We start from the raw sequence: 100,857 nt of genomic DNA, 5'->3' as shown, positions 1-100,857 counted from the left end.
TCCCATACGCAAAAACGGAAAAATCTCGGAAGTTCTGGAAGTTCCCAGATTTGGAAGGAAAGTATATTTCAGATATTCTAATGATGTAGAAAAGGTCGCGCTTTTTAATCAGCTGATGATCGACAGACCCAAAAAGCCTCTTCCTGTAAATTCTGCCAACGGGACATCTAAGATTGTATGTGTGGTAAAAACATTTTCTATGTGGTATCCGGATAGTGAGAGCAATCCTAACGGAAGTGGACACTGGGTAACTTCTTCTTACACCATCTGTATCGATCTTACCATTGATACTTTTGAGAATCCGGATGATGGAAGCGGGAACGGTGGTTATGATTATCCGCCTTTCGGGGGTGGATTTGATAACCCTTTGGATACTACAAAAATACCCAAAAGCCCATGTGAACAAATAAAGAAGCAAACAATAAACACAAACTACAAAGCTAAAATAGAAGCGCTTGACAATCCTTCAGTACTAAATTTAAAAAAAGAAACAGGCTTCTCTGAAAGTAAAACCGGAGTTTTTACAGAGTTGTCTTCAGCCGTTTCTACCAATAGCTCAGATGGGTTGACAGTAACAGTTACGCCCAGTCTAAAAGGATATATTCACACTCACCTGAATAATTATCTAACCGGTACGTTTAATGATGCAGGAGAACCTTTGATTAAAAAACCTATCCGTATGTTTTCACCTGCAGATGTAAATACATTAATGACCATGGCAGAAATGGCAACAGATGGTAATTATGGTGAACTATACGGGACAATGGTATCAAGCTACGGAAATTATACCATCATGTTTACGGGTACTGCGTCTGATATTAAAACAGGGTTTGATACACAAAAATGGACAGATGATTATGTTGCCTATAGAGTAAGAAATCCATATTGGTCTTTTGAAAAATTATTCCTTACCTTTCTAAAAGAAAAGATGAACGTACAGGGTGTTGAATTATACAAAATAAAAGATAATGGTACTGTACAGAAAAAAACCTTAAATTCAAATAACAATGTACAATCTAGCGATTGTCCTCAATAAATTAAAATTATACAACAATGAAAAGCAGACTATTTATACTTACTCTATTCTTAATTTTTGTTTCCTGCAAAGCACAGGTAATAGGAACTTTAGAGCAATTTGAAGAGTGTGAAATGAGATCCAATCATGACGATGGCTGTCCAGACCTTGAAAATATCACTTATGTAAAAGATACCAATAACAGACTTAACCAATTTGTAGGAACTTGGAAAGGAAATTATAATAGTAAACAATATGAAATTAAATTAGAAAAAAAGATTAATTATAAAAGTGAGCCTACTGATGGGCTTTCTTGGGATATGATAATTGGTAGGATAAAAATATCAGATAATTCTGGAAATGTTGTTTATACCTCTATGAATAAACCAGATAATGATACATACTTTTGGGGATATAACTTCCAAAAAAGATCTTATGCAATGCATTTTGTAGGAAATTACGATTGTTTAGAATCTGGTGATGTTTTTATTGAAACAAGACTAAATAACCCAAATGAAATGACATTAGTATATTTCCAGGATAAAGATGGACTTCTAAATCCTGCAAAATGTCCTAATTTCAATAGTTTTGTGCCATTATTGCCTAGTCAGAAAATGACTTTAACGAAACAATAATAATTAAAAAAGTATAATGATTTTTTAGCTTCCATAGGAAGTTCATTATTAAAAATGTAGACCGAAAGCCTTGAGAAATCAGGGCTTTTATTTTTTTTAGAACATATCCCCGAATTTGCTATTTTTGAAATTCAAATTTTAACCATGAAAAAATTAACACTTTTGGTTTTTGGTCTTATTCAGACAATTGCATATTCTCAGACTCAGGATCTGGCTTCTCTAGCATCGGGGAAAAATGTGGGAATGAATGCGCTGTTTGATACCAAAGACAATCTTTACGGCTATGTTTCTCTCTATTCCTACGGAAAAACAGACAATAAAAAACAGAAATTCGAATACGTTATTTTAGATAAAAACCTGAATCCGGTTGCCAATAAAGAATTTGAAGCGGGACTTCTGGTTTCCAATTATTTCGGATATGTGGATTTTAAAGGGCAAATTATTCTTCAGCCTTCGGACATCAATTATCTTCAGGCTTTTTCCAAAGATGCAGCGGCTCCGGTTTCTATGGTTATTGATCCTAAAACCAATACAGTAAAGCCTAAAGTGTATTACGATTATCAGGAAGACGGAACGTTTAAAGAAATCTCACAGCCCAAAACTTTTAAAGAAGAAAGAAAAGAAAACCGCGCCGAGAAGAAAGAGAAAGGATACAATTATGTTTCCGTGGTCGGAGAAATTAAAGAAGGCGGTTATCTGGCTTTAGAATACAACGATTACGGAAAATACATCAATAAAAACAGCCTGATAAAATTTGATGATAATAAGAAAGAAATCTGGCGATACAGCTACAATACAAACGGAGATAAAAAAGTATTTTCCGACCTTTCCATTTTGGAAAAGGACGAAAACCGCATCTACGGAATCCTGAGAAAGGTAAATGATGACGACAAAACTTTTTCTCTTCTGGTGATTGATATGAAAACCGGAAAAGAACTTTCCAACAAACCGATAACGGGACTTTCTCCGGAAACCATTTATAATATTGATGCTTTAAGCGGAATTGATAATGATAAAACTTTTGATGATAAAGTAGTTTTGCTGGGAAGAAATTATATTTCCAAAGAGAACAGAGGCTTTGCAAGATTTATCCTTGATAAAAACAATTATAATGTAGATCTGAAAACCATCAGCTACAAACCGGATCTTTCCAACCACATTCCAAAACTGAGCGCAGACGGAGGCGTAGAAAACGGCTATTATCTTCAGACGAAGGACGCGTATTTTATGAGCGACGGCAGTGTGGGAATTCTTTCGGAGAAATTCAAACCTGCGGGACAGTACAATGCTCCGAAAACAACTGATCTGGTTTACATTAACACCGATAAAGATTTTAAGGTAAAAGATGTACAGGTTTTTGAAAAAGAAAAATCGAAGTGGGTAAACAGCGATTATCTTTTTTCTCAATATCTGAATGACGGAAAAGACGTTGTCTTTTTCTTCCGCGATTATCAGAAAGATCAGGTAACCAAAGAAAAGAAGTGGAATCTTTTCATCAATACGATTATTGACGGGAAATTCAAGCAGGAAGTCGTTCCTATTTCAGAAAAAGATAATTATGTGGTAACGCCGTATGTAGCGAAAGAAGGCTACATTCTGCTTCGTGAATTCAACGAAAAAGAAAAATTCAATAAAATCCGTCTGGAAAGACTGAATTATTAAGCGTTGATTTAAATTTTATACTCAATAAGAATCCTGACCTTCGGTCAGGATTCTGTCGTTTGATAATAATCTGCAATATTTTTAATTTCATCGAGACTCAGGTTCCACATAAAGTTCAGGAACTGCTGATAACTTTCACTTTGATTTTTGGGATCTACCCGATCTAAATATCGATTTAAATTGTAGTTTTTTCTCGCTTCATAAATCTTGGCGAAACATTTTCCGAGCCAGTTTTTATAATACTTTTCCTCTTCGTTATCCTGCAAAAACTGAAGACTTGCATAAATTCCGACTCCATAATCTTCAGAATGATAAAAATTAGGCAAAGTTTCCATTCTTGCGATTTTTTCTACTGTAGAATAAGAATCGGAAGGCTTTTCATCCGGAACATCATTTTTAAGTTCAGGAAACACTTTTTTGAGGTTATTGATTCTTAAAACCATTTCAGGATGCGATCTCAGAGAATCTTTATTCAGCTTTTCCTTGAAATGATTGTAATTATACAGAGAAAAATCTTCTTTTTTAAGCCATTTGTCTTTAAATTCCTGTTTGGGAAGGTTAAAGTATTTTTTGTAAGTTTCCACTTTCAGCTCTCTTGGCGAAATGGTATCAAAATCTTCCAGTCTTTTCAGAGCATTAACGTATTCAGCTTTTTTAAAATCGCTGTTTTTAAAAACCATATATCCTAGAGAATCTGCCTGCATTTCCTGCTTTCTGTTTTCAGCCCCATTTCTGTAGATTCTGTTTTTCATCACATCGAAAGCCCTCTGATTACGGTTTTCCTTTGTCGATTTTATATCCTGAACCACCATTTTGTCCATTTTATCCTGTTCGATCATGCTCAGAAAAGTTTTCAGCGTATGCTCGGAAATTTTATGTCCTAATTCATGGGAAATTACGGCAGCAAGCTGATCGTCATTATTCAGCCAGTTGAAAAGCCCCATATTGATGACAAAAGTGCCGTCTGCAAAACAGTATGCATTCGGAGTGTTGTCTTTGGCGATAAGAATTTTTAAATTTTGCGGAATCTGGGAATTGTTTTTTCTTAACCGTTCGATAAGATTTTTAACCTTTGCATCAAACACAGAATTGAAAGCAAAATCTTTTTCTTTCACTTTTTTTTCAAATTCTTTGTCGAATTCTTTATAAATTTTAGAAAGCTCATTGCCCATCTTTCCGGGATAATCGGATCTGCTTTTTTTGCTTAAACTTTCTGTATTCGCCGTGAAATTTCTCAGAAATTCTTTTCTCTGGGCATAATCTGCCGTATCGAGAGGTTTATACATCTGTCCGAAAGTGGTGATAACGAAATGGATAAGCAATAAGGAAATTAGTTTTTTCATCATCTTTTACATCAATAATCACAAAAATAAATCATTTCGTTTCATGTTTTCAAATTTATTTTAAATTTGTTTAAGATCAATTGCTATGACAATTCTTATTTATTTTGTGACATTTATTGTCATTGCCGTACTTCTCTTTTATGTTTTGGGATATGGTTATATTTTCAACGGAATATCCAAAACCTATTTAAGGGGAAAACTCAGTGCCAATATTGATGACGGAACATTGTTTTCCGGCAACCTCATCGCTACAGAATCTCCTGAACTTTGGGAGGAATCTCCCGAATACAACAAAAAACAATTACCGAAAAATATCGTTGAAGATTTAACACATTCCAATACCGCATCTTTTATTGTGGTGAAAAACGGAAAGCTGCTTCACGAAGACTATTGGAACGGCTACAATCAGCTATCGAAAACCAATTCTTTCTCTATGGCAAAAGCCGTTACGGTAATGCTTTTGGGCAAAGCGCTGGAAGAGGGAAAAATTAAAAGTCTTGATGATAAGTTTTCGGATTATTTTGAGGAATTTAAAAATAAAGATTTTGCTAAAAATTTAACGTTAAAAAATCTGGCTCAGATGGAATCGGGACTGGACTGGGATGAAAATTACAAAAATCCTTTCCTTCCCAATGCGAAAGCTTATTACGGGAAAAATTTAATGAACGCCACTTTTTCAAGGAAATTTAAAGAAAATCCGGGAGAAAGATTTGAATATCAGAGCGGTTCTACGCAGCTTTTAGGTTTTGCCATTAAAAAAGCTGTCGGACAGTCTTTGGCAAGTTATTTATCCGAAAAATTCTGGATTCCGATGGGGATGGAACAAAATGCAACATGGAGCACAGACGAAAGCGGAATGGAAAAAACGTACTGCTGCATTCACTCCAACTCCAGAGATTTTGCAAAACTGGGACAGTTATTTCTTAACGACGGAAAAGTTGAGGATAAACAGATTTTAAATCCGGACTTCATCAATACAATGCGGACTCCGACTAAAAATTCTGAGGAAATTTACGGAATGGGATTCTGGATCAACCACGACAATCCTATAAAGCATTATTATTTTTTGGGACTTCAGGGACAATACATCATTATGATTCCGGAACATGATATGGTGATTGTAAGGACAGGAAGCTATAATAATCTTCCGAAAAACGACAGAGGAAGACCGGATCAGGTGAAATTTCTGGTGAATGAAACGGTAAAATTATTTCAATAGAAATATGGAAAAATACAGCCCGAAAGTTGATGAATACATTGAAAAATCTCAGGATTTTGCAAAACCTATTCTGAATTATATCCGAGAAACCGTTCACGAATTCTGTCCTGATGCAGAAGAAGCGATCAAGTGGAAGTTTCCCACGTTCCTGTATAAAGGGAAGATTCTTTGTTCAATGGTTGCTTTTAAACAATACTGCAGTATGGGATTTTGGCTTCATGATGAGATATCATCACTGAAAGAGTTTGAAACGGAGGCTGAAAAAACGAATATGTTCAGCCTGGGTAAAATTACAGAAACAGAAAATCTTCCTTCAAAACCTCAGCTTAAAAAGATGATTACTGAAGCGATGGAACTGACAGATATGGGCGTTACTTTGAAAAAAGCAGCTCCATCGAAAACAGAAACAGAGGTTCCTGATTATTTTCAAAATGCTTTGAATGAAAATAAAAAAGCTCTGGAAATTTTTAAAAAAGCTTCGCCCTCTTTCCGTAAAGAATATATCAACTGGATTACGGAAGCTAAAACGGAATCGACCAGAAACAAAAGAATGGATCAGGCTTTAGAGTGGATCTCTGAAGGAAAAGGCAGAAACTGGAAGTATGAAAAAAGGTAGTTTTACATCTAATGAAATCTGAAATTTGCCTCTTTGAGCGTATTGTTTTTTAAAAAAGCTTCATATTCGGGAGACATCTGTTTTCGTCCGAAAGTGTTTTCGCCGCTCATGCTTCCGAGACGCACTTTATCTTTGCCGTATTTTCTGTTCATGGCATCCATTGCTTTCATCACCGGCAAATGCAGATTCTGGGTATCTTCTTCAAAAAGATTAATCAATCTTTGATCTTCCGGCACAAAATCGTTCACAATAACGCCTGCTTTTTTATAATGAAATCCTTCTTTGAAAATATCTTCGAACAGCTCATTTACGACTCTGCCAATTAAAATTGATGAATTGGTAGGATTGGGAAGAATTCGGGTTGCGGCATTCCGATATTCGGGAAGATCCTTCCTGAATCGGTTGGTCTGTACAAAAACCGTTACCATTTTGCAGCAGGTATTCTGTTTTCTCAGGCGTTCGGAACAGTACATTCCGAAGGTTTCCACACGTTCGCGAACATCTTCTTTTTTGGTAAGCATTTCCATGAAACTTCTGGTGACGGCAATGGATTTTTTGGGAGACGGAGCATCCAGTTCCAACTGGCGTATTCCTTTCAGTTCGTTCACCATTCTTACTCCGTGAATTCCCATGATCTTCCGAACCCACATTTCAGGCTTTTGAAGAAGATCCCATGCTTTATGCACTCCATTGTCATGCATTTTTACGGCAAGACGTCTTCCGATTCCCCAAACGTCATCAATTTTTAACCATTTTAAGGCTTTTTCTATTTTTTCAGGGGTATCTAAAATATAAATTCCATTAAACTTTTCGGGAAATTGTTTGACAATGCGGTTTGCCACCTTACAAAGTGTTTTGGTAGGGGCAACTCCTATACTTACAGGAATCTTTTCCTGCTCATCAATTTCATTTTTGATTTTAAGACAGTACTCGTAAATATCGATATATTTAAAGCTTTTCAGATCCAGAAAAAGTTCATCAATCGAATAGACCTCATAATCAGACTTATCCACATACGCTGTGGATATCTCTATAACGCGCTGACTTTTAAAATTATACAATTCGAATTTTGCGGAAAAACATTGTACATCATTCTCTTTAAATAATTCCTTGTACTTAAAAGCCGGAGCCGCCATCGGAATTCCCAGATCTTTAGCTTCCTTACTTCTGGACACTACACAGCCATCGTTGTTGGAAAGTACTACAACGGGCTTATTTTCAAGCTTCGGATCAAGCGTTCTTTCGCAGGAAACAAAGAAATTATTACAATCTACCAGAGCATACATAATAGTGATTCTGCAGAACAAAATTAGATACTATTTGTATCATTTTTAGTATATTTACAGATACAATTTGTATCAATGTCAATTTTTTCAGATAACATCAGGTTTTTAAGGACTCAGAAAAATTTATCGCAGCAGGAACTTGCGGACAAAACATCAATGAGCCGCGTCCGGTATTCCAAATACGAGGATGGGCGTTCTGAACCGCCTTATGAACTGCTCATCAGAATTTCGAAGTATTTCAATATAAGTATCGATTTGCTTCTTACGGTAGATATCCGCAAATATCCGCTGGAAGATGTATTAAAACTTCCGGATAACAGAATTGTTCTTCCGGTTGTAGTGGATCAATCGGGAAACAACAGCATTGAAATTGTCCCTCAGAAAGCATCGATGGGCTATTTATCCGGTTACAGTGATCCGGAATATATTGAGAGTTTACAGCGAATTTCCTTACCTTTCTTAATTAACGGGAAGTACAGGGCATTTCCCGCAAAAGGAGATTCAATGCCTCCTTTTAAAGACGGTTCTTATATCATCGGAAAATATGTTGAAAATATTGAAGATCTAAAACCGAATAAAAGTTATGTTTTTGTGACTTTGAATGACGGTATTTCTTATAAGAGATTTAAAGCTAAAAAGAAGAAAGCAATAACAGTAGCTTCAGACAATTCGTTTTATATGCCTTATGATATTCCTTTGGGGGAAATTGTTGAAATCTGGCAATATGCATCTGGAATTTTTCCGGAAGATTTTGAACCTGATAATTTTGATAATTATAATTTAAAAGATATGTTTCTGGAATTAAGAAGAGATATTAAAGAAGTGAATGATAAATTGAAGAATTAAAACTTTATTCGGCAATTTTTTTAAATTTCTAATTAATCTGTTCCCATTGATTATTAATGCTTTGTAACCAAATCACAGAGTTTGCAGCAATAGTTGAAGTACTTCCTCCGGAAATATTATTATAAGCTGATATTGAGGGGGTATTCGTAGTCGGATTTTTAATGATGTACATTCTGCCGTTACATAAACTTGCAGAAGGAAGACTTATATTATGATTTCCGCCCAAAATGACAGTGAAGTTTAATTCGGTTAATGTTAAGGATGCGGTAGTAGTAACAATCGGTAAAGAAAATGATCCTGAAATCTGCAGTGTTGAATTAGGAACGCTTCCAGCCATATTAATTCCCACCCGGACTGTATTGTTCAATCCCGTTCCTTGCAGACGAAGCATTTCGATATAGGTCTGAGAGGTATAATTGTATTTATAAAAAAGGTAAGGTTCATCGCCGTCATCTCCTACCAGAAAATCAAATCTGCCATTTTCTGATGATCCATTACTTCCAAGTTCAAAAAAATCACTGGAAGCTGCAGAACCTCTCATTCTGAAATTACCATTGCTGTCTGTAAAGAAAACTGGTTTATAGATCGTGGCATTATCTGCCTGAAATTGCAGTGCGGAATTTCCTGATGTCCCTCTCATATACATCGTAGATGCAGTTGTGGAATTATAAGGACTGGGCTTTGAACTTTCTGTAAGACCTAAAGTCTGCCTTGTTCCTAACTCAAGCATTTCGGTATTGTTGGAACGCAGTTGCAGACGCACATCATTTGTTGTGCCTAACAAACTGCTTGCCGCAGCATTTGCATTGCCCGCAAGGAACCAATTGTTGGTGGCAGCATCTGTAGAAGGCGCCCATGTATTTGTGGTACTGTTCCAGCTTAAAACCTGACCATTAGTCGCTCCCATCCGTCCCAGAGAATATGGGCTAGATGGTGTTCCGTTACCAGAAAATAGGGTTGCGGCAAAAACCGGACTTAATGCACTTACTGTACCGTTTCGCAAACCTATATAGATCTGCCCATCATCAGTTGCCCTATATAGATTGCCTTCTGCTGCCGCAGATGCGGTAGAAGCAGATGCAATACTTTCCTGTCCGAAAGAAAAGATATTTATCGCGACGATAAAAATAGCAGAATAAATTTCTTTCATTTTCATTAATTTATACGTTGCCAGTTAGTACCATCACTCTGAAGCCATACAATAGAGTTTGCCGTAAGGGCAGTTACAGCAGTTCCTGACAAGTTTCTGTAGGAAGAAATTGCCGGGGTATTGGTTGTAGGATTTTTAATCACATACATCCTTCCTGTACAGGTATTTGCAGCCGGTAAGGTGATGGCGTGGTTTCCCCCGATGATTATTGTAAAGTGACTTTCAGTAAGTGTTAAAGCCGCTGTAGTTATAATGGTTGGAGTAGATAGCGATCCGTTGTTCTGTAATGTTGAATTGGCTAAAGCGCCGGTATTTATTCCCACCCTTACATTGGTATTAAGACCATTTCCGGATAAGCGCATTAACTCAACAGTAGTTGCTGTAGTGCCATTGTATTTATTAAAAACAAAAGGTTCATCTCCATCATCCCCGATGATAAAATCGAATCTTCCGGCATTGGATGCTCCGCTGCTTCCCATTTCAAAGAAATCTGTTCCTGCAGAAGAACCTCTCAGTCTGAAGTTTCCGTTACTGTCTGTATAAAAAACAGGCTTGTAAAAACTTGCGCCTCCTGCTTCAAACTGTAGTGCTGAGTTGCCTCCTGTTCCACGAACGTACATCACTGATGCATCAGGTTGGTTATAAGGATAAAGCCCCGTACTGCTTGAATCATACAATCCTAAAGTCTGTCTACGTCCTACTTCCAACATAGGCGTATTGTTTGATGCTAATTGAAGCTTTACATCATTAGTCGTTCCCAGAAAATTACTTGCTGTGGTATTGGCATTTCCGGTAATCAGCCAGTTGGATGCTGCTGCAGGCGTTGCAGGCTTCCAATTATTAATGGCAGAATCCCAAGTCATAACCTGCTGGTTTGCTGCTCCGTTTTGAGCTAATTTAATAGGATTAGCAGCAGTACCCGTTCCGGAAAGCGTTACATTGTCCACAACTATGTTGCCTCCCACTAATTTTAAAGTTCCATTTCGTAAGCCTATATATATTTGCCCATCATCCGTTGCTCTGTATAAATTTCCTTCAGCTGCTGTTGCAAATCCTGTTGCCGTTGGTATAGTCTCCTGTGCAAAAGAATTAACACCTGTTAAACTCAATATAACAAGGAATATTTTCCCTAAATTTAAAATTTTCATTTTTGAAGAATTACAGTTTTTCTACCATTAAAGATGATCCGTTAGCGACCAGTTGAAGAGTTCTATTGGTCGTATTCCATACTTTCCCCTGTACTCTTAAAACATCATTAGCATTAAGATTCAGTATTTTAGTTACCGTTACGGTACCTCTTGGATCTGCGTTATTTCTATGAAATGTAAAGCCTGAAGTTCCCGCAACATCACTTCCGTTTACCTGTAGTTTATATTCTCCGGTAGCCTGAGAATTTGTAGTTACAGATGCTGATATACGATAAGTTACTTTGTACCTTCCTGCATTGGTAATAGTGATTGTTCCTGAACCCGCAGTATAACCGCTATCTACAACTCCGGCTGTGGTTATTAACATCGTTGTAAATCCAGCTGCTGTAGCAAAAGTCTGTGTTCCTGCTGCATCATATATCTCTGCGACACTTGAAGTAAAAGGAGTCGACCAGCTTAAGGGATTCCCTGTTCCGTTTGATGTTAAGACCTGTCCTGTCGTTCCGGGTAAAAGAGGCTGGTAAACAGTACCATCTCCCTGCAAAACAGTTCCGACAGCGGGTACTGATGTATTTCCGGTACCTCCATTAGATGGTTTTAAGGTTCCCGCCAAGGTAACAGCTCCTGAGGTTGCAGCAGAAGGAGTTAATCCCGTAGTTCCCGCACTGAAGCTGCTCACATTTGAAGGAACACTGATAGTACCATCCGCCGCTACATTTAATCCGCTGCCTATTTTTACGCCTCCGATAGAAGAAGCTGTAGCCGGATTTAGTGTAATCGTATTAGCTGTATTCGTAAGTCCTGTTGAAAAAGTTAAGGCATTCTGCTTATTATTGAAAATATTCCAATCGGCAGATGACAGATATCCATTAGCAGAAGATCCTGCCTGAGAAATTGAAAACACCCCCGTTAAATTATTATAAGCCAGCGGTGATGTTGCTGAAAAATTTGATAAAGTCAAGGAAGCACCTCCTAGCTGTTTCCAAACTGTACCGTCCCAGAATATGAATCCAGGAACCAAACTGCCATCATTAGCAGTAAGATAAACCAATTGGCTTTGTGTAGTACCGAATGCATTGGAAACCTGATTTACTCTGGGAATTATTATCCCGTCTTTAGAATCTACCGCTCCTCCTGAATTTTTTCCTACTATTTCTAAAGTTGCTTTTGGTGTTGTTGTGTTGATACCTACCTGAGAATATGATACGCTACTACATAGCAGTAATAATACCCGAATTATTAGATAATTATTTTTCATTTAGTGTTTTTTTTTCGTATTTTAATCAGTAATTCCCTAATTAAAAAGCAAATATACAAGAATAGTTGTAAAAATAATAAACTTGTTTAAATTTTTATTTTCCTGAGAAATAAAATAAAGAAAAACTGTATAATGAAGATTTTTCTTGGAATTCTATCATTTGATTATCTTTATTTCGGAGTATAACTCACCAAAATCAAATATTATAAATCCCATTGATTCAACGATAGGGACAATTGTAAACATTGATGACCTTTTACCACTAAATACATTCGTTACCGATAACCTTACGAATTTCAGTAAACACCAAAAAAAATCCCAACTCTCGTCAGGATTTTCTTTTATTTTGATTTTTAAATTCTTTTTGTAAGCGATCAATTTCACTTTCAATTTTTTTTAGTTCTTCTTCATTCAGTTTTGTAAATAAATGTAACATGTCAATTTTAAAAAAATTACAGAATTTAACAAGACTTTCTAACGTTGGATTTGTTTCTGCTCTTTCAATTCTGCCAACTTGATTGCTTGAAAGGTTTATCTCGTTTCCTAATTGTAACTGAGACAGTTTATTCTTTAATCTGTAAAATTGAAATAACTTTCCAATTTGAAGTTTTAATTCTTCTGTTTCCCATATATACATTTAGTAAATTTTGGGCTTTCTCATATTATTCAACAACACATATATGTGTTTTAATTGTTTTTTTATTACATTTGTAGGGCAGGTTAAATCAAAACAACCCAAAAAACAATAAAAACACAAAATCTTCTTCGTATGAAAAAGAAAAGCATAGACTTTGAATCCCGTTTTTGATGCGGTCGGAAGAAACATTCCGCACTTCCGCTCATGGAAATATTTTTCCAGTTTCATGATTGGGTAACCGCCAAAAAATATCTAAATCTCATCATGCAATACGCCGTACAGCGCAAAACGCGAATTCCGGAAGATCCTTCCGCTATCTTTTATTTCCACCAGTCGCTCCGGTCGTTTATTCGCGCAGCATATTCCCTTAGAAAAGATCGAGGAAAATGGTTGGTTCATGAACTTTCGGAACATAAAACCCCGATGTTACAAGGCTCATTGTCGGAAAAAGAATACCACGATCCGGCAAAAGTTTTCCGAAAAGCCTTTAAAAAATACCGTCTTGAGGTATTTGAGGGGTTTCTCTCGGAAGTCGTGTATTTCTCGCTCGGAACGTTTAATAATGTACCGGAGCGCAATATCGTAGATCTGTATTTGCACCTCACCAAAATGCTGGATGCAGCATGGCTGATTCTGGAACGTGAAAATAACAGGGAAAAACTTCCGCATGAATAGCAACAGACCGCTGAACTTCAGTCAATATAAATTCTTTCTTCAATCCAACGCACCAAAAATCATGAAAAAAATAAAATGAACCCGACTGTAAACTATTAAAAAAAGGGTATTGTTAAAGCATTTAATCTTAATTAAGATATTCCTGAATCTGAACCGTCAGTTTAGGGTGATTTTTCATGTATTGTGCAATTTTTAACCAGCTTTCCTGTTTTGGTTCATAATACTCCAATACATTATTTTGAGTATATCGCATTTTAGGAGGATACCATTCGTATGTTTTTACAAACTTTAAAAGTTGTGTCGCCTTTTTCGTTACTAAACTCCCTCCCTGCATATAAGAATGAAGAGATACCCTGTCGTACCAGCTTAAGACATTGTAAATACTGTCTAAAGCAAGTGCAGAATTTTCGTAGCTGATACTATTTTCCATATTTTTTGATTTTGTTCATTGATATTTTATCGTTGTTTTAAGGAAACAAATCAGAGTTTTTAAGTTTCTTTCCTATTAAATTTATCCTTAATAACTAAGCTGTTTTATGTCGCAAAGATTGAAATGCGAAACGCCAAAACTCGACGTATTAAAAATTATTTTTCAGTACAGGAAAACTAAAAGTTTAAAATTTCAGACAAAAAGATTTAATATTTTGAAAAGTAACTGAATATGATCTTACTTGAATTGATCATTATCGACAACTTAAAAATTCATAAAAAATACGTCACCTTTTGGCGTTTCCGAGTTATAGATTTGTATTTCAAAATCATAAAATTTTAAATAATGGATAAAGTAAGTTTACAGAGAATTGAAAAACTTCATCCCTATGTAAGGGAAGAAGTGAAACAGATTGTGAAAGAATGCAACGAAGCATTAACGGGAAAAGCAAAAATCAGAATTACACAAGGCTTAAGAAGTTTTGAAGAGCAGGAAAAACTTTACGCAATCGGAAGAATTACTTCAGGGAAAAAAGTAACTAATGCAAAAGCGGGACAAAGCATCCATAATTACGGATTGGCAGTCGACATCTGTTTAATGATCGATGGAAAAACAGCAAGCTGGGACACTGTAAAAGATTGGGATAACGACAAGGTTGCCGATTGGTACGAATGTGTAAAGATTTTCGCAAAATACGGCTGGGACTGGGGTGGAAACTGGAAAACCTTTAAAGATCTTCCGCATTTTGAAAAGAAAAATATTGTAACAAAAAAAGGGTTGGTAAAAACAAGCTGGAGAACACTCTATAAAATGCCCAGAGACAAAGAAAATTATCCTGTATTTTAATTCTCTTTTATTTGAAAAATATTTTTTAATACGTCGAGTTTTGTCGCTGTCCCCATCTATCTTTGCTTCAGTAAGATAACATCAAAGCAATTATTATATCAAGCTAAAACCAATAGTCATTTCCCGGAAATCTATTGGTTTTACTTGTCTAAAGTTGTTAGATGTTTCTTTTAAAAAAAGTGAAAATCATATGAAAAAGACAACCATTCTTTCTTTGGACGGAGGCGGAATCAGGGGAATTATCACCTGTATTATTCTGCGTTACATCGAAGAACAGCTTCAGTTTTATGATAAGCCAGGCGCCAGACTTGGTGATTATTTCGACTTTGTTGCGGGAAGCAGCACCGGCGGACTGATTGCTTCTATTATTCTTTGTCCCGACGAACACCGGAAAGCAAAATATTCTATCCAGAAAGGATTAGAATTGTATGCTGAAAAAGGTGGCGACATCTTTCAGGTTTCTTTTTGGGAACGTTTGGTAAATCCTTTCGGACTTTTGAACGAAAAAATCTCTCAGGAAGCGCTGGAAAAAAATCTGAATGATTTTTTTGGAAATTTAGAATTAAAAGAACTAATAAAACCCTGTTTAATAACTAGTTACGATATAGAAAACAGAAGAGCAAAGCTTTTCAATTCCTGGAAAGCCAATCTGAGTACAGATAATTTTTATGTAAAAGATGTGTGCAGAGCCACTTCGGCAGCACCTACATATTTTAGTCCAGTTCAGATAAAATCCATGTACGGACAGATTTTCAGCTTAATCGACGGCGGAATGTTTGCGAATAATCCTGCTTTGTGCGCATACGCAGAAGCAAGAAAAATTCCTTTTGCAGAAGTTTTGAAAAATCATCAGAAAGCCAATCATCCGAGCGTAAATGATATGATTGTTGTTTCCATCGGAACAGGCATCGAGGCAAGATCTTATTCTTTCAAAAAACTTGAAAAATCCGGAAAAATCGGCTGGGTGAACCCAATAATCGATATTTTGATGTCTGCCAATGCCGAAACAGTAGATTATCAGCTTTCTCAGATGTTTCAGACTTTAGGACTGAGAAATCAGAAAAATTATTACCGGCTTAATCCTTCATTAAAAAATGCTTCTCCTGCAATGGATAATGTAAAAAGATCGAATATTGAAAATCTTATACAGGCGGGATTATGTTATATCGACGAAAACAGAGAAACTTTAAACCAGATAGTACAAAAACTAATTAAAAACAAAATATAAGCTTTAAACCTTATAATAAATCAATATAAGCTTTTTTAATTATATTTAAATAATAACTAATCATTATCAATCATGAAGACAATATTTACATTTCTTATACTCAACATTCTATCTTTCATTGCCGGCTGTTTCATTTTTTACTTTTTATTTGATTGGTTCAATCCTCCGGTTACAGAAGACGGACATCCATATATGCCGATTGAAAATGTAATATGTTCGGTAATCGCAGCTTTTGTCTCTACCATTCTATTTTTCATCTTCATCAGAAAATATATTGCAAAAAAATTAAAATTTTTTTGAAAATAATAAATAATACGTCAAGTTTTGACGTTTGCCACTTCTACATTTGAAATATAAAATAAAACAGAGCATAAGAACAATTAAAACAAATTTTGAATTCAACATTTACGATAAAAACATATTCAATTTTTAACGCCAAATACAAAAAAACAAAATGAAAACACAACATCATCATTCTGACATTATCTTCGATAGAAACCCTTATACCATTGAATGGAGCGACATTGAAAATGCTGAAACAGATTACGATAATTATCTTAATGACATCGAAACCTCTTGCGATGGATTTTTAAAAATGATGACCTTTAAGAAAATATATATCAATTAGTCTTTAAACACATCAAGTTCTGCCGCTGTTCAGCAGTCTGGTATACTACTATCCTTGTTTCGTTTTTCTAAATTCTTCATTTTTCAAATGTTGAACAGCCGGAACTGTGTTTAAAAATCATCATCAAAACATCTATAAATCAATAAACAAAAATTACATATATTATGATAACAAAAGAAGAACTAAAACTTTACTTTGAAAAAGGGGATCAGCCCACACAAAATCAATTCTGGGAATGGATGGACTCTTACTGGCATAAAGAAGAGAAAATATCACTTAAATCTACTGATCTTTTAGCCACAGAACAACATCTTATGTACTCTTTAACAGACAGCACAGAATTATTAGGTGTAGCCAAAGCAATTGTTATTCCAGAGGGGGTAAAAGTTATTGGCTCAAATAGTTTTTCTTTCAGCGGTATTACTAAAAATTATATTACAAAAGTTACGTTTCCAGATACTTTAGAAAAGATAAAGAACAATGCTTTCTCATTACAATATTTAATAGGAACTTTAACAATTCCCAAAAACTGCAAAATAATTGAGTCTGGAGCATTTAACAGCTATTATATTAACATTTCTGAATTAATTTTGGGAGAAAAGCTAGAATCAATTGGCATTTCTACGTTTAATTTTCCCGGAAGTACCAACTTATTAAATCTATACATACCAAACTCCGTAAGATCAGTAGGACAAAACGCTTTTTATATTCCTTCACTAAAAACAGTCTCTGCACCCGCTGGCTTAGATCTTAGCACCGCAGGAATTCCTGCAACAGCGGTAATTACTTACAGAGACTTACCAGAATAACTTTAAAATTAAAAAATGACAACAAAAGAAGAACTAAAACTTTACTTTGAGAAGGGAGACCAGCCTAAACAAGAGCATTTCTGGGAATGGATGGATTCTTATTGGCATAAAGAAGAGAAAATCGATTTGGCTTCTCTGCCAGATATAATTGATACCTCTGAATTTGCAACCCTAACTTACGTGAACGAAAAAATTGGAGCAGATGACGGCGGAGTCTGGATCTTTCCGGATAATTCAAAATAATCAATTATGAAATTTAGAGAAATTATAGTAAAAAGTATAAATATTGCAGAAGGCAATTATACTAATAATCAGGACGAAATTAAATCTTTTGAGCCCCTTGAAATATATCTGGTTCCGGGAAAAGAAGGATCACACGAACGTTTTGTAACCGATAATAATGGAATTATTTCAAAACAATCTGCTGACAGCAGTGATACATTTGATAACATAACCAATAGAGGAAACTCTACAACAAAGAATGAAATCGTTTTGGCTTCTGCAAAAGGAAGATCTGCGGCACTTGGATTTAATGAAAAAACTTCCGGATATTATTTTGGTGACATGAATCCCGAGCATACCGGAAGTAATAATTTAGGTTTCGGGATTAATACTTTAAAAAAGTTAAGCTCAGGATCCTATAATACCTCTGTCGGCTGTTATAGTCTTTCTGAAGTCTCAGAAGGAAGCAATAACACAACCCTTGGATACGCTACTGCATATCAGCTAAATAGATCATCTACAAATGTATTTATCGGTCATTATACAGGATTTAATTTAAGATCAGAAATATTAGAATCGGATTTAGCAAATATTTCTCCCGCAGCAGCAGCCTATATGAAAGAACAAGTTGCGCTATCGGGATACAACGGTACATCATTTAATTCTTCTTTAAACACTTATGTGGGTGGGGTTATCAATAGTAACGGAAGTACTCCTGTAAGAGCAGCCATGTCAACTATTATCGGAGCGTCAACTTTAAATAATACATTATACAGAAATTTTAATAATATTGTAATTGGTGCAGGAAATTATATGAGGACAGCAAACTCTGCGATGAATAACTCAATCATCATTGGTAACTGCATTAATTTACCTAATCAGGTAGATGCTTTGGTAATTGGCTCAAATAAATCGCGCAGGATTAATTCATCGGAAGCAATTATATACGGAGAGCTGCCCAATAACAGACTATCTATTAACGCTCCTTTAACAATCCCCTCTCAATACATGCCAAATGCTCAGGGAAGTTCCGAGTTTTCCAAAAATATCGTAGCAAAACCAGACGGTACTTTTGGATGGGAAAACAAAACATCTGATGATTTAAGAAGCCTTTCCTACATGAGCGAATTAACCTATACACATGATAATGAAAATTATTATATCAAAGGTACAGCATATTTATGCATGAAAGATGGAGTTGGGGGAAATGCGGGTATAGGATCATATTTAAAAGTATTTGTAAATAATACTGAAATTGCAGGAACTTCTGCAGACAGGGACAATTGGTATCTTAGTAATTTCTCCTACACAACCGGCGAAGGAACTTTTAACATTTCCCAGATGATTTTACCTTTTACGATTACGATACCAAAATCTACACACACAGAATCGTATTGGACTTCTGGATATTTTTATGCTACCGTTGTTTCAACCCATAATCCTTTTGACTATAATAAGCCTACAATTATTCAAAAAGGAGTTAGATTAATTCTTAAATAAAAATAATATTTAAAAATTAATCTCATAAAAAAATAAAACACGACAAGTTTTGTCGCATTAACCGCATATATTTGTGGTAGAAACTTTTAGCAATGAAAAAAGATTTTTATCTTACAAGATACGCTTTAATTATAAAAAGATTGGAAAGTTCTCCGGCTACCTATTCGCAGCTGGAAGAGTATCTGCTTAACTCCTTTGAATTTCAGGATGCAGGGATTAAAGGCTACTCTATCCGTACTTTGCAAAGAGATATCCGGGAAATTTCAGATCTTTTCAATCTCTCCATTCATAATAAAAAGAAGGGAGACAACCGTTATTATATTGAGAGCCGCCCGATTATGGAAGTGGATGAATACAACCAGAAATTACTGGAGTCTTTTCAGGTAAGCAACGCTCTGAATCTTCATCCTGATTTTTCTAACCTTATCTTTTTCGAAAGCAGAAAGCCGACAGGTGTTGAACATTTTTATGATCTTTTCTTTGCCATCCGAAACAAACGAATTGTTTCCTTTGAGCACTACAACTATAAAAATAAACTGATGACTTCCAGAAAAGTTCATCCGTTGGCTTTGAAAGAATCTAAAGACAGATGGTACCTTATTGCTATTGATACCAAAGATAAAATGCTGAAGTCTTTCGGATTAGACAGAATTAATTATCTGGATGTTTCTAAAAATAATTTCAGGGAAAAATACAAATACAATTTCAGAGAACACTTTAAAAACGCCTTTGGTGTGATGAATCTTGCAGAGCAAAACCCGCAAAAAATTGTTCTGAAATGCAGCAGACATCAGGGAGAATACATCAGAAGTTTTCCGCTTCATCAGTCTCAGAAAGAAACCAAAGAAACGCCGGAAGAAATATTTTTTGAGTTTTTCCTGCATCCTACTTACGATTTTATGCAGGAAATTCTTTCCTTTGGAAAAGAAGTTCAGGTAATTGAACCTAAAGTTTTAGTTGACGATATCCGCAAAAATCTTCAGGAGTCTTTAAACAGGTATCTTGAAAGCTGAAACTTATCAAGATTTTTTGATTACATTTACATAAATATATCAAAGTGAAATCTTTTTTTGTTTTTCTTTTTTGCTGCGTTTTTTCTTTCTGTTCTTCGCAACAGACCGATGAATTCAAGCTTATTAAAAACTATTATAACCAGCATCGTTCTATGCTCAGCAAAGAGTTTAAGAAAAAATTTGATGCAGAGACAGATAATTATCATAGAGCATCCATAAAGCTCGATTATATGCTTTTCATGCAGAAAATGGACAGTGTAGAAAATGTCGCGCTTACCGGAGCTTTATTAAAAACCAAAAACCTTGAAGATCTCAGCAAATTAAAATTACTGAAAACTTTGTCTCCCGAAGCTCCTGCGCCTCCCTCGGTAGTTATTGATAAAATGGCAGATTATCCCGGAGGAATTAATGAGTTGCGAAAAGAAGTAGCCCATCTGTTTTATCTTGGCGGTGTATATTCTGATGTAAAAACCGTAAAAACTAATGTGGCTTTTATTGTAGAAAAAGATGGCAGCATCAGCAATGTTCAGGCAGAAGGAGATAATTTCACATTCAACAGACAGGCAGAAATCGCTCTTTATTCTGTTTCACAAAAGTTTTCTCCGGCTATCATCAATGGTGGTCCGGTACGATATCGTTTCCGGCTTCCTTTAACCATGAATATTGAACCATAAATGTTTACCGACGAATATTTCATGAAAATGGCTCTTCATGAAGCTGAAACCGCGTTAGAAAAAGATGAAGTTCCTATCGGATGCGTAATAGTTTCCAATAACAGAGTGATTGCAAGAGCCCATAATCTTACTGAAACCTTAAATGATGTAACGGCTCACGCAGAAATGCAGGCAATAACTTCTGCTGCCAATTTTCTGGGCGGAAAATATTTAAGAGACTGTACACTCTATGTCACAATGGAACCTTGTGTAATGTGCTCCGGCGCATTGTCGTGGTCACAAATTTCAAAAGTTGTCATCGGGGCAAGAGATGAACAACGGGGGTTCATCAATAAGAACCTTTCTCTTCACCCAAAAACAGAAATCATTACTGGAATTTTAGAAAATGAATGTTCTTTAATTGTGAAAGAATTCTTTAAATCTAAAAGATGATATAAAAGTTGAGGTTTAGGATAATATTTATCAATCGTTTTTTTAATCTGAACCTCAACCTTTTACTATAAATTTTTTCCCAGAAAATATAACCCTTTCAAAGTATGCAATCTGTCCATAACGTGAATCTTATCCGTTAGAGGCTTGTAGACATGAGAGACTCCGCCGGTTGCCACCACAAAACAATCATCGTTTACCTCATCGTTTATTCTGTCTATAAATCCTTCTACCATTCCCAGAAATCCGTAGACCATTCCGCTTTGCATACAGGTTACCGTATCTAAACCCAGAACGGTTTTTGGCTTTACCAGCTCAATTTCCGGAAGCTGAGCAGTCTGGCTGATCAGAGAATTAAGTGCAGTAACGATTCCCGGGGCGATAATTACTCCCAAAGTTTCTCCGCTTTCTGCAACACAGCTCGCCGTGAGTGCAGTTCCGAAATCCAGTACAATTTTTTTTCTGTCGGGATACATATTATGAGCCGCAACAAGGTTTGCATAAATATCAGTTCCCATCTGTTTAGATTTTGCCTGAACTTCGGAAGGCGTATTTCTGTCAACAATCACAGGATGAATATCATGAATCTTTTTTATCGCTGCACTCATCACTTTTGTAAGCTGAGGTACAACAGATCCGATAATGACTTTACTGATTTCTGCAGGCTCAATTTTATAGGTCTGATACAGCATCAGCATTTGTACGTATAATTCGTCTGCCGTTCTGTATGGTTTTGTATTAATTACCCAGGAAATATCACAGTTGTCTTCGTTAAAAAGTCCGAATCTGATATTGCTGTTTCCTATGTTTATTACAATTGACTTCATTTATTTATTTTCAAAAAGATGGAAATCTCCGATTAATTTTAAGGCACTAAATTTACTGATTTTAGTAAAACTACGGTTTAGATTTTCTTGTATTTAAGAAACAATTATTTATATTTAAACCTAAAATCACTTCAACTCAAATTTTCATGAAAAAACTGATTCTGCTATTTTTATTTCTTTCGGGAATTAACGCTTTCTCACAGACTGCCGCCGGCGCAAAAGAAGTATTTGAAAAAATAAAAAAAGAAGCAAAGATCGACGGAAGCGATAAGACGGTTTACCATATTCTGGACGAGTTCTACAACAAGAGCTTACAGGCTGAAAATGATGAAATGACCACGGAAACCATTGAAAAAATCCAGAGTCTGCTTTCCGATCCTTCTACAAAAAATATTCACCTGCTGATGTTGTTTTTGATGTATCAACAGCATATAAGCCAGACAGCAATGGTTGGCAAAAAGCCTAATTCTGAATTTCAGGTAGAAACAATGAAAATATTGAATAGTGAATTTCAAAAAATATATGGGAAAATTCCTGCCATCATTTATATTTATACTTATGAATCTTTGGACAGTGCAAACAAGAAGGACGAAGCTAAAGCAGTTGCTGCGCAGGGTTTAAAAGAATATCCCGATTCTGTTCCTTTAAAAGTTTATCATTATCTCAATACCAATGATGAAGTCCTAAAAAACGATTTGGTTAAAAATCATTCTAACCACTGGATGGTAAAACAGTTTGGAATTCAATAAAAATTCACTTTCAATTATCACGTAATATCATATAAAAAAATCCCTAAAAAAAACTCTTCAGGGATTTATTATGCTTCATTAAATTTAATTTTATTTCACTTCAACGAAATTATCCGCCATATTCACATCAGCAAGTCTTTGACTAAAATCTATTCCTAAAACCGATAACTGTGATTTTGTATAAGGAATGGTGATGGAGTATTCTTTCTGCGTCCAAGGCCAGTAAGGCATTGTTTTGAATTCTCCGTAAGCATCTTTTTCCTTCCACGTATGCGTCATGTTCATAGGAATCTGATAATTGATTATTTTTTTGTCCGTAGTTATAACACTGAAATCAATCGGCATCGGAACCTGTCCGTTATTCACCAAAGTAATAGTAGTAGATTTTGTATCGTATTTTACGTCTTTGATTCCGTAATCAATTGTTTTTGTGGTATTGATCCAGTAATTCTGAAACCATTTCAGATCCATACCCGAAACTTTCTGGGCAATATGTAAGAAATCTCTGTCTGAAGGATGTTTTAGCGCCCATTGATCGTAATACTGCTTCAATGTTTCCGCAAGATTCTGTTCCCCCATAATGTAACCCAGCTCAACCAGATACAATTCTCCTTTTACATAAGAAGCATACGTATAAGAAGTTCCGTTATCATGATGATCTCCCAACCAGATTGCCGGTTCTTCGATACCTTTTTTTACAAAATTTCTATAAGCATTTAAAGAATTTGCAAAAGGATTCGGAAGTTCTTTTGCAGGAGGAAACAACTGATTCATTACATATCCTTCCGCATAACTTGTAAATCCTTCATCCATCCACGGACGCATCGGTTCATTGGTCGCAAGAATTTGCTGATACCACGAATGCGCTCCTTCATGAGCCATTAATCCCATTAGTCCCTCAATATCATTCGCTTCACCTAAAATCATGGTACACATTCCATATTCCATACCTCCATCTCCTCCCTGAATGAAAGAATATGTCGGATACACATATTTCCCGAAATGGGAATTCATCAACTGATAATATTTTGTGATGTAAGACTGTGCTTCTTCCCAGACTTTTGTTTTATCGTTATTCTGATATACTAAAAAAACTTTCGGGCCTTGCGGAACGTCAAAACTTTTTACGATATAGTCTTTATCTGCAGCCCATGCAAAATCGAGGATATTTTTAGCACTCCACTTCCATGTTGCTTTATTTTTATCTGCTTTAATTTTAGCATTAGCATCATACCCTTTTACTTCAGAAGGATTTTCCAGAATTCCTCCCGCTCCGATTACATACTCTTTATTGATTTTTATCGTAACATCAAAATCCGAGAACGGCGCGTGAAATTCTCTTCCGATATAATCAAATGTCGCCCAGCCATCGTAATCGTATTCTGCGATTTTCGGATACCATTGCGTCATCGTCATATCCACTCCTTCCCTGTTATTTCTTCCGCTTCTTCTGATTTGCTGCGGAATTACCGCATCCCATTCTAAAGTAAATGTAGTGGACGAATTAGGTTTAATCGGTTCCGCAAGATAAACTTTCATTACCGTCTCCTGAACTTCAAATTTCAGTGTTTTCCCGTTCTGTTTGATCCAATGGATATTTTGCGCCCCTTCCTGATCTTTCGGGATCGAAGCCAATCTTGAAACACCATCTTTCTGAAGTCTGGAATCTCCGTTTTTTCCTTGTCCTGCAACTCTCTGATCCATCATCGAATTGGGTTTAAAAGCATTCCAGTACAAATGGAAATAGACAACATTCAGTTCGTCTGGAGAGTTATTTTTGTAATCTAAAGTTTGTTTTCCTTCGTAGGTAAACTTTTCAGCATTCACATCAATATCCATCTTGTATTTTGCACTCTGCTGATAATAAGCTCCCTGCTGAGCATGAAACTGTGAAATGATAAATGCAAACAGGATTGCAACCGATTTTTTCATTTAAAATTTTATTTTTTCTAAAGATAAGTATTTAAAATAAAAGCCTCAAATATGTGATATTTTGAGACTCCTATGGAATTGGATAAATTTTTACAAAGATTGTTAAACCTATTATTCTTTTTCATATTCTTTTCCTATCAGACTTAATTTTTCAAATAACTTAAAAGTAAAATCTTTAATAAAAATGCTTTTAGACTGCTTCTTATTTCCTTTAAAATTTTCAAATTCTGTTTTGTCTTTTTCCCAGTTATAATAATCATTCGTTACAATATAATCTCCCGTTAATAAATTATAGGTTTTGTTGCAATGTCCGGTTGTGGTTCTGTAACTGTAATCATAGCCAATAAGCTGTATTTCTTTTACTTTTTGGTTAAACCTCAATTTTAAACCATGACCATAAACACCGGTTCCATCCTGATAAATAAGAAAATCCAGCACATCATTTTTGTACTTTAGTGGTACAACATAAACCCCATTAAATAAATCAAAATCAATAAAAAACGTTTTCTTTTTTGAAGAAAGATAAATGATTAAATACTTTTTTATCGCAGAATCTTCTTTATATTTTGATTGATAAATCACTGTCATTACATCATCTTTATTATCCTTATCAAAATCTGCAACTATCCTTTTCATTTCTTTTCCATTGGCAGGACTTTCTGTAAATTCTGAAAATCCTTTGGGAATTGTAAATTGAGGAAAACAATAAAACGGAAATAGTAGTATAAAAACAAGACCAGTATTCTTCATATACTTGAAATAACTTAATCCAATAAAAGTTTTTTAATCAAAGTAATCTGCCCCAGATGATAATAGCAATGCTCGATCATGCCATCTATATTTCTGAGATAGGTTCCGTACTTTTCGTCTACAAAACCCTCGTTCATTTTCGAATCGGGCATTTTTTCCAATAAATCTGCGAACTTTTCGGCATCGCTTAAAAATTTACTTTTCAGGTTCTCCCACTGTTCCGGAGACTCAATCGGAGGTAGCTCGAAGCTGAATTGATCCCTGATTTCCAAATCGCCACCTTCAAAAACATTAATTAAACCGGCAATATAATAATCAATATGAAAAGTAAGCATTGCGATGGTATTTAAAGAACCTACTTTGGCTGTTGCCTTTTCCCAAGAAACATTGGAAAGCTGATCTTTAAAGTTGGTATTGGCAATCCATAAACCATCTAATGTAACCTCCCGGAATCTTTTGGCTAATTGTGCTGCTGAACTCATTATTTTACTTATTAATCATTAAAACATATCCTGTCTTTGTACCATTGGAGTTAGGATCTTCCCACAAATCGCAAAAGCCTTTTTTACTATAAATTTTTAAAGAATCCGCCGGATCCGCAACATATACTTTCGATTCCTCTATCTTGTAGACAACTACAAAATGATTAGGCTTCCAATATACAACACAAGGTAGTTGTACATTATTCTTTAGGTTTTGAAAATCAACTTCTAATCCTTCTGATTTAAATCCTAATGATTCTGCGGCAGAGAATAAATTATACATGCTCGTTCCTCGTTTAGGATCAACTTGAGTAATCTCACTCAAGTATTTATCTGTATAAGTTCTGCCATAATATTTTAAAATCATTTTTAAACAAGTGGAACCACAAGTTTTTTCATTTGTTTGCTTATAAAATGGAAAATTTTGCGGTTCACTTTCATTTTTACAACTTAGTGTAAAAAAAAACATGAGCATAAATAAAAATATGCTCATGAAAATATTTCTTGTTTTATAAATAAAATTCATTTTTTAAATGGAATTATTTTTTCGCTGAAGATTCTTTCTTTCCGCTCTGTAAGATCTTTTCTAAGATTCTTAAGGTAATAAGATAGGTTGGTTTTACCCCTGTTAATCCTAAACCTCCAGAAGAAAGCGTACTTCCGGTTTCCAAAGGATTATCCGATGCGTAATAAGCATACATCACAAACAGATCCGGAGAAATATGGTGTCTGATTTTCGACGCCACCTGAATGGCTTTCTGGTAATGTGCACCTTCCATCTCAAGACCGATAGCTTTCCACGAAGTATTCATAAAATACGAAAGAATATCCCTGTTCTGAAGCGAAGTTCCCAAAACAGTAATCATCGGACCTTCAAAAGCTTTTAATTCATCGTCTTTAAAATCGTCCAGTTTCAGGGCATTTTCAAACGGATAATTGTCTGCTGTTCCTTCAAAAATATGCGAAGTCGGGATCATGATGTCTCCTTTTCCTCCGGCAAGAATTCCCGCTTTACCCATGATGGAAACAGATTTTACCTTCATCATATACACTTCCCCTTTATGTTCGTAAGGTCTCAGCAATTCGTCCATTATTTCGTAAGCCTGTTCTCCGAATGCATAATCAAAAACCATTACGACATCATCTCCGGCAAACTTAATATCCTGAAAAGGTGTATTTCTGAGATCTGTTTTGCTGAGGTCGATGATCTGCACATCGATATTACTTCCGCTTTTGTCATTAATATAGATCATTTCCTGTTCCAAAGCGTATTTGGAAACTTTATCGCGAAGTTCTTTTTTGTCGGAAATTTCTCCGTACATTTTGTAATCTACTTCTTTATGATCTTTTTTCTTCAATGCTTCGTTGGCATACAGCATATTTTTCACAGAGTGCATATTGGCAGAAATGATGTGAAGCGGTCTCATGTGAAGATTATTTTCAAATAGCACTTCTTTTACTTTATTCGCCCACTTTTCACCAAAATAGTGATGTCCTACTCTTTCCTTTAAGATAGCACTGAAATGAATTTCCCTTTCTCTGGTCTGTTTTGCATCTTCCAGACTTACTTTCGCAAGGTTGTAGATGATTTTGAATAAGCGGTCAGGATTTTCGTCATCGCCAAAAGTATTGTAAGCATTTAAAGTTTCATCAAATGTTCTTCCTATTAAAGAAGATAAATGAATAAGGGCAACTTCTTTTTCTCTTCTGCTGAATTTTTTCTCGCCTTTTACCACTTCTTCGATAATTCTGAAGGCTCTTGTCGGTTTCCAGTTTTCATCCTGAATGAAAGCCAGATTGCGAACTTTATCTGCCTCAATGAATAAAAAGGTAAGGTGGGTAAGAATATCATAAATTTCCGAACGCCCCAAAAGAACTTCAATGTTCATCTGGTGTTCATCGATTCTGTAACAGTTTCTTCTTCTTTTTTTAGGAACGATCGGTTCAAAACTTCCTTTATCAAAACCTTCGTCTGATGTAAGATGAATGAAAGCGCATTCTTCGATTCCTTCTGGAAGTCTGTCTAAAACATACATCAAACCATCGAGTTCCACTTTGCTGGGCATACTCATGGTACCGTAAATTTCCGGATTGATCGTCTTCAACAAACTTCTAATGCTTTCTCCTGAAACTCCGCTCGGCTTGAAAAAACCTCTATAAAACAGGTGTCTCATAGAAATGTATAGTCTTTCAATTGCCTCGGTGGTTTCTCTTGCTCTAGAATTTGTCATATATTTAAAATTTTTATAAAAAGTCTGCTAAGTTACGAAAAATATTTTAAATAATATATTCATTTGCTAACCAATGCTTTAACGAATGTTTTTTAATCCAGATAAATATTTCGTGTTTTAAAATTAAGATTTTCGCCGCTTGTATTTTAAAGTTTCAGGAATAAATTTTCTTAATATTAAATTTTCCATTCAGAAAAAGTATCCTATATATAATAAGGTATGAATGTAGTTTTGAAACTCAGCCTCTCCAAAAACTACAATTATATTAAATTTTAAAAACACCCCTTAATTTTTTAGGGTAAAATATTTTTCAATTCAATTTTTTTGTAAATTTGCCCCGTAAAAATCAACCTAATATGTCAACTTTAAGATTCAAAGCGTTAGAAACTTTACCATTCAAGGACTTCAGAAGAGATAATTCTGTAGAAGTTCCCGTGAAATTATCAGAATTATTCTGTCAGAATGTTTTCTCTGAAGAAACGATGAGAGAATATTTAACGAAAGAAGCATTCCAGTCTATTATGGATGCGGTAAAAAAAGGAAGCAAAATCCAGAGACACATTGCAGATCAGGTTGCGGTAGCCATGAAAGACTGGGCAATGAGCAAAGGTGTAACGCACTACACGCACTGGTTTCAGCCTTTAACCGGTTCTACAGCAGAAAAGCACGATTCATTCTTCACGCCAATCGAAGGCGGAAGAGCAATCGAAAGATTCAGCGGAAATTTACTGATCCAGCAGGAACCTGATGCATCTTCTTTCCCGAATGGAGGTATCAGAAACACTTTTGAAGCAAGAGGTTACACCGCATGGGATCCTACATCTCCTGCGTTCATCATGGGAACTACTTTATGTATTCCTTCGATCTTCATTTCTTACACAGGAGAAACTTTAGATTATAAAGCCCCTCTTTTAAGAGCTTTGAACGCGGTAGACGAAGCTGCAACCAATGTAATGCAGTATTTCGACAAAAGTGTAACGAAAGTAACACCAACTTTAGGTTGGGAGCAGGAATATTTCTTGGTAGATTCTGCTTTATATCAATCTCGTCCTGATTTGGTTTTAACAGGTAAAACTTTATTAGGACATTCTCCTGCAAAAGGGCAGCAGTTGGATGACCACTATTTCGGTTCAATTCCTACAAGAGTCATGAATTTCATGAAAGAATTAGAAATCGAATGTATGAAATTGGGAATCCCTGTAACAACGAGACACAACGAGGTAGCTCCGAATCAATTCGAGCTTGCTCCGATGTTTGAAGAAGTAAACGTTGCTGTTGACCACAACTCTTTGTTGATGGACGTAATGGCAAGAATCGCTCACAGACATCATTTCCATATTTTGTTCCACGAGAAACCATTCGCAGGGGTAAACGGAAGCGGAAAGCACAATAACTGGTCTTTGGCAACAGATACAGGTGAAAATCTTTTAAGCCCGGGAAAAAATCCTAAGAAAAACTTACAGTTCTTAACGTTCTTCGTCAATACAATTAAGGCGGTTCATGAATATGCAGATCTTTTAAGAGCAAGTATTGCTTCTGCAAGCAACGACCACAGATTGGGCGCAAACGAAGCTCCGCCGGCAATTATTTCCGTATTCATCGGAAGCCAGTTGTTCAGAGTTTTGGAAGAGCTAGAAAAAGTAACGGAAGGAAAACTTTCTCCGGACGAAAAAACAGATTTAAAACTAAATGTTGTTGGAAAAATCCCTGAAATCCTGTTGGATAACACAGACAGAAACAGAACATCTCCATTTGCATTTACAGGAAATAAATTCGAAATCAGAGCGGTAGGTTCTTCTGCAAACTGCGCAGAATCTATGACAGTAATGAACACAATTGCTGCAAAACAATTAAACGACTTTAAGAAAGAAGTAGATGCTTTAATTGAAACTGGTCTTAAGAAAGATGAAGCAATCTTCAATGTATTAAGAGAATACATCAAGCAGTGTAAAAACATCATGTTTGAAGGAGACGGATATTCTGATGACTGGGCTAAAGAAGCGGAAAAGAGAGGCTTAAACAATTTAAAAACAACTCCGGAAGCTCTTAAGCAGGAAATGGATGAGAAATTCTTAGCGCTTTACGAAGAGATGGGAATTTTCACGCACAGAGAAGTTGAAGCAAGAAACGAAATTAAATTAGAAAAATATTCTACGGTTATTGATATCGAAGCACGAGTGTTAAGTGACATCGCAAGAAACCACATTATTCCTTCTGCGTTAAACTATCAGAACAGACTGATCGAGAACGTAAAAGGGTTAAAAGAAATCTTCGGAGACAAAGAATTCAAATCTTTGGCAAAAGAACAAATGAGCTTAATTACAAGCATTTCCGAGAATGTTTCTAAAATTAAAGTAGGCGTTGAAGATCTTATTAAAGCAAGAGAAGCGGCAAAAGCAGTTACCGAGAGCCAAAAACAGGCTGAAGAATACTGTAATAAGGTAAAACCTTTATTCGACACCATCAGAGATGCATCAGACGATCTTGAAATGATGGTAGACGATGAGCTTTGGCCAATGACGAAATACAGAGAAATGTTATTTACAAAGTAACATTTGTAAAGTTCCATATTAGTGAAACTCTCCGATTGATCGGGGAGTTTTTTTTATGAGGTATGAATGCTTTGTTAAAACGAAAACAACAGCCGTTATAAAAGCATTAAAAAGTAGAGTTAAAAACCTGAAACAACCGAAAAACCAATCATTTATTAACAAAATTTATAAGGGGGTATTTTGAATTAATTTAATTGCCTACCCTTTATTTTACAATAATCCGCAATATTTTTGTTAAAGAATCTTAATAAAAAAAACCGCACACCTACCCAAAACAGGCGGTTGCGGTTTATTTTTTTTAACATACGTAAAAATTATGTTAAAATGTGTTAAATAAAGAACCTGACAATTGTCATATCGGGGCTCTTTTACTTGGATTCTATATTTTTGTATTGCTTTTGAAAATATACTATCCTTTTTTTAACACGGTAATCAAATATATATGAAGAAAAGAGTTTTGTTTTATCTAGTTGCTTTCGTCTCTACTGTATCGTTACAATCGTGTGTTACAAACTACGTAGTTTCAAAACCAGCAACTTACGCTAAAGAATACAAAACAGATGCCAAACTTGCCTCTCTTGAAACAAACAAAATGGAGCAGGATAAGCAGAAATTAATCAACTCATTTCTTGCAGAAAAGGCAGCTACTTTAGCCAACGCAAAAAATTCTATCAAAAATTCTGAGATTGCAAAAGCAATCAAACATAACGCAACAATCGATAACATCTTAAACGAAGCACAGACTTATCTTGGAACGCCATACCGTTACGGAGGAATGACAAGAAACGGGATTGACTGTTCAGCTTTTGTACTTTCAGTTTTCGGTGCAGCAGCAGGTCTTAGCTTACCAAGAGTAGCAGCTTCGCAGTCTGAAGAAGGTGAAAGAATCGAGAAAGAAAACCTTCAGAAAGGAGATTTGATTTTCTTTTCTCACGGAAGAAGAATTTCTCACGTAGGAATCGTAGAAAGCGTAACAGAAGACGGAGAAGTGAAGTTTATTCACGCCGCAACTTCAAAAGGAGTCATGATTTCTTCATTAAATGATACTTATTGGGGTCCAAAATACAGATTCGGAAAGAGAATCATCAACGAAAACGGAGAAGCTTACAATAATCTTGCAACAACAACTCCGGCAGCAAACGCAGCAAGTTTTTAATTTTAAATAATTGATTTAAATAATGAAACCATCAAGATTTTGATGGTTTTTTTATTGTTTCGCTTTCTTTTGACTACCCCGTCTTTTGCTTTGCAAAATCCACCCCTTCAGAGAAGGGGAATTGCTTTTTTCTAATACTAAGAAGATAAAAGTTTCAGAGAATATTTTCACCTGTAAAAACTTTGAGATTGAGCTTAGATCAATTCTCAAATTTACTCTGATATTGAACTCCTGCGGAGTTCTGATTCTGCATTCTTCATTTATGCTACACAGATACAATTCCTACGGAATATTTATGTACAGAAAATCCAAAGATAAAATGGTATTAGACAGCAAAACGATCAACGATTAACCATCAACAGTAACCTATCCGTTTTTATCAATTTCAATATCGAATTGATGAAGGAGTCCATGAATTTCAGAAAGCGAAAATTTAGCCTTTTTAAGCCTGTTTAAAGCCGGATTGATGGAATAACTGAACGATGTACGGAAATCCGCTTTTTCGAGGTTGGTGTGGTCGAAAACAGCTCCTGAGAGATCGCATCCGGAAAATATTGCGTTCGATAAATCGCATTCAGAAAAATCGACCTCAATTAATTTTGAATTTCTGAATAGTGTTTTTTTGATTGATGTTTTATAAAATATGGAATTGTTGAGAAGACAGCTTTCAAATGTAAACGATAATCCGAATTCGTTGCAGTCGTTAAAATGCAGTCCGAACATTTTACACTCTTTAAAAACCACCTCGCGAAAAGCTGTTGAAACCAGATTCATCATGCTGAGGTTGCAGCCAATAAATTCGCAGTCGTTAAAATTATAGCCTGAAAGATTGGCGTATTCTAAATTACAGTTTCGGAAAGTACAGTTTTCGTATTCGCCTTTGTCTAAAGGCTGTGTGAAATTTCTGTTCTCGAAATGCTGATCTGAAAAATAGGATTCTTTCATAAACTTTGTTGAGAGTTTTATTTTATCTCACGAATTTGGCAGATTACGCAGATCTCAATTATGAAAATTAAAACATATTATTTTGAACTTCCACCTTCTATCCTCCAGCTTTTAAACCAGACTATTCTTATCCGAATAATTTAATTTAAAGAAAATAAAAGTCATCATTGAGAACGCCAGTAAAGAACTTCCTCCATAACTGAAATACGGCAACGGAATACCAACGGTTGGGAATAACCCCATTACCATTCCTAAATTGATGGTAAAGTGCATTAAAAGAATCGAGGCAAAGCAATATCCGAAAACGCGGTTAAAGCCCGATTTCTGCTGCTCGGCGAGATAATAAATCCTTCCGATGTACACCATATAACAGAGAATAAGAACGGCGCTTCCTACAAAACCCCATTCTTCACCTACAGTACAGAAAATATAGTCGGTTTCCTGCTCCGGAACAAATTTCCCCTGCGTAACGGAACCTTCACGGTATCCTTTTCCCCAAAGACCTCCGGAACCGATAGCCGTTTTAGAATACAACAAATTATATCCGGAAGTATCCCTGAATGCTTTTTCACCTTTAAAAAGAACCTCAATTCTTTCTCTCTGGTGTTTCGGCAGTTTTTCTAAAATATAAGGCGCACCGAAAGCCAGACCACATAAAAGCAGCACCGAACCTGCAATACTTGAAATGGAAATAATATTCCACGACATTTTGTAATAATTCATTGCAATGTATCCTCCGATAATCAGGATGATGGTAATCGCAACCCAGATCGGATCTATCGCCAAAGAGACGAGGAAAACCCCTGCAAAAAGAAATCCTACTCCAAACAGAACTCCACTCAATCCTTCACGATACAAGGCAATAAAGAAGGCGATAAAAACCAACATGGAACCAACATCGGGAATGGCGAGAACTACAACAGCCGGAATTCCTACAATGGCTAAAGTCGTTAATAGAGATTTCCTGTTTTTCAGATTAAATTCCGGTCCGGAAACATAATTTGCAAGCATTAAAGCGGTTCCAATCTTTGCAAACTCAACGGGCTGCATGGTAAAACTTCCGAATTTATACCAGTTTTTCTGCCCGAGGATTTCTTTACCAAAAGGGAAAAGTCCTACGAGAAGCAATACTCCTCCAATGTAAATAATTCCTGACATATTTTCGAAGAACTTGCTTCGTCCCACGAAAATCACCAATCCGACGAACAGGGAAATGCAGAAGAAAATAAGCTGTTTTTCTCCTAACTTTTGGTCTACACTATAAATATTTGCGATGGCAAAAGCACAAAGCAGGAAATATAAGCCAAGACCTAATTTATCTATTCCTTCTGCCCATTTCATTGTTTAGCAGGTTTTGTTTTATTATTTTTCGTTTCGATGTCTATCTGTTTCTGCAGTTTTGCTTTCTGCTCTTTTACAAATTTCAGGCTGTCCAGTATTCTTTTCTGCTTGAGAGAATCTACCGGTTCTTTGTATAAACCTTTACGCTTCAGATCCGCAATCCACTGTCTTTTATATTCAGGCATAAAGCTTGAGGAAGTCATTTTTTTGTAGAGATTTTCACGCTTCAGATCACCTGTAATAAATTTTTCGGCGATTACCGTTGAGGCTGGACCCGCCCAAGTAGCTCCAAATCCAGCGTGTTCCATTACCGCTGCAACCACAATTTTAGGTTTATCAGCCGGAGCAATTAAAACAAAAATGGAATTATCTTTTCCCTGCGGAACCTGTGCAGTTCCTGTTTTTGCAAGCTGGGTAAAATCGTTGGATTTTAAACCATGTGCCGTACCTCTTAAAACTACGGCTTCCATTCCTTTCAGAACGGGTTCAAAATGCTTTTTATCAACTAAAGTCTGATGTTTCTTTTTGAATCTCGGATCCGGATTGGGCTTTCCGTCGATCGATTTTACGATATGCGGAGTGTAATACCATCCTTTATTGGCGATTGCAGCCACATAATTGGCAAGCTGAAGCGGAGTTACCAATACGTCTCCCTGTCCCATTCCGTTGAAAACAGCCCCTGTTGCCAAAGGATCCCAGTTTTTAGGATCTTTTTTAGAACCACTTGCTTTGTAAATGGAAGCCATTCTTTTTTCATAAAACTCTCCGGTAGGAATTCTTCCTTTTGCGCCTACTGCAAAATCATTATTTAAAAATTCTCCTACTCCAAAGCTGCTCATGATCTTTTTCCATTCGTCAACCCCTTTCGAAGGATTTCCGGGATATTTATTAACGATCGCCAAATACGCGTAGGAAAAGTAACAGTTACTGGAAACCTGAATTGCCGGAATCAGCGGATCTGCTCCACCGTGACCTTTAATTCTCAACCCTCTGTAATTAAATCCGCCCCCACAAGGAAACACTGTATTTTCGTCCATCACGCCCATCTGCATCGCAGACAAAGCGGTTAACAATTTAAATGTAGAACCGGGAGGATAAGCTGCCTGTAAAGACCTGTCGAAGGTCGGTTTGTTCTCGTAGATTGTATCTTTGGATAAAGCGTAGAGGTTTTTAGATTTATTCGGTCCGGTAAAAAGATTCGGATCGATATCCGGTCCCGTTGCTGCGACCAGAACTTCTCCGTTATTGGGATCAATTGCTACAATCGCACCGTGCTTATTGACAAGCATTTCTTCAGCAATTCTCTGCAAATCGTAGTCTATGGTAAGTGTAATGTCTTTTCCTGTGATAACGTCTTTGTCTAAAGATCCGTTTTTGTAAGGTCCTACATTCCTCAGTTTGATGTCCTTCTGAATGTATTTCATTCCCTTCACTCCGCGAAGATCTTTTTCGTAGGCTTTTTCAACTCCTGTTTTTCCGATGAAATCGCCCGGTAAGTAATAAGCAGAGTCTTTTTTAATCTCCCTTTCGTTAACTTCACTGGTATATCCCAAAAGATTTCCCGACGTAGAAACTTCATATTGTCGCTGAGGTCTTGAAACAATACTGAAAGCGGGATATTTGAATATAATTTCCTGAACTCTCGCAATGTCTTCACGACTTAGATTTTTCATGAAGGTCATGGGAGTCAGCTTGGAATAATATTTTTCTTTTTTAATATTTTCGATGGTTCTGACGAAATCATTTTTCGAAATCTTCATCAGGTTGCAGAATCCTACGGTATCAAAATCAGGACGCATTAAAGCCTGAGTGAAGGAAATTTCGTAGGCAGGCTGGTTTCCCACCAGAATTTTGCCGTTGCGGTCAAAAATGACTCCTCTTTGCGGAATAACGTATTCAATTTTAATGGAAGTATTGGCTGCATTTAAAGCATAACGATCCGTAAACAACTGTAAATAAGCAATTCTCGCCACAAAAATCATAGCGATAACGATAAGAACGGAAAAGATTTTTAAATAACGTGTGTTCAAACTTTTTGTTTGATTTTAAAGATTAATGCGTAAATAACTATAAATATAAACGAAATTAAACTAGTTACCAATACATTAAGTAATATTTCAAAAAATCTGCTCAACTTGAAGAATTCAATGTACTGAACTAAAAGCTGATGCAAAAAGATACTTGAAAATAAAAACAGTAAAAACTGCGCCCACTGCAGGGACTGAAAAGAGAAAAAATCTGTGGAAGTATCTGTAGAAGTTCTGAAAATCAATGTTCTGAAATAAGCAATCAAAGTGGTTGCAAACGCATTCATTCCCCAGGTTCCGAGAAATGCATCTACGGAAAGTCCGATGAGAAAACTTAGTGCTAAAAACTGAAATTTATTTCTGAAAAAAGGATAAAACATCACGAATACCGGATAGAGCACCGGAGTGTACTTTCCGAAAATGGTGATCCTGTTCAGTACAAAAACCTGTAATGCAACCAGAAAAATCATAATCAATATATCCGTAAATAATGTTCTGCTAATCATTTTCCTTTTTTATTACAGCCTGCATGGTATCCTGAATCTTCTGAACTTCAGCTTTCTTGAGGTTTTTCACCACATAAACTTTGCTTAAAGCTCCCATTTTTTCACTTAGTTCCACAGAAATATCCCAGAATCCGGTTTTATTATCCACAGAATATCCTGCAATGGTTCCGATCTGTACCCCTTTAGGGAAAATCGCTGATTTTCCGTCGGTAACCACAGTATCGCCAATTTTCAGGGCAACATATTTTGGAATATCCGCCAAATGCATTACTCTGGAGTTGTCTCCGTTCCATGTTAAGGTTCCGAAATATCCTGAGTTTTTTAAAGCAGCATTGATTCTGATTTTATTAACACTTAAAACCGACTGAACCAAAGCATAGCTGTCTGTAGAATTAATAACGATTCCGGCAATCCCTTTCGGAGCCATCACGCCCATTTGTGGAAAAACACCGTCTCTCCTGCCTCTGTTGATGGTAAAGTAGTTATTTCTTCTGTTGATACTGTTGAAAACAATCTCTCCGTCAACAAAAGTATAGATTTGTCCGCCTCCGATGGTATCATGAACTTTTCTGAACATTGGATTTTTCGCTCCCTGTTTTCCGTAAAGTTCCACCATCAAGGCTTTATTTTGTGCCACAAGATCTTCGTTGATCTGTTTCAGCTTAAGATACGAAACTCCTTCATCGATATATCCCGAAACCCAGGAATTGAAAGCAGCAGACTGCCCTGCAATCCATGATTGCTGCATGGCGTTTTTAGAGAATATCAGAACAAGAGCAATGATTTGCAGAAATATAAAGAAGACAAATAGCGCATTCTTTGAAAATAATCTCAGCAAAAATCCCATTCAGATGTGTTTCGTAAAAAGTTAGAATTATTTAATTAAGAAATTGAATTTATCCATATTCTTAAGTGCAATACCTGTTCCGCGAACAACCGCTCTCAACGGATCTTCTGCTACAAATACAGGAAGACCTGTCTTTTTGTGCAATCTGTCTGCAAGACCTCTTAATAATGCACCGCCACCGGCAAGATAAATTCCTGTCTTATAAATATCTGCCGCCAATTCCGGAGGAGTAAGAGAAAGTGTTTCCATTACCGCATCTTCAATTCTGATGATCGATTTGTCCAATGCTCTTGCAATCTCTTTATAACCCACCATAATTTCTTTTGGCTTTCCTGTAATAAGGTCTCTTCCCTGTACCGGAATATCTTCGATATCTACGTCTAAGTCTTCAACGGCAGAACCAACTTCGATTTTAATCCTCTCCGCTGTTCTTTCTCCGATATATAAGTTGTGATGCGTTCTTAAGTAATAGGCGATGTCATTCGTAAATACATCTCCCGCAATTTTTACAGATTTATCGCAAACGATACCTCCTAAAGCTACAACAGCAATTTCTGTAGTACCGCCACCTATATCGATGATCATGTTTCCTTCAGGTTTCTGTACGTCGATTCCAACCCCTATTGCTGCAGCCATCGGTTCATAAATCAAACGAACTTCTTTAGCGTTTACTTTCTGGGCAGAATCTCTTACCGCTCTTTTTTCAACCTCCGTAATTCCGGAAGGAATACAGATTACGATTCTTAATGCGGGCTGAATAAACTTCCCTTTAATTCCCGGAATTTTTTTGATAAATTCCTTAATCATATGTTCAGAAGCGTGGAAATCGGCAATTACCCCGTCTTTCAACGGACGGATTGTTTTGATGTCCTCATGAGTTTTCCCCTGCATGTGTTTCGCCTGCTCACCCACGGCAATCGGTCTGCCTGTCGAACGCTCGATCGCGACAATAGACGGCTGGTCTATAACAATTTTATTATTATGGATGATAAGGGTGTTGGCAGTACCAAGGTCTATCGCAATTTCTTGCGTAAACATATCGAATAAACTCATACTTTTACTTCTGATTTTTTAAAGAGTTACAAAGATATAAATTTAAGACTACCAAAGAAATTCCGCGGGCATATAATTTGGTTAAATTTTTATTAAAATTTGTAATCGGCTATTAACTTTTGCTCTAAGCATTTACAGAATTTATTTTAAGCTGGATTTAAGATAAACACAGGCGTAATGCAGGTAAAACGGCAGTCCTTAACTTCTTCTTTTTTGTGAAATATCTTTACGGAGTATCCAAATGATGAAAATTTATCTTTTTTGAAAAATAATTTTAACGTTTATTAACAACAAGGCATCCTATTTTACCATCTCCGAAATAGTTTTTTACGATAATTATCATATACATTTTCAGAAAGTGGTTTGCTAAAAAAAACGTAAATTTGCCACGCTTATGTTACAATATTCAAACATACATCAGACGTCTAATTTTGCTGTGCTTTCCGTTAGTTTCGAAAAAGCTGACGCAGAAACAAGAGGTAAATTTGCATTTTTTGATGAAAACATTAAGAATTTCGTTACCCGGATCCATAATGAAGATTTAGGGGATTCATTTGTCGTTTCGACTTGTAACAGAACCGAAATTTACACCACTTCTCCCAACTATCTTCTTGTTGCTGAAGAATACTGCAAAACAATCGGGGTTAATCTGATGGATTTTCTTCAGTTTGCCAATATTTTAACGAAAGAAGAAGCTTTAATCCACCTTTTCAGAGTCGCAGCCGGACTGGAAAGCCAGATTATCGGAGATTTTGAGATCATCGGACAGATTAAAAAAGCCTACAACCGTTTCAAAAAAGAAAGACAGAACTCTAATCCTTATCTGGAAAGAGCCATCAATTCCGCCATTCAGATTTCGAAAAGAATAAAAAACGAAACCGGAATTTCCAACGGAGCAGCCTCTGTTTCTTATGCGGCGGTTCATTATATTTTAAACAGCCAGAAAAGAATTACCGAAAAAAATATTCTTCTGCTTGGTGTAGGAGAAATCGGGCAGAATACAGTTGAAAATCTCGTAAAACACGTTTACCAGCCCAAAATAAAAATCGCCAACAGAACTCAGGAAACGGCAGCTAAGATTTCCGAGAAGTACAATATTCCGCATATTGATTACGCCGATTTTGATAAAGAATTGGGCAATACAGATATTCTTATTGTTGCGACCGGCGCAAGACATCCCATCGTGAACAGATCTCATTTCCCGAATGGAAAAGAAACTTTGGTAATTGATTTATCCATCCCGAATAACGTGGATAAAAATGTAAAGGAGAATGAAAATGTAACGCTGATCGACGTGGATGAACTTTCCAAACAGATTCAGGAGACCATTCAGCAGAGAGAAAAAGAGATCCCGAAAGCCGAAAAAATCATCAAGGAAATGACGAAAGACTTTCTTGAGTGGGAAAAAAAGAGAAAACTGGCGCCCAATATTCATCATTTCAAAGCGGTTCTTAAGAATATGGAACGCAATGAAATGCATAATTTTTACAAAAAAAATAAATACATAAACATCACGGATATGGAACTTTCTGATAAAATGATCCAGAAAATCACCAACCGTTTTGCAAAATATATCATCGATAATCCTTTAAAAGCCGAAGAAATTAGTAAATTAATGCACGAAATATTAGTTGAACAACCAAACAACGAATTCAATGAAAAGCATTAGAATCGGAACCAGAAATTCTGCACTGGCACTTTGGCAGGCTAGAGAAGTTGCGAGGCATCTTCAGAACAACAATTATTTAACGGAAATCGTTCCTATTGTCTCTTCAGGCGATAAAAACCTTACACAACCCCTGTATTCATTAGGAATTACAGGAGTTTTCACCAGAGATCTTGATGTTGCCTTATTAAATGATGAAATTGATATTGCCGTACATTCTTTAAAGGATGTTCCTACAAAACTTCCCGAAAACCTTGAGATCGTTTCTTATCTGGAAAGAGATTTTCCGCAGGATGTTTTGGTTCGAAAGGAATCGGCAAGAAATAAAGAACTTCATGAGCTTAAACTGGCAACCAGCAGTTTAAGAAGAAGAGCATTCTGGCTGAAAAACTTCCCCAATGCTGAATTTTCGGACATTCGTGGAAATATTCAGACAAGGCTTCAGAAGCTGGAAGAAGGAGATTTTGATGCGACCATTCTGTCTCTGGCAGGAATTAAGAGAATGAAAATGGACATTGATTATGAAATGATTCCGTTTTTAATTCCGGCTCCTTCGCAAGGAGTGATTGCTGTCGCAGGACATTCAGACAAAACTGAGATCAATGAAATCATCAGACAGTTTACCAATCATAAAAATACGCAGATCTGTGTGGAAATGGAAAGAAATTTCCTGAGCACGCTTGAAGGAGGCTGTACTGCACCTATCGGAGCATTTGCAGAACTTTTTGAAGACCAGATCCGTTTCAAGGCAGCACTTTGTTCTCTGGATGGTAAAAACAGCATCGCAACCGATGAAAGCTTCATATATAATAATGAAGAAAATTTCGGGGAAAAATTTGCAAAAACTGTTCTTGAAAACGGCGGAAAAGAATTGATGGCGGAAATTAAAAGCCAGATCTAAAATTCACTTTTTACATTTTAACTTTTAAGGTTCCGGACTTCTATGAAGAAATATTTCTCAATATTTATTGTAGTTCTTTGCGTGTTTTTTGGAAAAGCACAGAATCAGTTTGCCCAAAAACTGTCTGATGCAGCTTTAAGCTTAACAAAAGACAGAGTAACTTACGATCCTGCTTATTTTAACATCAAATATCCGAACGGAGACGTTCCTGCGGACAAAGGCGTTTGTACCGATGTTGTGATAAGAGCTTACCGAAAACTGGGGATTGATCTTCAGAAAGAAGTGCATGAAGATATGGCGAAAAATTTTTCAAAATATCCTAAAAAATGGGGACTGAAAAAGCCCGACACGAATATCGACCACCGCAGAGTTCCCAACCTGAGAGTGTTCTTTGCCAAATTTGGAAAATCAAAATCCATTGAACCCAAACCGGAATTATATGTTCCCGGAGATATTGTAACCTGGGATCTTCCGGGAAATTTAACGCACATCGGAATTGTAGTGAACAGAAAATCGGCGGACGGGAAAAGGTATTTAATTGTACACAATATCGGAGGCGGACAGGTTTTGGAAGACTGTTTGTTTAAGTTTACCATTACAGGACATTATCAATATCAGAAATAATGACGAGAAATGTAATATGCTTATTGGTTTTTATGTTGATGGGTTTTGCATCAGCTCAAAAAAATGAACTGAAAATCATCAATAAGCCTATCAATTATTCTGAAGAAAGAGTTCGTTTAAGTTTGGAATATCTGAAAGAGCATCACGGTTTGGTTCAGAAAACACCGACGATTGTTCCGAAAATGATTGTTCTTCACTACACGGCAGGCGGAAATGTGGAAAGCAATTTTAAATATTTCAACAAAACGCATCTTGAAAACGCAAGAAATACCCTGAAAAAGCAAAGCACGCTGAATGTTTCTTCACAATTCATCATTGACAGAGACGGAACGGTTTATCAGTTGATGGAACCGAATCAGTTTGCAAGACATACGATTGGTTTGAATTACTGCGCTATCGGAATTGAAAATATCGGAAGCAAAAAAGAACCGCTTACGGACAAACAGGTTTCTGCGAACGCACAACTGATACGGTATTTAACCCAAAAATATAAAATAGAATACCTCATCGGACATTCGGAATACGGAATCTTCAGAAATTCAAAACTCTGGAAAGAATCTGATCCGAATTATTTCACAGGAAAAGAAGATCCGGGAAAGGATTTTATGAACAAAGTAAGGCTTCAGACTGCCGATTTACATTTAAAAGACCAACCGTAATGAATATTTTATTTACCAAAAACCTAGATCCGGCGATTGTAACCAAAGAATTGGGAGACAGCATTTCGTTTGATTGTGTTGAGGTAATTAAAACAAGTTCTCTAACAATTGAGTCTTTTGATCTCAAAGATTATTCATTGATTTTTACCAGCGCAAAAGGAGTAAGTTCATTTTTTAAAAACGGATTTAAGCCCAACGAAGATTTTACAGCGAAAAACTACAATAAAATCTACTGCGTCGGTGAAAAGACTAAAAAAGAGCTGAGAAAAAACGGATTCGGAACGTTTAAAGTCCTGAAAAACGCGGAAGAACTTTCACGGTTTATTATTATGCACTGTCAGCAGGAAAAATTTCTTCATTTCTGTGGAAATATCGCATTAGGCGTGCTTGACAAAAATCTTCCCCTTCAAAACATCAGCTACAGAAAAATAACGGTCTACAATACGGAAGAAATCAATCCGTTGATAAATGAAAAATATCATGCCGCAGTGTTTTTTAGTCCGAGCGGAGTTCGTAGTTTTGCAAATCGAAATTCTTTTGGGGATATGATTTTGGTTTCCATTGGAGAAACTACTGCCAATGAACTCAGAAAGCATACTTCAAAGCCTGTTTTGGTTTCAGAAGGAAGCACATTACTGTCTGTTCTGAAGCTGATCCGAAAAGAGATTTTAAATAAAAATTGATATTTTAATTGTCATTCTTGGCAATAAAGTCTAGTATATTATGATTAAAAACGACCTATACTTAAAAGCACTTCGCGGAGAAACCGTAGAAAGACCGCCGGTTTGGATGATGAGACAGGCTGGAAGATATTTGCCGGAATTTATTGCATTACGCGACAAATACGACTTCTTCACAAGATGTCAGACACCGGAACTAGCTTCCGAAATTACCGTACAGCCGATCAGAAGATTTCCTTTGGATGCAGCGATTTTATTCTCTGATATCCTTGTTGTTCCGCAGGCAATGGGAATTGATTTCAAAATGAAGGAATCTGTAGGTCCATGGCTGGATAATCCCATCAGAACGATGGAAGATGTGCAGAATGTGGTGGTTCCGGATGTGAATGATACGTTAGGTTATGTTTTTGATGCCATTGAACTGACTTTACAGAAATTGGATAATGAAATTCCGTTGATTGGTTTTGCAGGTTCTCCCTGGACGATACTCTGCTACTGTGTGGAAGGAAAAGGAAGCAAAGCTTTTGATATTGCTAAATCTTTCTGCTTTACACAACCGGAAGCGGCGCATTTATTACTTCAAAAGATTACCGATACAACGATCGCTTATCTTAAAAGAAAGGTTGAAAAAGGGGTTTCTGCGGTTCAGGTTTTCGATTCATGGGGCGGAATGCTTTCTCCGGCAGATTATCAGGAATTTTCATGGAAATACATCAACCAGATCGTTGAAGCTTTAAGCCCTTTAACGCACGTTGTGGTTTTTGGAAAAGGATGCTGGTTTGCTCTGGAAGATATGGCGCAGTCGCCGGTTTCTGCTTTGGGTGTTGACTGGACGATTAAGCCTGAGTTTGCAAGAACTTTAACCAATCATACAATGACGCTTCAGGGAAATTTTGATCCTGCAAGACTACATTCAACTCCTGAAACAATTAAAAAAATGGTTACGGAAATGATCAACCGTTTCGGAAAAGACCGTTACATTGCTAATTTAGGACACGGCATTTTACCGAATATTCCTGTGGAAAATGCAGAAGCTTTCATCAGAGCAGTGGTGGATTGGAAACCGAATGCTGAGTTTTAATCTTGCCATGGAATCTGATGTTTTTGTCATTCCGTAGGAATCTCAACAATATATTAATATATTTTATACAAAACGCAGCTTAGATTCCTACGGAATGACAAACCGTATGTAAGATTTATTTAAAATTTAGCGAAAAATAAATAAAACACCCTTTCAGCAATTGAAAGGGTGTTTCTATGAGTAAAACAATCAATAATTACTTGATTTCTGTAATGAATTCTTCTTTGGGTTTTCTTATTTTCGTAAGATTTACCAACCAGTCGTTGGAAGCATCTCTGTAGCCGATCGGCAATAAAAGAACGCTTTTTAAGCCTTTTTCCTGCAGGTTTAAAATCTTATCAACTTCTTCAGGAATAAATCCTTCCATTGGGGTAGAATCTACCTCTTCAAAAGCCGCTGCAATAATCGCAGCTCCGAATCCGATATAAGCCTGTTTTGCAGCATGAGTGAAGTTTTCTTCAGCAGATCTTTGCGGATAGGTACTCAACAGCATTTGTCTGTAATTTTCCCAACCTTCATTTTTAAATCCTCTTACTTCATTGGTAAGATCAAACATTGCATTGATTCTTTCTTCTGTGTAAGTATCCCATGCTGCAAAAACCAATAGATGCGAACAATCTGTAATCTGCGGCTGATTCCATGCGTGAGGCTTGATCTGTTCTTTAACTTCCTGATTGGTAATCACAATAATTTCAAAAGGCTGTAGACCGCTTGATGTAGGAGCCAGTCTTGCTGCTTCTACTATTCTATCCACTTTTTCCTGTGGTACTTTCTGACCGTTCATTGCTTTGGCAGCATATCTCCAGTTCAGTTTTTCAATTAATTCCATAGATTAAATTTTAACCTGACAAAATTAGCTGATGTACCACAATTACAGATCAACGATTTTCAAATTTGATGTATTGGTAATATCTATAATACAGAATCCTCTTCTACCGGACTTGAAATCTGATCGGCAAAATATTGCTCCAGATCTTTCAGGGTTTCAGGATTGGTCTGAATATCTTTTACCAATTGTCCTTTGTTTACCACTACAATTCTGTTGCATACTTCTGTGGTATGCGAAAGATCGTGGCTGGAAATAAGGAAAGTCACCCCATCATGTTTAGACAGTTCTTTAATTAAATTTTTAAGCTTAATCTGTGTGGAAGGATCCAGATTGGCAAAAGGTTCATCCAGAATAATAATTTCGGGATTTCCGATGATGGCGCCCACAATTCCTACTTTTTTCTGGTTTCCTTTGGAAAGATCACGGACGTATTTTCCCGAATTTAAAATTTCACCGCTGAAAAGATCATGAAACTGTTTTAAAAAGGCATCAACGGAGGCTTTATTCTGCCCTCTCAGTTCCCCGATGAAATAGAAATATTCTTCCGGTGTAAGATAACCGATGAGGAAAGAATCGTCTACAAAAGCGGAAACTTTGTTTTTCCATGCTTCAGATTCATTTACTTTTATCCCGTCGATGCTTACAAATCCTGTAGAAGCCTGAATAAGATCGAGCATTAAGCTGAAAAGAGTGGTTTTTCCGGCTCCGTTGTTTCCTACCAGACCGAACGTTTCTCCTTTCGGAATTTCCAGATGTTCTATATTTAAAACGGTTGCTTTACCGTATGTTTTTGTTAAATTATTAATGGTGATCATATTAATCTTTGTTTTTGAATGCTTCTAATGTGCTGTATTTTTCTACCTTGTAATGTTTTACGATAATATCGAAGATCTTTTCCCTGATGAAAAATCCGATTACTCCCAGAACTCCGATACTGATAACTCCCGCTGTAATACTGAAAAACTTCTGCATCAATGCGAAAACAAGCATCGGAAGAAACATTTTCGGAATAAGCAGCAAGAGTGCTTTTACGTTAAAGCTGTTTTTCTGTCCGAATCTTTTTTCTTTGGCATTAAGATCCATCTGTGTTTTGTTAAAAGCGCCCGACCAAAGTGTAAACTGGGAATTTACCCCGATATTGTAAATTCCGGCAGCGAAGAAGGTAAGATACATTTCCCAGCCGAAATAGGCATAGCAAACCGCCAGAATCATGGAAAAAGCGGTGACAATATTCATCAGCCACCATTTTGCTTTCAGGTATTCTTTGTAAGGAACATTCAGCGTCATCATCAAAGGATAATAAGAGCTGTCGAAAGCAGGAACCCTTTGTCCGAACATAAACTGAAATCCTCCGGTTACAAATAATCCCATGAACATCATCATCGCAGGTGTTTTGTAAATCGGTGACGAAAACATCAGCAATCCGTAGAAAAGAAACATAATGCTTCCCCACAAAATTCCTTTCGTTACCTTATTGCGTTTCAGCATTTTAATATCATTGTTGATGAACGTTCCGATCGCTCCGTATTTGTTGAGAAAGGTAATATTCTCGGTTCTTCCGATTTCTTTTTTAGCTTCCAGACCTTCATCCAGATAAAATATTTTCCGGATATGGTTATAGCAGATTTTCCACAACCCGAAAAACAACACGATTGAAATCACCACAAAATAAGGTCTTTCAAAAAAATTATAAAAGAACTGCTCAGAATAATCCAGAACCGGAACAATATTGTAATACGCCAATCCTGAAACTGCTGCAAAAACACATCCGACAACAATGGCAATGGTTTCTTTATCGTTAAAAAGAATGTTGATAAAATTATTCATGTAAAATAGCAGCGAAATACCGATGAGCCATCCAACAACGCCCAAAACATCATATCCGTTGAATAATGCAATGATGGAAAAAGTAATCAGGAAAAGGGAATTGAACCAACTGAAAGCTGACAGAAATGTTTTTCCCAGCATATAATTCACCAATGTCTTTTTGGGAATATTGAGCGTAAGAAACGGCTTGATATTCTGTGTCGGCAATTCCTGCCATATGTATTTGGCAATGAGATCAACTGCCCAAGCCGCAATCATGAATTTTGAAACCACTTTTATGGGATTCTGATGCATTTCTTCCTGAATATAAAAAAATGCGCCAAAAGCTCCTCCTACAAGACAAGCCATAAAATAAAGAATCCCGATAAAACGAAGAATCTTCATTGCCAGATTGATTCCTAAAGAACTGCCCCGAAAAAAGCTTTTGATTTCTAACCTGAGGAATTTTAAAAACATAGCTATCTTTTATTACATTAGTTTATATAAAGATAGAATTGTTACAGAAATTGAATTTATATGGATAGAAAAACAAAACCGCAGAAAATTTCTGCGGCTTGAGTTTTTATTTTTCATTTTCCAACTTATCCAATCTTCTCTTTATAGATTTGATTGATCTAATAAGATATATTCCTCCCATTAATATAGCAATGTATAAAATAAAAGTTAAAGTTTGAATAATAATAGCAGTAGAGCTTGGTGATGAAATTGTAGTTTCCATAAGTATTACATTTAAATCCTTTTTTTATTAATCTATAGGACCTCTATTTACAAGCTTATAATAAGTATTCTCTATTTTGAAGTAATTATTCCAAAAATTTTCAAAATCAAAATACTCGATATTTTTATTATTTTTAAGAAAATTATTCAGATTATATTTTACGCTCTTTTGCGGGATTTTAGCCTGCTTTTCAAGAATATAAATATCATTTTCCTTTTTACATTTTTCACAAAAGCTATATCCTCCTGCATATACTTTGGGCTTCAACTTGTTTTTTTTATTAAAAGCAATATTTTTTTTGTAAAAAATTTTGAGAAAGAATTTGTTTTTAGAATCTTTGTTTAAAACAACAGAGTCTTTTTGGGTAATTTCAATAACCTTAGTCGTATTTTGTCCATAAAAAAAACAAGACAAAAAAAGTAGAATAATTAATTTTATATTTCCCATAACCAATACAAGTTGAATAAGAAGTCATCTTGACTTTCTTTTTATGAATTTTTTACAAGCAATAACAATAAAAGCTAAATAATTGAATCCGATCCAGCTTGTTATTGTTGTATCAAATCTATTAAGTATAGACCTGAAGCTGTCAAGCCAGGCATTGGTTCTTTCTATGGTATAGCGTTTCTTATAAAGTTCTTCATCAAAGTAATGGTCATTATCCGTACCGGAATTTCTTTTATTGTGGGCAATATTAGCAATTATTCCCAATTGAGAAGCTTTTGAGCGCAAATTCTCAGCATCAAATCCCGCATCAAAATTCAAAAAAAGTCCATCTAATGAAATACCTGACCTACGTAAAAAATCCGTGAGCTCCTCAAAATGTTCTTCAATATTAAACAGGTCGTTGTGATTCCCGCAAACCGGCATCGACATGGCTAAAGGCAATCCGCTTCTGTCTGTTAAATAGAGGGCATTGGTTGTTTTGCGTTTTTTCCTGCCCTGATAACCAACCGCTTCACCGCCCCTTAAAGCCGTTGTGTGACTGCCGTCTACATCTCCACTGGACAAATCAATTTTAGATTTGTTCTTTTCTAAAATACCGCTCCAGCAGTCTTTCCATATCCCAGCTTTACACCATTGGCGATAGTAGCCAAAAACTGTTTTGTAGTGAAGAACTTCTTGACTGAACAATTGTAATACAGGTAAAAGATACCACTGAATACCCGTCTTAAGTTTATATAAAATACAGTTAATAATCTCACTGATAGGAACTTTTGATTTAAAACCTCTTTTTCCCAAAGGGATATAAGGAACAATTTCTGATTCTATTGTATCTTTGCTCAGTACTTGGTACAAGGGATGGGATATTTTTTTGGTTTAGCAACTCTAATTTCCTAATCCCTTTTTTTATTTCAAATAAAAAATATAATTTTTGCAAAAGTCAAGATGACTTCTAAATTAATAATTAAAAAAATAATTCTTTTTTAAGCTTAATTTTCAATAGTTCCATAAGCCTTATAATAAATCTTATTTATCATAAAATAACCATTAAAGAAATCATTTAATTTCTGTTTTCTTAATTGATCTAAAGTAATTATTTTGGGTTTTGTTAACTTTTGATTTATTCTTTTAACTGAATATACAATATATTCTCGTTTACAATCTTTACAATATATTTTATTATCAATTTGTATTATTTTTGTTTTGTTATGATTATATTTTATATTATCTAAATTGTATAATCTTAAGTAATATTCTTTCGAATTTTGAGGAATCAATTTAATTGAATCTTTTTTCTCAATCTTAACAACAACATTTTGTGATTTTATTATTGAAAAAAATAAAACAAAAATTACGACATAAGTTATTTTTCCCATAAATTGTAATTATTTTGATATGTTTGTTCATATAAATCTCGTTCTGCCTGTGGTAAAAGAGACCAAGCTGTAGTATTTTTCAAACCTTGCCAAGCAATTGATAAATACTCTACATCAGTATATTGATTTCCATAAACTTGTTTTAAAGCATTTTTAATAATATTTATGTAATGTGCACCCATCATTTGATGTTGAGCTGAATCATTCCCTTTTACATTTTTAATATAATAATCAAACAATCCAGGATAATTGTGCTGATTGAGCATTGTTCCCAACAAAGCTTGATCTATATTTCCATTCGAGGATGATAAAGATAACAATTTTCGATACATTTCAGCATGAATAATTTCGTGCATAAAAGAGCCTGCAATTAATATTTTAGGTGTATTTGCAAAATCCCAATCTTTATTAAAAGTAATTTTTATCCAATAATTTACAGGCGTTTTAGTTTGTGCTAAAGCTGCTGGATTTTCAACTGCACCTATATCAAACATCAAATGTGCCACCGAAAAAGTCGGTTCAAAATTCTGCAAATATTGCTTGAAGTTGGCTGCTGTTTTTATTTTATTGTAGATCGAATTTATTTTAATATGCTTCTTAAATTTAATTGTTGGTTTTACTCTTGTAGGATCTGCCCAATCTTCAAGCATTTCGCTTTGTAAACCAATATCAATAACATCATCAATAAACCAACTTTGAAACTGCTCCCAAGTCGTTGTAGGATTGTCTAATTTAAATTGCGCAGCCCAGCTAATAAACGCTTTTGCTTCACTGCTTCCATTATTTGCATAAAAATAACTGCTCAAACCATCATAAAAATCTGAATTCGCATAATTATTCAATAAATTCTTTAAATTCGCAGGTAGGCTGTTTACATAGAGAGAGAAACTTCCTGAGAGAGTAGGTGCCGTTGGTACACCAATAGGACAAGGATTATACACAGCAACAGGATCAAGCGGATTTTGAAATACCTCCGTTATGCAATTGTCGTTACCTGCATTTCCTCCCCCTGTACCATCTTCAGATCCTGTATTTCCGGAACCGCTTTCATTTCCTCCGCCTCCCGATGAGCAAGACCAATAGCCAATGGTGTAAACCTGTGGTTTTATTTCGGCAGTACAATTAATCCAGTCACCAAAATTACTCTGGTTATGGATATGCTCACTGCAATCCTGCCAGATTGTTTCTTCCACATAATTACATTCCGTAACTTTCGAAGCATTAAAACTGCCTTCAGCTTCATAAATGGTAGTTTTTCCTTTTGTATCTACTGGTATTCCGTTTAGGATATTCTGCTTCTCCTGTTTGGTGAAATTGTAGCGGAAAATTAATCCTTTGTAGGTTCCGTCGGGAAGAGGTGTGAGAACAAGATTTTCTACAGGAGCATTTTCTTCTGTATTTTCTTTAATAATATTGAAAGTGTAGGTATGATAATTGGGTCCGTTTTCTATATAGGTTACATGATCGGTATCAATGGATATATTATTGATTGTTTTTCCTGAAACTTTAGATTTTAAAAACGTTGTTGCTTTTGAAATTTCAGGGATAAGCTGTAGTTTATGTTTGCTTTCGGCTAAAGAAATTCTTTTGGAAGATAATTGAAATTTATTAATTGCGCCAGTTGAAGCAGATTCATCATTCATGTTTTCTGTTCGGCATCCCTGTAATAAGAATGCTAATGCCATAAGCATTATGAAATAACTTTTTTTCATTTGTTATTAATTTTTTCGAGTGTTAAATTATAATTTTTTTTGATATTTCAACATAGGGAAAACCCCATATTTTTAATTTCTTGTCTTGCGGTTTATTTTATCCCGACCTATTCAGTAGTTTCATCGCTTTCAGATTTTTTTTAATTAAACATTTTCATGTGCAAAAATAAATTTGCAGTACGACAAAAGCTGTCGTATTAATTTTAATAAAAAGCCTTAGACAAAATTTGATCGGGAGATAGAATCATGCAAAAGGCACGGAGCAAAAATCAATCTGCTACAGAGGTACTGCGAAGAACCTAATGCCAGAAAGACTTAGCCCGTGCCAGTTATAGGTACACGGGCGTAAGTCTATCAATCTGGGCATTATAGAAGATTCGCAGTTTTCTGTAGCCAAATGATAGCTTACGCTTGTTTCGTTAAAATTAGAAATCAAAAGTAATCATTTTTTTGAAATGAAAAACAGCTTTGTTTTTATGTTAAATAGATACTCAAATAAAAAAGACCTCTGAAATCCAGAAGTCCTATATCATTTATTTCGTTAAAACTTATCCTATCAACTCTTTCGCCTGCGCCAAAGCCGCTTCGGTAATCTTACTTCCTGAAAGCAACTGCGCAATCTCATTAAGCTTTTCTTCGTCACTTAAAGGGACAATGGTAGACTGGGTTTTTCCGGCGATGTCCTGTTTCAGTACTTTATAATTATTGTTTCCTTTTGCGGCAACCTGTGCTAAGTGAGAAATGACGATTAGTTGCATATCGGCAGACATTTCACGCATCAGATTTCCGATCTCTTCGGCTACTTTTCCGGAAACTCCGGTATCAATTTCATCTAAAATTAATGTCGGAAGTTCATCGCTTTCTGCAATGATCTTTTTTACCGCCAACATTACCCTTGATCTTTCACCTCCGGAAATTGCCGTTTGAATCGGCTTTAACGGAAATCCTGAGTTTGCCTGAAACAAAAGCTGGATATTTTCTTTTCCGAATGGATTGAAGTCCGAAGAATCGTGCAGTTCAATATCAACTCTTGCTTTTTCAAGACCTAGTTTTTTGAGCAAAGATTCTGCTTTTTTGATGAAAACAGGGATGCTTTTTTTTCTGTTTTTCGAAAGCTTTTCAGCCAAAGACTGAAGTGTTTTTTCCTTTTTGGAAATGTTTTCTTCTACCTCCTCAATCTGAGCCTCCAGTTCGGACGCGCCCTGCTGTTCTCCGGCTAACTGATCTCTGATTTCTTTGAGTTCTGTAAGATCGGAAACATTATGTTTTACAAAAAGATTATTGATTCTGTTATTTAATTCAACCAGTAACGCTAAATTTTCCGGATTTACTTCTATGCTTTCCGCTTCATCTTCCAGCTCGGAGATAATGTCTTTTAATTCCACAAAAGACATTTCAAGCCTTTCATCAAGTTCCGCAAAACTCTGTGAAACTTCAGCAATTTTGGCAAGTTTATTTTTTGCTTCATTAAAAAATGACAAAATTCCTACTTCTTCCTGATGAAATCTTGATAAAACCTGAGCCAGATTATCGGAGATCATTTCCGCATTTTCCTGAATGGAAAGCTGATTCTGAAGTTCTTCATAATCCACATTATCCAGATGAAGTTCCTGAAGTTCGTTCAGAAGAAACGCTTTATAGTCACTTTCTTTATTGGAATCCGAAAGCTGCGTCTGCAATTTTTTAAGCTGTGTTTTAAGACTTTGAAAATCTGAAAATTCATTCTGATACTCATGAATGATCTGTTTATTTTCAGAAAGTCCATCAATGATTTTAAACTGATATTCTGCCGTAAAAAGATTCGACGTTTCAAACTGGGAGTGAATATCGATCAACTGAGAAGACAGTTCTTTTAAAATATCCAGTGTTACAGGGACATCATTAATAAACGCTCTCGATTTTCCGGAAGGTAAAATTTCTCTTCGGATAATGGTCTGATGTTCGTAATCCAGATCATTTTCGATAAAGAATTTTTTGAACTGATTATTCAGGGAAAATTCCGTTTCTACGATGCTTTTTTCTTCTGCTTTTGAGATCGATTTTACATCTGCTCTTTCACCCAGAATCAATCGGAGCGCACCTAAAATGATAGATTTTCCCGCACCGGTTTCTCCGGTAATCACCTGTAAACCGTTGTGTAATGATACTTCAAGGGTATCAATAAGGGCAAAGTTTTTAATGTAAATTCTCGAAAGCATTGATAATAGCGATTATTTGGCTATTGCAAATATAGAACTTTAGATTTCAGAATTCAAGTGAATTACTGTTTCCATTTATTCCATCTTGCTTCGGTATTTTTTGGCGAAAGGATGATCATTTCATTCTTAAGATCGCCCAGAACAATTCCTCCGTTATTTCCGGAATTGAAGATGTTGAAAATCTCATCTGCCTTGGAATCCATAAAAAGATTGAAGAAATATGCCTGTTGGAATGAGTTTTCGTATTGTTTCAGCTGCATTAAGGCATCAAAAATTACTTTTTTGCCCTGACTCTGGTCCTGATTGAACAGATTATCCAGTCCCGCTCTGTGATAAGAATAAATGGTTGCACGAAGCTGGCTCCAGTTCGGGCTCATGATTTCTTTGATGAGGATAGAACGGCTTCTCGGTTCATTGATCTGCTTCCAGCCATCATAGGTATTCTGAGATTCTCCGTTCTGTGCAATCTGCTGTGCTTTCTGATACCATTGAGTTCCTGCCATCGACTGAAAACTGTCTGCATCCATTCCCAAAATGACATAAACGTAAAAACTGATGACATCAATCAAATTTTTTCCGGAAAACTGTCTTTCGTTGAAGATAAGGTTTTCATTTTCCACATAATCAAAAGAAAATCTTGTATCCTGAAGGTTAAGCAAAGGAGATTCATACGTGGTGTTGAAAACCGGACGAACTGCCTGTACCACAATACTTCCTCTGAAACGGTTTCCGTCTCTTTCGCTGATCACAATCGCGAAGTTAGATTTTATTTTTTCAAAATTCTGAAGTCTTTTTCCTGTCCAGCTTGTATTGTTGATGAAATCTCTCAAACTTTTCTCCAGAGCTTTGTAGGCAGACTGGTTACTTCCACCCAATTGCTGGGAATTTACCTGTACGGTTGCCAGTAACTCCTGAGAAAAACTCTGACTGAATAAAAACAGAAGTAAAAATATGCTTAAAAATTTTTTCATTATCTACTAAAAATTGAGAACGGAAATTTATTAAAATTATTCTTAGTATACGACAAAATATCGGGAATTGTATCTATATTTATCTAAAATCATTCGACTGCATTAAAAATGTACTCTCAGAATGAAACCATAAAATTTAAACATTTTTCTGATAAAAAATATAATCCCTGAAAAGACAATCATCTGAAGTGAAATAGTTTTTGCATTTCATTCTGTTCAAGGGGTTTATTTTTATATCTGTTTTAAAGAAAACAAAATGAATGATTTAAAAGATTTTTTTAACAGCCTGACTGCAATATCGTCTGATAGCTGGGAAAAACTGTCTGAAATATTTTCCCCCAGAACTTTAAAGAAAGGAGCATTTTTTATTTCTGAAGGACAAACTGCAAAAGAAATTGGTTTTTTGGAAAGCGGTATTCTGAGAGCATTTTACAGAAACAGTAAAGGCGTTGAATACAACAAACATTTCTTTGTAAGCCCCTGCTTCATTGGCGGATATTCTTCTCTGATCACGAAAACGCCCAATCAGATCAATCAACAGGCTCTCACAGATTGTAGTCTGCAGGTAGCCAATTATTCGGATATCGAAAAGCTTTATGACTTGTATCCTGAAATAGAAAGAGCAGGACGAATTTTAGCAGAATTGTATTTTGTACAAAAGGAACAAAGAGAAATAGAGATTGTTCTTTTGGATGCGGACAAAAGATATGAGATCTTCCAAAAGGAATATCCTCACTTAGAGCAGTTCATCCCTCAATACCACATCGCTTCCTATTTGGGAGTAACTCCAACGCAGCTCAGCAGAATCAGAAAAAAAATTTCAGAAAAGTAAATTTCTTTACCTATGTAAATGGAATTGTCTTACCGCTTTCAGAATTTTGTCCTGTAATTTAAAACAAGGCAAAATGAAGAAATTATTATTTGTGCTTTTAACCGCGATCTCTTTTTTCGGCAATGCGCAGACCAGACAGAACAGCACGGTACAAAAACCTTATACCATTCTGATTTTAATGAATGCAACACCGCAATGGCTGTCTTTAACAAGAGATGAACGCAGCCGTTTTGTGGAAAAAGAACTTACCCCGATTTTTATCCGTGTCAGCAAAACAGTCAACGTAAAGCTTTTTGACAGTGAGTACTTTCACGCATCCGTTTCAGATTTCATGATTGTAACCACAACAGATTTAAATGATTACAAACTGTTAATTGAATTGCTGAGAGACACCAAAATTTATGGCGTTCCCTATTTTGAAATTAAAGACATCATTGTAGGACAAGAGAATCTTTTTGAGGATTTTAATGAACAATTTAAACAAGAAAAAAAATGACGGCAACCGGAAATACCATTTTAATCACAGGTGGTTCATCAGGAATTGGGCTCGCTTTAGCAAAACATTTCTTATTAATGAACAATACCGTGATCATTACAGGAAGAAATCTTGCCAAATTGGAAAAGATTAAAGCTGAATTTCCGGAAATTATCGTTTTTGAGGGAGATTTAACCAATGAAAATTCTTTAGCAGAGTTGGTTTTGTTTATCGAAAAACACCATTCTGATTTAAATATTCTGATCAATAATGCAGCCGTTCAGTTCAACTACAGTTTTATTGAAGAAAAAGAACTTGCTGATAAAATAGAATATGAAATTTCAACCAATTTTACAGCTCCTGTAAAGTTGACCGGATTTTTATTGCCCTTACTTCTGAAAAACAAAAATAGCGCAGTCATCAATGTAAGCAGCGGACTTTTTATCTCCCCAAAAAAATCAGCTTCTGTTTATTGTGCCACAAAATCGGCAATGCATAGTTTTACTAAAACACTGCGCTATCAATTAGAAGAAACAGGGATCAAAGTTTTTGAAATTATTCCTGCTTTAATTGACACACCTATGACAGAAGGACGAGGAAAATCAAAAATTACTCCTGAAAAGCTTGTTGACGAATTTATGCGGAATTTCAAGTCAGACAAATGGGAAAGCTACATTGGCAAAACCAAACTGCTGAAATTTATCCATAAAATTTCACCTAAAACCGCAGACAGAATAATGAAAAACGGGTTGTGATGCTCTTTTTGAGCTATTGAGAATATTTTCCCAAAAGGCAGCCCTAAGAATTCATCATAATAAGGTAAGATTAATTTATTTTAAAAGTTCCTCCTCAACGAAATCCAAAATGTCTTTCGCTACCTCTTCTTTAGATTTCAGATCAAATTCTGTTTTTCCCGTTTTGGTAAATATTTTTATTTTATTGGTATCATTTTTAAAACCGGCACCTTCATCACGAAGCGAATTAAGAACAATCATATCCAGATTTTTCTTTTCCAGCTTTCCTTTGGCATTTTCCTCTTCGTTCTGAGTTTCCAATGCAAAACCGACTAAAAACTGATGGGTTTTCTTTTCGCCCATTGTTTTAAGAATGTCCGGATTTTTAACCAGTTCAATCGTTAAATTTTCGTCATTCTTTTTAATTTTTTCTTTGGCAATCTCTTTCGGAGCGTAATCTGCAACGGCTGCACTTGCAATTCCGATGTCTGTTGTATCGTAAAACTCCAGAACTTTGGATAACATCTCTTTTGCTGAGGTTACCTTATGCAGTTCAACATTTTCGTTATTGATTTTCTGAGCACTCGGTCCGGAAATTAAAATTACTTTTGCGCCTCTTTTAGCAGCTTGTTCCGCCAGAGAAAAGCCCATTTTGCCAGAGGAATGATTCCCGATGAATCTCACAGGATCAATGGCTTCATACGTTGGTCCGGCTGTAATTAAAACGGTTTTTCCAGCTAATGTTTTTTCAGTTTCAGAATCAAAAAAATCTTCAATTGATTTTGCAATGGTTTCCGGTTCCGCCATTCTTCCCTGTCCGATTAATCCGCTTGCCAGTTCGCCGCTTTCCGCCGGAATAATATGGTGTCCGAAACCTTCTGCCAATTCCAGATTTCTGGTTGTAGACGGATGCGCATACATATCCAGATCCATTGCAGGCGCAATAAAAACAGGACATTTTGCAGACATATAGGTTGCAATCAGAAGATTATCGCATAATCCATGAACCATTTTAGACAATGTACCTGCTGTACAGGGCGCAACAACCATTACATCTGCCCACAAAGCCATTTCAACATGGCTGTTCCATGTGCCGTTATCGCTGTAAAAATCTGAGTACACCGGATTTTTGGATAAAGTGGAAATACTGAGCTTCGTCACGAAATGTTCTGCATCAGGAGTCATAATCACCTGAACTTTGGCTCCCTTTTTCACAAAATCTCTGATCAGAAAATGAATTTTATAGGCTGCAATTCCTCCGGAAATCGCGATAAGAATTTTTTTACCGGAAAGACTCATTCAATTTTAATTTTTAATAATACTAAATTACTTATTTTTTCTCACAAAGCCGTCCAAACAACAAAGGTCATAAAGAAAAAGATTTCTTTATGACCTTCATATATAAAAAATACACTGATTTTTATTTTCTCTCTTCAGTTTTTCTGAAGTACACATCTTCGTTCAGCCATTCTTCGATTGCAATAGAAGTCGGCTTTGGAAGTTTTTCGTAATGTTTAGAGATCTCGATCTGTTCTCTGTTTTCGAAAACTTCTTCCAATGTAGAATTATGAACAGCAAACTCGTCTAGCTTATTGTGAAGTTCTGTACGAATTTCAGCGTTGATCTGCTCTGCTCTTTTTCCCATGATAACAATCGCTTCGTAGATTGAGCCTACTTTGTCTTCAATCTTATCCTTATCGTAAGTAATGGTATTTACTTCTGCTTTTGTATCTTTTACACTCATTTTGAGAATATTAATTTTATTTAAGTTCGCAAATTTACGAATTATCTTTTAATTTTGAAAGTCGCCGCCGGCGGAGGTGTGCTAATCGCTGCACTATCCCTCTGGATCTGCATTGCTTTCTTTTCTGCATCGATCTGATCTTTCTCCTGCTGAATTGTTTTTGCCTTTTCTGCATTCTGAGCTTCCAGCTTTTTCTGTCTCTCCGTTAAAGCTGCAATTCTTGCTTCCGTATTTTTCTTAACTACGACAAAATCTTTCTTTTCTTTTTCTAGCTTGCTTCTGATTTCCAAAGCTGTTTTAGAAACTTCCGTGTTTGGCATTTCTTTTTCGATCTGTCTTGTGAAAGACAATGCGCTTTCTATACGCTCATCTTTAAGATCATACACCGATTTTGTTGCCAGTTCGTAACGGGATTTTACAATATAATCGTAAATCTGCGGACGAAGTTTGGTACTCGGAAAATCTTCCAGAACGTTTTCAAATGCTACGTTGGCTGCTTTGTATTCTGCCATTTTGTAGTACTGTCTTGCATTTTCGTACGCTTTGAATTCAAGCTTGTAAGACAATTCGTCAATAAGGGTATTGATGTTTTTAGATCTTTCTGAATTCGGATAATTGTTCAGGAAGTCCTGAAGCTCATTAATTGCCGTCTGTGTTGTAGACTGATCCAGATTGTAATCCATTGATCCCTCATAATAACACAAAGCAGACATATATGCCGCTTCTTCTCTTCTTTTATCCTGAGGAAAGCTGATTGCGAAATTTTTAAACTGATTTCCCGCTAATCTGTAGTTTTTGTCGTAATAATTTGCATACGCAGAATTAAAAACCACATTGGGAGCATCATCTGTTCCTGCAACAAGGTTCGGAAGCCTGTCGTAAAGTGCCAAAGCGTTTTTCCACTTCTTTTTAGCAAAGTTTTCATTGGCAGTTTTTAAGATAAGATTTTTATCCGCACTTTTCATTGCTCTTTCCTGCTTACTTACGCAAGAAGCTACTACTGCTACAGTAAAAATACCTAAAATATATTTTTTCATATAAAAAGTTCAACAGTTTTCGGATTACACAGCCGATTTACTAATTTGCAAAAATATAACTTTTTTGCCAATAGATTTTTTTTTATGATTATTTAACGTAATTTTAGTCTGCAGCGTATCCCAAAATGGCAAAAACCGTCATTAAAAGATTCATTCTCACTTTTTTCTCGGCTTCTTTAGCATAGGTTTCCTCGCTTTTGTTAGGAACATACAGTTCATAAAAATTCCTGTTGCGGATCACAAATAAAGTGGAACCGATAATTGTGGTTAAAATATCTTCCGGTTTGGGAGTGAAGGTAAAAACGCCTGAAGCAACTCCTTTTTTAATGACTTCATCTAATTTTTTAACGAAGAGCTGATAAAAATCGAGCAGTTCATCTTTTAAATTTTCTGTGTGGCGAAGCTCCTGCGTAACAAACCCATGGAAATAATTATATTTAAATAACTGGGAGACAATATATTTAATAATTTCTTTCAGCTGCATCTCCGGTTTTCCGTCTTTAATGGTATCTGCAAATTCTGAAAAAGTCTCTCTTGTTTTTAAAACCCTGTACTGATAAAGATACGACATCATCTTTTCCTTCGAGCCAAAATAATAGGAGATCATTGCCACGTTGATATTTGCCTTGGAACAAATATCTCTTACGGAGGTTCCCTCATATCCTTTTTTTGCAATAAGCTCTTCCGCGATATCTAAAATATGTATTTGCTTTTCTGTAAATTTTTTCTTCATGAAGTGCACTTTGAGTAAAGTTAAGAAATTTTTAACAGATTTATAAACGTTCGTTTAAGAAATTTACGTTAAATCTAAATTAATAGTACTTTTGATGAATGGATTTTTTTGATTTTCATCATCATAAGAAAAATATGCCAAACGGAATTTACAATCTGGATATTGAACAGATTCCGACCGATATTCCGTACTCAATAGGCATACATCCGAAAGATATTGATGTGAATGCTGTTGACAGGCAGTTTGAATGGATGAAAAATAGGGTATCTGAAAACTGTTTGGCGATTGGAGAATGCGGTCTGGATTCTTTCGTGGAGACTGATCAGAAGATTCAGGAAGACGTTTTTTTAAGACAGATACAATTTGCGAATGAAGTAAAAAAGCCGATGATCATTCATTGTGTAAGAAAATTTTATGAAGTGATTTCTTTTAAAAAATATGCAGAACAACCCATGATTATTCATGGTTTTAATAAAAAGGAAAGGATTGCGGAAGATCTTCTGAAAAATAATTTTTACCTGAGTTTTGGAAAAGCGGTTTTGTATAATTTATCTTTGCAAAATACTTTGAAAATTACTCCTTTAGATAAAATCTTTCTGGAAACCGACAATGACGATTTCAGCCTCGAAGAATTGTATGAGAAAGTATCTGAAATAAAGGGAATTTCGCTGGAAAATTTAAACAAACAGATTGCAGAAAATTTAGAGACAATAAAAAATGGATAAATACTGGTTGGAAAGAACGGAGCTTCTCGTAAAGGAGGAAGGTTTGGAAAAGTTGAATAAAGCAACAGTTCTTGTTGTCGGTTTAGGTGGTGTCGGTTCTTTTGCTGCAGAATTTCTTGCAAGAGCCGGAGTCGGAAACATGACGATTGTGGACGGCGATACGGTAGATATTACAAACATTAACAGACAGTTACCCGCTTTGCATTCCACAGTAGGAAAACACAAAGTAGAAGTAGTTGCCGAAAGGTTGTTGGATATTAATCCGAAACTTAACCTCATCAAAATCAACGAATTCCTGAATCCTGAAAGAATGGAAGAAATTCTTGACAACGGAAAGTTTGATTATGTTCTGGACTGTATCGACAGTGTAACGCCTAAGCTTTGCCTGATAAAAGCAGCAAAAAAGAGAAAAATAAAACTTGTAAGTTCCATGGGAGCCGGAGGAAAAACAGATCCGAGCAAAGTGATGGTGAAAGACATCAGCAAAACCCAGAACTGCTATCTCGCAAAACAGGTAAGAAAAAGGCTTCGAAAAGAAAAAATAAACAAAGGATTTAAATGTGTTTTTTCTGATGAGCTGCAAAAAGACGACAGTTTAAAAATGACGGACGGAACGAATTATAAACGGTCTTTTTATGGAACCATCAGCTTTATTCCTGCAATTTTCGGACTGTATGCCGCAGCGGAAGTCATCAATTATTTAACCAAGAAAAATTAATTTTTTCCCGCAGATTTTACGAAAGTTTCGGATATTTTTGCCTGAATTTTTAAAATCTGTGGGAAAAACATCATACAAATCCTATCTTTACAGTCCGTAAATGACAAACTTCAGATATCCCAGAGCCGAAAAACTCAAGAAAAATACCGAGATCTCTTTACTTTTCGAAAAAGGTAAATGGAGAACGAATGGGAATCTGAGAATCATTATTCTTAAAAACAAACCGACAACACCTGTAGAAAGCACGAAATTTGCGGTTTCGGTTTCCAAAAAATATTTTAAAAAAGCGGTTCACAGAAACCGTATCAAAAGACTTTTAAGAGAATGTTACCGTCTGAATAAAGATCTTTTTAAAGAAGCTTTCGGCGATAAAACAATGGCGATGATGTTTTGGGCATCTCCGGAAATGCCCGAAAAATTTCAGGATGTAGAGGCACAGTTTATTAAGCTTTGTCAGGCTCAGAAGAAGTCTTAATCTTTTCTATCGCTTATTTTTCCGTTTATTTTTTAAGTTGAATTTCATTTACAGTATTTTTATCAGAAAATTTCTCAGAATTTATTTTTTTGTACCTTCGGGAAAACAATCAATCTGAAAATTAATATGTTAGACAACGTTCCTTATTTACCCTATCTTCTGAGTGCGTTTATTGGTATCGGACTGGCTGCAGCAAGCGGATTCAGAGTATTTCTTCCGATGTTTGCCGTAAGTCTTGCTTCTTATATGCACTGGATTCCCATGAGCGAAAATTTTGAATGGCTTTCCGGACTTCCCACTTTAATCACAACCGGAATTGCGACCATTGTAGAAATTTTAGCCTATTACATTCCTTTTATAGACCATTTGCTGGACACAATTTCTGTTCCGATGGCGACGATTGCAGGTTCTGTTCTGTTTGCAAGTCAGTTTGCAGATCTGGGAACTTTTCCACAGTGGGCTTTAGCTTTAATTGCGGGAGGCGGAACAGCAGCCACCATCAGTTCTGGATTTGCGGGGCTTCGTGCTGCGTCGACTGCAACTACGGGAGGTTTGGGAAATTCCGTCGTCGGAACCGCAGAAACAGCCGGAGCGGGAATCATGGCTTTTTTAGCGATGGTCGCTCCAATTATTGCAGGAATCTGCGCTATTATAATCGTTATAGGTGTTATCGTGTTCGGACGAAGATTATGGCGGAAATTCAGGAAAAATAAAGAACTTCCTCAACAGACATAAAAGCAAAAGAGCGGAAAATTTTTCCGCTCTTTTATTTATTTTATTTTCCTGTTATAATTTCCAAGAAGAATTCCTAAAGGACCTATTACGGGAAAAAGGATTAACGCCATATAAGGCAGAATTCCAGATTTTGTTCTCAACAGAACAGCAATTGCCGCAATGTATAAGATGATGACCGCAACCGCACCAAAAAGGATATGAAAAGCGTTAATAGACAATAAGCTCATTGTTTCGTTTTTAGCTTATCCTTTGGTTCTGAAATCTTTAATTTCCTGAATTTTACCTTCGTAATATTTTTTCTTTTCAGGGGTTTTCTTGATCAGAATTTCAAATGCTTTTATGGCTTTGGTGTATAATTTCTGTTCAAAATAAAGATTTGCCAGTGTTTCTGTCATCAAATGCGAGATATCGTCTCCTTTTTCTTTCACGACAAAGGTACTTTCTTCTTTTAACTGACTGATTCTCGGATTGTTTTCGATAAAAGTCTCAATCACTTTTGTTTTCAGATCGGGTTTCTCCTCTTTAGGTTTTTCTTCTGTTCTGTCGATTTTCAGCCAGCTCTGCCATGTATTGATGAATCCCGGAACATTGCTGTCGAAGACATTCGGTTTGGTTGTTTTTGCAGGTTTTTCCACAGGAATTTCAACTGTTTTTTCTTCTTTGCTTTCCTGTTTGGGTTCTTCTGTCATTTTTTCTTTTTCTGGTTGAGGAATCGTCCATCCCGATCCGAAAAATGAAACGTTCATTACCGGAACTTCCTCTTTATTTCCTTCTGAATTCTCAGAAACATCTTCATCGGTATTTTGTTCAGTTTTTTCTTCTGAAATTTCAGACACTATGCTTTCTTCGTCGGAATCCGACTCAGTTTCGGCTTCTGCTGTTTGCTCCTTCTCAGCAATCTCTGATTGATGAATTTCTGCTGCTTCATCTGCTTTAAGCTCTTCAGTTTTAGGCTGAGAAACTTCGGGAGATTTACTGATCAGAGAATCCGGAAGATTGGAATCAAAAGACATTGGTTTCCACGCAGACTGAACTTCCGTTTCTTCTTCTTTTCCCGGAATTTCTTCTTTTTCTTTACTGACTTCGGCTTTTGGTTCCTCTGTCTGTTCAGAATTACTTTCTGCTACTGCATTTTCCGTTTTAATTTCTTCCTGAGCTTCCGTTTCAACAGGTTTTACTTCAAAACTTTGGGTTTCGGCAAAACTGATGTCGTGTCCGATATTTTCAGGCTCTTCTTCTTTATGTTCTTCCGCAGCCGCTTTTTCTTTCATCTTTTTCTCCACTTCCTCAATCAGACGGCGCATTTCATCTTCATGTTTATTGAGGTTAAGCTGAGGTACTTCTGCAATTTTATCTTCTGTATTTGCCTGAATTTTCACTTCCGGAAGGAAAGATTCTGTTCCGTGGAAACTTAGTTCAGCATCATTCTGAACAGCCTTTTCTTCTTTCTCTGATGAAATTTCATCTTCATCAATAATCGTTTCAGGCGTAAATTCTGCGGACTCTTCTGAAGAAATTATTTCTGAATTTTCAGACTGGCTGCTTTCATTTTTTGGTTCTTCAACAGATTCATTTGCAGAGACCTGCATTTCCGGAAGAAAAGCTTCTGTTTCATGGAAGCTTAATTCTGACAGGTCTTCAACTTCTCCTTTTTCAGTTTCAGCATTTAGATATCCCTCTTCAACAATGGTTTCTGGGGTAAATTCTGAAATTTCTTCCGCCGGTTTTAAATCTTCGTTTTCAGCTTTATCTGAAATATGATCAGACTGCTCTTCTGTTGATTTATTTTCTTCTTCCTGAATCTGAATCTCGGATACAGTTTCCTCTTTAGAAGATTCCGACTCTGAGTTATCTGAAGTTTCCTCTTGTTCAGCTTCAGAATTTACATTTTCTTCTTCAACTGTAGTTTCAGGAATGGATTCTTCGTATTCTGCTGCAATCGGAAGAGGATTTTCGTTAAATTTTTCTTCTGAAGCGGTCTCTTCTTTTTTCTCAGCTTTCTGGGTTACGATAGAACCGGATTCCAGTGTAGATTCAAGATCAATTGTTTCAAAAGTATCATCTTCAAGGAAATTTTCTTCTCCTTCAAACAGAATTCTGTTTCGTTCTCCGTTTACATACAAATGCTTAATTTCTTCTCTCGGAGGCGGAAGAATACGGGGTTCTTCTTCGGGTTTAACGATTTCCGATACCGGTTCTTCAACAATTTCCGGTTGAGGTTCAATGATAGGATTTTCCTCTCTTTTAAGCGGAAAACCTCCCGCTTTTGCCTGATACAGAATCTTAAGCGGATTTTCTGAAGGAATATTTTTTTCCCTTACCGTTTCCTGTTTTGTTTCAGGTTTTGGTTTCTGCTGAATTTTACCGTTAATCAGCTGATAAAGGATTTTTTTATCTGTGGTATAAGCGGCTGTTGTAGAAAGTACTTTCTGATAATTGTCTTTATCATACAGATGCACCCCATACAAATACAACGCTCTGATATTCTGAATATAGGGAAAAGAATTAATCTCTTCTTTCAGAAGATGGAGATCCTCTGACTGAATGTTTTTCGGGGTCTTTAATAATTCTAAAACTCTATGATTCATCTTACCAATTCGCTACAATATCGTTAAATATCTTGTTTATAATTCTGTCCGTTGCAATTTTCACCTGTGAAGATTCGATCTGAGACTGGGAAAGATTGCTGTTGAACACTGCTTCATCACTGTATGTTCGGTCGAAACTTAACTCCGGATGAAGTTTGTTCTCGTAATGAACTTTTACCGTGATGGTAAGTTTATTCTGGGATTCCTGCACCACTCCTCCTGTACTTTGGTTGGTAACCGTATTGGAACCAATAGTTGTGGGTGTAATGGAATAATCTGTAATCTCACCTTCTACCAGAATGTCCGGATTTTCCTTCGTCCCTTTCAAAGTGGTTCTCTGAAGGAATCTGTTCTGGATATCCGTAGAAAACTGTTGTGACAATGTAGGGTTTACCAAAGGAGCGTTGTTGGGAAATTCATTAATCTGAATTGTTTTTTCATCTTTAAGAGATGATCCCGTAAAACTGTAACACGAGTTCAGCACTGATAAGCACAGTGCCAAAAGCCAAAATTTCGGCTGTCCTATTTTAATATTTTTAATTTTAAAATTCATTTTTAATTCCAATTTCCTGAATTTCATCATAAGTAACTTGTTTTAATGCGTCTTCGTAAGCAAAATAATGAGAGACATATAGAAATGGTGCTGTAAAAATTAAACCAATAAAACAGGCAATAACTCCCAACTGAGATAAAAATCCAATAGCCAGAGAGTATAAAAATATGGATACCAGATTTCCTTTGCTCATTGCAGAAGACATGTTCCAGGCTGTTTTAATATCTGTAACGTTAGCCAAAGATATTAAAGCGGGTATATAAAACGCTTTTAAACTTACTATTAAAATAATAATGAATAAAACAATTACATAAGGAATAAAGAAAAAAAGCACTCCAGAAGCATCTCCGTCGGTATTTGCTAAAATTGGCATTATGATAATCATTGGTATATAAAGCAGTAAAAATCCAGCGACAAAAATCAGCTGAAAGATCAAATAAGGCGTAAAATTATCAAAATTGAAAATATCTCCTGCGCTTACTTGTCTTCCGGCTCTTAAATCACGGCAATATTTATAAAAATTTCCCACTGCCAAAAGTCCGCATAAAGGAATGATTGACATGATCATTGCAAGGAAGAAAGCGCCCAACAAATTTCCAAAATTTGCTTTGTAGAATTCATATCCGTCGCTGATGTAATCTCCTAATTTGAAATTGACCGGTTTTGCATTAATTTTCACCATGATTTAATTTTTAGTTTATTATTCTTCTAAGTTATACTGTTTTATTTTTCTGTATAAAGTTCTTTGGGAAATTCCCAGTTCATCTGCTGCTTTGTTTCTTCTTCCTTTATGCTTTTCCAATGCTTTGATTATCAGGTCTTTTTCATTATTCTGAAGCGATAAAGATTCCGGTCTGTTTTCTTCAATTTCAATATCTTCAATATCTTCGTAGCTGTTGTCCGGCTCTGAAATAATTGTCGGATTCTGAACTACCGGATTATGATTATTATTGTTTTCAAAATACAGTAAAGAACCGGGAGCCACATTCTGCTGTGTTTCAGGAGTATAAATTCTGTTGATTAAATTTTTCTCGTGACTGCTCAGATCGGATGTTCCTCTGTTTTTTATCAATTCCGAAGTTAAGGATTTTAAATCATTAATATCGTTTCTCATGTCAAATAGAATTTTGTACATGATTTCTCTTTCGCTTCCGAAATCGTTCTGCTTTGGCGTATTTGGTGTATTGACAACCATCGGAAGGTGTGATTCCATAGGAATATATTCCGCCAGTTTTTCAACTTCTACGTGTCTGTTTCTTTCCACGACCGTCATTTGTTCTACCAAATTTCTCAACTGACGGATATTTCCGGGGAACGTATAATTTTCGATATAATGTACCGCACTTGGCTCAAGTTCAAGTTCCGGCATTCTGTATTTTTCAGCAAAATCGATGGCAAATTTTCTGAAAAGCAAATGAATATCTCCTTTTCTTTCGCGTAAAGGCGGCATATCGATCTGCACTGTATTCAGACGGTAATAAAGATCTTCACGGAATCTTCCGTCCTGAATTGCCTTCATCATGTTCACATTCGTTGCAGCGACAATTCTTACATTCGTTTTCTGAACCTGTGAAGAACCTACTTTCATAAATTCGCCGCTTTCCAAAACACGAAGTAAACGAACCTGCGTCTGTAAAGGAAGCTCTCCCACCTCATCCAAAAAGATCGTTCCGCCATCGGCAACTTCGAAATATCCTTTTCTGGTTGCTGTAGCTCCTGTAAATGCTCCTTTTTCGTGTCCGAACAATTCGGAATCAATGGTTCCTTCGGGAATTGCTCCACAGTTAACGACAATATAAGGCTGATGTTTCCTTTTGGATTCTGAATGGATAATTTTCGGAATAAATTCTTTCCCCACTCCACTTTCCCCGATAACAAGGACTGAAATGTCGGTTGGTGCGACCTGTATGGCTTTTTCCAAAGCACGGTTTAAAGCCGGAAAGTTTCCGATGATTCCGAAACGATTTTTTATATTTTGAAGCTCGTTGCTCATAAGTAAATTTTTAGATTATTGATTTGAATATGATTTACATTAATTAATTGTAAATCTGCTGTTTAGTTTAAAAATAATTGAGTTTAAATTTAACTTACAGCGTCCAAATAATCTTTATTTCTGACTTTTGAAACTCTGGTTTTAAAATATAAAATTTCAGCGAAGAGCGTTTCTCTGCTGTTCTTTTCAAAATTTTTCAGGAGCTGATCATGTTTTTCTTTTTCAGAAAAATCGGTTCCTGTTTTATCGTGATGAAAATTGTGCTTTTGTTTATGGAAGAAAATTTTACCGATAAGATCAATTGCAGGATGCTTTTGATTGATCGTTATATTCTGTACAGGATTTTCTTTTGTACAGGTTTCCTGCAAATCTTCACAACCCTGATTTAAAATCCGGTTATAAAGCTCATAAAGCTGTTTACAGTCTTCACTTTCGGCTGTTCCGTTGGAAATTTGAGCCGAAATATTGCTGCAGATTATTACCAACAATACACTTAGGCAATATTTATGAAATTTTTCCATTGTCTGAGTTTAAAATGTTAATAAAATCTTGTTTACTTGGCAATATGGTAAAATATTTACTTGCAAAAATCTGTTCGTTATCTTCCGGTAAAGTATATCTTACCAAAGCTTCACTTTTATCCTGACAAAGAATAATGCCTATGGTTTTATTTTCACCTTCAAGGCGTTTTTCTCTATCGTAATAGTTGACGTACATCTGCATTTGCCCAATATCCTGATGTTTGAGTTCGCCGATTTTTAAATCAATTAAGACAAAACATCTCAAAACTCTGTTGTAAAACACCAAATCTATACGGAATTGCTTTTCATCAAAGGTTATTCTGTCCTGTCTTGCAACAAAGGTAAATCCGGTTCCTAATTCCAGAAGAAAATGTTCCAGTTTATCAATTAATTCGGACTCTAATTCGTTTTCAGAATAATGAGGCTTTTCAGACAACCCCAGAAATTCCAAAACATAAGGATCTTTGATGAGGTCTTTGGGCTTTTCTATAATTTGTCCTTTTTCAGCTAGCTGAAGAATCTCTTCTTTATTTTTGCTTAAAGACAGTCTTGCATATAAAGCAGAATCGTACTGCCTCTGTAATTCTCTTAGGCTCCAGTTGTTTTTATAACTTTCAATTTCGTAGAACCTCCTTTCATTAATATCAGTGATTCTCATTAACTTCAAATAATGAGACCATGAAAGGTTGAATTTTATAGAATCTTGCCGGGCTGGTTTTTGATTTGTTATTACTCCTGATTCGTCAGACAGTGTTTGTCCTTTTTCATTATGCTTATCCGAATCTTGCAAAAAGACAGACGGTGTTTGTCCTTTTGAATAGACAATATAAAATTGCCTAATTTGTTTAAGATTTGAAACAGAAAACCCCTTACCAAATCTTTCTGTAAGATGTAATGACAAATCTTTAAGAACAGCCTTACCATATTCTGCTCTGTTTTCCCCATTCTGTTCATCTTCAACAATCATTCTTCCTATTTCATAATAAGTAAGAACGATGGTTTGATTTACAGCTACAGCAACTTTTTTTCTTGCATTATCGAGTAATGAAGAAATATTTTGTAAAAGTTGTGTATTCTGTAAATCTTTCATTTTGAAAGAATATTCTCAATTTTATATTAAACCTACTCACTATTGAGATGCACGCAGCCCGACTTGAGTGGAGCTCTTTTTATCTCTTTAAAAAAAATAAAAAAGCGGGAACGGAAGGCATACATGAGATAAAAGCGAAGGCTTTAATCGAAAGCTACGAACGAAGTTCTAAGCTGCCCAATAAATTACTTTACCGTTTCCCCTAAAAGTGTGCCCTGTGTATTGTCAAAAACAAAAACGTCCACAATGTCACCAATTTTCTGACCTTCCAATTTATCGAAAACGCAAACTGCATTCTGGGAATTTCTTCCTTTCCACTGGTTTTCGTTCTTTTTTGAAGTTCCTTCAATTAAAATCTGGTGAACTCTTCCTACATAAGATTTCATTCTTTTTCTGGACAGTTCTCCCTGTAAGGCAATGACTTCTGCCAAACGTCTCTGTTTAACGTCTGCCGGAATATTGTCCTCCATCTTTTTGTGAGCAGGAGTTCCTGGTCTTTCTGAGTAAGCGAACATATAACCGTAGTCGTATTCCACTTCTCTCATTAAGCTTAATGTATCTTGGTGATCTTCTTCTGTTTCGCTGCAGAAACCGACGATCATATCCTGAGAAAAAGAAACTTCGGGAACGATTTCTTTTGCTTTTTTAATTAAATCTAAATATTCTTCGCGGGTGTGCTGTCTGTTCATGGCTTCCAGCATATTGTTGCTTCCGCTCTGAACCGGAAGGTGAACGTATTTACAGATGTTATGATGTTTTGCCATCATTCTGAATACATCCAGACTCATATCCTGCGGATTGGAAGTAGAGAAACGAATTCTCATTTCAGGAACGGCTTTCGCAACCAGATCAAGCAACTGGGCAAAATTTACGGCTGTAGCTTTCTGCATTTCTGATGCTTTGGCGAAATCTTTTTTAGGACCGCCTCCATACCAAAGGTAAGAATCTACGTTTTGTCCTAATAGGGTAATTTCTTTATACCCGCTTTCCCAAAGGCTTTTGCACTCATCCAGAATAGAGTGCGGATCACGGCTTCTTTCTCGCCCTCTCGTAAAAGGAACGACGCAGAACGTACACATATTATCGCAGCCTCTTGTAATCGTTACAAAAGCTGTAACCCCATTTCCGCCTAAACGAACCGGATTGATATCCGCATACGTTTCTTCTTTTGAAAGAATTACGTTGATCGCATCTCTTCCGTCTTCTGTTTCTTTTAAAAGATTGGGTAAATCTCTATACGCATCGGGACCAACCACAAGATCCACCAACTGTTCTTCTTCTAGGAATTTGGTTTTCAGTCTTTCTGCCATGCAGCCCAAAACACCAACCGTCATGTTCGGTTTTTCTTTCTTCAGGTTTTTGAACTGTGAAAGACGCATTCTTACCGTTTGTTCTGCTTTTTCACGGATGGAACAGGTGTTTAAAAGAATTAAATCTGCTTCTTCCGCTTTTAAAGTGGTATTATACCCCTGTTCATTAAGTATGGATGCAACAATCTCAGAGTCAGAGAAATTCATCTGACAACCGTAGCTCTCCAAGAATAATTTCTTTGAGTTTTCTGCTTTTTCCGCAATGGCAAAAGCTTCTCCCTGTTTTGTTTCGTCTATATATTTTTCCTGCACGATAATCGAATTTGAGGTTTTAGGTTTAAGGTTTAGAGCACATCACTTTGAACTCAAAACATAAAACTTTGAACCAATTGAATTTGCAAAGATACAAAATATTGTGACAGAATGTCAGGATTATCTTTCATAGAAATTTGTAGAAAAAATTATGGGATAAACTATTTTCTCTTTTATTGGGATGTTGGAATATAAAGCTGGTTTCCAGACTTTTTTAAGTCGAGACAAAGTTCTCAGAAAATCGATATTAAATTTTGGATCATAAATCTCAGGATAGATTCTGGGATTTGTAATTTCTCCTTTTTGATTGATATAAAACTCCAGATTAACATTACCATTAATGTGATAGTCTGTGAACAAACTCATAAACTCATCATGAAAATCCTTTCTAAATCTCTCGTACCCTTTTGGATACTGTGCAGAGAAAACATAATTATTCGCGTTATATCCTTCTTTATAATTTTCCATAACATCATTCGGATACAATATGAATTCTGCCAAAGCACCGAATTTTCCTCCTTTTACTTCCGCGGGTTTCCAGTGTTTCAGATTTTTCAGAAGTTCAAGCGACAGATCGTATGCACATCTGTTTTTTGCAATATTTGCAGTGTCGTTATCTTTTACCAGTTTCACAGCCGCATCTTTTGTTACCACAAATCTTGGCTGATAAATTTCCTGATCGCTGCATTTTTTAAAGTTAGCAGCTGCTAAATAATCATGAGCTTCTTTGTAGAAATTTACCATTCCGCCTTCATAAAATTCCTGATTTTTAGGGTATTCATCTAAAACCTGAGCATTCGATACAAAAAAGATGACGATTGCAGAAGAACTCAAAAACTTTTTAATCATGATCATAAGTATTGTTACTGAAATTCACCTTCATAACAAATTTTGAATCGACCGGAACGCCGTTCTTTTTTGCGGGAGTCCATTTTCCTTTTACTTTTTTCGCCGCATATTTCATATCGTCGATAAACATTTCATTGTTTTTGAATTTCGGAAGAACATCGATCTGGCTGATTTTTCCTCTGGAATCAATATTAAACACAAAGGTAACTTTTCCCTGAATGGCATACAGAGCCATATCAATATAGGCATGAACCATATTCATGAATTCTTTCTGAAATGCCTGATCGCCTCCCGGAAATTCTGCTTTCTGATAATTTTCCGCTGTCTGCTGAACCTGAGTTGTATTTTCCTGAGAAAAGCCTTTACCGCCAATAAGCAATAAAGGTAAAATTAAAAGATATTTTTTCATGGTTATTAAAAGTTGTCTTATACATCTGTTGCAATGGAAGACAGATTCATTTTTATTTTGATCTGAGATGTTACAGGCTGTCCGTTGCAGCTTGCAGGAATCCAGTTTTTCTTGATTCTTCTTACGACATATTTCATATCATCAAAAAACACCTGACTGTTTGAAACTTTCGGGCTTCCTTCGATATTGGTGACTTTTCCGTTTTGGTCTACGGTAAGGGTAAATGTGAAATCACCATTCAGAACATAGAAATCTGTATTCAGGTAATCGTACATATATTTTCTCAGCATTTCTTTGTAAGCGGGAATTCCGCCTTCGAAACTTGCCGCCTTAAAATCGTTACAGTTTTTTACGGCTACCTGCAACAGAGGCTCTTTTATATCTATTTTGAGAATATTTTTATTGTTCTCCGTCATAAAATTATCGTCTCTTTCTTCTACATCATTAAATTGGGCAAAAGCAAAATTTGATGCAAAAAACGTAAGAAGTATTAGTATCGTTCTCATAGGATTTTTCATTAAAATTAAATTTACTTAAACAAAGATAATACTTAAACCAATGAGAGAAAAGCATTATCTGATGATGGATATTACAATAGATCTTTAATGTGTTTGTAATTGCTTTTCACAGTGTCGAGCGCTTCTTCCATTTTTCCTCCCAACATAAGCTGAGCCATGGATTTTGTCATTCCTAAAACCTGAGCGGCTTCAATTTTCGGCGGTAAAGCCAGCGCATTCGGATTGGTAAAAATATTTAAAAGATAAGGACCATTATGATCAAGGCATTCTTTAATGGCAGCTTCCACATCTTCAGGTTTATTTACATTTTTTCCGGGATATCCCATTGCTTGGGCAATCATTGCAAAATCCGGATTCACCATATCTGTTTCATTGTCCGGCATTCCCCCGACTTCCATTTCCAGTTTTACCATTCCTAAAGACCGGTTATTGAATACTATAATTTTCACCGGCAGTTTATACTGAAAAATCGTTGCCATATCTCCCAAAAGCATTGATAAGCCTCCGTCGCCGCATAGAGCAATAACCTGTCTTTCAGGATACGCTAAAGAGGCTCCAATCGCCATCGGCATTGCATTCGCCATAGAACCGTGATTAAAAGAACCGAGCATTTTCCGTTCTCCGGTTCCTGTGATGTATCTTGCGCCCCAAACACAACACATTCCTGTATCTACGGTAAAAATTGCATCTTTCTTTGTCAGTTTATCCAAAGTATGGGTAACAAACTCCGGCTGAATGGCATTTTCGGTTCCAGGATCTTTCACATACGTAAGCTGATTTTCTTTAACCTTTTCATAAAACTCAAGCTGCTGTTTAAGGAAATTGGCATCAGTCTTTTCTTTCAATAATGGCAAAAGTGCTTTGATGGTTTCTTTTACATCGCCCGTTAATCCCAATTCCAGTTTTGCTCTTCTTCCCAATCGTTCAGGAGCTTCATCAACTTGTACAATTTTGTTTTTGACGGGCATAAATTTCTCGTAAGGAAAATCTGTCCCCAGAAGAATCAGAAGATCGGCTTCGTGCATGGCATGATAAGCAGAAGGAAGTCCCAGAAGTCCGGTTAATCCGACTTCATTGGGATTATTGGGCTGAATAGACATTTTTCCGCGGAAAGAATATCCCACCGGAGCTTTTAAATATTTTGAAAGTTCCACAACTTCCGAATTGGCATTTTCCGCGCCGATTCCGCAATAGATCGTTACTTTTTTACTGTCGTTGATTAGATCTGCGAGTTCTTTTAACTCTTCATCTGAAGGACGAATAACAGGATTTGTTCTGAAAATTTTATTGGAAGTCACCGCTTCTTCTGCATCCAGCTCCGAAACGTCTCCCGGAAGACCGATTACGGCAACGCCTTTTTTGGAAATTGCATGCTGAATTGCCGTCTGTACCGTTCTCTGAACCTGTTCCGGTCTTGTAATCATTTGGTTGTAATGACTGCAATCATCGAATAACTTAATGGTGTTGGTTTCCTGAAAATAATCCATCCCCATTTCTTCACTTGGAATCGTGGAAGCAATAACCAGCATGGGAACATGAGAACGGTGCGCTTCATAAACCCCATTGATTAAATGAACGTGTCCCGGTCCGCAGCTTCCCGCGCAAACCGCAAAACCATCCAGTTCCGCTTCCGCAGCAGCGGCATAAGCTCCGGCTTCTTCGTGCCTTACGTGAATCCATTCGATGCTGCTTTTTTTAACAGCTATATTTAAATGGTTTAAACTGTCGCCTGTAACGGCATAAATTCTTTTCACTTTGGCGTTTTCGAGCATTTCTACAATTTGCTCTGCAATATTTTTAGCCATATTTTGATGTTTTAGTGTTGATGTTTCAGAACTATTTTGGAATGGACTGATAATGTAGAGATGTAAAGATTATGCCAAGAGCGTAAAATAAATATTAAAAAACAATAAAAAAAGCTCCGCAAAATGCGGAGCTTCCATATATCTTCGAGCCGGATTATTTTGTATTCTGATTTGCAAAAGAGTCTCTTCCCTGAAACGCTAATCTTCCGTCTGAAGGTTTCAAATCTCTTCCGAAACTTAATCCTACGGAAACATTTTTAGGTTGATTTACTGCAAAATGCTTTTTCATCCTTCCTAAATCTCTTTTTACTTCTCTTTCAAATCCTTTATCATAAAGCTCAGGTAAAAGTTTAACGTCGGTAATATCTCCGTTTTCATTTACTTTAAAATTCAACGTAAAATCACCATTTGTCTGAAATGCATTTGCTGTATATCTCAAATTATTGGTAAGATCATATTCAAATTTTTCCTGTCCGCCTTTGTAAACATTTTCTACCTGATTTTTAACCGAAGAAACATTTACATAAGTCTGGGAAAATGAAAAGGCAAAAACCGTTACTGCCAAAACTGAAAATATTTTTTTCATAAATTATTACTATTTGTTCAATAAAATTAAGCCTTTTTATAACAATCTACAATACCTCGATCTGATTTTTCAGAAGGTCTTCAAACTCGTCTCTTTTTCTGATGAGATGTGCTTTTCCGTCTAAAAACAGAACTTCAGCAGGTTTTAATCTTGAATTAAAGTTGGAACTCATCTCAAAACCATAAGCTCCTGCATTGTGGAATGCGAGAATATCGCCTTCTCTTACTTCATTAAGCTTTCTGTCCCATGCAAAAGTGTCTGTTTCGCAGATGTTTCCTACCACGGTATAAATTCTTTCCGCGCCTTTCGGGTTCGATAAATTTTCAATCACATGATACGAATCGTAGAACATCGGACGAATCAGATGGTTGAATCCTGAATTCACCCCGACAAAAACAGTTGCCGTTGTTTGTTTAATCACGTTGGCTTTCACCAGTAAATATCCGCTTTTTCCGACAAGGAATTTACCCGGTTCAAACCATAATTCGAATTTTTTTCCGGTTGATTTTGAAAATTCGGAGATTACTTTTTCCACTTTTTTTCCTAATGTTTTTACGTCGGTTTCTTCTTCCGTGTTCTGATAAGGAATTTTAAATCCGCTTCCCATATCCAGATATTTCAGATTCGGGAAATGTTCGGATAATTCCAGCATGATCTCCAAAGCCTGAAGAAAAACATCCGGATCTTTGATCTCGCTTCCGGTATGCATATGAAGACCTTCCACATTAAGATTGGTAGATTTCATCACTCTTTCGATATGACGAACCTGATGGATGGAAATCCCGAATTTACTGTCGATATGTCCTGTAGAAATTTTATAGTTTCCGCCGGCAAAAATATGCGGGTTGATTCTTACTAAAATAGGGTAAGAGTTTCCGTATTTGTTCCCGAACTGCTCCAGAATAGAAATATTATCGATATTGATGTGCACCCCGAAAGTCATCGCTTCTTCGATCTCGGCAAGATCTACACAATTGGGTGTAAAAAGTATTTTTTCTTTCGTAAAACCTGCTTTTAATCCTAGTTTTACTTCATTGATGGATACACAATCTAATGAAGCTCCCAGATTTTTCACATACTTCAGGATGTTGATATTGGTAAGCGCTTTTGCTGCGTAGAAAAACTTTGTGTGTTTTAGGAAAGAAGAGGTAAGTTTCTCGTATTGTGTTTTAATGGATTCGGCATCGTAAACATACACCGGGGTGCCAAACTCATTGGCAATCTTTAATAATTCTTTTGAATTCATAATTTCTTTTTAGCATAAAAAAGGCAGATTCTTCGAAAAAAGAGTCTGCCATTCATAATTATTTTTTATGCAATACAACTCTTTTATACATTCCAAACCTTAGAGAACTTTACAGTTCCCTTTTTACCGGTTTTATGTTGTTTAAAATTTAGCATTGCTTTCTTTTAATTTTTTACAAAAATACTAATTCTTTTTTATTTTTAAAAACCTGATTTTAAAATGGTTTCTTATTAATCAGATAAATTTCATTTCTCTTCTATTTCGGCAAAGGCAGGGTTTCAAAATCTCCTCTCAGCAAAGCCAACTGCAGCTCATTTACAAGATCTGCAGATTGTGAAAGAAGATCAATCTTTAATTTATTTAGCTTGCCTAAAGTCTGAATCTGCGTGAAAAGCTCATAAAAACCGTAAGAAACCACTTTTCCGTTTTCGACAATCAAAAACAGTTTTTCGCCTAACTTTCTGCCTTGTCCCAGCCAGAGTTCATTTCGTTTTCTGAATTCGATTTTCTTTTTAAAAACCTCTATATCATTATATTCTTCGAACTTTGCGATGAACTGAACAGCTTTCGAGCCTTGTGTAAAAGACCTGAATTTCAAAATCGGTTTTTCCAGTTTATTCAGCTTATTTTTTTCCACCACATATTTTCCGTTTCTACAATACAGACCGAAAGGAAGGATTTCTCTTTTTTTAATTCCTTTTGAATTCAGAATCAGCTTGGCAATAATATCAGTTCCGGTAAGTTCGTAATTGATCTGTTCAACGTCTTTCTGGATGGTTTCCCACTTTTTAGATTTGGAATTGAAAACTTTTTTCGAAAATTTGTTAACATCCTGAACATGATCGGAAAAAATGATCTTTCCCGCTTCATTCTGAAAATACACAAAGCCTTTCTCGTTGGGAAGATCCTGCGTTAATTCCTTGATTTTGTTGATGTAGGTTTTCGCATTGGTTTCATCATGCTGCTTCTGGATGATTTCGTTTTCTGTATCTTTCGAGATTAAAAGCTTGAATAACTCCAATGTTGCTCTTGCATCTCCTTCTGCTCTGTGATGGTTGGTTAAAGGAATTCCTAAAGATTTCACCAGTTTTCCGAGAGAATAGCTTACCTCATCAGGAATCAGTTTTTTAGCTAAAGGAATTGTATCTAAAGTATTGATTTTAAATTCGTAACCCAACCTCTGAAACGACTGGCGAAGCATTCTGTAATCAAAATCGATGTTATGACCTACTAAAGTTGTATTTGCCGTAATTTCAACAATTCTTCGGGCTATTTCGTGGAATTTCGGTGCAGTTTTAACCATTTTCGGGGTAATATTGGTTAATTTCTGCACAAAAGGGGTAATATCACTTTCGGGGTTTACCAATGAAATAAACTGGTCCACAATTTTCTGACCGTCATATCTGTAAACCGCAATATCGATAATGCATTCTTTCCTGTAACCTGCACCATTACTTTCTATGTCTATTATTGAATACATTTAAATTTTTTACAACTTCTTTTTAGATTAACGATTCATTTCCTTTACTTCTGGAAACATAACTTATGCCAATACATCAATAGGAATAAGGCAATTCTGCTAAAATAATAAAAATATTTATCTTCGTCTTCCTCCCAGACCAAGCATTCCCAAGATTGCTTTTGCTCCTTCACGCATCAGTGTGCTGGTAAAGGTTCTTCCCGCCCTGCTCTGTAAAACCTGCTCGAAAATTCCGGGTTCTTCTTTTACAGGCTTTGTCTTCTGGTTAGAACTCTGCGATGCTTCCTGTGCAGCCTGTTCCATTCTGCCCACTAAAATTTCATATGCAGATTCGTTATCCACTACTTTATCATATTTGGCAACTAAAGCTGATCTTTTTGTTAAATCTGAAATTTCCGCATCATTCAGAACGTCCATTCTTGATTCGGGGGAAATTAAATAGGTATGAACCAGCGGTGTAGGAATTCCTTTTTCATCCAGAGCGGTAACAAATGCTTCCCCGATTCCCAGATTCTGGATCAGCGTTGGAGCATCATAAAATTCTGTGATCGGATAATTTTCTACTGCTTTGGAGATTTCCTTTTTATCTTTAGCGGTAAACCCTCGTAATGCGTGCTGAATTTTCAGACCGAGCTGAGAAAGCACCGATTCGGGAACATCACCCGGAATTTGCGTGATAAAATAAATTCCGACTCCTTTTGAACGGATCAGTTTTACCATGGTTTCAATCTGTGAGACCAAAGCTTTTGAAGATTCATCAAAAATTAAATGCGCTTCATCGATAAACAAAACCAGCTTTGGTTTTCCGCTGTCGCCTTCCTCCGGAAAGGTCATGTAAATTTCTGCAAAGAGGGAAAGCATAAATGTTGAAAACAACTGCGGCTTGCTTTGAATGTCTGCAACTCTCAGAATGTTTACCACTCCTTTTCCGTCTCTTGTTTCCAGTAAATCATGAACATCAAAACTCAGTTCTCCAAAGAAACCGGAAGCTCCCTGCTGTTCCAATGCAACAATGGATCTTAAAATTGCGCCCAGAGAAGCAGAAGCTATCGAACCGTAATTAGAGGAAAGTTCAGCTTTTCCCTGTGGATTTTCTGTGACGTACTGAAGAACTTTTTTCAGGTCATTCAGATCAATTAAAGGGAGACCTTTATCATCACAATATTTAAATACAATCGACATGATGCTTTGCTGGGTATCATTCAACTGTAAGATTTTGCTTAATAAAACCGGACCGAATTCTGTAACGGTGGCTCTCAGCTTCACGCCTCTTTCGCCGGAAATGGTCATTAATTCTACAGGAAAAGCCTGCGGATTATACGGAAGCTGCGTTTTGGCATATCTTTCCTGAATGGCAGGATTTTCAGTTCCCGCTTCTGCGATCCCTGAAAAATCTCCTTTAATATCCAAAACCAGAGACGGAATTCCCTGATGCGAAAGCTGCTCTGCGAAAACCTGTAATGTTTTTGTTTTTCCGGTTCCTGTTGCTCCGGCAATTAATCCGTGGCGGTTAATGGTTTTTAACGGAATGGTAACATTAACTTCAGGAACGACTTCGCCATCCAGCATTCCTTTTCCTAATATAATATGATCTCCTTTGGGAGTGTATCTCGCATTTAATTCTTCAATGAATTGTGTTTTGTCTGCCATTTGCTCTTTTTTAACCTATAAATATAAAGTTTTTTGTAAAATATTCTTCAGTATGACTAATAATATCATCATGATCTTTTATCAATAATTTATAAATACTTTTGTTTGTGTTTAATTCTTAAAAAAAACAAGCCATGATAAAATACATACAACTACTTTTCTTGTGCAGTATCACAATTGTTTTCTCACAGAAAAGACAACAGCCTTTAGAGCTGAAAGTAAAAGGAGATTACAAACACGAAGCAACCCAGACTCTGTTTCCTGAACTGTGGTCCGGATTTCAGCGCGAAAGTATTACTTCTTATGATGCAGCCGAAACTAATGTCGGAGTGAGTTATATTCAGAAAACTTCAAAAAAAAATAAAACTGTTCTCACAATTTATATTTATCCCAAAAAGTATATTGACAATCAGCTCCTGAGAGATGAATTTTACAATTACGATTATGCCTTAAACCAGAACTCCAATGATCATGTAGAAATAAAGCCTTTTTTCGGAACTCTTTCCAATGAAAATTTAAAAGTGGGATTTGTGTATGCTTTATTTAACAATGCAATAGGACAACAGGATTTTTTCAACGGTGTAAAATACATTAATAAAAATTCTCTTCTTTCTATTTATGAATGCGGCGGCTGGACTTTCAAAACAAGGGTTTCCAGTGATGATATGACGAAAGATCAATTGAAAGACCTTAAAGACAAAGTTGAAAATTATTTCGGAATCCTTGATTTGGCTTCTATAAAAACTCTTCCCATTCATAAAGTTCCCGATATTATCTTATCGTCTTCCGTAAAAAGAGATTCTATGATGACGAAAGCAATAACTGAAGCGGCACAGGCTAAAATTGTATGGTTATCTAAAAATCTTGAGAAAAAAGAAATCTTAACAGGATTTCATGATATGAAAATAGACTCAGAAATCTATTCTATCGAAAAAATGCTTGAATTTTACAAAACTCATGAGAACGACTGGAAGATGAATCCGGATACAAAAAAGTATTTTGAAGAAATGACAAGAATTGCTGAAAACGGCAGACTGAAAGACCATATCTACGAAAAATATCACGGCTTGATCGATTATCCGGAGGGAGAAGCCAGAAAAGCAGATTATATTCAGTTTAAAATTGATAAAAATATCTCTGAAGATACCAATGAAATTTTCTACAAAATTTTTTACAGATTGCAGTGATGTGGAGACTATATAGATTTATTCTATCAGTATCCATTTTTTATTTTGGTGGTATTTAAAAAAATAAATCCGATTTTTGTATTTCAAATATAAAACATTAAAACGGTTACAATCACATAATGAAAGTCGAACAAATATACACGGGATGTCTGGCTCAGGGTGCGTACTACATCGTATCTGAGAATGAAGCAGCGATTATCGATCCGCTAAGGGAAGTAAAACCTTATCTGGATCGGTTGGAAAAAGACGGTGTAACTTTAAAATATATTTTTGAAACGCATTTCCATGCAGACTTTGTCTCGGGACATTTGGATTTAAGCAAAAAAACAGGAGCGCCTATTGTTTACGGACCTACCGCTCAGCCTGAGTTTGAAGCCATTATTGCAGAAGACAGCCAGATTTTTGAAATCGGAAAAGTAAAAATAAAGGCTCTTCACACTCCCGGTCACACGATGGAAAGCACCACTTACCTTCTGATCGACGAAAACGGAGTTGAAACAGCCATTTTTACAGGAGATACTTTATTTTTAGGAGACGTGGGAAGACCCGATCTTGCCCAGAAAGCAGGAAGTATTACTCAAGAAGACCTTGCAGGAATTTTATATGACAGTCTTCACACGAAAATTATGCCTTTGGATGACAGCATCACGGTTTATCCGGCTCATGGAGCGGGTTCTGCGTGTGGAAAAAATATGCAGAAGGAAACAGTTGATATTCTGGGAAATCAAAAAAGAACAAATTATGCTTTAAATCAGCCAGATAAAGAATCTTTTATCCGCGAAGTTTTAGACGGTTTAACGGCTCCACCGAAATATTTCGGGATGAATGTTGCCATGAACAAAGGCGGTTATGAAAGTCTTGATTCGGTAATGGATAAAGGTTTAACGGCGGTTTCCGTTGAAGATTTCGAAGCATTTGCAGAAGAAACAGGCGCGTTAATTTTAGATACAAGAAGTCCGGGAGAGTTTTATAAAGGATTTGTTCCGAATTCTGTAAATATCGGATTAAAAGGAGATTTTGCACCATGGGTGGGAACTCTGATTGTGGATGTAAAGCATCCTTTACTGCTTATTGTAGATGAAGGCATGGAAGAAGAAGCCATCACAAGACTGAGCCGCGTTGGATTCGACAATGTTCTTGGCTATCTTAAAGGAGGTTTTGAAGCTTGGAAGAACAGCGGAAAAGAAACAGATGAGGTAAAAAGAATTTCTTCTGCAGAATTTGCAGAACTTTATAATGAAAACTCAAAAGTAATTGACGTCCGTAAGATCTCGGAATATTCTGCGGAACATATCGATAATGCTTACAATAAACCTTTGGACGTAATCAGCGACTGGGTTCACACGATTGATGATTCTGAGCATTTTTTCCTTCATTGTGCAGGAGGCTACAGAAGCATGATTGCGGCAAGCATCCTTAACTCTAACGGAATCAGAAACTTTACTGAAATAGAAGGAGGTTTCGGCGCAATTAAGAAAACGGAAAAATTCCCGACTTCGGATTTCGTATGTCAGTCGAAAACAATGTAATATTAAGATTTTTAGAATCATTGCATTCAATATAAATGTCACAGCGCTTTAGTTTATTGACTGAAAAGCATTTAACAGCACAAAGTTTTCGGTAATCCCCGTTTTTTTTAAGTGATTTTAAATGGCAAGCTTTTCAAAAATTTAAACTAAAGTGTTTCTTTTAAAATAAAACCAACAACTATGTCTCAAGCATTTCAGGAAATTATCGATTCGGAAAGACCTGTTCTCATTGACTTTTTTGCAACGTGGTGTCAACCTTGCAAAGTACAGTCGTCTGTTTTAAATGCCGTAAAAGAAAATATAGGAAGTGCAGCAAGAATTATTAAGGTAGATGTGGATCAATATCCCGCTCTTGCCAATCAGTACGGCGTTCGCGGAGTTCCTACACTAGCCATATTTAAACAGGGAGAAATGCTCTGGAAAGAAAGCGGTGTGCATGATGTAAATACATTGACTCAGCTTCTAAAGCAGTATGCATAAAAATAAAGATTAAGGCTAAGATTGAGAAAATTTTAGCCTTAATTTTGATATATTTTCTTTAAAATTCAATTGAAAATGAATCGCGGTCATTTAAAAACTGAAAATGGCTTCTGAAATCTTTCAGTTCTTCTAAATTTAATTCTGCTGTTACAAGATTTCCGTTTTTCTGTGAAATTTCTGTTCCGTCTGCAAAAAAACAGTGTGAACTTTCCTGATAAAACAGGTTATTTCCATCGGTCCCGATTCTGTTTAATCCAAAAACAAAGGACAGATTTTCAATAGCTCTCGCTTTTAACAGATGTTCCCATGCTCCCACTCTTTTCTCAGGCCAGTTTGCCACATATAAGATCGCATCATAATCATCATTATTTCTTGCAAAAACTGGAAAACGAAGATCATAGCACACCTGCAAAAGAATTCTGAACCCCAGATAATTTACGATCACCCTTTCTTTTCCTGGAGTATACACCTTATCTTCCCCAGAAAAAGAAAACAAATGTCTTTTATCATAAAATTCAACCTGAGTATCGGGCTGCACAAAATACATTCTGTTGTAGAACTTTCCGTTTTCTTCAACCGGAGCACTTCCGCAAAACGCTGCATTTTTTTCCTTCGCCATTTTTTTTAAAAACTCCAGCGATTCCAGATTTCTGTCGGAAACTTCGGAAGCATCCATACAAAAGCCTGTGGAAAACATTTCAGGCAAAAGAAAGAGATCCGCTTCCTGATTCTGTAATTCCTTTTCACTGAGGTTAAAGTTTTCTGCTTTATTTTTCCAGATGATATCTAAATTAAGTCCCGTAATCTTCATAAACTTTGTTAAAAAACTTCCCTAAAAATACGATTTTTCAATGATTTCGGTTTTATTTTTGTTGCGGATATTTAATCAATAGAAATTAGCCTTATTTTTTGGTTAATCGCAAAGAATTTTATCGCCGATAAGATTTATAATGAATTATCATTGAATAGTCTATGCTTTTCATGCGTCTTAAAGTGTCATGATAGTCAAAATTTAACGTTCTTGCGATAAACCAACAAAAAGTAAATCATATTAGTAATCAGTAAAAAGTAAAATTTATGAAGAAGTTGTTTTTAATGTTTGTTCTCATGCTTGCGGGAACATTTGTCAATGCTCAGGCGTGGACAGGAAAAGGAGATCAGAAAATCAATGCCGGACTGAGCGCATGGGGTTACGGAACAGGAATTACAGGAACCTATGATTATGGATTGAATAAATTAATTTCTGTAGGAGCCGGATTGAATATTTATTTTGATAATTACAAAGACAATGATGATAAAAACCGTGCTTTTGTATTCGGAAGAATCAATTTTCATCTGAAAGACGCTCTACAGCTTCCTGAAAAACTTGATATTTATCCGGGCGCAGATGTGGGAGTTGTAGGCAGTAATTTCGGATTGGGAGCTCATATCGGAGCGAGGTACTTTTTTACTGAAAGAATCGGCGTTTTTGCAGAAGTCGGCAACAATGGCAGTCTCGGAGTTTCGATTAATTTATAATAAATCATTACATTATATGACAAAGCTTCTCTTTTCGGGGAGCTTTTTTATTTGGCATAGTTTTGATAATTGTTACCTTTGCAAATTAAACATAAAAAGCATTAATGGAAATAGCAATCAAACTGTTTCAATTTATATTGAGCATTTCTATCCTGGTTATCCTACACGAACTTGGGCATTTCTTACCCGCCAAATACTTTAAAACCAAAGTTGAAAAATTCTATTTGTTCTTCGATCCGTGGTTTTCTTTAGCCAAGAAAAAAATTGGCGAAACGGAATACGGAATCGGATGGCTTCCTTTCGGAGGATATGTAAAAATTGCCGGAATGGTGGATGAAAGCATGGATACCGAACAGTTGAAGCAGCCTGCACAACCATGGGAATTCCGTGCAAAACCTGCTTGGCAAAGACTTATTATCATGTTGGGCGGTGTTACGGTTAACTTTTTCTTAGCTTGGTTAATTTACTCGTGTCTTTCGCTTTTTAACGGTGAAACATACACAGATCTTACCAAATTCAACAACGGAATCGGGGTTACGGAGGCCGGAAAAAAAATGGGATTCCAGAATGGTGATAAGATCATTAATATCGACGGAAAACCCGCTGAAAGGTTAGAAAATGCTTCTATTAATATTCTTTTGGGAGATAACGTAACGGTACTTAGAAACGGAAAAGAAGTAACCTTTCCTGTTAATAAGGATGGGGTTGCAGAAGTTTTAAAACAAAAAGAAGCCAAACTTTATATTACGCCGAGATTTCCAATGATTATCGATTCTCTGGCAACTCCTGCTTCTCAGGCTTCAGGGCTGAAAAAAGGGGATCAAATTGTTGCCATCAATGGAAAACAGACGCCTTATTTTGATGAAGTAAGTTCTTCTTTATCTGAAAATAAAGGAAAAACAGTAAACATAGAAGTTGTAAGAAACGGAAAACCTGAAACAATTACTGCATCTGTTGACAAAAACGGAAAATTAGGTGTTGGTGTAGATCAGAAAGCATTAGCGAACGTTATTACGGATAAAAAATATTCTTTCGGAGAATCTATTCCCAGAGGTTTTGAAAGATCTATTGAGTCTTTAACCATGCAGGTGAAGCAGTTTAAAATTATGTTTAATTCTAAGATTCAGGGATACAAAAATGTAGGAGGCCCGATTGCGATTGTAAAAAACATGCCGGTAGACAGAAATGCCAATGGCGAAATTTCGATCAACTGGGCTGCATTTTGGGGCTTTACCGCGATGTTCTCGGTTTGGCTGGCATTCCTAAACCTGATCCCTATTCCGGGATTGGATGGAGGACACGTTCTTTTCACGCTTTATGAGATGATCGTTGGTAAACCTGTTCCTCAGAAAGTTTTGGAAAACGCACAGATGATCGGTGTTATCTTCCTGTTAGGCTTGATGTTACTGATCTTCGGAAGCGACATCTTCAAGATCTTTGCCGGAAAACTATAATATTTTTACAAAATTTTAAAAAAATATTTGCAGGGTATAAATATTCGTCCTATATTTGCACCACTTAAAACAAAGGACATTCCTCCTTAGCTCAGTTGGTTAGAGCATCTGACTGTTAATCAGAGGGTCGCTGGTTCGAGCCCAGCAGGAGGAGCTTGGAAATCAGAGAGTTACAGCAATAAAAACTGTAACTCTTTTTTATTTGCACATAATTTGCAAGGAAATTTTGGCTTACAATGGTTTTAAATGGACTAATTTTCAACCTTTAATTTATACCCTTTCTATTTTAATCTTTTTACACATCTCTCCTACTGCATTATATTTTTAAAATTTGCAAGGAATTTGCAAGGAGCCGGAATAAAACTATTTAAACAGATATTATGGGACAATATTTTATTGCCTTGAAATCTATAAAAAGAAAATTTATAAAATCTAAATTGCCTCATGACAATTTTACCAAAGGCTCGACAGCAAGATGTTTTTTTAGTACATTTACCATGTAAAATTAATTAAGTTTTAAAAGAAAGATTAATGAATAAGCAAAAACTAGCTGCAAAAATATGGGCATCTGCCAATCAGATGCGTTCTAAAATTGAAGCTAATGAATACAAAGACTATATCTTAGGGTTTATTTTTTATAAATACTTATCAGAAAAGGAACTTCAATTCGCAAAAAAAGAAGATTTTACTGATGCGGATATAAAAGCATTGAGCGAAGAAGATACAGAAACTGTTGAACACATAAAGACAAATATCGGATATTTCATCGCCTATAAAGACCTGTTTTCTACGTGGATAAATATGGGTAAAGACTTTGATGTAGCCAATGTTCGTGATGCCCTTTCAGCTTTCAGCCGATTGATAAGTCCTGCACATAAAAAATTGTTTGACGGAATTTTTGAAACTTTGCAAACCGGATTAAGTAAGTTAGGTGATAATTCGGCATCCCAAACAAAAGCAATAAGCGGACTGTTACAGCTGATTAAGGATATTCCAATGGATGGTAAGCAGGATTATGATGTACTTGGTTTTATATATGAATACCTAATTGAAAAATTTGCTGCTAATGCAGGAAAAAAAGCAGGTGAATTTTATACTCCACATGAAGTTTCTGTATTGATGTCGGAAATTATCGCACATCATTTACGAGATAAAAAGGAAATTCAAATATACGATCCCACCAGCGGTTCAGGATCATTACTTATTAATATCGGGAGCAGCGTTGCGAAACACATTGATGATGAAAACAATATCAAATATTACGCACAGGAACTCAAGGAAAATACGTATAACCTTACGAGAATGAATTTGGTGATGAGAGGTATCTTGCCCAATAATATTGTAACGAGAAATGGAGATACCTTAGAAGATGACTGGCCTTATTTTGATGAAAATGATCCGGTACGCAGTTACAATCCGCTTTATGTGGATGCGGTAGTATCCAATCCGCCTTATTCGCAAAAGTGGGATTCAGAAAATAAAGAAGCAGACCCGCGTTATTCAAGATTTGGTCTTGCTCCTAAAGCAAAGGCTGATTACGCTTTTTTACTTCACGATTTATATCATATTAAACCCGATGGTATTATGGCAATTGTATTGCCGCATGGTGTTTTGTTCCGTGGCGGAGAGGAAAGTGTTATTCGTGAAAAATTAATTGAAGCCAATCATATTGATGCTATTATAGGTTTGCCACCAAGCATATTTTTCGGAACAGGTATCCCTACAATCATCATGATATTAAAACAGAAACGTGCTAATACAGACGTTTTGATCATTGATGCATCCAAAGGGTTTGTAAAAGAGGGAAAAAATAACAAACTAAGAGCTTCAGATATTAAACGAATTGCCGATACAGTTCGTGACCGTGTAACCACCGACAAATTTGCAAAGGTTGTCACCAGAGAAGAAATCAGAAACAATGAGTACAATCTCAATATACCCCGTTATGTAGATTCGTCAGAAAATCCTGAAACGTGGGACATCTATGCTTCTATGTTTGGCGGTATCCCTGAAAATGAAATTGACGAATTGCAAGAGTTTTGGGAGGCATTTCCAAAACTTAGAAACAAATTGTTTGCTAAAAACTCACCTGTTAATTCAAACTTAATTGTAGACGATATAATTTCTGCAATAAAAGAACATGAAAGTGTTCAGCAGTTTTTAAATGAATATAACACGGTATTTGGAGATTTTAACAATTTCCTGAAAACTGAATTGCTGACCAATGTATTAACAGTTAAGATAAATAAAGAGAAAACGGTTCTAAGTGACGATATATTTAAACGCCTTGAAAATATCAAGCTGATCGACAAGTATGAAGCCTACCAGCTTTTAGATAATGAATGGGGTGTAATCAATGTAGATTTGGAGATTATTCAAACAGAAGGATTTGAGACAGTAAAAAAAGTTGACCCTAATATGGTTACCCGCAAAAAAGGTGATACCGAACAAGAGATCCAAGACGGTTGGGTGGGACGAATAATGCCATTTTTACTGGTGCAGGAAACGTACCTAAAAAAAGAGCTGAGCAATATAAAAGATAAGGAAAATAAAGTTGCAAAAATAGCAGCGGAATACGAAGAATTATTAGATAAACTTTCCGAAGAAGATAAAGAATCTGATCTGGTGAATGATGCTCAGGATGCCTTCGTCAATGCAATGGTTGTAAAAGAGGCAAAAATCATCAGAGCAGAGCAAAAGAAGGGAGCTATTATTGATGAGGAATCTTTTGAGTGGATAATCTTGAAAGTTGATGAGTTGATATCTAAAGAAAAAACACTAAAGTCGCAGATTAAATCTGAAAGTGCTAAGCTTATTGCTAAAACCAAAGAAACCATTGAAAACCTAACAGACGAACAAGTATTTGAATTGCTGGAATTAAAATGGATTGTTCCTGTTGTTTCTTCATTAAACAATTTGCCCGAAACCATCATCACGCAGCTTACCCATAAAGTTCAGGCATTGGCTGACAAGTACGCCATTACCTATTCAGACGTAGCAAAAGAAATTAAGGAAGCAGAAAGCACCTTGTCATTGTTGATTGGCGACTTGGAAGGTAACGAGTTTGATATGAAAGGATTAACCGAATTGAAAACCCTTTTAAAAACTGGGGAGTAAAATGGATAAAGAAAAAGAAAATCCTGAAGTACGTTTCTCTGGCTTTGCAGAAAGTTGGAAAAAGTTTAAACTTGGAGATATTGGTTATCCCTACACAGGTTTATCAGGAAAAACCAAAAAAGATTTTGGTCATGGTGAAGGAAGATATATAACTTACTTAAATGTATTTTCAAATCCAATTTCAAATTTAAACTCCGTTGGAGAAATTGGTATAGATCCAATGCAAAATGAAGTAAAAAAAGGTGATATTCTATTTACTGTTTCTTCTGAGACACCTGAAGATGTAGGAATGTCATCAGTGTGGACAGAAAATCTAAATAATGTTTACTTAAATAGTTTTTGTTTTGGATACAGACCCACAACAAAAATAAATTATTATTTCATAGCTAATTTATTGAGGACTCCAACTTTTCGTAATAAGATAAAAGTTTTAGCTCAAGGAATTTCAAGGTACAATATTTCCAAAAATAAAGTGATGGAATTACATGTAAATTTACCTAATATCGATGAGCAAAAAAAGATTGGAGATTATTTAAGAAATTTTGATAAACTTATAAGTGAGCATCAAAAAAAACAAACCAACTTAAAAGCGCTTAAAAAAGCTATGTTGGATAAAATATTTCCAAAAAAAGGACAAACTGTTCCAGAAATTCGTTTTAAAGGGTTCAAAGGAAACTGGGAGAATTTTAAGTTAGGGAATATTGGGAATCCATATACAGGCTTGTCAGGAAAAACTAAAAGTGACTTTGGACATGGTAAAGGAAGATACATAACTTACATGAATGTTTTTTCAAACCCCATTTCTGATATTAATGCAATAGATAAAATAGAAATTGATTCAACACAAAACGAAGTTATTACAGGAGATGTACTATTTACAGTATCATCTGAAACTTCGGCAGAGGTAGGTATGTCATCTGTTTGGACAGGAAATGAAAAAAATGTTTATTTAAATAGCTTTTGTTTCGGCTACAGACCCAAAATTAAACTGGATAATTATTTTTTAGCAAATATTTTAAGAACAAAAACATTCAGAGACCAAATGATTTTATTGGCTCAAGGTATTTCAAGATATAATATTTCAAAAAATAAGGTTATGCATTTAAAGATTTCACTTCCAGAGTTTGATGAACAAGTAGTCATAGGAGAGTATTTCAAAAATCTTGACGATTTGATTACGCAACACAATACCCAAATCGAAAAACTAAACAACCTCAAAAAAGCATTTTTAGCCAAAATGTTTATATAATAAAATGCTATGACTTTTACCACAGAATCAGAATTTGAAGAAGCATTGATACAAGCCCTATCTAAAAAAGGATGGGAAAAGGAAGTGTTAAAACGTCCTACTGAAAAAGATTTGCTCCAAAACTGGGCAAACATTCTTTTTGAAAACAACAGAGGTAAAGACCGTTTAAATGACTTTCCGCTTACTGAGGGGGAGATGCAGCAGATTTTGGAGCAAATCAATGCTTTGCGAACTCCTTTAAAATTAAACGGTTTTATCAATGGCAAGACAGTTTCCATAAAAAGAGATAATCCGGACGACGAGTTGCATTTTGGGAAAGAAATAAGCCTTAAGATATACGACAGGCATGAGATTTCGGCAGGACAAAGCCGTTACCAAATCGCTCAGCAACCTGTCTTTCCTACTAAGTCGAAAATTTTAAATGACAGACGTGGAGACTTAATGCTTTTAATCAATGGTATGCCGCTTATTCATATCGAGCTGAAAAGAAGTGGAGTTTCCGTTAGCCAGGCATGTTATCAAATAGAAAACTATGCAAGAAGCGGAGTTTTTACAGGCTTATTTTCACTGGTTCAAATTTTTGTGGCAATGGAGCCTAAGGAAACGGTTTATTTCGCTAACCCGGGACCCGATGGCAAATTCAATAAAGACTTCTATTTTCATTGGGCAGATTTCAATAATGAACCAATAAACTACTGGAGCGATATTGCATCTTCGTTGCTGTTTATTCCCATGGCTCACCAGTTAATTGGTTTTTATACCGTAGCGGACGGCAACGATGGAGTGCTGAAAGTCATGCGGAGTTATCAATACTTTGCGGCCAGTGCCATTTCAGATAAAGTTGCCAAAACCGATTGGAAAAGTAAACATGCCTTAGGCGGGTTTATTTGGCATACGACAGGATCGGGTAAGACTATGACCAGCTTTAAATCTGCCCAGCTCATTGCAAATTCGCAGGATGCAGATAAAGTAATTTTCCTGATGGACAGAATTGAATTGGGTACACAATCTTTAAAAGAATACCGGGGCTTTGCTGAGGAGAATGAAGACGTACAAGCAACAGAAAACACAGGGGTTTTGGTTACTAAACTTAAAAGTGACGACCCTGCAAATACGTTGATTGTAACCTCTATCCAGAAAATGAGCAACATTAAAGATGAAGAAGGTTGGCTAAATGCTCACGACCTTCTGCTTATAAATAAAAAACGAATTGTTTTTATTGTAGATGAAGCACACCGAACTGCTATGGGTATTGAAATGCTTCCCTTAGTTAAAAAGACTTTTTCATCTGCCATTTTTTTTGGTTTTACAGGAACTCCTATTTTACATGAAAACCAAAGACACTTTAATACCACATCCACCGTTTTTGGTGATGAATTGCACAGATACAGTATTGCAGATGGTATCCGTGATCAAAATGTTCTTGGATTTGATCCATACAAAATACTGACTTACAGAGACCGGGATTTACGATTAGCTGTTGCATTAGAAAAATCAAGGGCAAATGATGAAGCAGAAGCATTATCCGATCCAAGAAAAGCACAGGTATTTAATAAATATATGAACAGTGTTCGAATGGCGGGTTATGTTGACGCTTCAGGTCGCTATATTCGGGGAATTGAAGACTACTTACCCACTTCACAATATGACCGTTACGAACATCATCAAAAAGTAGTTGAAGATATTATAAGAAACTGGATAGTGTTGAGCCAAAATGGAAAATTCCATGCCATATTTGCTACAAGCAGTATTGTTGATGCAATACTATATTACCGTTTGTTTAAAGCAGAAAATCCAGACTTAAAAATTACAGCATTATTTGACCAACACATTGACAACAATGACAACGCTGAATATAAGGAGGACGGTCTTGTTGAAATCATGACTGATTACAATGAACGATATGAACAGGATTTCAGATTGGCAAATCATGCGAAATTCAAAAAAGACATAGCTGCAAGACTTGCACACAAAGAACCTTATTTAAGAATAGAAACAACTCCTGAAAAACAAATTGATTTATTGATTGTAGTAGATCAAATGCTGACAGGTTTTGACTCCAAATGGATCAATACGCTTTACATGGATAAAGTTTTGGAGTATGAAAATATTATCCAGGCATTTTCGAGAACCAATCGGCTTTTTGGTCCCGACAAACCGTTTGGAACCATAAGATACTATCGTAAGCCTCATACAATGGAGCGTAACATCAATAATGCAGTAAAATTATATTCAGGAGATAAACCGATTGGTCTTTTCGTTGAGCATTTAGATTCAAATCTCAATTCGATGAATCACGTTTTCGGAGAAATTGAAAACTTATTCAGAACAGCAGGGATTGAGAATTTCGAGAGACTTGCTGATGATTTATCTGAAAGAGGAAGATTTGCCCAGCAATTTAAAAGATTCAATAACTACTTAGAAGCAGCAAAAATTCAAGGTTTCAATTGGAGCAAACCGGCATACAGTTTTGGAAAAGGCAAAGACAGAATAACCATTGAAATGGCATTGGATGAAAATACCTATTTGATTTTGGCACTTCGTTACAAAGAATTGTTCAATACTGGCGGTAATGGTGGAGGAGGTGATGTACCTTATGAAATAGAAGGCTATTTGACAGAGATAGATACAGATAAAATTGATTCCGACTATATGAACTCCCGATTTGATAAGTATATCAAGGAGCTTAAAAAAGGGAATGTTGATTCAAATGAATTACAAAATACCCTTGACGAATTGTATAAATCGTTCGCCACCTTAACACAGGAAGAGCAAAAATGTGCAAACCTTTTTATCCGTGACGTTCAAGCAGGTATTGCAAATCTTGAAAGTGGAAAGACCTTTAGAGAATATATCACTGAATATGAGTTCAATGCAAAGAATGATCAGATAAAAAAAATCTCAACACTACTTGGACTTAATGAGTCAAAACTTCGTTTACTTATGTCATCGGGGTTAACAGAAGCAAATATCAACGAATATGGCCGGTTTGACGAATTAAAAAACACCGTCGATAAAATCAGAGCAAAAGAATATTTTGAAAAAATGGAAGGAAAAACTATTCCTGCTTTCAAAGTAAACATCAGAATACATAACCTACTACAGAAATTTATTATTGAAGATGGTTTTGAAATTTAAAAATATTTATGAAATTTTAGAAAATTCAGCTATATGAAGCTGCCCATAGACATAGAAGACAAATATCTTACAGAAGTTCTTTTAAATCTTTCTATTGAGGATCTCCCAGATGAAGAATGGAAAGTAATTGAAGGTTTTGAAAATTACATGATTTCTAACTATGGAAGGATAAAAAGTCTGGAACGCTGTGTAATCAACTCATATGGAGGAAAATGGAATCTGTCAGACCGCATTAAAAAACTGCACGCCTTCAAGTATTTTAACAAATATGTGCAAAAAGATTTTTATAATGTTCGTTGTGAACTTTCACTGGAAGGAAGGACGTTTGGTAAATCGGTTGCCCGCTTGGTCTATTACCATTTTGTTGAAAAATTTGACATGGATGATCACAAAGTCTTAATATCATTTAAAGATCATAACCAGTTTCATATCCACGCCGGTAACCTAGAGAAACTGTCTGTAAGTAATGTACATTATAAGACCATGAAAGCAGGAAGAGGTAAGAAGGGGAATTTTGATCAGGCAGTAAACCAATATACAGTTGAAGGTATCTTCGTTGCGGTTTTTGAAAATATTGATATTGCAGCAGATACTCTCGGCATTAGCCGCGTAAATATTTTGAATGTCATAGAAGGAGAACATTTCACCGCAGCAGAATTCCGGTGGTTTCCAAAAGACTATATCCCTACAAAAGAAGACTTTATATCGGTTAAAAAGACTAAATTTGATAAAGTCTTCAACAAGACTCTTTGGAAAAGACTAGGCATGCCTGAAATTGATGAAAGTAACCCTCCTGCCTGTATGAACTTATCTCTCGAAGATCTTCCCGGCGAACTCTGGAAATCTATTCCTAGGATGGAAGATCAATTTCAGATTTCAAATAAAGGAAGAATAAAACGACTAAACAGCTGGACCCAAAGCAAAAGCAAAAGATTTTTAAAGGAGCGCATCATGTCACTTTTTTATGATGGCTATTCAGATAAAGTCTATTATCTATACGTCAATTTAAACTATAATAGTAAACGGATTCAGGTAAGAATTAACCAGATGCTTTATTATTGTTTTGTGGAAGAATTCGACATAAAAAACAGATCGTTGGTCGTTGTCAATGAGAGTGAGCCGTTATGGAATATCGATATTGCAAACCTTTCATTACGCCCCATTCATTCTTTTTTTAAAGGAAAAAAAGCAAGAGGATGATGTTTTGTAGATTGAATTGTAAAACTTGAATTTTTCAAGTATTATTGTTAATTCCTTGTGTCCGTTTTCTTCCTTTTCTAAGCAATAGATGTAATCATAAATAGCTTGCTGGGTTTTCATTATGGATGCCTAAGATAATACCTATCAAAATATCACCTAACCAGAGGAATTTGTAAATTTGAATAGATAAAGACCAAGACATTATACCAGTGTTCTAATCTTTTCCTTAATGCCTAACTGCTAATTTTTAAAAAAAACAATGAGCGAAGAAAAAAATACAGATTACCATGAATTTTGTGAACAATGGACAAAAGAACTTCTGGAAACCCCTGCAGTACAAGAATACTGTAAGATTTATCAAAAATATTCCATGGAAAACTTTTGCAAAGCATATGCTAACATCAAAGCATCCGGCTTGAAATGGGGTGAAATGTACCGAAGATTAAACGAGGAAAAACAAAACGAATGGATTGACGCTGCATTCAGACATTTGTCCATAATACAACAAAAAAAACTTTTTGATGCACAATGTCTCTGGCGAGCCGGGCAACTGGAAATAAAAGAAATCGATATCACCTTTGACTTTAGAGCATGGGAAGAAGATATACTTAATTGTTCTTTTATTGCTCCGATTACTCAGCAGGAGGTGGACTGGTATTGCCAGTACTTCTCACAAAACAATGCAGAGTTTGAACAAGACTGGCTTCAGGACTGGCAGGATTATGATGGAATAAAAGCAGCTTATGAAAACAATAATGAAAACAGAGACTTTCCCGAATGGTATGATTATCATAACGGGAAAACAGGCAATGGAGTTCTTCTTATCCTTCCCGATATAAAAGGGAAAAAAGAAAGATTTTATCAAAATTTATGCATTGAAGATTCTCAAAGACATACCCCTCCTGTTCCATATGTAACAGATCCGGAATTAGAAAAACCTTATATGAATATTTTTGATATCAACTTACACATAGCCTTAGCACAAATCTTAGAGGATAAACAAACCCGGAAGCTCATAACAGAATATCTAAAAGGAACAGAGCACCATCATACTTATGAAAATGAACGGGCAAATGAGAATCTGCAATATTTATCCGAAATAAAAGATGAACAGATTCCCATAGAGGCTCACGAAGATTATCGCATAGCCTTAAGCAGAGCAGTAGAAAACTATAAATTAAAAAAAACTATAGAGCATTTACCTCTTGCTTTCCAAAAGTATAAGGCGACCTATCGATTAGGAATTTCACTTGGCACAGAAAAAGAGAAGGAACAATTTAAAAACTATATGAATATGAGCAAAAAATGGAAAGAAACTATTCTGAGAGGCAGGGAACTGAACGGAGAGCCAAAAGATTTTAATTTTTAACTGAAGTTTGAGATTTTTTTTAATTCAGCATGATTTTGTTGTCTAATACCATCGTCAAAATGCAAAATACTGTGCGGTAGTATGAAAGACAACTAAATAGAAAGTAACAAGAATGAAAAGTAGAAATTACTGGGTAATATCCCCAAACGTAAAAAATAATGAAGAAGAAGATAGGTGGAAAGAATTTATTTCAAACAATCCTTATTCTTTTATTGGTTGGGACGAAGGCAATCAGTTTGGAAACACATTTATAAATGTAATAAAAAAAGGCGATGTAATAATTAATGCTCAAAGAAAAAAATGGATTCCCCACATTTTTGGAATTGGTATAGTTTCAAATGACAAATGTGAATGGCAAGAAATTGAAAATACTCCAAGTGGAGCATATTGCAGATACCTTAATCCGTATTTGACAAAAGAAAGAGTTTTTAACCTCAACTTCGATTTCAAAGGAACAGCCTATTACGGCGACAATAAACAAATACCAGCACTTTATCAATTACATCCTCATAAAAATGAGAATGACAAAAGATTAGTAGAAACCATAAACAAGGAATTAGAAATGACAATAAAACAACAAAACATACAAAACTTTGTAGACTTACTAAAAACAAACAAGAATATCATCCTCACAGGCGCACCTGGAACAGGTAAAACATTTTTAGCCAAGCAAATTGCAATGCAAATGGTTGGTGTTAAAACCGATGTAGAGTTAGAAGAAAGCGGACAATTTAATTTTGTACAATTTCATCCATCTTACGATTATACAGACTTTGTTGAAGGGCTTAGACCTACATCACCAGATGAAAACGGAATAATTGGTTTTGAAATTAAGACTGGTATATTCAAATCATTTTGTGACAAAGCAGCAGAAAATTTAGTAGACTCCGAAAAAACACCTGATGAAATACAAAGTGAAAGTAATATTGAATCAATTTTGGATAACTTTTTGGCAGATTCCATTCAGAATGGAAAAAAGTTTGATTACAATAATAATTCCAATCAATTTGTTATTGTCCAACATTCTAAAAAAGACGACTGTTTTTATGCAAAAATATTGAATAATGAATCAATGGAGCGACAATTAGTTTTCAAAAAAGACGTAATAGAAGTATTAAAAAAAGCCGATGATGTCAAGAAACCTACTGATATTCAGAGGGTATTTAATACTCGTTTTAAATATCAATATACCTTTATATTTTTGATTTTAGAACAATTAAGAGACAAACTCAAACAAAAAGTTGAAGAACCTAGAATAGAAATCATGAAAAAAGATTTCATATTTGTAATTGATGAAATTAATAGAGGTGAAATTTCAAAAATATTTGGAGAACTCTTCTTTTCTATAGATCCTGGCTACAGAGGGAAAAAGGGAGCCGTTAAAACTCAGTATTCGAATTTACACAATAACGAGTACGAGGTTTTTTATGTACCCGAAAATGTTTACATAATAGGTTCAATGAATGATATCGACAGAAGCGTTGAAAGCTTCGATTTTGCAATGAGAAGACGCTTTACTTGGATTGAGGTTACAGCAGAACAAAGTGCAGAAAATATGAATTTACCACTTGATATTAAAGAAAGAATGATGAAATTAAATAATCAAATTTCTAATACAGATGGACTGAATTCCTCATATCACATTGGAGCTGCTTATTTTCTTGATTCTGATGGAAAAGTGAGAGAGGATATAGAAAATATTTGGAAGTTAAGAATTGAGCCGCTTTTGAAAGAGTATTTAAGGGGTGTGCCTGACATTATTGAGAAATTTTTACTTTTGAAAAACGCCTTTTTAGCCTAATGAGAACAACTGATAATAATGGCGGGAAAAGTATTGATAGATTTGACAATTTGAACATTGCAGATTTATCAGCCATAGCAAATAGAAGTATTTTGGATTTACAAAACGAAAATCCTGATTTGCTTGTTTTTCCTCATTTATTTTGTAAGCATCAAGACAATATTGAAAAGACTCATATTTTCTCATTAGACAATGAAAATCTGACGACATATAATTTAATGGGGTTTATTGGAAGAAACACAACACAACTTACAATATCATCTCGTTTTGCAAAAGATGATAACCAAGACTATTTTTTGCATTATATGTTGCAAAAAGTCTTTTCCATTAACCTTTTAAAATTTGATCAAACTCCGAATAAAGAAAACATTTGGGATTTCCTATTTTACCTTTTTCCACATTATCTCAAAAAAGCGTATTCCCAAGGAATCTATAAAACATACAAAAAGGAGGAACACAACAATACAAACGTTAAGGGAAGTATTGATATTAAACGCCACATACTCAGAAACATTCCGTTTAAGGGAAATATAGCTTACACTACAAAAGAGCACAGCTATAATAATAATCTTACTCAGTTAATTAGACATACAATTGAGTATATCAGAACTCATCCTTATGGTAGTGGCGTATTAACAAGCGATAGTGAACTTAGAGACATTGTGAGTAAATTTATTTTTTTAACTAATAAAACATACAATAGTAATTCAAGACAAAAAGTTATTACCGCAAATTTAAAACCAGTTACGCATCCATATTTTACAGAGTATCCTGCCTTACAAAAAATCTGCTTAAAAATTCTTCGACACGAGAAAATTACTTTTGGTAAAGAAAAAGACAAAGTTTACGGTCTACTATTTGACGGAGCTTGGCTTTGGGAAGAATATTTGAATACTATTCTAAAAGAAAACTTCATTCATCCAGAAAATAAAACAGGTAAAAACAAGCATTTACTTTTTGAAAATTTTCAACCGATTTACCCTGACTTTATAAGTAAAAAAGAACCAAAATCGGTTGGTGACGCTAAGTATATTCCACTTGACAGGCAACAATCGTATTCAGAAAAATCAGAAAAATCTACAAGTATTTATTACAAAACAATTACATATATGTATAGGTTTAGTTCAAAAAATGGGTTTTTAATCTTTCCAAAACAAGACATAAGTTTTTTTGAAACATACCGCATAAAAGAGACAGACGGAACACTTAAGAAATTAGGACTTGCTATTCCACAGACAGCAGAAAACTTTAAAGAATATATGAAAACAATGAACAGAAATGAAGAAGAATTAAGACAACAATTAATGACTAACAAAACACCTAACCCACTACAGCGGTAAATATTACACAACTTCCAATTTTCAAAAACATAAAAATTCAGCCTCTTTAGAATTGATTTTATGAAAAATCATATTACTTTTATCTACTCAGTATTTATGATTATTAAGTAAAATGCATTCTAAAAAATAAATAGTATTTAATTATTCTATAAAAATTTTAATTTCCCAGTCAATAAAGTCAATATGAAATTTAAACGGTAGTCTTCATTGGAATTATATCTGAACTAAATCCTTTTTAATTTCACTTCGCTCACGGGTAGCTTCAGTACCGGATTCAATATTCTGTCAAGACTGTAACAAGTCGCGATAAAGACTATCAGGAATTTTACTGAGTCCGTCATCAGCCAACAGTGAATCAACAGCCCTAAGAGTATTTTCATCTTCCATTACAATTAAATATTGGATAATAGCAAGCTTATCTATAGACATTTTGCCGGTGTCAATTATTAAAAACTGATTCAAACTATAATCGGTTTTCTATCAATTACAAGTAAAAGTTTCTGCCTTGATAATAGTTTTAAACCATGAAAACCTATTTTTATGCTTATTATAAGCAGAGGAGTAATAAAAACGGCTTATCAAAGCTAGTGTTGCAGCATTCAACTCTTTGTAAAGAGTTTTTTAGATACTCCCGAATCACAAAAGTATATTTTAGATAGATATTCACTTTATATTCAAAATATTTTTACATTTTTACCATGCACAACAAATAGTTTTTTCAAGAAATCAAAGGTGGAAGCCTGAATTTTAAGATTGCACAATTGTACTTGTGCAAGGTAAATGAAATTTGTCAATAGGTTAGGTGGTTTTTTCTTTTTATGAAAACTATAATAGAGATGATACTTTTTTTTCGGGATTTTGCCTGATATGGAAAACGGAATGTATCAATATTTTTGAGGATTCTGTTTCATAGATAACCAGAAAAGGGAATGTCTTCATATATACTTCTCTAAATGGAACTTCGTGCTGTACAAAGGCATTGGGATGCTGGATTATTTTCTTTGTCACTGTTTCAAAGGATTTCAAAAACCTTTCTCACAAACCGTATTGCTGCTTATCATATCGAATGACAGCCTCGGTGAGCTCCTCTATAGCCAATGGGAGCAGCTCTATGCTGTAACTCATTTTATTGGTTCAGCCTGTAAAGATGCTTTGACAGTGTTCCATGGCGTACCGGAAATTTCTCATTTTTTATATGCATTTCTTGCCGCATGGAGCTTCTTATAGTGGGAAGCCGGAACCGGACTTTCCATTGTATCATTTTTTCAAATTTCAGTACTGAGTAACAAATGTATTTTGCCCAATATTTTCTCATTATCAGTTTGCAGTATCATCTGTATAACGGTTAATTTATCTGTCATTGTCTGATCATAAAACGATAAAATACAATACTAATAGTAATGATCGTATAGCTAAATGCAAGAAGGAGAACTCATTACTTAATCCTCATCTGCATTGAAACTACAAACAAAATTTTATTTCCGCCTGTAAAATCCTGTGAAAATTATTTGGTTTTACGGCAAAATATTTCTGAATATACTTAATCGCAGGTTTAAAAAATTTTGTTACGCTTTTTCAAAAATTACTTTGTAATTCATGTTTCCTTCATCACATCTTCTAAATGATCATACTCCCCTTTTTCAAATGCAGGCAATGCCTTTGTGTGAGCTTTTTTTTCAGCAGAAGTGAGATAATTGTCTTTACGATGCGCAGAAATTATTCAAAAATTAAATTTCCCGTTATTAAACGCATCAATACAAAAAGTAATGAAGGCTTTGGTGGTAAGACCTCTATTTTTAAGATTTCTCATTAAATTCTGTTTTCTTGTGCTGTCTATAGGCACTGCAATAATTGTATTCATTGTATTACAGTTTAGAAGTAAATGATCAATAAAATCTTAATCAAAATACAATAAAAAACAAGGAAAGGTGTATTTGCTTTTACTAATTAGTTATTCCTTAGAATTGCAATAATGTTTTGATTTTCAATATACTGTAATTAAAT

Annotated in this window: 95 protein-coding genes, 1 tRNA gene and 1 pseudogene; 46 read left to right on the top strand and 51 right to left on the bottom strand. The window is 35.7% G+C overall.

Annotation, left to right across the window (positions count from 1 at the left end; genetic code table 11):
* From DD829_RS09080 to DD829_RS09070, 3 genes and pseudogenes are all read left to right on the top strand, one after another.
* Positions 1-1,036, top strand: a pseudogene (locus tag DD829_RS09080) (hypothetical protein); the annotation flags it as partial.
* Between the two features lie 17 nt (positions 1,037-1,053).
* On the top strand, positions 1,054-1,650 hold the full coding sequence (locus DD829_RS09075; protein ID WP_108409609.1) for a DUF6705 family protein: 597 nt from the start codon (positions 1,054-1,056) through the stop codon (positions 1,648-1,650).
* Between the two features lie 144 nt (positions 1,651-1,794).
* Positions 1,795-3,312 (top strand): hypothetical protein, encoded by a 1,518-nt coding sequence (locus tag DD829_RS09070; RefSeq protein ID WP_108409608.1) that lies wholly within the window; start codon positions 1,795-1,797, stop codon positions 3,310-3,312.
* A gap of 44 nt (positions 3,313-3,356) precedes the next feature.
* Here the strand turns inward: DD829_RS09070 and DD829_RS09065 are convergent, their stop codons facing one another.
* On the bottom strand, positions 3,357-4,658 hold the full coding sequence (locus DD829_RS09065) for a M48 family metalloprotease (protein ID WP_108409607.1): 1,302 nt from the start codon (positions 4,656-4,658) through the stop codon (positions 3,357-3,359).
* Between the two features lie 82 nt (positions 4,659-4,740).
* Between DD829_RS09065 and DD829_RS09060 the strand changes: the two genes are divergently transcribed.
* Positions 4,741-5,874: a serine hydrolase domain-containing protein gene (locus DD829_RS09060; RefSeq protein ID WP_108409606.1), complete on the top strand. Its 1,134-nt coding sequence runs from the start codon at positions 4,741-4,743 to the stop codon at positions 5,872-5,874.
* Between the two features lie 4 nt (positions 5,875-5,878).
* A complete protein-coding gene (locus tag DD829_RS09055) occupies positions 5,879-6,490 on the top strand; it encodes a YdeI/OmpD-associated family protein (protein ID WP_108409605.1) in 612 nt (203 codons plus the stop codon).
* An 8-nt stretch (positions 6,491-6,498) separates the two neighbouring features.
* Here DD829_RS09055 and DD829_RS09050 read toward each other — a convergent pair whose 3' ends face one another.
* Entirely contained in the window at positions 6,499-7,776 is a 1,278-nt protein-coding gene (locus DD829_RS09050; RefSeq protein WP_108409604.1) for a Y-family DNA polymerase, read from the bottom strand.
* Positions 7,777-7,851: 75 nt separating this feature from the next.
* On the opposite strand from DD829_RS09050, the gene DD829_RS09045 reads away from it, so the two are divergent.
* Positions 7,852-8,622, top strand: coding sequence for an XRE family transcriptional regulator (locus DD829_RS09045; protein WP_108409603.1), 771 nt, complete (start codon positions 7,852-7,854; stop codon positions 8,620-8,622).
* Positions 8,623-8,650: 28 nt separating this feature from the next.
* Here DD829_RS09045 and DD829_RS09040 read toward each other — a convergent pair whose 3' ends face one another.
* The 4 genes from DD829_RS09040 to DD829_RS09025 form a co-directional block, all read right to left on the bottom strand.
* A complete protein-coding gene (locus tag DD829_RS09040; RefSeq protein WP_123906837.1) occupies positions 8,651-9,772 on the bottom strand; it encodes a hypothetical protein in 1,122 nt (373 codons plus the stop codon).
* Between the two features lie 5 nt (positions 9,773-9,777).
* Positions 9,778-10,920 carry a hypothetical protein gene (locus tag DD829_RS09035; RefSeq protein WP_108409601.1) on the bottom strand — a complete coding sequence of 381 codons (1,143 nt, stop codon included), beginning with the start codon at positions 10,918-10,920 and terminating at the stop codon, positions 9,778-9,780.
* 10 nt (positions 10,921-10,930) lie between these two features.
* The gene (locus tag DD829_RS09030) at positions 10,931-12,178 is read right to left on the bottom strand and encodes a hypothetical protein (protein ID WP_108409600.1); all 1,248 of its coding nucleotides are present in this window, start codon (positions 12,176-12,178) and stop codon (positions 10,931-10,933) included.
* Between the two features lie 328 nt (positions 12,179-12,506).
* The gene (locus DD829_RS09025) at positions 12,507-12,815 is read right to left on the bottom strand and encodes a helix-turn-helix domain-containing protein (protein WP_108411632.1); all 309 of its coding nucleotides are present in this window, start codon (positions 12,813-12,815) and stop codon (positions 12,507-12,509) included.
* A gap of 204 nt (positions 12,816-13,019) precedes the next feature.
* On the opposite strand from DD829_RS09025, the gene DD829_RS09015 reads away from it, so the two are divergent.
* Positions 13,020-13,490 carry a hypothetical protein gene (locus DD829_RS09015; protein ID WP_108411630.1) on the top strand — a complete coding sequence of 157 codons (471 nt, stop codon included), beginning with the start codon at positions 13,020-13,022 and terminating at the stop codon, positions 13,488-13,490.
* A 127-nt stretch (positions 13,491-13,617) separates the two neighbouring features.
* On the opposite strand, the gene DD829_RS09010 is transcribed toward DD829_RS09015, so the two are convergent.
* Complete coding sequence (locus DD829_RS09010) at positions 13,618-13,920, bottom strand: hypothetical protein (protein ID WP_108411629.1); 303 nt, start codon at positions 13,918-13,920, stop codon at positions 13,618-13,620.
* A 345-nt stretch (positions 13,921-14,265) separates the two neighbouring features.
* Here DD829_RS09010 and DD829_RS09005 point away from each other — a divergent pair, with 345 nt between their 5' ends.
* The 9 genes from DD829_RS09005 to DD829_RS08965 all read left to right on the top strand — a co-directional run bounded on the left by DD829_RS09005 (position 14,266) and on the right by DD829_RS08965 (position 21,272).
* Complete coding sequence (locus DD829_RS09005; protein WP_076391427.1) at positions 14,266-14,766, top strand: M15 family metallopeptidase; 501 nt, start codon at positions 14,266-14,268, stop codon at positions 14,764-14,766.
* Between the two features lie 190 nt (positions 14,767-14,956).
* Positions 14,957-15,994 (top strand): patatin-like phospholipase family protein, encoded by a 1,038-nt coding sequence (locus DD829_RS09000; RefSeq protein WP_108411628.1) that lies wholly within the window; start codon positions 14,957-14,959, stop codon positions 15,992-15,994.
* 454 nt (positions 15,995-16,448) lie between these two features.
* Positions 16,449-16,622, top strand: coding sequence for a hypothetical protein (locus DD829_RS23520; RefSeq protein ID WP_165796701.1), 174 nt, complete (start codon positions 16,449-16,451; stop codon positions 16,620-16,622).
* A 164-nt stretch (positions 16,623-16,786) separates the two neighbouring features.
* Positions 16,787-17,431, top strand: a complete 645-nt coding sequence (locus tag DD829_RS08990) for a leucine-rich repeat domain-containing protein (protein ID WP_108410980.1) — start codon at positions 16,787-16,789, stop codon at positions 17,429-17,431.
* Positions 17,432-17,446: 15 nt separating this feature from the next.
* Positions 17,447-17,674, top strand: a complete 228-nt coding sequence (locus DD829_RS24100) for a hypothetical protein (protein WP_076391421.1) — start codon at positions 17,447-17,449, stop codon at positions 17,672-17,674.
* 6 nt (positions 17,675-17,680) lie between these two features.
* Positions 17,681-19,153, top strand: a complete 1,473-nt coding sequence (locus DD829_RS08980; protein ID WP_108410979.1) for a hypothetical protein — start codon at positions 17,681-17,683, stop codon at positions 19,151-19,153.
* Between the two features lie 92 nt (positions 19,154-19,245).
* On the top strand, positions 19,246-20,166 hold the full coding sequence (locus DD829_RS08975; protein ID WP_076391417.1) for a helix-turn-helix transcriptional regulator: 921 nt from the start codon (positions 19,246-19,248) through the stop codon (positions 20,164-20,166).
* Between the two features lie 44 nt (positions 20,167-20,210).
* Positions 20,211-20,840 carry an energy transducer TonB gene (locus DD829_RS08970; RefSeq protein ID WP_228408155.1) on the top strand — a complete coding sequence of 210 codons (630 nt, stop codon included), beginning with the start codon at positions 20,211-20,213 and terminating at the stop codon, positions 20,838-20,840.
* Positions 20,841-21,272 (top strand): nucleoside deaminase, encoded by a 432-nt coding sequence (locus DD829_RS08965; protein WP_087708563.1) that lies wholly within the window; start codon positions 20,841-20,843, stop codon positions 21,270-21,272.
* Positions 21,273-21,337: 65 nt separating this feature from the next.
* Here DD829_RS08965 and DD829_RS08960 read toward each other — a convergent pair whose 3' ends face one another.
* Positions 21,338-22,096, bottom strand: coding sequence for a type III pantothenate kinase (locus tag DD829_RS08960; RefSeq protein ID WP_116547684.1), 759 nt, complete (start codon positions 22,094-22,096; stop codon positions 21,338-21,340).
* Between the two features lie 146 nt (positions 22,097-22,242).
* On the opposite strand from DD829_RS08960, the gene DD829_RS08955 reads away from it, so the two are divergent.
* Entirely contained in the window at positions 22,243-22,845 is a 603-nt protein-coding gene (locus tag DD829_RS08955) for a hypothetical protein (RefSeq protein WP_108408731.1), read from the top strand.
* 90 nt (positions 22,846-22,935) lie between these two features.
* Here the strand turns inward: DD829_RS08955 and DD829_RS08950 are convergent, their stop codons facing one another.
* The 5 genes from DD829_RS08950 to DD829_RS08930 form a co-directional block, all read right to left on the bottom strand.
* Complete coding sequence (locus tag DD829_RS08950; protein WP_108408732.1) at positions 22,936-24,777, bottom strand: M1 family metallopeptidase; 1,842 nt, start codon at positions 24,775-24,777, stop codon at positions 22,936-22,938.
* A gap of 111 nt (positions 24,778-24,888) precedes the next feature.
* Positions 24,889-25,527 (bottom strand): hypothetical protein, encoded by a 639-nt coding sequence (locus DD829_RS08945; RefSeq protein WP_108408733.1) that lies wholly within the window; start codon positions 25,525-25,527, stop codon positions 24,889-24,891.
* A gap of 14 nt (positions 25,528-25,541) precedes the next feature.
* Positions 25,542-26,009, bottom strand: coding sequence for a DUF1572 domain-containing protein (locus DD829_RS08940; RefSeq protein ID WP_108408734.1), 468 nt, complete (start codon positions 26,007-26,009; stop codon positions 25,542-25,544).
* Positions 26,010-26,013: 4 nt separating this feature from the next.
* Positions 26,014-26,502, bottom strand: coding sequence for a cysteine peptidase family C39 domain-containing protein (locus DD829_RS08935; RefSeq protein WP_165796533.1), 489 nt, complete (start codon positions 26,500-26,502; stop codon positions 26,014-26,016).
* Between the two features lie 46 nt (positions 26,503-26,548).
* Complete coding sequence (locus DD829_RS08930; protein ID WP_116547683.1) at positions 26,549-28,240, bottom strand: DUF6909 family protein; 1,692 nt, start codon at positions 28,238-28,240, stop codon at positions 26,549-26,551.
* Between the two features lie 356 nt (positions 28,241-28,596).
* Between DD829_RS08930 and DD829_RS08925 the strand changes: the two genes are divergently transcribed.
* Together DD829_RS08925 and DD829_RS08920 are read left to right on the top strand one after the other, a co-directional pair.
* Positions 28,597-30,792 (top strand): glutamine synthetase III, encoded by a 2,196-nt coding sequence (locus DD829_RS08925; RefSeq protein ID WP_108408902.1) that lies wholly within the window; start codon positions 28,597-28,599, stop codon positions 30,790-30,792.
* 442 nt (positions 30,793-31,234) lie between these two features.
* Complete coding sequence (locus DD829_RS08920) at positions 31,235-31,948, top strand: C40 family peptidase (RefSeq protein ID WP_108408903.1); 714 nt, start codon at positions 31,235-31,237, stop codon at positions 31,946-31,948.
* Between the two features lie 366 nt (positions 31,949-32,314).
* Here DD829_RS08920 and DD829_RS08910 read toward each other — a convergent pair whose 3' ends face one another.
* The 6 genes from DD829_RS08910 to DD829_RS08885 all read right to left on the bottom strand — a co-directional run bounded on the left by DD829_RS08910 (position 32,315) and on the right by DD829_RS08885 (position 38,667).
* Complete coding sequence (locus DD829_RS08910; RefSeq protein ID WP_108408905.1) at positions 32,315-32,893, bottom strand: pentapeptide repeat-containing protein; 579 nt, start codon at positions 32,891-32,893, stop codon at positions 32,315-32,317.
* A 111-nt stretch (positions 32,894-33,004) separates the two neighbouring features.
* Positions 33,005-34,234 carry a rod shape-determining protein RodA gene (rodA, locus tag DD829_RS08905; protein ID WP_087708551.1) on the bottom strand — a complete coding sequence of 410 codons (1,230 nt, stop codon included), beginning with the start codon at positions 34,232-34,234 and terminating at the stop codon, positions 33,005-33,007.
* The gene (locus DD829_RS08900; protein WP_410493812.1) at positions 34,231-36,216 is read right to left on the bottom strand and encodes a peptidoglycan D,D-transpeptidase FtsI family protein; all 1,986 of its coding nucleotides are present in this window, start codon (positions 36,214-36,216) and stop codon (positions 34,231-34,233) included. The genes rodA and DD829_RS08900 overlap by 4 nt, the downstream gene beginning before the upstream one ends.
* Before the next feature lie 44 nt (positions 36,217-36,260).
* The gene (locus tag DD829_RS08895; protein WP_076391393.1) at positions 36,261-36,767 is read right to left on the bottom strand and encodes a rod shape-determining protein MreD; all 507 of its coding nucleotides are present in this window, start codon (positions 36,765-36,767) and stop codon (positions 36,261-36,263) included.
* Complete coding sequence (gene mreC, locus DD829_RS08890) at positions 36,760-37,614, bottom strand: rod shape-determining protein MreC (protein ID WP_076391391.1); 855 nt, start codon at positions 37,612-37,614, stop codon at positions 36,760-36,762. Before mreC ends, DD829_RS08895 begins: the two co-directional genes overlap by 8 nt.
* A gap of 27 nt (positions 37,615-37,641) precedes the next feature.
* Positions 37,642-38,667, bottom strand: coding sequence for a rod shape-determining protein (locus DD829_RS08885; RefSeq protein WP_027381028.1), 1,026 nt, complete (start codon positions 38,665-38,667; stop codon positions 37,642-37,644).
* A gap of 394 nt (positions 38,668-39,061) precedes the next feature.
* Between DD829_RS08885 and hemA the strand changes: the two genes are divergently transcribed.
* From hemA to hemE, 6 genes are read left to right on the top strand one after another with little or no spacing between them, the layout of a single operon-like run.
* Positions 39,062-40,336, top strand: coding sequence for a glutamyl-tRNA reductase (gene hemA / locus DD829_RS08880; protein ID WP_076391389.1), 1,275 nt, complete (start codon positions 39,062-39,064; stop codon positions 40,334-40,336).
* The gene (hemC, locus tag DD829_RS08875) at positions 40,323-41,234 is read left to right on the top strand and encodes a hydroxymethylbilane synthase (RefSeq protein ID WP_108408907.1); all 912 of its coding nucleotides are present in this window, start codon (positions 40,323-40,325) and stop codon (positions 41,232-41,234) included. Before hemA ends, hemC begins: the two co-directional genes overlap by 14 nt.
* A 42-nt stretch (positions 41,235-41,276) precedes the next feature.
* A complete protein-coding gene (locus tag DD829_RS08870) occupies positions 41,277-41,858 on the top strand; it encodes a DUF1287 domain-containing protein (protein ID WP_108408908.1) in 582 nt (193 codons plus the stop codon).
* Positions 41,858-42,517 (top strand): peptidoglycan recognition family protein, encoded by a 660-nt coding sequence (locus DD829_RS08865; RefSeq protein ID WP_108408909.1) that lies wholly within the window; start codon positions 41,858-41,860, stop codon positions 42,515-42,517. Before DD829_RS08870 ends, DD829_RS08865 begins: the two co-directional genes overlap by 1 nt.
* Positions 42,517-43,200, top strand: coding sequence for a uroporphyrinogen-III synthase (locus DD829_RS08860; protein WP_108408910.1), 684 nt, complete (start codon positions 42,517-42,519; stop codon positions 43,198-43,200). Before DD829_RS08865 ends, DD829_RS08860 begins: the two co-directional genes overlap by 1 nt.
* A gap of 40 nt (positions 43,201-43,240) precedes the next feature.
* Positions 43,241-44,278 carry a uroporphyrinogen decarboxylase gene (hemE, locus tag DD829_RS08855; RefSeq protein WP_108408911.1) on the top strand — a complete coding sequence of 346 codons (1,038 nt, stop codon included), beginning with the start codon at positions 43,241-43,243 and terminating at the stop codon, positions 44,276-44,278.
* Between the two features lie 196 nt (positions 44,279-44,474).
* Here hemE and DD829_RS08850 read toward each other — a convergent pair whose 3' ends face one another.
* The 10 genes from DD829_RS08850 to DD829_RS08810 all read right to left on the bottom strand — a co-directional run bounded on the left by DD829_RS08850 (position 44,475) and on the right by DD829_RS08810 (position 54,353).
* Positions 44,475-45,107 (bottom strand): nitroreductase family protein, encoded by a 633-nt coding sequence (locus tag DD829_RS08850; RefSeq protein ID WP_108408912.1) that lies wholly within the window; start codon positions 45,105-45,107, stop codon positions 44,475-44,477.
* A gap of 83 nt (positions 45,108-45,190) precedes the next feature.
* Complete coding sequence (locus DD829_RS08845) at positions 45,191-45,922, bottom strand: ABC transporter ATP-binding protein (protein WP_108408913.1); 732 nt, start codon at positions 45,920-45,922, stop codon at positions 45,191-45,193.
* 1 nt (position 45,923) lies between these two features.
* Positions 45,924-47,390, bottom strand: coding sequence for a DUF5687 family protein (locus tag DD829_RS08840; RefSeq protein ID WP_108408914.1), 1,467 nt, complete (start codon positions 47,388-47,390; stop codon positions 45,924-45,926).
* Between the two features lie 106 nt (positions 47,391-47,496).
* Positions 47,497-47,652, bottom strand: a complete 156-nt coding sequence (locus DD829_RS23515) for a hypothetical protein (protein WP_165796543.1) — start codon at positions 47,650-47,652, stop codon at positions 47,497-47,499.
* 27 nt (positions 47,653-47,679) lie between these two features.
* Positions 47,680-48,099, bottom strand: a complete 420-nt coding sequence (locus DD829_RS08835) for a hypothetical protein (protein WP_116547682.1) — start codon at positions 48,097-48,099, stop codon at positions 47,680-47,682.
* A gap of 24 nt (positions 48,100-48,123) precedes the next feature.
* On the bottom strand, positions 48,124-48,963 hold the full coding sequence (locus tag DD829_RS08830) for an IS5 family transposase (protein WP_185140314.1): 840 nt from the start codon (positions 48,961-48,963) through the stop codon (positions 48,124-48,126).
* Positions 48,964-49,085: 122 nt separating this feature from the next.
* Complete coding sequence (locus tag DD829_RS08825) at positions 49,086-49,472, bottom strand: hypothetical protein (protein WP_108409105.1); 387 nt, start codon at positions 49,470-49,472, stop codon at positions 49,086-49,088.
* Positions 49,460-51,184 carry a hypothetical protein gene (locus tag DD829_RS08820; RefSeq protein ID WP_108409106.1) on the bottom strand — a complete coding sequence of 575 codons (1,725 nt, stop codon included), beginning with the start codon at positions 51,182-51,184 and terminating at the stop codon, positions 49,460-49,462. Before DD829_RS08820 ends, DD829_RS08825 begins: the two co-directional genes overlap by 13 nt.
* 548 nt (positions 51,185-51,732) lie before the next feature.
* The gene (locus DD829_RS08815) at positions 51,733-53,382 is read right to left on the bottom strand and encodes a DNA repair protein RecN (RefSeq protein WP_108409107.1); all 1,650 of its coding nucleotides are present in this window, start codon (positions 53,380-53,382) and stop codon (positions 51,733-51,735) included.
* A 62-nt stretch (positions 53,383-53,444) separates the two neighbouring features.
* On the bottom strand, positions 53,445-54,353 hold the full coding sequence (locus DD829_RS08810) for a DUF4835 family protein (RefSeq protein WP_108409108.1): 909 nt from the start codon (positions 54,351-54,353) through the stop codon (positions 53,445-53,447).
* Positions 54,354-54,609: 256 nt separating this feature from the next.
* Between DD829_RS08810 and DD829_RS08805 the strand changes: the two genes are divergently transcribed.
* From DD829_RS08805 to DD829_RS08795, 3 genes are all read left to right on the top strand, one after another.
* Complete coding sequence (locus DD829_RS08805) at positions 54,610-55,185, top strand: Crp/Fnr family transcriptional regulator (RefSeq protein WP_108409109.1); 576 nt, start codon at positions 54,610-54,612, stop codon at positions 55,183-55,185.
* Between the two features lie 73 nt (positions 55,186-55,258).
* Complete coding sequence (locus DD829_RS08800) at positions 55,259-55,681, top strand: darcynin family protein (protein WP_108409110.1); 423 nt, start codon at positions 55,259-55,261, stop codon at positions 55,679-55,681.
* The gene (locus DD829_RS08795; RefSeq protein WP_108409111.1) at positions 55,678-56,415 is read left to right on the top strand and encodes an SDR family oxidoreductase; all 738 of its coding nucleotides are present in this window, start codon (positions 55,678-55,680) and stop codon (positions 56,413-56,415) included. The genes DD829_RS08800 and DD829_RS08795 overlap by 4 nt, the downstream gene beginning before the upstream one ends.
* A gap of 75 nt (positions 56,416-56,490) precedes the next feature.
* Here DD829_RS08795 and coaBC read toward each other — a convergent pair whose 3' ends face one another.
* The 4 genes from coaBC to DD829_RS08775 all read right to left on the bottom strand — a co-directional run bounded on the left by coaBC (position 56,491) and on the right by DD829_RS08775 (position 59,908).
* Positions 56,491-57,693: a bifunctional phosphopantothenoylcysteine decarboxylase/phosphopantothenate--cysteine ligase CoaBC gene (gene coaBC, locus DD829_RS08790; RefSeq protein WP_108409112.1), complete on the bottom strand. Its 1,203-nt coding sequence runs from the start codon at positions 57,691-57,693 to the stop codon at positions 56,491-56,493.
* Between the two features lie 121 nt (positions 57,694-57,814).
* Positions 57,815-58,138 carry a DNA-directed RNA polymerase subunit omega gene (locus DD829_RS08785; protein ID WP_034681463.1) on the bottom strand — a complete coding sequence of 108 codons (324 nt, stop codon included), beginning with the start codon at positions 58,136-58,138 and terminating at the stop codon, positions 57,815-57,817.
* A 41-nt stretch (positions 58,139-58,179) separates the two neighbouring features.
* The gene (locus DD829_RS08780; RefSeq protein ID WP_076391361.1) at positions 58,180-59,175 is read right to left on the bottom strand and encodes an outer membrane protein assembly factor BamD; all 996 of its coding nucleotides are present in this window, start codon (positions 59,173-59,175) and stop codon (positions 58,180-58,182) included.
* A 103-nt stretch (positions 59,176-59,278) separates the two neighbouring features.
* Positions 59,279-59,908: a TetR/AcrR family transcriptional regulator gene (locus DD829_RS08775; protein WP_076391359.1), complete on the bottom strand. Its 630-nt coding sequence runs from the start codon at positions 59,906-59,908 to the stop codon at positions 59,279-59,281.
* A gap of 134 nt (positions 59,909-60,042) precedes the next feature.
* Between DD829_RS08775 and DD829_RS08770 the strand changes: the two genes are divergently transcribed.
* From DD829_RS08770 to DD829_RS08755, 4 genes are all read left to right on the top strand, one after another.
* Positions 60,043-60,633, top strand: a complete 591-nt coding sequence (locus DD829_RS08770; protein WP_228408154.1) for a TatD family hydrolase — start codon at positions 60,043-60,045, stop codon at positions 60,631-60,633.
* Positions 60,626-61,351 (top strand): ThiF family adenylyltransferase, encoded by a 726-nt coding sequence (locus DD829_RS08765; RefSeq protein ID WP_076391355.1) that lies wholly within the window; start codon positions 60,626-60,628, stop codon positions 61,349-61,351. The genes DD829_RS08770 and DD829_RS08765 overlap by 8 nt, the downstream gene beginning before the upstream one ends.
* Before the next feature lie 100 nt (positions 61,352-61,451).
* Positions 61,452-61,826, top strand: a complete 375-nt coding sequence (gene rnpA / locus DD829_RS08760; protein ID WP_076391353.1) for a ribonuclease P protein component — start codon at positions 61,452-61,454, stop codon at positions 61,824-61,826.
* Positions 61,827-61,952: 126 nt separating this feature from the next.
* Positions 61,953-62,561 carry a DUF4126 domain-containing protein gene (locus tag DD829_RS08755; protein ID WP_116547681.1) on the top strand — a complete coding sequence of 203 codons (609 nt, stop codon included), beginning with the start codon at positions 61,953-61,955 and terminating at the stop codon, positions 62,559-62,561.
* A gap of 35 nt (positions 62,562-62,596) precedes the next feature.
* On the opposite strand, the gene DD829_RS08750 is transcribed toward DD829_RS08755, so the two are convergent.
* From DD829_RS08750 to DD829_RS08675, 16 genes are all read right to left on the bottom strand, one after another.
* Positions 62,597-62,788, bottom strand: a complete 192-nt coding sequence (locus DD829_RS08750) for a hypothetical protein (protein WP_076391349.1) — start codon at positions 62,786-62,788, stop codon at positions 62,597-62,599.
* A gap of 15 nt (positions 62,789-62,803) precedes the next feature.
* Entirely contained in the window at positions 62,804-65,149 is a 2,346-nt protein-coding gene (locus tag DD829_RS08745; RefSeq protein ID WP_108409754.1) for a hypothetical protein, read from the bottom strand.
* Position 65,150: 1 nt separating this feature from the next.
* Complete coding sequence (locus DD829_RS08740; RefSeq protein WP_108409755.1) at positions 65,151-65,702, bottom strand: LptE family protein; 552 nt, start codon at positions 65,700-65,702, stop codon at positions 65,151-65,153.
* A complete protein-coding gene (locus DD829_RS08735; protein ID WP_108409753.1) occupies positions 65,692-66,384 on the bottom strand; it encodes a hypothetical protein in 693 nt (230 codons plus the stop codon). Before DD829_RS08735 ends, DD829_RS08740 begins: the two co-directional genes overlap by 11 nt.
* An 18-nt stretch (positions 66,385-66,402) precedes the next feature.
* Entirely contained in the window at positions 66,403-67,695 is a 1,293-nt protein-coding gene (locus DD829_RS08730) for a sigma-54 interaction domain-containing protein (protein WP_108409752.1), read from the bottom strand.
* A gap of 89 nt (positions 67,696-67,784) precedes the next feature.
* Positions 67,785-68,216, bottom strand: coding sequence for a hypothetical protein (locus tag DD829_RS08725; protein WP_108409751.1), 432 nt, complete (start codon positions 68,214-68,216; stop codon positions 67,785-67,787).
* A complete protein-coding gene (locus DD829_RS08720) occupies positions 68,200-69,306 on the bottom strand; it encodes a YhcG family protein (protein WP_108409750.1) in 1,107 nt (368 codons plus the stop codon). The genes DD829_RS08725 and DD829_RS08720 overlap by 17 nt, the downstream gene beginning before the upstream one ends.
* A gap of 185 nt (positions 69,307-69,491) precedes the next feature.
* Positions 69,492-70,928 (bottom strand): tRNA (N6-isopentenyl adenosine(37)-C2)-methylthiotransferase MiaB, encoded by a 1,437-nt coding sequence (miaB, locus tag DD829_RS08715; RefSeq protein WP_108409749.1) that lies wholly within the window; start codon positions 70,926-70,928, stop codon positions 69,492-69,494.
* A 120-nt stretch (positions 70,929-71,048) separates the two neighbouring features.
* Complete coding sequence (locus DD829_RS08710; RefSeq protein ID WP_123906836.1) at positions 71,049-71,777, bottom strand: hypothetical protein; 729 nt, start codon at positions 71,775-71,777, stop codon at positions 71,049-71,051.
* Positions 71,770-72,186 (bottom strand): energy transducer TonB, encoded by a 417-nt coding sequence (locus tag DD829_RS08705; RefSeq protein ID WP_108409747.1) that lies wholly within the window; start codon positions 72,184-72,186, stop codon positions 71,770-71,772. The genes DD829_RS08710 and DD829_RS08705 overlap by 8 nt, the downstream gene beginning before the upstream one ends.
* A gap of 17 nt (positions 72,187-72,203) precedes the next feature.
* Positions 72,204-72,692 carry a hypothetical protein gene (locus tag DD829_RS08700; RefSeq protein WP_087708785.1) on the bottom strand — a complete coding sequence of 163 codons (489 nt, stop codon included), beginning with the start codon at positions 72,690-72,692 and terminating at the stop codon, positions 72,204-72,206.
* A gap of 83 nt (positions 72,693-72,775) precedes the next feature.
* Complete coding sequence (locus tag DD829_RS08695; protein ID WP_108409746.1) at positions 72,776-74,509, bottom strand: thiamine pyrophosphate-dependent enzyme; 1,734 nt, start codon at positions 74,507-74,509, stop codon at positions 72,776-72,778.
* 154 nt (positions 74,510-74,663) lie between these two features.
* On the bottom strand, positions 74,664-75,095 hold the full coding sequence (locus DD829_RS08690) for a hypothetical protein (protein WP_108409745.1): 432 nt from the start codon (positions 75,093-75,095) through the stop codon (positions 74,664-74,666).
* Between the two features lie 46 nt (positions 75,096-75,141).
* Positions 75,142-76,341 (bottom strand): diaminopimelate decarboxylase, encoded by a 1,200-nt coding sequence (lysA, locus tag DD829_RS08685; protein ID WP_185140312.1) that lies wholly within the window; start codon positions 76,339-76,341, stop codon positions 75,142-75,144.
* Positions 76,342-76,597: 256 nt separating this feature from the next.
* On the bottom strand, positions 76,598-77,821 hold the full coding sequence (locus DD829_RS08680) for a PolC-type DNA polymerase III (protein ID WP_076391325.1): 1,224 nt from the start codon (positions 77,819-77,821) through the stop codon (positions 76,598-76,600).
* Between the two features lie 117 nt (positions 77,822-77,938).
* Positions 77,939-79,471 carry a helicase HerA-like domain-containing protein gene (locus DD829_RS08675; RefSeq protein WP_108411233.1) on the bottom strand — a complete coding sequence of 511 codons (1,533 nt, stop codon included), beginning with the start codon at positions 79,469-79,471 and terminating at the stop codon, positions 77,939-77,941.
* A 134-nt stretch (positions 79,472-79,605) separates the two neighbouring features.
* Between DD829_RS08675 and DD829_RS08670 the strand changes: the two genes are divergently transcribed.
* The 3 genes from DD829_RS08670 (at position 79,606) to DD829_RS08660 (ending at position 82,667) form a co-directional block, all read left to right on the top strand.
* Positions 79,606-80,658 carry a hypothetical protein gene (locus DD829_RS08670; RefSeq protein ID WP_108411715.1) on the top strand — a complete coding sequence of 351 codons (1,053 nt, stop codon included), beginning with the start codon at positions 79,606-79,608 and terminating at the stop codon, positions 80,656-80,658.
* A gap of 119 nt (positions 80,659-80,777) precedes the next feature.
* On the top strand, positions 80,778-82,187 hold the full coding sequence (locus tag DD829_RS08665) for an MBL fold metallo-hydrolase (RefSeq protein ID WP_108411716.1): 1,410 nt from the start codon (positions 80,778-80,780) through the stop codon (positions 82,185-82,187).
* Between the two features lie 180 nt (positions 82,188-82,367).
* Positions 82,368-82,667: a thioredoxin family protein gene (locus tag DD829_RS08660; RefSeq protein WP_108411717.1), complete on the top strand. Its 300-nt coding sequence runs from the start codon at positions 82,368-82,370 to the stop codon at positions 82,665-82,667.
* A 58-nt stretch (positions 82,668-82,725) separates the two neighbouring features.
* On the opposite strand, the gene DD829_RS08655 is transcribed toward DD829_RS08660, so the two are convergent.
* Positions 82,726-83,478 carry a nitrilase-related carbon-nitrogen hydrolase gene (locus DD829_RS08655; RefSeq protein ID WP_108411718.1) on the bottom strand — a complete coding sequence of 251 codons (753 nt, stop codon included), beginning with the start codon at positions 83,476-83,478 and terminating at the stop codon, positions 82,726-82,728.
* Between the two features lie 266 nt (positions 83,479-83,744).
* Between DD829_RS08655 and DD829_RS08650 the strand changes: the two genes are divergently transcribed.
* The 11 genes from DD829_RS08650 to DD829_RS23355 all read left to right on the top strand — a co-directional run bounded on the left by DD829_RS08650 (position 83,745) and on the right by DD829_RS23355 (position 100,080).
* The gene (locus tag DD829_RS08650) at positions 83,745-84,185 is read left to right on the top strand and encodes a DUF6646 family protein (protein WP_108411719.1); all 441 of its coding nucleotides are present in this window, start codon (positions 83,745-83,747) and stop codon (positions 84,183-84,185) included.
* A gap of 104 nt (positions 84,186-84,289) precedes the next feature.
* Complete coding sequence (rseP, locus tag DD829_RS08645; protein WP_108411720.1) at positions 84,290-85,639, top strand: RIP metalloprotease RseP; 1,350 nt, start codon at positions 84,290-84,292, stop codon at positions 85,637-85,639.
* A gap of 80 nt (positions 85,640-85,719) precedes the next feature.
* A tRNA-Asn gene (locus DD829_RS08640) sits at positions 85,720-85,793 on the top strand.
* 377 nt (positions 85,794-86,170) lie between these two features.
* Entirely contained in the window at positions 86,171-88,756 is a 2,586-nt protein-coding gene (locus DD829_RS08635) for a type I restriction-modification system subunit M (RefSeq protein WP_108411721.1), read from the top strand.
* Between the two features lies 1 nt (position 88,757).
* Entirely contained in the window at positions 88,758-90,005 is a 1,248-nt protein-coding gene (locus DD829_RS08630; RefSeq protein ID WP_108411722.1) for a restriction endonuclease subunit S, read from the top strand.
* Positions 90,006-90,014: 9 nt separating this feature from the next.
* Positions 90,015-93,143: a type I restriction endonuclease subunit R gene (locus DD829_RS08625; RefSeq protein ID WP_108411723.1), complete on the top strand. Its 3,129-nt coding sequence runs from the start codon at positions 90,015-90,017 to the stop codon at positions 93,141-93,143.
* Positions 93,144-93,176: 33 nt separating this feature from the next.
* Positions 93,177-94,343, top strand: a complete 1,167-nt coding sequence (locus tag DD829_RS08620; RefSeq protein ID WP_108411724.1) for an NUMOD4 domain-containing protein — start codon at positions 93,177-93,179, stop codon at positions 94,341-94,343.
* Positions 94,344-94,602: 259 nt separating this feature from the next.
* Entirely contained in the window at positions 94,603-95,712 is a 1,110-nt protein-coding gene (locus DD829_RS08615; RefSeq protein ID WP_108411725.1) for a hypothetical protein, read from the top strand.
* A gap of 112 nt (positions 95,713-95,824) precedes the next feature.
* Positions 95,825-97,513, top strand: a complete 1,689-nt coding sequence (locus DD829_RS24095) for an McrB family protein (RefSeq protein ID WP_228408153.1) — start codon at positions 95,825-95,827, stop codon at positions 97,511-97,513.
* Positions 97,513-98,853 carry an McrC family protein gene (locus DD829_RS08600; RefSeq protein ID WP_108411726.1) on the top strand — a complete coding sequence of 447 codons (1,341 nt, stop codon included), beginning with the start codon at positions 97,513-97,515 and terminating at the stop codon, positions 98,851-98,853. The genes DD829_RS24095 and DD829_RS08600 overlap by 1 nt, the downstream gene beginning before the upstream one ends.
* A 984-nt stretch (positions 98,854-99,837) precedes the next feature.
* Positions 99,838-100,080 (top strand): hypothetical protein, encoded by a 243-nt coding sequence (locus DD829_RS23355; protein ID WP_123906835.1) that lies wholly within the window; start codon positions 99,838-99,840, stop codon positions 100,078-100,080.
* 493 nt (positions 100,081-100,573) lie between these two features.
* Here the strand turns inward: DD829_RS23355 and DD829_RS23510 are convergent, their stop codons facing one another.
* A complete protein-coding gene (locus DD829_RS23510) occupies positions 100,574-100,714 on the bottom strand; it encodes a hypothetical protein (RefSeq protein ID WP_165814850.1) in 141 nt (46 codons plus the stop codon).
* Positions 100,715-100,857: the final 143 nt, after the last annotated feature.

This window comes from Chryseobacterium sp. HMWF035 (genome assembly GCF_003094695.1).
Taxonomy (GTDB): Bacteria; Bacteroidota; Bacteroidia; order Flavobacteriales; family Weeksellaceae; genus Chryseobacterium; species Chryseobacterium gambrini.
The sequence above is the reverse complement of the archived record's forward strand: the minus strand, read 5'-3'. Positions and strand labels throughout refer to the sequence as shown.

What these genes read in the sequence shown, in the direction of transcription:
- DD829_RS08690 (WP_108409745.1), bottom strand. Translation starts at nt 75,095, where the DNA reads ATGAAAAAAATATTTTCAGTTTTGGCAGTAACGGTTTTTGCCTTTTCA.
- DD829_RS08870 (WP_108408908.1), top strand. Translation starts at nt 41,277, where the DNA reads ATGAAGAAATATTTCTCAATATTTATTGTAGTTCTTTGCGTGTTTTTT.
- DD829_RS08600 (WP_108411726.1), top strand. Translation starts at nt 97,513, where the DNA reads ATGAGAACAACTGATAATAATGGCGGGAAAAGTATTGATAGATTTGAC.
- rnpA (WP_076391353.1), top strand. Translation starts at nt 61,452, where the DNA reads ATGACAAACTTCAGATATCCCAGAGCCGAAAAACTCAAGAAAAATACC.
- DD829_RS09025 (WP_108411632.1), bottom strand. Translation starts at nt 12,815, where the DNA reads ATGTATATATGGGAAACAGAAGAATTAAAACTTCAAATTGGAAAGTTA.
- DD829_RS08975 (WP_076391417.1), top strand. Translation starts at nt 19,246, where the DNA reads ATGAAAAAAGATTTTTATCTTACAAGATACGCTTTAATTATAAAAAGA.
- DD829_RS08635 (WP_108411721.1), top strand. Translation starts at nt 86,171, where the DNA reads ATGAATAAGCAAAAACTAGCTGCAAAAATATGGGCATCTGCCAATCAG.
- DD829_RS08920 (WP_108408903.1), top strand. Translation starts at nt 31,235, where the DNA reads ATGAAGAAAAGAGTTTTGTTTTATCTAGTTGCTTTCGTCTCTACTGTA.
- DD829_RS09010 (WP_108411629.1), bottom strand. Translation starts at nt 13,920, where the DNA reads ATGGAAAATAGTATCAGCTACGAAAATTCTGCACTTGCTTTAGACAGT.
- DD829_RS08840 (WP_108408914.1), bottom strand. Translation starts at nt 47,390, where the DNA reads ATGTTTTTAAAATTCCTCAGGTTAGAAATCAAAAGCTTTTTTCGGGGC.
- DD829_RS08845 (WP_108408913.1), bottom strand. Translation starts at nt 45,922, where the DNA reads ATGATCACCATTAATAATTTAACAAAAACATACGGTAAAGCAACCGTT.
- DD829_RS24100 (WP_076391421.1), top strand. Translation starts at nt 17,447, where the DNA reads ATGACAACAAAAGAAGAACTAAAACTTTACTTTGAGAAGGGAGACCAG.
- DD829_RS08950 (WP_108408732.1), bottom strand. Translation starts at nt 24,777, where the DNA reads ATGAAAAAATCGGTTGCAATCCTGTTTGCATTTATCATTTCACAGTTT.
- DD829_RS08955 (WP_108408731.1), top strand. Translation starts at nt 22,243, where the DNA reads ATGAAAAAACTGATTCTGCTATTTTTATTTCTTTCGGGAATTAACGCT.
- DD829_RS08750 (WP_076391349.1), bottom strand. Translation starts at nt 62,788, where the DNA reads ATGAGCTTATTGTCTATTAACGCTTTTCATATCCTTTTTGGTGCGGTT.
- hemE (WP_108408911.1), top strand. Translation starts at nt 43,241, where the DNA reads ATGATTAAAAACGACCTATACTTAAAAGCACTTCGCGGAGAAACCGTA.
- DD829_RS08700 (WP_087708785.1), bottom strand. Translation starts at nt 72,692, where the DNA reads ATGAGAACGATACTAATACTTCTTACGTTTTTTGCATCAAATTTTGCT.
- hemC (WP_108408907.1), top strand. Translation starts at nt 40,323, where the DNA reads ATGAAAAGCATTAGAATCGGAACCAGAAATTCTGCACTGGCACTTTGG.
- DD829_RS08725 (WP_108409751.1), bottom strand. Translation starts at nt 68,216, where the DNA reads ATGGAAAAATTTCATAAATATTGCCTAAGTGTATTGTTGGTAATAATC.
- DD829_RS09015 (WP_108411630.1), top strand. Translation starts at nt 13,020, where the DNA reads ATGGAAATATTTTTCCAGTTTCATGATTGGGTAACCGCCAAAAAATAT.
- DD829_RS08665 (WP_108411716.1), top strand. Translation starts at nt 80,778, where the DNA reads ATGAAAGTCGAACAAATATACACGGGATGTCTGGCTCAGGGTGCGTAC.
- DD829_RS08705 (WP_108409747.1), bottom strand. Translation starts at nt 72,186, where the DNA reads ATGAAAAAATATCTTTTAATTTTACCTTTATTGCTTATTGGCGGTAAA.
- DD829_RS08925 (WP_108408902.1), top strand. Translation starts at nt 28,597, where the DNA reads ATGTCAACTTTAAGATTCAAAGCGTTAGAAACTTTACCATTCAAGGAC.
- DD829_RS08885 (WP_027381028.1), bottom strand. Translation starts at nt 38,667, where the DNA reads ATGAGTTTATTCGATATGTTTACGCAAGAAATTGCGATAGACCTTGGT.
- DD829_RS24095 (WP_228408153.1), top strand. Translation starts at nt 95,825, where the DNA reads ATGAAAAGTAGAAATTACTGGGTAATATCCCCAAACGTAAAAAATAAT.
- DD829_RS08805 (WP_108409109.1), top strand. Translation starts at nt 54,610, where the DNA reads ATGAATGATTTAAAAGATTTTTTTAACAGCCTGACTGCAATATCGTCT.
- DD829_RS09070 (WP_108409608.1), top strand. Translation starts at nt 1,795, where the DNA reads ATGAAAAAATTAACACTTTTGGTTTTTGGTCTTATTCAGACAATTGCA.
- DD829_RS08815 (WP_108409107.1), bottom strand. Translation starts at nt 53,382, where the DNA reads ATGCTTTCGAGAATTTACATTAAAAACTTTGCCCTTATTGATACCCTT.
- mreC (WP_076391391.1), bottom strand. Translation starts at nt 37,614, where the DNA reads ATGGGATTTTTGCTGAGATTATTTTCAAAGAATGCGCTATTTGTCTTC.
- hemA (WP_076391389.1), top strand. Translation starts at nt 39,062, where the DNA reads ATGTTACAATATTCAAACATACATCAGACGTCTAATTTTGCTGTGCTT.
- coaBC (WP_108409112.1), bottom strand. Translation starts at nt 57,693, where the DNA reads ATGAGTCTTTCCGGTAAAAAAATTCTTATCGCGATTTCCGGAGGAATT.
- DD829_RS08630 (WP_108411722.1), top strand. Translation starts at nt 88,758, where the DNA reads ATGGATAAAGAAAAAGAAAATCCTGAAGTACGTTTCTCTGGCTTTGCA.
- DD829_RS09075 (WP_108409609.1), top strand. Translation starts at nt 1,054, where the DNA reads ATGAAAAGCAGACTATTTATACTTACTCTATTCTTAATTTTTGTTTCC.
- DD829_RS08800 (WP_108409110.1), top strand. Translation starts at nt 55,259, where the DNA reads ATGAAGAAATTATTATTTGTGCTTTTAACCGCGATCTCTTTTTTCGGC.
- DD829_RS08620 (WP_108411724.1), top strand. Translation starts at nt 93,177, where the DNA reads ATGAAGCTGCCCATAGACATAGAAGACAAATATCTTACAGAAGTTCTT.
- DD829_RS08965 (WP_087708563.1), top strand. Translation starts at nt 20,841, where the DNA reads ATGTTTACCGACGAATATTTCATGAAAATGGCTCTTCATGAAGCTGAA.
- DD829_RS08775 (WP_076391359.1), bottom strand. Translation starts at nt 59,908, where the DNA reads ATGAAGAAAAAATTTACAGAAAAGCAAATACATATTTTAGATATCGCG.
- rseP (WP_108411720.1), top strand. Translation starts at nt 84,290, where the DNA reads ATGGAAATAGCAATCAAACTGTTTCAATTTATATTGAGCATTTCTATC.
- DD829_RS08660 (WP_108411717.1), top strand. Translation starts at nt 82,368, where the DNA reads ATGTCTCAAGCATTTCAGGAAATTATCGATTCGGAAAGACCTGTTCTC.
- DD829_RS08935 (WP_165796533.1), bottom strand. Translation starts at nt 26,502, where the DNA reads ATGAGCATATTTTTATTTATGCTCATGTTTTTTTTTACACTAAGTTGT.
- DD829_RS08720 (WP_108409750.1), bottom strand. Translation starts at nt 69,306, where the DNA reads ATGAAAGATTTACAGAATACACAACTTTTACAAAATATTTCTTCATTA.
- DD829_RS08755 (WP_116547681.1), top strand. Translation starts at nt 61,953, where the DNA reads ATGTTAGACAACGTTCCTTATTTACCCTATCTTCTGAGTGCGTTTATT.
- DD829_RS23515 (WP_165796543.1), bottom strand. Translation starts at nt 47,652, where the DNA reads ATGGAAACTACAATTTCATCACCAAGCTCTACTGCTATTATTATTCAA.
- DD829_RS08895 (WP_076391393.1), bottom strand. Translation starts at nt 36,767, where the DNA reads ATGATTAGCAGAACATTATTTACGGATATATTGATTATGATTTTTCTG.
- DD829_RS08990 (WP_108410980.1), top strand. Translation starts at nt 16,787, where the DNA reads ATGATAACAAAAGAAGAACTAAAACTTTACTTTGAAAAAGGGGATCAG.
- DD829_RS09000 (WP_108411628.1), top strand. Translation starts at nt 14,957, where the DNA reads ATGAAAAAGACAACCATTCTTTCTTTGGACGGAGGCGGAATCAGGGGA.
- DD829_RS08930 (WP_116547683.1), bottom strand. Translation starts at nt 28,240, where the DNA reads ATGACAAATTCTAGAGCAAGAGAAACCACCGAGGCAATTGAAAGACTA.
- DD829_RS08625 (WP_108411723.1), top strand. Translation starts at nt 90,015, where the DNA reads ATGACTTTTACCACAGAATCAGAATTTGAAGAAGCATTGATACAAGCC.
- DD829_RS08940 (WP_108408734.1), bottom strand. Translation starts at nt 26,009, where the DNA reads ATGAGTTCAGCAGCACAATTAGCCAAAAGATTCCGGGAGGTTACATTA.
- DD829_RS09005 (WP_076391427.1), top strand. Translation starts at nt 14,266, where the DNA reads ATGGATAAAGTAAGTTTACAGAGAATTGAAAAACTTCATCCCTATGTA.
- DD829_RS08670 (WP_108411715.1), top strand. Translation starts at nt 79,606, where the DNA reads ATGATAAAATACATACAACTACTTTTCTTGTGCAGTATCACAATTGTT.
- DD829_RS08980 (WP_108410979.1), top strand. Translation starts at nt 17,681, where the DNA reads ATGAAATTTAGAGAAATTATAGTAAAAAGTATAAATATTGCAGAAGGC.
- DD829_RS08765 (WP_076391355.1), top strand. Translation starts at nt 60,626, where the DNA reads ATGGATAAATACTGGTTGGAAAGAACGGAGCTTCTCGTAAAGGAGGAA.
- DD829_RS08615 (WP_108411725.1), top strand. Translation starts at nt 94,603, where the DNA reads ATGAGCGAAGAAAAAAATACAGATTACCATGAATTTTGTGAACAATGG.
- DD829_RS08900 (WP_410493812.1), bottom strand. Translation starts at nt 36,216, where the DNA reads ATGATTTTTGTGGCGAGAATTGCTTATTTACAGTTGTTTACGGATCGT.
- DD829_RS08730 (WP_108409752.1), bottom strand. Translation starts at nt 67,695, where the DNA reads ATGAGCAACGAGCTTCAAAATATAAAAAATCGTTTCGGAATCATCGGA.
- DD829_RS08695 (WP_108409746.1), bottom strand. Translation starts at nt 74,509, where the DNA reads ATGGCTAAAAATATTGCAGAGCAAATTGTAGAAATGCTCGAAAACGCC.
- DD829_RS08770 (WP_228408154.1), top strand. Translation starts at nt 60,043, where the DNA reads ATGCCAAACGGAATTTACAATCTGGATATTGAACAGATTCCGACCGAT.
- DD829_RS08850 (WP_108408912.1), bottom strand. Translation starts at nt 45,107, where the DNA reads ATGGAATTAATTGAAAAACTGAACTGGAGATATGCTGCCAAAGCAATG.
- DD829_RS08910 (WP_108408905.1), bottom strand. Translation starts at nt 32,893, where the DNA reads ATGAAAGAATCCTATTTTTCAGATCAGCATTTCGAGAACAGAAATTTC.
- DD829_RS08835 (WP_116547682.1), bottom strand. Translation starts at nt 48,099, where the DNA reads ATGGGAAATATAAAATTAATTATTCTACTTTTTTTGTCTTGTTTTTTT.
- DD829_RS09060 (WP_108409606.1), top strand. Translation starts at nt 4,741, where the DNA reads ATGACAATTCTTATTTATTTTGTGACATTTATTGTCATTGCCGTACTT.
- DD829_RS08945 (WP_108408733.1), bottom strand. Translation starts at nt 25,527, where the DNA reads ATGAAGAATACTGGTCTTGTTTTTATACTACTATTTCCGTTTTATTGT.
- DD829_RS09055 (WP_108409605.1), top strand. Translation starts at nt 5,879, where the DNA reads ATGGAAAAATACAGCCCGAAAGTTGATGAATACATTGAAAAATCTCAG.
- DD829_RS08860 (WP_108408910.1), top strand. Translation starts at nt 42,517, where the DNA reads ATGAATATTTTATTTACCAAAAACCTAGATCCGGCGATTGTAACCAAA.
- DD829_RS08865 (WP_108408909.1), top strand. Translation starts at nt 41,858, where the DNA reads ATGACGAGAAATGTAATATGCTTATTGGTTTTTATGTTGATGGGTTTT.
- DD829_RS23510 (WP_165814850.1), bottom strand. Translation starts at nt 100,714, where the DNA reads ATGAATACAATTATTGCAGTGCCTATAGACAGCACAAGAAAACAGAAT.
- rodA (WP_087708551.1), bottom strand. Translation starts at nt 34,234, where the DNA reads ATGAAATGGGCAGAAGGAATAGATAAATTAGGTCTTGGCTTATATTTC.
- DD829_RS09035 (WP_108409601.1), bottom strand. Translation starts at nt 10,920, where the DNA reads ATGAAAATTTTAAATTTAGGGAAAATATTCCTTGTTATATTGAGTTTA.
- DD829_RS09045 (WP_108409603.1), top strand. Translation starts at nt 7,852, where the DNA reads ATGTCAATTTTTTCAGATAACATCAGGTTTTTAAGGACTCAGAAAAAT.
- DD829_RS09030 (WP_108409600.1), bottom strand. Translation starts at nt 12,178, where the DNA reads ATGAAAAATAATTATCTAATAATTCGGGTATTATTACTGCTATGTAGT.
- DD829_RS08740 (WP_108409755.1), bottom strand. Translation starts at nt 65,702, where the DNA reads ATGAATTTTAAAATTAAAAATATTAAAATAGGACAGCCGAAATTTTGG.
- DD829_RS08960 (WP_116547684.1), bottom strand. Translation starts at nt 22,096, where the DNA reads ATGAAGTCAATTGTAATAAACATAGGAAACAGCAATATCAGATTCGGA.
- DD829_RS23520 (WP_165796701.1), top strand. Translation starts at nt 16,449, where the DNA reads ATGAAAACACAACATCATCATTCTGACATTATCTTCGATAGAAACCCT.
- DD829_RS08675 (WP_108411233.1), bottom strand. Translation starts at nt 79,471, where the DNA reads ATGGCAGACAAAACACAATTCATTGAAGAATTAAATGCGAGATACACT.
- lysA (WP_185140312.1), bottom strand. Translation starts at nt 76,341, where the DNA reads ATGAATTCAAAAGAATTATTAAAGATTGCCAATGAGTTTGGCACCCCG.
- DD829_RS08785 (WP_034681463.1), bottom strand. Translation starts at nt 58,138, where the DNA reads ATGAGTGTAAAAGATACAAAAGCAGAAGTAAATACCATTACTTACGAT.
- DD829_RS08650 (WP_108411719.1), top strand. Translation starts at nt 83,745, where the DNA reads ATGAAGAAGTTGTTTTTAATGTTTGTTCTCATGCTTGCGGGAACATTT.
- DD829_RS08810 (WP_108409108.1), bottom strand. Translation starts at nt 54,353, where the DNA reads ATGAAAAAATTTTTAAGCATATTTTTACTTCTGTTTTTATTCAGTCAG.
- DD829_RS08825 (WP_108409105.1), bottom strand. Translation starts at nt 49,472, where the DNA reads ATGGGAAAAATAACTTATGTCGTAATTTTTGTTTTATTTTTTTCAATA.
- DD829_RS09065 (WP_108409607.1), bottom strand. Translation starts at nt 4,658, where the DNA reads ATGATGAAAAAACTAATTTCCTTATTGCTTATCCATTTCGTTATCACC.
- DD829_RS08710 (WP_123906836.1), bottom strand. Translation starts at nt 71,777, where the DNA reads ATGATTAAAAAGTTTTTGAGTTCTTCTGCAATCGTCATCTTTTTTGTA.
- DD829_RS08745 (WP_108409754.1), bottom strand. Translation starts at nt 65,149, where the DNA reads ATGAATCATAGAGTTTTAGAATTATTAAAGACCCCGAAAAACATTCAG.
- DD829_RS09050 (WP_108409604.1), bottom strand. Translation starts at nt 7,776, where the DNA reads ATGTATGCTCTGGTAGATTGTAATAATTTCTTTGTTTCCTGCGAAAGA.
- DD829_RS08655 (WP_108411718.1), bottom strand. Translation starts at nt 83,478, where the DNA reads ATGAAGATTACGGGACTTAATTTAGATATCATCTGGAAAAATAAAGCA.
- DD829_RS23355 (WP_123906835.1), top strand. Translation starts at nt 99,838, where the DNA reads ATGCTGGATTATTTTCTTTGTCACTGTTTCAAAGGATTTCAAAAACCT.
- DD829_RS08735 (WP_108409753.1), bottom strand. Translation starts at nt 66,384, where the DNA reads ATGGTGAAAATTAATGCAAAACCGGTCAATTTCAAATTAGGAGATTAC.
- DD829_RS08820 (WP_108409106.1), bottom strand. Translation starts at nt 51,184, where the DNA reads ATGAAAAAAAGTTATTTCATAATGCTTATGGCATTAGCATTCTTATTA.
- DD829_RS08795 (WP_108409111.1), top strand. Translation starts at nt 55,678, where the DNA reads ATGACGGCAACCGGAAATACCATTTTAATCACAGGTGGTTCATCAGGA.
- DD829_RS09040 (WP_123906837.1), bottom strand. Translation starts at nt 9,772, where the DNA reads ATGAAAGAAATTTATTCTGCTATTTTTATCGTCGCGATAAATATCTTT.
- DD829_RS08680 (WP_076391325.1), bottom strand. Translation starts at nt 77,821, where the DNA reads ATGTATTCAATAATAGACATAGAAAGTAATGGTGCAGGTTACAGGAAA.
- DD829_RS08780 (WP_076391361.1), bottom strand. Translation starts at nt 59,175, where the DNA reads ATGAAAAAATATATTTTAGGTATTTTTACTGTAGCAGTAGTAGCTTCT.